The following is a 113,735-nucleotide window of genomic DNA, read 5'->3' as shown; positions in this document are numbered from 1 at the left end:
GAATACGTCCGTGTACGCTTGACGGCGGCCATCCCTGGCCGCCGACACTCCGCCATCGGGCCCCCCGCTCCCCCGCCGGGCATCGCGGTGGCCCGGGGTCATCGCACCCCCGGCGAGAAACGGACCTTCAGGAGGAGAGCCCATGCCCTGCTACGCCATTGACGGGATCCGCCCCGTCGTCCATCCGGACGCTTACGTCCATCCCACCGCCGTCCTCATCGGCGACGTCATCGTCGGCCCCGGGGTCTACGTGGGCCCCTGCGCCTCGCTGCGCGGGGACTTCGGCCGGCTGATCCTGGAGGAGGGGAGCAACCTCCAGGACACCTGCGTCATGCACGGCTTCCCGGGCACCGACACCGTCGTCGAGCCCGACGGGCACATCGGCCACGGCGCGGTGCTCCACGGTTGCCGGATCCGCGAGAACGCCATGGTGGGCATGAACGCGGTGGTCATGGACAATGCCGTGGTGGGGGAGTCCTCCATCGTCGCCGCCTCCGCCTTCGTGCGCGCCAACACTGAGCTCCCTGAGCGCAGCCTCATCGTCGGCGTGCCGGCGAAGGTCGCTCGCGCGCTCAGCGAGGACGAGATCGAGTGGAAGCGCGAGGGCACGCGCACCTACCAGGAGCTGGCCCTGCGCTCGGCGCGGGGCATGGTGGAGGTCAGCCCGCTCACCGAGATGGAAGCGGACCGGCCACGGATGAACGCCGGTGATGTCGAGCCCCTGTACCAGCGTCGTCATCGCTGACGTAGTAGGGCGGACGGAGCGCAGCGACATCCGCGGCTCCCTCCGCGGCAACAACACACGCCATGGGGGATTGGAGTAGGGCGGAAAGAGCGAAGCGAAATCCGCCGATCCCTTCACCGCAACAACGAACCCCAAGGGAGACCGCCATGAGCTATCAGTACATCCGCACCGAGACCCGCGGGCGCGTGGGTATCCTCACCCTGGACCGCCCGGATGCCCTCAATGCGCTGTCCGACGCGTTGATGCACGAGGTCGGCCAGGCCCTGGAGGCCTTCGACGCCGACGACGCCATCGGTGCTGTGGTGCTCACCGGCAGCGACAAGGCGTTCGCTGCCGGTGCGGATATCAAGGATATGGCCAGCTCGGACTTCGTGGACCTTTTCCGCCGGGACTTCCCCGGCACTGACGGCTGGTCCGCTCCGGACCGTTTCCGCAAGCCGCTCATCGCGGCGGTGGCTGGCTATGCCCTCGGCGGCGGCTGCGAGCTCGCCATGGCCTGCGACTTCATCCTCGCCGCGGACAACGCCCAGTTCGGCCAGCCGGAGATCAAGATCGGCGCCATGCCGGGCGCCGGCGGCACCCAGCGCCTCACCCGCGCCGTCGGCAAGGCCAAGGCCATGGAGATGTGCCTGACAGGTCGCAACATGGACGCCGAGGAGGCCGAGCGTGCCGGGTTGGTGGCCCGCATCATCCCCGCCGATCAGCTCCTCGAGGAGGCGGTGAAGACCGCCGGTAAGATCGCCAACCACTCCCTGCCTTCCACCATGCTGGCCAAGGAAGCGGTCAACCAGGCCTTCGAGACCCCGCTAAAGGACGGCTTGCGCCAGGAGCGGCGCCTGTTCCAGGCGACCTTCGCCACCGAGGACCAAAAGGAGGGCATGGCGGCGTTCGTGGAGAAGCGCAAGCCGGATTTCAAGCACCGCTGAGACCACGGCTCCCCGGGCCCCGCGCCGGGGGCTCAGACCGCGGAGGGTGACGGATACTCGGTACCCTGGAGGGTGGATGCTCGACGGGCTATGCTGAATCGGGTAGTGCGGCGTTGGGGCGGCCCCAACGGGATGAGGTGCCCATGTCCGTTACCCCGCAGCAGCTCGACCGCGTCTATCGCCAACAGTCCCGACGGGTGCTGGCGACCCTCATCCGCTTGCTCGGGGATTTCGCCCTCGCCGAGGAGGCGATGCAGGAGGCATTTGCGGCGGCCCTGCACCAGTGGCCAGCCGAGGGCATGCCCGAAAATCCGGCCGGCTGGTTGATCCGCGCCGGCCAGCGCCGCGGCATCGACCAGATCCGGCGCCGACAGACGGCGCGCCAGTACGCCCACCTGCTGGTCCCCGCGGAAGACGGGGCACCGGAACCGGACGCGGAAACCATCGATGATGACCAGCTGCGGCTGTTGTTCACGTGCTGCCATCCGGCCCTCGCCGTCGGCGCGCGGGTCGCGTTGACCCTGCGGGAGGTGTGCGGACTCAGCACCGAGCAGGTGGCAAAGGCCCTGCTGCAGAACCCAGCCACCGTCGGCCAGCGCATCGTCCGCGCCAAGCGCAAGATCCGCGATGCCGGGATTCCGTACGAGGTGCCCGGCAGCAGCGAATTGCCCGAGCGATTGCCGGGCGTGCTCCGGGTTATCTACCTGGTATTCAACGAGGGCTACGCGCGTAGTGACGGGGACACGGTGGTGGCGGCGCACCTCAGCGATGAGGCCATCCGCACGGCCGAGTCGCTGGCGGTGCTATTGCCGAACGGTGAGGTGTACGGCCTGCTGGCGCTGATGCTGCTCCACGACGCCCGCCGGGCGGCGCGCACCGATGCGAACGGGGAGCTCGTCACCCTGGAGCAGCAGGATCGCAGCCGCTGGGACCGGGCGCGGATCGACACCGGTCTGGAGTGGCTGGAGCAGGCGCTGTCGGCAACCCCCACCGGGCCGTATACGCTGCAGGCCTCGATCGCCGCCGAGCATGCCCGGGCAGCGCACTACGAAGACACCGACTGGGCACGCATCGTCCGGCTCTACGAGGCCCTCCATCGCTGCCAGCCCTCACCGGTGATCGCCCTCAACTACGCGGTGGCCGTGGCCATGCGTGACGCCCCCGCCGAGGGCCTGCGCTTGCTTGATTCCCTGGCCGGGCGCAAGGAGCTCGACCGCTATCACCTCTTTCACGCCGCGCGTGCCGACCTGCTGCGCCGTAACGGCGACCGGCAGACCGCCCGAGCGGTGTATCGGCGGGCCCTGGCCCTGGTGACCCAGGGTCCGGAGCGGCGTTTCCTCGAGCGGCGCCTTGCTGAGCTGCGGGCGGTCGAACACTGAGATATACAACGTTGTCGATTCGCGCCCGGCTCGCACGACTGGTTGATGCAAGTCAACGCAACAGGAGGAGACCGTCGTGCGATACATGCTCATGCGCAAAGCCGATACCGAGACCGAGGCGGGCGTGCTGCCCACCGAAACGGTGCTGCAGGCCATGGCGGGCTACAACGAACGCATGGCCCGGGCCGGGGTGTTCGTCAGTGGCGATGGACTGCGGCCGAGCCACGAGGGCTGTCGGATCACCCTCGGTGACGGCGAACCGCGGCTCACCCCGGGGCCGTTCCCGGAGACCGGGGAGCTGCTGGCCGGCTACACCATCCTGGAGGTGGGCTCCCTGGAGGAGGCTATCGCCTGGGCCAAGGAGTGGCCCCGGGAGGACGGCGCGGTCACCCTGGAGCTGCGCCGCTACTTCACCGTGGAGGACTTCGAGCCGGGGGCCGGCCTGGAACAGCATCGCAGAACGGCCCGCCTGCCCGTGGAGACGAACGTCCACCTGGCGTTTCCCGGCAACTGTCGCGAGGCCATGACCTTCTATGCGGAGCTCACCGGCGGCGACCTGGAGGGCCTGGTCACCTACGGGGAGACCCCCGTGGCCGCGGAGACGCCCGAGCACTGGCATGACCGAATCATCCACGCCTCGCTGAACCTGCGTGGACGGCGGTTGATGGGGGCCGACATGAACGGCGAGTGCTACCAGCCACCCCGGGGGGTGCAGGTGCACCTGGAATACGAGGATCCGGATCAGGCCCGCGAGATCTTCCAGGGACTGCGTGAGGGCGGCACGGAGATCATGCCCTTCGGGGGGACATTCTTTGCGGACGCCTTCGGCATGGTCACCGACCGCTTCGGCATCGGCTGGATGATCGGTTGCGGGACCGGGCGGGGTGGCCCGCAGGGGGAGGGGTGAGCCATGAAGTACGTCGCGCTGGTGTATTACCAGGAGTCCCTCATCGAGGCCATGAGCGAGCGGGAATGGCACGACCTGAACCAGGAGTGCATCGCTGGCGTGGAGCGGCTGACCGAACAGGGTAAATTCGTCACTGGTCAGCCCCTGCAGCCGGTGGAGACGGCCAGCACCCTCCGGGTGCGCGACGGAGAGGTGTTGATCTCCGACGGCCCGTTCGCCGAAACCAAGGAGCAACTCGCGGGCTTCTACCTGCTGGAGGCGGTGGACCTGGATGAGGCCCTGGGGCTCGCCGCGCGCATCCCGCCGGCGCGCTTCGGCCGCATCGAGGTCCGCCCCGCGCGGGAGCTGCCACCCAAGGACTGAACCGGGGGAACGATCATGAGCCAGGTAGGCGGATTCGTTGCTGTTGTCGCGAGCGGCAACCGGGACCGCTATAGCAAACCTGCCAGTGAACCCCGGTGACATCTTCTAAGGAGCAGGGCGCGCTGGCCTCCCTCGCCGTGACCGCCGTCTTCGCCCCGCTGGCGATGCGCATGTATTACCGGGAACGCTAGCCGGCGGGGGTGAGACGCGTCACCCCCGCCACTGGGTGGCCGCCTTCTCGAAGGTGGCCATCATGCCCTCCGTGGGCTGGCCGAGCCGGCTGACCACGACGATGGCCACCGTGCAGAGGATGAATCCCGGCAGGATCTCGTACATATCGAAGATACCGCCGGAGAGCTGCTTCCAGATCACCACCGTGAGCGCACCGACGACGACACCGGCCAGGGCACCGTTGCGGGTCATGCGGCGCCAGAACAGGGAGAGGATGATCACTGGCCCGAATGCGGCGCCGAAGCCGCCCCAAGCATAGGAGACCAGATCCAGCACGCCGCTGTCCGGGTTGCCGGCGATGAGTAGGGCGATGATTGCGATCCCCGCCACGGCGAGGCGGCCGACCCAGACCAACTCGTTCTGCGAGGCGCGTGGCCGGATGAAGGGCTTGTAGATGTCCTCGGCCAGGGCGCTGGAGGAGACCAGCAGCTGGGAGTCGATGGTGGACATGATCGCCGCCAGGATGGCGGCCAGCAGCACGCCTGCGATCCACGGATTGGCGAGGGTGGTGGAGAGCAGGATGAATACCTTCTCGCTGTCCTCCAGGGGGCTGTCGGCAAAGTAGGCGAAGCCTGCATAGCCGGTGAAGATGGCCCCGAACAGCCCCAGGACCATCCAAGTGATCCCGATCAGCCGCGCGGCAGGGACATCGTTATGGCTGCGGATCGCCATGAATCGGACGATGATGTGGGGCTGGCCGAAGTAGCCGAGCCCCCAGGCCATCAGTGAGACGATGCCGAACAGCGTCATGCCGCTGAAGGCGTCGTTGTAGCTCACATCCATATTCCCCACTTGGGTGACGGTGGCCTCCCACCCGCCCAGGGCCTGGATGGCGACCAGGGGGACGATGATCAGTGCGAGGAACATCAGGATGCCTTGGATGAAGTCGGTCCAGGATACGGCCAGGAATCCGCCGAGGAAGGTATAGGAGATGATCACCAGCCCCCCGATCCACAGCGCCGCGGTATAGGAGAGCCCGAAGCTGGCCTCGAAGAGCTTGGCACCGGCCACCATGCCGGAGGAGGTGTAGAAGGCGAAGAACAACAGGATCACGGCCGCGGAGATCACCCGCAGTAGCTTACTGTGGTCCTCGAAGCGGTTCTCCAAGTAATCGGGCACGGTGATCGCGTCGCTGGCCACTTCGGTGTACACGCGCAGCCGCCGGGCAACGAACTGCCAGTTGAGGTACGCGCCGATGGTTAGCCCGATGGCGATCCAGATCTGGTTCATGCCGGCGGCGTAGACCGCGCCCGGGAGGCCGAGAAGCAGCCAGCCGCTCATATCGGAGGCGCCTGCAGATAGCGCCGCCACGCCGGAGCCGAGGCTGCGCCCGCCGAGCACGTAGTCGGAGAGGTTGCTGGTCAGACGGTAGGCGGCCACGCCGATGGCGAGCATCGCCAGCAAATACACCACGAAGGTGATTACGGTCGGCGTGTTCATCGCAACGTCCATTTACCCCTCCTCAGCCCTTGCGGGCGCCGACCCAGGTGATGATCGAGAGCAGCACGCACAAAGGCATGGGAACCAGCAGCCAGAACCAGGTGGCGGTGGTCAGTGCGTCTTCCATGGGGGTGGCTCCTGTATTAGGTCTCGGGTCTGCGTCACGGCCGTCATGGCCCGAACCGCTGTGGCTCCGGCAACAGCAACTGTCCGCCTGCCCTCGTGTCCTCGTCCTCCAAAGACATCAGCGAGGCGTTGCCGCCGGCGGCGGTGGTGTCGATGGACAACGAGCGCTCCGTGGCGAAGCGGTAGAGGTAGCGCGGGCCGCCGGCCTTGGGGCCGGTGCCGGACAGTCCCTCGCCGCCGAAGGGATGGACGCCCACCACCGCACCGATCATGTTGCGGTTGACGTAGGCATTGCCGACCTTCATCCGCGAGACCACGTGATTGACGGTGGTGTCGATGCGGCTGTGGATGCCGAAGGTCAGCCCGTAGCCCATGGCGTTGATCTCGTCGATCACTCGGTCGAGCTGGGAGGCGCGATAACGGATCACGTGGAGGATGGGGCCGAACTTCTCCTCGCCGAGCTGGCCGATGTCCTTGAGCTGGAAGGCCTGGGCCGGGAAGAAGGTGCCGTTGCCGCCCTCGGGGACGGCGCAGCGGTGCAGCAGGCTCGCCTCCTTGCCCATCCGCTCGGCGTGTTCGCTCAGCATCGCCCGGGCATCCTCGTCGATCACCGGGGTGACGTCCGTGGAAAGCGACCAGGGGTCGCCGACGGAGAGCTCGGCCATGGCGCCGCGGAGCATGGTGAGCAGCTTGTCGGCAATATCTTCCTGGACGTAGAGGAGGCGCAGCGCCGAGCAGCGCTGGCCGGCGCTCTGGAAGCTCGACTTGAGCACGTCCGCCACCACCTGCTCCGGCAGCGCCGAGGAGTCCACGATCATGGCGTTCTGCCCGCCGGTCTCGGCGATCAGGGGGATGATGGGTCCTTCGCGCTCGGCGAGCGCCCGGTTGATGGCCCGGGCGGTGGCGATGGAGCCGGTGAACGCGACCCCGGCGATCCGCGGGTCGTTGACCAGCGGTGCGCCCACGCTGGGGCCGTCGCCGGGCAGCAGCTGGAGCACGTCCCCGGGGACGCCGGCGCGGTGCATCAGCGATGCCGCGTAGTGGCCGATGAGGCTGGTCTGCTCCGCGGGCTTGGCCACCACGGTGTTGCCGGCCACCAGGGCGGCGGCGATCTGGCCAGTGAAGATGGCCAGGGGGAAGTTCCAGGGGCTGATGCACACGTATACCCCCCGGCCGCGGAGCGCGATGGTGTTGCGCTCGCCGGTGGGGCCGGGCAGGGGCTGTGGGCCCTCGAACTCCCCTCGTGCCTGGGCGGCGTAGTAGCGGCAGAAGTCCACCGCCTCACGGACCTCCGCGACGCTGTCGGGGATGTGCTTGCCGGCCTCCCGGGCGCACAGGGCGATGAGCGTGGGCATCTCCGCCTCGAGCAGATCGGCGTAGGCCTCGATGCAGCGTGCCCGTTCGGCGGCGGGGGTGCGGTCCCAGTCGTCGAAGGCCCGCTCGGCCCGGGCGATGGCGTCCTCCACGTCCGGCGGGCCGGCCCAGGTGACATGCCCGACCACCCGGCCGCGATCAGCGGGGGCACGCACCGCCTCGCCGCCATTGAAGCGGGTGCTGCCGCCGATGGTGGGGCCGGCCTGCCAATCCATGGCATCGGCGTGGACCATGCCCTCGTGCAGCCATTGCAGGTGGGTCACGTCGGTGAGGTCCACGCCCATGGAATTGCGCCGCTCGGGGCCGTAGATGTTCACGGGCAGGGGGATGTTCGGGTGCGGGATGTGCTCGTGGCTGCGCACCCGGGCCACCGGATCCGCGATGATCTCGTCCACCGGCGTCTTCTCGTCGACGATGCGGTTGACGAACGAGGAGTTGGCACCATTCTCCAGCAGCCGCCGCACCAGGTAGGCGAGCAGGTCCTCGTGGCTCCCCACCGGGGCATAGATCCGACAGGGGAGGTCCAGGCGGTCGGCGCCTACGATCTGCTCGTAGAGGGCCTCGCCCATGCCGTGGAGGCGCTGGAATTCGAAGTCGCGCCTTTCCCCGGCGGCCTCCAGCACATAGGCCAGGGTGTGGGCGTTGTGGGTGGCGAACTGCGGATAGAAGGCCTCCGGGTCGGCGAGGAGCTTGCGCGCGCAGGCGAGGTAGGAGACGTCGGTGTTGGCCTTGCGGGTGAACACGGGATAGCCGTCCAATCCCTGCTCCTGGGCGAGCTTGATCTCGGTGTCCCAGTAGGCGCCCTTGACCAGGCGCACCATCAGCCGTCGATCGTGGCGCCGGGCCAGGTCGGCGAGCCAGTCGATGAGGGGGAAGGCGCGCTTCTGGTAGGCCTGCACGGCAAGCCCCAGCCCCTGCCAACCGCGCAGCTCGGGGTCGGCGGAGATGCGCTCGAGGATGTCCATGGACAGATCCAGCCGCCCGGCCTCCTCGGCGTCGATGGTGAGGTTGATGTCATAGCTTGCCGCCAGCCGGCAGAGCTCGCGGAGCCGGGGCACGAGCTCCTCCATCACCCGCTTGTAGTGGCCGAGCTCGTAACGGGCGTGTAGCGCCGAGAGCTTCACCGACACGCCGGGGGAGTCGATAGGGCCCTGGTCCCGGGACAGGGCGCCTATGGCCTCGATGGCGCCGCGGTAGTCCTCGTAGTAGCGCAGGGCGTCGGCGTCGGTGCGGGCGGCCTCGCCGAGCATGTCGTAGGAGTAGCGGTAGCCCTGTTTCTCCAGGGAGCGGGCCCGCTTCAGGGCCTCGTCGATGGTCCGGCCCATGACGAACTGCCGGCCCATGATCCGCATCGCCTGGCGTACCGCCTGGCGGATCACCGGCTCGCCGCTGCGGCGGACCATGCGCTGGAGGACACTGCGGAAGTTGCGCTCCGGGCTGTCCTGGCTCTTGAGCACTCGGCCGGTGAGCATCAGCCCCCATGTGGAGGCATTGACGAACCAGGACTCACTGGCGCCGAGATGGCGTTCCCAGTCGGAGCTCCCGATCTTGTCCTCGATGAGTTTGTCCACGGTCTCGGAGTCCGGCACCCGCAACATGGCCTCGGCGAGGCACATGAGCACCACGCCCTCCTGGCTGGAGAGCTCGTAGTGGTGCATGAAGGCGTCGATACCGCTGTTGCGGCTCTGTCGCCGAACCTCCTGGACCAGCCCCCGAGCGCGTTCGGCGATGCGCTCCTTGGCCTCGGCGGGCAGCTCCGCATGCGCGAGCAACCGCTGCATGTGCTCGGTCTCATCGCAGCGGTAGGTCCGGAGCACCGGCTCGTAGAGGGGGTGGTCGACGACCGTGGGTTTGTGGAAATGCATTGGGCCCTCTCTGGATGCCTGTCGTATGCTTGTAAGCCTAGATGCTCCGGCGCTCGGTTGCCGGGCCCACCGCGATCTCGCCGCGCTTGCCGTCAGACGGCCGTCATTCCCCGCTGCCGCGACCGGTAAGCTCACCGCCGAGGACATGTTCCTGGCCGGGCCCGCGCCGTTGCTCGACCCGGCAGACGAGCTCGCCGCGGGCGAGGCGGTTGATCACGGCCTCGCCGGGCGCTATTTGGGTCACGTCCCGCAGGGGGCGATGGCCGTCGGCGGTGGTGACGATGGCGTAGCCGCGTTCCAGCGTGGCCAGGGGGCTGACCGCCTGCAGGGCGTGGAGCTGGTGCTGCAGGGCGAGACGCCGGCGTTGCACCACCTGATGGGCGGCATTGTGCAGCCGTTCCCGGAGCTCGTCGCCGCGGCGTCGCCGCTCGGGGATGCGGCGCCGGGGATCCTGCTGGGAGAGCCGCAATCGAAGCTGATCGAGGCGCGAACGCCGCTCGCCGAGGCGTCGGCGCAGGGCCGCCTGCAGCCGGCCGTCGAGCTCGTCGAGGCGCTGGGCGCGTTCCTGCAAGCGCCGCCCCGGGTGTTGCAACATCAAACGATGACGCAGGGTCTCCAGGGCGCGGGCGTGGTGGCGGTGGTGGCGGTGTACGGCATCGGCGAGCCGGCGGGCGCACTCCGAGGTGGCCTGGCGCAGGGCCTCACCGTCGGGGGAGAGCAGCTCGGCCGCCGCGGAAGGGGTAGGCGCGCGGCGGTCGGCCACCAGGTCGGAGATGGTGATGTCCACCTCGTGGCCCACGGCGGAGACCACCGGCAGGGGGCAGGCGTGTATGGCCCGGGCGAGCACCTCCTCGTTGAAGGCCCAGAGGTCCTCGAGGGAGCCGCCGCCCCGAGTGACCAGCAATGCGTCGACCTCGTTGCGGCGGCCGACCTCGGCGAGCCGGGCGGCGATGGCTTCCGCCGCGCCCTCGCCCTGGACCGCCACCGGGTAAACGATGACGTGTATGGCCGGGAAGCGGCGACGCAGTACCTGGAGCACGTCGCGAATCGCGGCACCGGTGGGGGAGGTCACCACCCCGAGCCGCCGGATGCGCTCGGGCAGCGGTTGCTTGTGTGCCTCGTCGAACAGCCCCTCGCGCTCCAGGCGCGCCTTGAGCTGCTCGAAGGCCCGTCGGAGGGCGCCGTCGCCGGCGGGCTCCATGTGCTCGACGATGAGCTGGAATTCGCCGCGGGCGGGATACAGGCTCACCCGCACCCGAGCGAGCACCTGGGTGCCGTCGGCGGGCCGGAAGCGCAAGCGGATGTTGCGGTTGCGAAACATCGCGCAGCGCACCTGCGCGTCGCCGTCCTTGAGGCTGAAGTAGATGTGCCCGGAGCGCGGCTGCGCGAGGTTGGAGACCTCGCCCTCCACCCACAGCAGCGGGAAGCCGCTCTCGAGCAGCAGCTTCACCTCCTGGTTGAGCCGGGAGACGGTGTAGACGTCCCGGCCGGCGGGGGGATCGCCGGCCGCGTTCATTGCGGGTACGCGCGTGCCGGCGCGGTCACCGCCTCGAGGGCCTGCTCGAGCCGCGCCACGGTAGTGTCCACGTCCCGGAGCTTGTCGATCCCGAAAAGGCCGATACGGAACGTGCGGAATCCCTCGGGCTCGCCGCACATCAATGGCACACCGGCGGCGATCTGGACCCCGGCGTCGGCGAAGCGGCGCCCGGTGCGAATGCCCTCGTCGTCGGTGTGGCTGACCACCACCCCGGGGGCCTCGAACCCGGGCGCGGCGACGCTGGCAAAGCCATACTGGGCGAGCAGGGCGCGCACACGGCGGCCGAGCTCGAACTGGCGGTCGCACAGCCACTCGAGGCCGTCGGCCTGCGCCTCGCGCATCACATCGCGCAGGGTTCGAAGGGTGTCGGTGGGCAGGGTGGCATGGTAGGCGTGGCCACCGGCCTCGTAGGCGTCCATGATCTCCAGCCACTTGCGCAGGTCCGCGGCGAAGCTGGTGCTGGTGGTGGCGCGAACCCGCTCCGTGGCCCGTTCGCCGAGCATCACCAAGGCGCAGCCGGGGGAGCCGCTCCAGCCCTTCTGGGGCGCGGAGATCAGCACATCGACGCCGATGGCCTGCATGTCCACCCAGATGGCCCCGGAGGCGATGCAGTCGAGCACGAACAGCCCGCCGACCTCGTGGACCGCATCGGCGACGGTCCGAAGGTAGTCATCCGGCAGAAGGATCCCGGCGGCGGTCTCCACGTGGGGTGCGAACACCACGCCTGGGCGGTGCTCGCGGATCGCGGCGACCGCCTCCTCGACGGGGGCCGGTGCGTAGGGCGCCTGGGGTGCGTCGCTCACCGGCCGCGCGGTCAGCACCGTCTCGCTCGCCGGGATGCCGCCCATGGATAGGATTTGCGACCAGCGATAGCTGAACCAGCCATTGCGGATGATCAGGCAATCCTCGCCGCCGGCGAGCTGCCGGGCGACCGCTTCCATGCCTACGGTGCCGCCACCGGGGACCAGGGCCACGGCATGGGCGTTGTAGGTGGATTTCAGAACGGCCGAGACGTCCCGCATTACGCCCTGGAAGGTGCGGGACATGTGATTGAGCGAGCGGTCGGTGAAGACCACCGAGTACTCGAACAGGCCCTGCGGATCGGGATCGACGGGTGTTTGTGACACGGTTGTTCTGCCTCCCGGAAACGTTCCGTCCTATCCTAACCCAGCCGGCGCGGTTTAGAGCACGCCGGCATCCAGGCCGGCGGCCATGGCCATGGCGAGCTCTTCCACCTGCTCGGTGAACTCGTCCTGCCACTGTCCCTGCAGGATCAGCGGTTCCTGTACCCACTTCCAGCGCAGGCCGGTAACGATGCCCTCCACCGCGCGCCGGGTGCCGGTGCCGTCGTGGCCGGCGCGGATGTAGAGCGCGCAGGGCAAGCCCTGCTTCTCCTCGAGCACCGGGTAGTAGGTGCGGTCGAAGAAGTCCTTCAGCGCACCGGCCATGTAGCCCAGGTTCTCCGTGGTGCCGAGGAGGATGGCATCGCAGGCGCGGACGTCCTTCGGCCCCGCCTCCAGGGGCGGTCGGCTGATCACCTCCACATCCTCGATGTCCGGGCCACCGGCGCCGCGCTCGGCGGCCTCGCGCAGGCGGCGCGTGTTCTCCGAGGGGGCGTGGGCGACGATCAGCAGCTGCCGGCTCATGGCGTACTCATCCCTTGCCGGGGCCCTGCCACAAGCGTAACTCCCCCATCCAGTCGAGGCCTTGCGCGGCCTCCCGCAGGTCGCTGGCCGCCTGGTCCAGATCGCGCTCCGGGGGTAGGTCGCGGATGTAGAGGGCGATGTCGATGGTCTCGTCGAGATAGTGGAGGTCGAGGGCCACACGGGCGCTCCACGCGGGATGGCTCGCCCAGCAACCCTCCAGGGCCTGCTCCACCTCCTGGCGCAAGGGGAGCGCCCGCTGCAGCGGGGTATTCTCTCCGGTGTCGTCCTGGGGGTCGATGTGGAAGGTTACATCGGTGACTGTGGGGAAGGCCTCGCGGAGCCGCCTTGCCACTTCCGTTCCGATCTCATGGCCCTCGGAGACGGTGACCCGCGCCGGCACCACGATATGTAGGTCCACCACGGTGTCGCTGCCGAGCGTCCGGCTGCGCAGCTCGTGGACACTGCGTACCCCCTCTACCTCCTCAGCGATGGCGCGCATGCGTTCACGCTCCGCCTCGGGCAGGGCCGTGTCCACGAGCTCTTGCCCGGATTCCCAGAGCAGCCGGCCCCCGATCTGGCCGACCATGACACCCACGACGATGGCGGCGACCGCGTCCAGCCACCCCACGCCGAGCTCGGCGCCGATGAGGCCGATGAGCACCACCACCGTGGACAGGGCATCGGAGCGGGAGTGCCAGGCATTGGCCTCGAGCAGTCGCGAATCAACGCGCCGGGCCACGCGGAGCGTGTAGCGATAGATCCACTCCTTGGACAGCAGCGCCGCCACTGCCACGCCGATGCCCCATACCCCCGGCGTGGGCAGTGCGGCGCCGCTGACGAGGCGGCTGATACTGGCCCAGGCGATACCGCCGGCAACGAAGATCAGCGCGCTGCCCAGCCAGAGTGTGGCCATGGTCTCGATGCGGCCGTGGCCGTAGGGGTGATTGGCGTCGGCCTCACGACGGCCGAAATGGGTGGCCGCCATCACGAAGGCATCGGTGAGCACGTCGGAGAACGAGTGGATGCCGTCGGCGACCAGGGCCGCTGAGCCCACCAGCCAGCCGATCACCGCCTTGGCGAGGCCGACGGTGAAGTCCAGCACCGCCCCGATGAGGGTGACCTTATGGGCTTCCCGGGTCTCGCTGCTTCGGTCGCGGGTCCCGGAGCCGGGGTGCTCGTGTGCCTGTGCCATGGCGGCTCCCGGATTGCGGTGACGGCGATGATAGCAGCCGGCGCCGGTGGTTGGCGCGGCCTGGGACCGGGATAGTACCCGCACGATGCCGGCCTACTCCGGGCAACATGCGCCCCGCCCTTTGCGGCTCAGGCGCGCCGGGGCAGGTTGGCGAGGCGATCCAGCACGTGTCGGGCCAGCACTTCCGCCGCCTCGCCCGTGTTCGAGGCCCGCAGCAGCTCGATTCGGTAGGTGCCGATGGGGGGCAGATCGGCCTCGCCGTCCAGACGGCGCAGCGGCGGGCGCATCAGGGCGCGGGGTAGGGGCGCGAGCGCGAGGTCGGCGGTGACGGCAGCCTCCTGTCCCGCGGTGTGCTCACTGGTGTAGGCCAGTCGGTAGGCCAGGCCGGCCCGGTCCAGGGCGGACAGGGCCTTCGCCCGCCAGCAGCAGCCCTCGGCGGCCAGGGCGAGGGGCAGCGGGCGCCGTGCGGCCGCCGTGCCGCCTTCCACGCCCGCCCAGACCAGCTGCTCGGTGTAGACCACCTGGCCCCGGCCCTTGTCGGTGACAACATCATCGGTGGAGACCAGCGCCAGGTCCAGCTCGCCGGCCTCCAACCGCGGGGGCAGATCCTGGCTGCGCCCGACCATGACGTCTACCTGTACCGCCGGGTGGGTGCGGGCGAAGCGGGCCAGGACCTCGGGGAGGATGCGCGTGCCCACGTCGTCCGTGACCCCCAAGCGCACGGTGCCGTCCACTTGGGGGGCCAGGAACCGGGCCACCGCTTCCTCGTTGATCTCGAGTATGCGCCGGGCGTAGCCGAGCAGGGCCTGGCCTTCCCGGGTCAGGCGCACCTGGCGTGCCTCGCGAAGGAACAGGGTACGCTCCAGGGTCTCCTCCAAGCGCCGTACCTGCATGCTCACCGCCCCCGGGGTACGGCTGACCTGCCGTGCCGCGCGGCTGAAACTGCCCGACTCGGCGATGGCCACGAAGGTACGCAGCAGGTCGTTGTCCAACAACGGGAGGGTGCTGCGCCGGCTGGACGTCGTCGGCCGGTTCATGTTCTACCTGTAAATTTCATTGAACCGAAAGTTTAAGATTATTCGATTGATTGAACAAACAGGTGAGCGGAGACTCTTCCACGGTGAGGGGGCACATAGCCCGGAAAGCCACGCCGAGCAGAGGAGCGATGCCATGACCCGTCAACGAGAGTACGACAGCGAGGTCCCCGCCCGCCCCAGCGCACCGCTGCCGCCGCTGGATCGGTTCTACATGCCCGCCATGCCGCCCGTAGCGTTGCTGGAGGCTGCGGCCCAGCGCTTCGGGGAGTGGCGGCGCGGGCGCCGGCGATCTGCGTCGGCGGCGTCGCGGAGCTGAAGGGACGTCAGCAGGGTTTACAGGTCGATCGCAGCCGAGAAGTCGAGCTTCTCGGCTGGGGTCATCGGGGTGACCCGCACGCGGTGGATCGGGTCGAGGCCAAGCGCGGGATCCTAAAGCCGCGCGCCCAGTGACGGCATATCGGAGAGAAGCGCGACATTCACGGAGAGGTCGCTCGGTACTTTGCCAAGGACCCCCGAATAAAGTACCGGTTGATCAACGACCACCGTGGCCAGCACCGGATGGCCATGATGTGGGTGCCCTATTCAGGGACGCGCCCGTGCCCAGAGCTGCTGGAGCCGCGGCACGATCTTGTCGGGCGAGTTCCCTATCGGGGCGCTCACCTGGTAATGCACGAGCTGACCCCTGCCGTCCGCATGTGGTTCGGCGGTGCAGTGCGGGAACCATTGGTGAGCTTCTTCCGGGGTGACACGCAAGCTGAACCGAACCGTGCGAAGCTCGCCGCCGGTGATCGCCGCCACGGTGAGCTCGCCCTCGCGCACATCGGTGACGTTACCCCAGGGGACGAACAGCCAGCGCGTATTGGGGGTAACCCATCCTGGCTCGCCCGGGGCATCGGGGTCCTGCTCGCCGTGGATGTAGACGCCCTCCCGCGTGGCTAGGAAACTCATCTCCCGATTGCCCCAATCCTTTGGCAATCGCCAGCCGATGAACGTAAGGAAAAGTGCCCCCATGGCAACGAAAGGATAGCCAGCCCAAACCGGTGCTTCGGGAAAGATCGTGTCGATGTTCCAGCCGACGTAGAGCATCGTCGCGGCGAGGGCCGAAACAAACAAGATGACAACCCGCGATAACCAGGCGGGGGTGCCAGCGACAACCACCGCGCCGCGCGGCGGCTGCGTACCCCGCAGCGCATCCGGAACATTCCTTACGTAGTGCGCTCCGGTGGGCTTGCCGGTCGCCTCCGGCGCCCGCGGGTTCGTGCCGCATTTCCAGCGATATCGCTTCCACGCCAGCACGAGCATCAACGCGCCCATCCCGCAAAAGGCAAGCCCCATCAACGTGAACAGGAGCGTGCCCTTATATTCGTCGGCGGTCAGCTCGCCCGGCTCGAGCAAGCTGGAAATGCCCAACCCGAGCATGACGACGCCGCCGCCCAGCAAAACGAAAACGTACGGCAGAACTGACAATATTTCACGAAGCCGACCTGTCGACTCTTTCGGTTCCGGCATTGAACCGCTCGCCTGGTCGTATGTGTTCCCCAGCTCCTCAATATGAGCCTAACAGCGAACGCGCATGCCGTGAGCCAGCAGCTGTTGGTGCCCCACTAGCCCAAGCCAAGCCGTGTCGCCCTGTCCTCCCTCATCGAACCGTGCATACGGTATTCCCGCGTGGCGTTCCGATGTACTTCACGCTAAGGCGTACGTGATGCCCGACGACCGCTTGAGCCGAACACGGAGGGGCGCTTTCCACCGGCCGGCTCATGGGGTCCCGTGCCCTTTGGGTGTGCTACCAGCGCGTTTGCCGCCTCCATCGGCGGCCGCGTCAGGTTTCGCTCCGGGCAATCGCGGAGGTAGAGGGCACGGTGGGGGCGGCGTTAGCGGCCGGCGCTCGTGGTTCGTGCGGTCCGCTGGCGACTGATTGGCCATCGTCGCGCAATTTACCGCTCACCGGGCAGGATCTATAATACACGGTTACTCCGCCACATTGTCCTGACCGAGCAGGTGCCCACCCCATGCGAATCGCCCAGGAAGCGCTGACCTTCGACGACGTCCTCCTCCTTCCCGCCTACTCCGAGGTCCTGCCCCGCGACGCCGAGCTCGGCACCCGCCTGACCCGGGGCATCGAGCTCAATATCCCGCTGGTCTCCGCCGCCATGGATACCGTCACCGAGGGCCGGCTGGCCATCGCCCTCGCGGCCCAGGGGGGTGTGGGCGTGGTCCACAAGAACATGTCCCCCGAAGAACAGGCCCGCGAGGTGCGCAAGGTCAAGAAGTTCGAGAGCGGTATCATCAAGGAGCCGATCACGGTGCCGCCGCAGACCACCATCGCCGAGGTGCTGGAGATCACCCGCCAGCACGGCATCTCCGGTGTCCCGGTGGTGGATGACAAGGAGAACCTGGTGGGCATCGTCACCAGCCGGGATCTGCGCTTCGAGCGCCGTCTCGACTCTCCGGTCACCGAGGCGATGACCGGCCGTGACCGCTTGGTGACCGTCGGCGAGGGGGCGGAACGCGAAGAGATCCTGGAGCTCCTCCATCAGCACCGCATCGAGAAGCTCCTGGTGGTCAACGATGATAACCAGCTCCGCGGCATGATCACCGTCAAGGACATCCAGAAGTCCCGGGACTACCCGCTGGCCTGCAAGGACGAGTACGGCCGGCTCCGGGTGGGGGCGGCGGTAAGTACCGGGCATGGTACCGAGGAGCGGGTGGCCGCCTTGGTGGAGGCGGGCGCGGACCTGATCGTGGTGGATACCGCCCACGGCCACAGCCGCGGGGTGATCGAGCGGGTGCGGTGGATCAAGCGCAACTACCCGGATATGCAGGTAGTGGCGGGCAATATCGCCACCGCGGATGCCGCCCGTACCCTCTACGAGGCGGGAGTGGACGCCGTCAAGGTGGGTATCGGCCCCGGCTCCATCTGCACCACGCGGGTCATCGCCGGCGTCGGGGTGCCGCAGATCACCGCCATCGCCAATGTCGCCGGCGAGCTGGAGGGCTCGGAGTTGCCGGTGATCGCCGACGGCGGCATCCGCTACTCCGGGGACATGGCCAAGGCCATCGTCGCCGGGGCCCATTGCGTGATGATGGGCAGCATGTTCGCCGGTACCGAGGAGGCCCCCGGCGAGGTGGAGCTCTACCAGGGGCGCTCGTACAAGTCCTACCGGGGGATGGGCTCCATTGGCGCCATGTCGGGCACCCAGGGCTCCTCGGACCGCTATTTCCAGGAGGAGGCGGACAGCGTGGAGAAGCTGGTCCCTGAGGGCATCGAGGGCCGCGTCCCCTACAAGGGCAGCCTCACGGCCATCGTCCACCAGCTCATGGGGGGGCTGCGGGGGAGCATGGGCTACTGCGGCTGTGCCACCATCGAGGCGTTCCGCACCCGACCGGAGTTCGCGCGCATCACCGGCGCCGGCGTCCGCGAGAGCCACGTCCACGATGTGAACATCGTCAAGGAGGCGCCCAACTACCGCGTCGATTGATCCCACCGTCGCCGTGGCCCGGCCGGTGCGCCGGGCGGGCCACGGTCGTATCAGCGGGGTCGCCGGGTCAGGTATTCTCGACCCACCGCCATTCCCGCCGTAGTCACCACTGCACAACCGGAACGCCCATGGCCCAGGACATCCACGCGCACCGCATCCTCATCCTCGACTTCGGCTCCCAGTACACCCAGCTCATCGCCCGGCGAGTGCGCGAGGCGGGGGTGTATTGCGAGATCCATCCCTGCGATAGGGACGACGAGGCCATACGCGCCTTCGCTGCCGCGGGCGTGATCCTATCCGGGGGGCCGGAGTCGGTGCACTTCGCCGATACCCCGCGCGTCCCGGATGCGGTGCTGACGCTCGGGGTGCCGGTGCTCGGCATCTGCTACGGGATGCAGGCGATGGCGGCCCAGCTCGGCGGCACGGTGGAGCCCTCGGCGCATAAGGAGTTCGGCTACGCCCAGGTCCGCGCCCGCGGCCATTCCCGCCTGCTCCGGGACATCGAGGATCATGCGAGTTCGGAGGGCTACGGCCTGCTGGACGTGTGGATGAGCCACGGCGACCGGGTCAGCGCCTTGCCCGAGGGCTTCAAGGTCATCGCGAGCACCGATAGCGCCCCCATCGCCGGAATGGGTGACGACGAGCGCGGGCTCTACGGCGTGCAGTTCCACCCGGAGGTGACCCATACCCCCCAGGGGCAAAGAATCCTGGAACGCTTCGTCCATGAGATTTGCGGCTGTCCCGGGGACTGGACGGCGGGCAACATCGTCGCGGACAGCATCGCGCGCATCCGCGAGCGAGTCGGTGACGAGAACGTGCTGCTCGGCCTCTCCGGCGGTGTGGACTCATCGGTGGTGGCGGCGCTACTGCACCGAGCCATCGGTGATCAGCTTACCTGCGTGTTCGTGGACAACGGCCTGCTGCGCCTGGACGAGGGCGAGCAGGTCATGGCCACCTTCGCCCGGCACATGGGGGTGCGGGTGATCCATGTGGACGCCGAGGCGCGTTTCCTCGAGCGACTGGCGGGTGTCGAGGATCCGGAGGAGAAGCGGCGGATCATCGGCAATACCTTCATCGACGTCTTCGACGAGGAGGCGGGCCGGCTGGAGAACGTCCAGTGGCTAGCCCAGGGCACCATTTATCCCGATGTCATCGAGTCGGCCGGGGCGGCCACCGGCAAGGCCCAGGTGATCAAGTCCCATCACAATGTGGGCGGCCTGCCCGAGAAGATGAACCTCAAGCTCCTCGAGCCCCTGCGGGAGCTGTTCAAGGACGAGGTCCGCCGCATCGGCCTGGAGCTCGGCCTGCCCGCGGAGATGGTCCATCGTCATCCCTTCCCCGGCCCCGGGCTCGGTGTGCGCATCCTCGGTGAGGTGCGCAAGGAATACACCGATCCGCTGCGTCGGGCCGATGCCATCTTCATCACAGAGCTCCGGGCCGCCGGGCTCTACGAGCGGGTCAGCCAGGCCTTCGCGGTGTTCCTGCCGGTGAAGTCGGTAGGGGTGACGGGCGACGGCCGGCGCTACGAGTACGTGGTCGCCTTGCGGGCGGTGGAGACCATCGACTTCATGACCGCGCGCTGGGCGCAGCTGCCCTACGACTTCCTCGACCATGTCTCCCGGCGCATCATCAACGAGATCGACGGAATCTCCCGGGTGGTCTATGACGTCTCCGGCAAGCCGCCGGCCACCATCGAGTGGGAGTAGGGCCGGTGTTCCCCATGACAGGGCGCCGCCCTCGCCGGTGCTGCTCGCCTCCGTAGTGGCGCGGTGGATCGACGGGATGCCTCGGAGTCGGGCCGCGCGCTGTCGCCACCCATGAACCTGTGGCGAGAGGAAAGCGCTTCCCTGGATACCGCCGGTCGCGCCGTTACCGTGTGTCTGGCGGGGGACGTAATGAGCGGGCGCGGTATTGATCAGATCCTCGCCCATCCCTCGAGTCCGGAACTCTACGAGCCCTACATGCGGAGTGCCCAGGGTTACGTGGCGCTGGCGGAATCCGCCAACGGTGCCATTCCGCGTGCCGCTGGCCCTGACTACATCTGGGGAGACGGCCTGGAAGTCCTTGCCGCCGTCGCGCCGGATCGCAAGGTCATCAATCTGGAAACGGCCGTGACTGCGCATGACGTTCCCTGGCCGGGGAAGGAAATCCATTATCGGATGCATCCCCGGAATATCGGATGCATCACCAGCGCCGGCATCGACTGTTGCGTATTGGCCAACAACCACGTCATGGACTGGGGTCGGGAGGGACTGGCCGAGACGCTGCGGGCACTCGAAGGTGAAGGCATGGTTCATCCCGGGGCGGGCCATGATTCACGGCAGGCCTGCGAACCGGGGATCATGGAGCTAGCCGGAGGCGGGCGGCTTCTCGTGTTCGCCCTGGGGTCACCCACCAGCGGCATACCCGAGCGGTGGACGGCGACGCGGGAGCGCTCCGGTGTCTGCTACCTGGAGAGCCTGTCCCGTTCGTGCCTGGATGCGGTGGCGGAGCGGATCCGCGAGGCGCGATCCCCGGGGGATCGGGTCATCGTCTCCATCCATTGGGGAAGCAACTGGGGCTATGGGGTTCCGGAGAAACAGCGCGCCTTCGCACACGGGCTGATCGACGAGGCGCACGTCGACTGCGTCCATGGACATTCGTCTCATCATCCCCGTGGGATCGAGATCCATCGGAACCGCCCGATCCTGTACGGCTGCGGCGATCTGATCAATGATTACGAGGGCATCCGGGGCTACGAACGCTACCGTGGTGACCTGTCGCTCCTGTATTTCGTGACCTTGGATGAAGAGACGGGGCGCCTGCTGCAGCTACGTATGGCACCCATGCAGATCCGGCGTTTCCGGCTTCACCATCCATCGCCACAAGATCGGCGATGGCTTTGCGATACCCTGGAGGCGGCAGGGGAACCGTACGGGACCGCTGTGGAGCTCGAGGACAATGGCATGCTTCGGGTTGGCTGGGGCCGCTGATGCCAAGCTTTCGGGTATGCCCGCATTGCTGCCCGCAAGCGAGTGATAGACTTCTCGGAGAGGGCAGTAGGGTCTCAGTGGCCCGGGAGGTATCGCCATGCGCGAATTGATCATCGCCTCGGTCGCGATGCTGTGTATGGCCGCGCCGCTGCCTGTGGTGGCGGACCAGGATGATCCCCGCCTTGAGGAACTGTTCGACGAGCTGCAGCAGCTTGACCCGCGCCGGGGGCAGCGGGCCCGCGAGATCCAGGCGCAGATCTGGCATATCTGGTATCTCCATGAGGATGCCAGGGTGAACCAGGCCATGGAACGGGGCCTCAAGGCGCTGGCCCAGGACCGGCACGAGGATGCCGTAGCGGCATTTACCCGGGTCATTGACCTGGACGGTGATTTCGCGGAGGCGTGGAATCGCCGCGCGACGACGTACTACGTGATGGGCCGGTACGACGACTCCCTCTCGGATATAGAGCGGGTGCTGGCACTGGAGCCGCGCCACTTCGGGGCGCTGGCAGGGCGCGGGCTGTGTTTGAAGGCGCTGGGCCGCAAGCGGGAGGCGCTGAAGGCCTTCCAGCGGGCACTGGAGGTCAATCCCCACCGGGAGGGTGTGTATCTGGAGATCATCCGCCTGCGCTCCGAGCTGGGTCAGGCCGCCTAATGGATCGCGGTGAGACCAGGCCCTCCGGCATTCGGCAAGCGGCGCGACTATGACTGGACCAACTTCGAACATGCCTATCTGGCGGAATGCCTCGACGGGGTACCCGCACAGGATCGGGACGGTTGGCGCCGTCTTCTCAGCCCTTGTTCGTGGGGCGGGCGCGGCAATGGCCTTTGCGTCCGTCGCCGCTGTAGCGAGCACCGGCGCGCCCATACCCGACGACGGCGAATGCCGACGGGGCAAGGGGATCGAGCGGATGCTCGGCAGTCATGGCTACCGTGTGGTGGTCTCCGGCGGTTACGCCGCGGCCAGCCCCGCGGTGAAGGTACAGATCTGGGAGAACGACGAGAGGGACTGGGTGCTTACGGAGGCGTTCATGAATCAGAACCGGACCTGCGTAGTGCGCTCGGGGATCCGGCTACACATGATGTATTGAGCAGCATTCTGTGAGCCTTCGACCATCCACGAATGGGGATAGGGTCACGCTGGATACGGAATTCATGGCCCGGGCACTGGCGCTGGCCGGAGTTGCGGCGGCACAGGGGGAGGTCCCGGTGGGGGCCGTCGTGGTCGCCCGCGGCCAAATCATCGGCGAGGGCTGGAACCGGCCCGTCACTGACCGTGATCCCACCGCCCATGCCGAGATCGTCGCTCTGCGGGCGGCCGCGCTGGCCCGCGACGCTTACCGCCTCCCGGATGTCGATGTCTACGTGACCCTGGAGCCCTGCTGCATGTGTTTGGGCGCGCTGGTGCAGGCTCGGGTGGGGCGGATCGTCTATGGCGCCGCCGATCCGAAGTCCGGCGCCTGTGGTGGTGCGCTGGCGCTTCACGAGCATCCCGTTCACAATCACCACCCAGTGGTGGAGGGCGGTATCCTTGCCGAGGTCTGTGGGGAGCGGCTGCAGGGGTTCTTCCGCGAGCGCCGCCGTGAGCGTCGTGCGCCGGTGACCCTGGTGCGCGTAACGCCGGAGAACCGAGCCGATTTCGAGGGGGTAGAGGTGGCTGAGGGCCAGATGGAATTCGTCAGCACGCCGGGTGAGCTGATTCGGCGTCATATCCAGGAGGGTTACGGAACGGCAGTGTTCGGGATCCTCGCCGGCGATCGGCCCGCGGGGCTGGCGGCGCTGCTGCCCCCGGCGCAGGGGGTGGAGTATTCCGGTCGGAGCGCCGATGAGGCGTGGCTGGAGGGGTTCCGCGTCGATCGCCGCGAGCAGGGCCGTGGGGTTGCTGGCCGTGCGCTGGCCGGCCTCGCCGCCGAGGCAGCGAGGCACGGCTACCGCCGGCTGAGCCTTACAGTGAACCTGCGCAACGACAAGGCGGAGGCCGCTTACCGGCGCTTCGGCTTCCGGGATACCGGGGCGCTGTATGAGGGCGGGCCGGCCGGTCCGCAGCGGATACTCACCCTCGACCTGGACAGGGAGGCGGAGGATGGCCAAGGGACCTGAACGGGTGAAACGCGCGCTGGAAGAGCGCGGCCGCCCCGCAGAGATCGTGCAGGTGGACGATTCCACGCGCACCGCCGCCGAGGCCGCGGAGGTGCTGGGGGTCGCTGTGGGGCAGATCGCCAAGTCGCTGGTATTTCGCGGGGTGGATAGCGCTGCGGCCCTGCTGGTGATCGCCAGCGGTGACCGGCGGGTAAGCGAGGCCCGGTTGCAGGCGCTGGCGGGTGAGCCCATCGGCCGCGCGGACGCAGCCTTCGTGCGCGAACACACCGGTTTTGCCATAGGCGGCGTACCGCCGGTGGGCCATCCCCGTCCGCTTCGCTGCTGGATCGACGAGGATCTCTACCGCTTCGACACGGTATGGGCGGCAGCCGGCTCGCCCTTTGCAGTCTTTCCGGTGTCGGTTGCGGCCCTCCCGGAGCTTTCGGGTGGTAGCGTCGCGCGGGTGGCGGAGTAGCGGAGGATTGATGGCGGGATGGCTGGAGCTGCGGCATCTGCGCAGCCTGAAGACGATCTGCGAGACCGGCAGCCTGGTGGCTGCCGCCGAACGGCTGAACCTTACCCAGAGTGCGCTCTCCCACCAGATCAAGGGCCTCGAGGCGCGGGTCGGCGCGGAGCTGTTTTTCCGGCGCTCGCGGCCGCTGCGGCTGGCCCCGGCAGGGCAAATGCTGCTGGAGCTCGCCGATCGGGTCCTCCCCGAGGTGGAGACGGTGGAGCAGCGGCTGAACAACCTGGCGGCGGGGCAGGGCGGGCGGCTGCATCTCGCCATCGAGTGTCACAGCTGCTATCAGTGGCTGCTGCCCACCATGGAGCGTTATCGCGAGCGCTGGCCGGAGGTGGAGATGGACCTCTCCATGGGGTTCAACTTCCATCCGCTCCCGGCGCTGCTGCGCGGCGACATCGATATGGTCATCACCTCCGACCCGGATCCGGAGCTCTCGGGCATCCACTATTCGCCGCTGTTCCGCCACGAGGTGCAGCTGGCCGTTCCGGCGGGCTCGGTGCTGGCGGCCCGGGAACATATCGAGCCCGAGGACCTCGGTGACCAGACCCTGATCACCTATCCCGTTTGCCGTTCGCGCCTGGATATCTTCAACCGGTTCCTGGACCCTGCGGGAGTGGAACCGGCGGCGGTGCGCACCTCGGAGCTGTCGGTGATGATCGTCCAGCTGGTGGCCAGCCGCCGTGGCGTCACCGCCATGCCCAGCTGGGCCCTCGACGAGCACCTTGCCCGGGGCCAGATTCAGGTCTGTCGCCTCGGACCCGGCGGGCTATGGAGCACGCTCTACGCCGCGGTCCGCGAGGAGGAGGCCCGGCTGCCCTACCTGACGGCCTTCATCGCCGCGGCGCGGCGCCTCACCGGCGAGACCCTGCGTGGTATCCGCCCGGTCTCACTCCCTGAGTGAAGGGGGATGAAGTCCCTGAATATACGCGGTCGTTCAGCCGCCCTTTGCCCGCAAGCGCTTGCTAGCGGGGTGAGTGAGCTGCGGAATCAACTGATCGTAGGGTCGTGGTCCGCTGTAGTAGAAACCCTGGGCCTCCCCACAACCGTCCGCCAGTAGTGCCTCGGCCTGGGCCCGGGTCTCCACGCCCTCGGCGATCACCGCCAGATCAAGGCTGGCGCCGAGTGCGATCACGGAGCGCACGATGGCATGGTCATCGTTGTCGGTGAGCATGTCCCGGACGAAGGACTGATCGATCTTCAATCGTGTCACCGGGAATTGCTTGAGGTAGGCGAGCGATGAGAAGCCGGTCCCGAAGTCGTCCACGGCCAGTTGCACTCCCCGCTCATGCAGGCGCCGGAGGGTTTCGACAGCGGCTTCCGGCTCCTCCATGAACACTGCCTCCGTAAGCTCTAGCTCCAGTCGTTCCGCGGCCAGCCCGCTTTGCTGCAGGGCGGTGTCCACCGTCGCGAGCAGGTCCCCCTGCTGCACCTGTACCGCGGAGACATTGACCGCGATCCGCTTGAGGTCGTGGCCGGCGTCGAGAAGGGCTTGGAAGTCGCAACACGCACGCCCCAACACCCACTCGCCAATGGCGAGTATGGCGCGGGTCTCCTCGGCGAGGGGGATGAAGTCCCCGGGAGGGACCTCGCCGAGGCGGGGATTGGTCCAGCGCAGGAGTGCCTCCAGCCCGACGACCCGATCGCTGGACAGGCGCACCTGGGGCTGGTAGTGGAGCGCCAGCTCCCCGCGCTCGAGTGCGCGGCGGAGCTGCATCTCCAGACGGACCCTTCGGCTGGCGCGTTCGGTGAGCTCGGCGGTGTAGAACACATAGCTGTTCCGACGCGACTCCTTGGCGCGATACATCGCCGTGTCGGCGTTGCGCAGTAGAATGGAGGCCTCCCGGCCGTCCAGGGGGAAGATGCTGATGCCGATGCTCGCGTCCACGCTGAGCTCATGGCCCTCGACGCGGAAGGGCCGCTCGAAGGCCTTCACCAGACGGTCGGCGAGGGTCGCCATCTCCGCTTCCGCGGCGGCGCCCTCCATAATGACCACGTATTCGTCTCCGCCGATTCGCGCTAGGGTGTCGGCCTCGCGCAGCAGCGGCACTAGGCGTTGGGCCACGGCCTGGAGGAGCCTGTCGCCGAGTGGGTGCCCGAAGCTGTCGTTGATATTCTTGAAACGGTCGAGATCCAGGAAGAGTACACCAACCAGCTGTTCTTCCCGCCGCGCCCGGGCGATGGCCTGGCCGAGCCGGTCGTGGAGGAGGTGGCGGTTGGGCAGGCCGGTGAGCGCATCATGGTGCGCCATGTAATCCAGCCGTTCCTCCACCGCCTTCAGCGAGGTGATATCCGAGATCAGCGAGATGTACTGGCTGACGCGGCCCGCTTCGTTATGGACGGTGCTGATGGTCTGCCATGCCGGGAACACCGTGCCGTCGCGGCGCCGGTTCCAGATCTCGCCCTGCCAGTGGCCCTCCGTATCCAGCGTGCTGCGGATGCCCGCATAGAAGCCTTCATCATGCCGCCCGGAGCGAAGCAGTCGCGATGTCTCCCCGAGGACCTCATCGGCGGGGTAACCGGTGATCTCGGAGAACGCCGGATTGACCCGTAGGATACGATCCTGCGCGTCCGTGACGATCACCGCCTCGGTGGTGTTCTCGAATACCGCATTGGCCAGGCGTTGCTGCTCCTCCGCCCGGACACGTTCGCTGATGTCCTGGACCACTCCGACCAGCCGCAGGGGCTGGCCGTTGCCGTCGCGCTCGAGCCGGGCCCTGGAGTGCACGGTCCGTTCCGAGCCGGCCCCGGTGACGATGCGGTACTCCACGTCGTAGTCGCCCTCACCTCGCAGCACCTCTTCCAGGGCCTGCTCCAGGCGCGGCCAGTCGTCCGGGTGGCAGTGCTCGCGCAGGGTCTCGGGGCCGGCGCTCTCGTGCTCGCCCACATCGAGAATGCGGCGGGCCTGCTCGGACCAGGTTGCCTGCCGTGTCCGCAGGTTCAGCTCCCAGTCCCCCATACGCGCCACGCGCTGGGCCTCGCGGAGACGGGCCTCGTCACGGCGCCGCTCGGTTACGTCCTCGGCGATGCCCAGCACGTACCGCGGCTTGCCCGAGGGGGCGAGAATCGGCAGCTTCCGGGTATGCAGGAGGCGCTGCCCGTGGGGTGTCCCTATGGGTTCCTCCTCGCTCTCCACGAGCCTGCCTTCGGCCAGGACCTCGCGGTCACCGGCGGTGAAGCGCTGGGCCTGCGCGGCCGGGAAGAGCTCCGAGTCCCGCCGCCCGACCAGGTCCTCGCGGTTCAGGCCAAGCAGCTGCTCACCGGCGCGGTTGAAGCGCACGAAGCGCAGGGTCTCGGCATCCTTGACGAAGATCATCTCCGGGATGTTCTCGATGATGTCACGGAGCTCCGTCTCCCGGCGCTGGACCGCGGCGGCCATTTCGTTCATGGCCGCGGCGAGTTGACGGGGTTCGCGATCGTCGCCCACCTCCACGCGGCTGTCATAATGACCCTCCCGCAGGGCGGTCACTCCCGCGATCAGCCCATCAATGGGTCGCTGTATCCGCCCATGGATGAACAACAGCCCAAGGGGGATGAACAACAGCGCCGATGACCCCAGTGCCACGAGCACCACCCGGCGGGCCGCGGCCATATCCGGCTCGAGCAGCGAGCGCTGGAACGCGATCCCGAGGAGGATCTCCGGGTCCCCTGTCAAGCCGGGCATGGGGCGGGTGGTCAGCAGTGCGTCGGGGAGGGTCAGCCAGTGTCCCCCTGAGCCGGTGTTGGATGGGGGGAACAGCTCGCCCGTGATGTCCTCCGGGATGGACGCCAGGCTGGCGGGGCCGGCGATGAGATGGCCCTGGGGGGCGAAGAGAGCGAGCGCGACCCCCTCGGGCAGGGTGAAGGCTTGGAGGAACGGGGTGCCAAGGTCCTTGAGGAGGGTTATCGTGCCCAGCCGCAGGCCCTGCCCACCGTCGCGATGGCGGAATACCGGGCGGCTCACGAGCTGTTCCACACGCTCCGGGCCCCGCCGGTAGGCCACATCCGCTGCGCGGGCGGGCTGCCGGGAACCCTCGCTGAGGGAAGGCCGGGTGACCCGGCGCCAGTTGCCTGCGCCTTCGCGCTCCAGGTAACGGGGGCGGCCCTGCTCGAAGGATACGATGCCGGTCACAGGGCCGGCGGCGCCCTGAACGGCATAGGCGACCAGTTGGCCATCGCCCTGGTGCACCAGGGCATGGTCGGCGCGCCCGCGCGTGATTACGTCAAGCAAGTCGAGCCCCAGGTCTTTCTTGGCCTCGTCGAAGACGATGGGGCGGTAGTCCTGCATATCCTGGTAGCGCGCGATGAGGTTCAGGGCCGCTACCGTGGACTCATTCGAGCGCAGGCCATCCGCAGTGGTGCGCAGCCACGTTTCATTGCTGCTCACCGCCTCGGAGAAGGTGGTGAGTGCCTGCCGGCCCCGTTCATGGGCCTGTTCCCGGGAGAGATGGGCGAGATACGCGTCCAGCCCCACGCCAACCGCCGCCAGCGGCAGGATCACCGCGGCGAGCAGCAACATGACGATCTTGGCACGCAGGCTGGCGAATGGGCGGGTCAAAAGATCGGCTCCACGCGGTGGACGTTATCAACGGTGACCCGCTGTGTCTCCAGCACGATCTCGTGAGGCACGGGCCGGCCGCGGATGAGCGCCACCGCAAGCTCCGCCCCCTCCCGGCCGCCCGTCGGGTAGGTGAAGCTCACGTCCTGTCGCCCCTCGATGATCGCCTCGCGGGCCTCGGCGATGTAGTCGATGCCGACAATCACCAGTGCCTCGACGGGGATGTCGGCGGCGTCCAGGGCCATGCGGGCGCCGGCGGCCATGGAGTCGCTCTGGGCGTAGATGGCATCGAAGGGGAAGCCATTGGCGGACTCGATGATCCCCTCTACGGCGCGGATGGCGTCCGCCCGGAGGAAGTTGGCACGGCGCCGTTCCACATGGATGTCCGGGTGGCGGGAGACTATCTCCAAAAAGGCCCGCCGCCGGAGGATCGTTGTGGTGGCGCCCTGGACGCCTTCGAGCATGAGTACCCGCCCGTTGTCGCGGATACCCGTGATCACCGCCCCCGCCGCCTGCCCGGCGATCCGCGCGTTGTCCGGGTGAACGAAGCTGGTGTAGGCATCGCCCTCGACGCCGCGGGACAGGAGCACCACCGGGGTCCCCGCCTCGTATACGCGCCGTATGACCTCGGCCATTACCACGGAGTCGGCGGGGCTGGTGATCAGCACATCGACCCCCTCGGCCGCCCAGTCCTCGATATGCTTGATCTGCAGAGCCACGCTCCCCCGGGCGTCGCTGACACGGAAGTCGATGCCCGGGTAGTGGGACAGCGCCTCGCGTACTGCTTCCACCTGGGCGCGCCGCCAGTCGTTGCCCAGATCGTCCTGGGCGAAGGCGACAAGCCCCTGGGGCTCGGCCGATTGGACCGGAGGAGTAACGGCGAGGAACAGGAGCGCGACAACCGTCAACACCAGGGCTGGCCAGGCATGCCCTGGTGTGGCCGGGGGGGTCCCTACACTTTGATGGTCAATGGCTTTTGGTATCAGCATTGTTGTCTGGTCAGGGAGATCCGGCCGTATTTCCCCGCCGGCGGCTGAGCCCGGATCTCGGAGCGCTCGCGCCTATCCCCATGGCGGCTCCACCCCTTCGACACGATACTCGCGCTGCAGCGCGCGCTGAAGGTTGATGCAGGCGAAGGCCAGGATCACCGCCACGGGAAGCCCGGCGGTGATGGAGGCCGTCTGCAGGCTGTCCAGGGCGTCGGCACCCCCCACCACGAGGAGTGTTGCCGCCACCATTCCCTCCGTGATCCCCCAGATCACGCGCTGGCGTCGCGGTGAACGCTTGCTGCCACGGGAGATCAGCGCGTCCACCACGTGGGTACCGGAGTCCGAGGAGGTGACAAAGTAGGTGGCGATGAGCAGGGTCGCCAGTGCCGAGGTGATTCCGGCCAGCGGCAGCTGTTCCAGCGTGGCATACAGCGCCACGGTCGTGTCCTCCGCGACCGCCGCGGCGATGCCGTCGCCGCCCTCGCCGAGGGCGATCTCCAGTGCCGTGCCGCCGAAGGTCGCCATCCACACCAGCACGAAGGCGGTGGGCATCATCAGCACCCCGATGATGAACTCGCGGATGGTCCGGCCGTGGGAGATGCGCGCGATGAAGATCCCCACAAAGGGCGACCAAGCGATCCACCACCCCCAGTAGAAGATGGTCCAGCCCTTCTGCCACTCCGAACCGCCCATGGGATCCGTGGACAGGCTGAGCTCGATGAGCTGCTGCAGGTAGCCGCCGGTGGCGTCGAGCAGGAACCGGATCAGGAACAGCGTCGGGCCCAGCGCCAGCACGAACAGCAACAGCAGTAGCGCCAGGGCGAGGTTGAACACGCTCAGCCATTTCAGCCCGCGGTCGAGCCCCGAGATCACGGAGAGCACGGCCACCATGGTGATGGTGGCGATGATGCCCACCTGGGACCACTGGGACACCGGCAGGCCGATGAGCAGGTTGAGCCCGGTGTTGAGCTGCATGGCGCCGAAGCCCAGGGAGGTGGCTAGGCCGAACAGCGTGCCGAATACCGCGAGGATGTCGATGAGGTGGCCGATGGGGCCGTAGACCCGATCGCCCAGTAACGGGTAGAAAATGGAACGTATGGTCAGCGGCAGCCGGTGGCGGTAGCTGAAGTAGGCGACGGACAGCCCGAGCACCACGTAGACCGCCCAGGCGTGCAGCCCCCAGTGGAAGAAGGTATAGATCATCGCTTGGCGGGCGGCCTCTGGCGTGCCGCCGTCGCCCGCCGGCGGGCTCTGGAAATGGAGGATGGGCTCGGCGACGCTCCAGAACACCAGTCCGATGCCCATGCCCGCGCTGAACAGCATGGCAAACCAGGCCGCTAGCCCGAAGCGCGGCCGGTCCTCGGGCTGCCCCAACCGGATGCGCCCGTAGCGGCTGAACAGGAGGTAGACGAGGAAGGCCAGGAACGCGGTCACTGCGAGCAGGTAGATCCAGCCCAGGTACTCCGTGATGAAGGCATGGAGCCCGCCGAACACCTCTCCGGCGGTCGCCGGGGCGAGCACCCCGAAGAGCACGAAGGCGGTGACGATGATCGCCGAGGCCGTGAATACCGTGGGGTTGACGGTGGAGAAGAACTGCTCGGGGCGCACCGGTGGCAGGTTCCGTGGCATCAGGCCTTCCCCCCGTCGCCGTCGCGGCCGGAGGCGTCGACGATACCGCTGACCTCGGCGCGGTCGAGGACATGCCCCTTCATCGCGCGCTCCAGTTGCGGGCGGGTGGCGCCGTCCTCGAGCTCCAGCTCGGCGTCCAGGGCCAGGACGGTGAAGCGGTAGTGGTGTTGTCCCTCCGGAGGGATGGGGCCGAGATAGCCCACCTTGCCGAAGCTGTCGGTGCCGATGCGGCAATCCTCTGGCAGGTTCACCGCGTTGAGCGAGCGGGTCTCCGGCGGGATGTTCCAGGCCAGCCAGTGGGTGACGGTGCCGAGCGGTGAGTCCACGTCCTCGAGGATGAGCGCAAGGCTGTGGGCCGGCGCCGGCACGCCCTCGATGTGCAGCGGCGGCAGCTCATTGGCGTTGGGGGCCGTGTAGCGCCAGGGGATGAGGCCGCCGTCAGTGAATGCGGGGCTGGATAGTCGCATGTCGCCGCCTCCCGATGGTTCCGGCGCTAGCCTAGCATCCCCGGCGGGCGCTTCGCGCGCCGTGCCGGCACGGTTAGACTGGGGTCCTCGGGCCTTCTGCCCCATCCCCGAATTGGCAACCGCACGAAGGAAAGGGATAGCAATGAGCAACATCTTCAAGAAGATCGTCGATGGCGAGATGGACGCCGACATCGTCTTCCAGGACGATCGCGTGACCGCGTTCCGTGATATCGCCCCGAAGGCGCCCACCCACATCCTCATCGTACCCAACAAGGTCGTCGAGACCGTGGATGACATCGCCGACGAGGACGAGGCGCTGGTCGGGCACATGGTCCTCGTGGCGAGGGATCTCGCGCGCCAGGAGGGGATCGCCGAATCCGGCTACCGGCTGCTGCTCAACTGCCGGGAGCATGGAGGCCAGGAGGTCTACCACCTCCACCTGCACCTCATGGGCGGTCGCCCCATGGGGCCGATGGTGACCACGTAGCGCCCGTGCAATCGTATCGCGCGCCGTGCCTAACGGCGTCCCTCGGTGGCCCTCCTCTCGTCCGTGGCCGGGGTGAACGCCCGGGTTTCCGCGGTCGGGCTCGCTTCGCGGGCCCCGGGTGACGCCGGCGAGTCGATCTCCACGGCGGCGATGCGGGCCTCGGCGTCATGGTGCAGGGTGGCGACGCGGGCGCCCTGTAGTGCCGAGAGCTTTGCGGGCAGCAGACGGAAGTGTCGTTCCAGTGCCGTGTTGGTTATGGGCTGGGGGGCACGCCGGCGGTCCACGCCACGGAAGCGGGCCCAGTTGTAGCCCGCCCACCCGAGGAAGATCCCTGCGGCGACCAGAATGACCAGGGTATAGACGCGCACGGCTAGTACCGTGGCGTAGGGATCGTCGAGGACGTGCCCGGCGAAGAGCTCGACCCCCAGGATCCAGCCCAATAGGCCAAATGCGGGCGTTAGGAGATAGACGTACACGATCCAGCCAGCAAGGTTGATCAGTTGGCTCACCCGTCGCCGCCGCCGGGGTTCGAGGGACGGCAGGTCGATGATCGGCGGGATGCGCGGGCGTGACTCACTCACGGGGCTGCCCCTCCGCAGGGCGTAGGCCGCGGTCCGGGCTTACCCAGCGGGCGCGTTGCCCGGGGCGGCTGCGCAGCGCCCGGGGAAAGCCGAAGACCGTGGTGAGTATGGACAGCAGCCAGAAGGCGAGGGGATACCAGATCACCCAGAACAGATTGCGGAAGAAGCGCTTGTCGGGCTCGTAGCGCCGGTCGATCAGCAGACTAACTAGGAACTGCACCAGCGCGGTGGTGCCGAGCATCACCCCCGCCCACTGGGGGATGAGACTCGCATCGTTCCATTCCCCGGGTAGGTCGAAGACCAGTGCCGCCAGGAAGACCAGCAGCAACACGAAGATCAGGTACGACCAGGCAATACTTACGACATACTCCAGTGCCACCCCCCAGAGACGGCGCTTGCGCCACTGCAGGAGGGTGCGCCGATGGCGAAGCAGGGTCTCCACCCCACCCTGGGCCCAGCGCAGACGTTGCCGCCACAGGCCACGGAAGGTCTCGGGGACATAGATATAGCACAAGGCATTGGGTTCGTAGCGCAGGTCCCAGTGATCCAGTTGGAGTCGCCAGGACACGTCAATGTCCTCGGTGACCATGTCGGGGCTCCAGTAACCGATGCGGTCCAGGGCGGTACGACGGAAACCGGCGATGACCCCGGAGACGGTGAAGACACGCCCGTAGGTGCGCTGGGCCCGCTTGATGAGTCCGATGATCGCCGAGAACTCGCCCACCTGGAGCTTGCCCAGGAGACTGCTCCGGTTAAGCACCCGGGGGTTACCGGTGACAGTCCCCACCCGGGGCCATGAGGTCAGGTGGTACATGAGCCAGCCCACGGCATGGGGATGCAGCATGGCGTCGCCGTCTACGCAGATCAGATACTCGTTCCTGGCGGCGACTGTCCCGCTCTGAAGGGCGATGGCCTTGCCCTGGTTGGTGGCCAGATGGATCACCCGCAGGCGCGGGTACTGCGCGGCCAGCTCGTCGAGGAGCAGGCCCGTGCGGTCTCGGCTGCCGTCGTTCACGGCGACAATCTCGAAGTCGGGGTAGCTGCTGGCGTGGGCGTAAGCAATGGTGTCCCGCAGGTTTGCCTCTTCGTTGTAGCAGGGGATGATGATGCTGCACGGGGGTGTCTCCGCAGCCGGCGCCGGGTCGTCAGGGCCGTAGCCCGTGCCGCGCTCGCGGTGGAAGAAATACCAGAGCCCGCCGCTCATCCAGACCCAGGCCATGATCAGCGGGAAGAGAAAGGCGAACTCCAGCAGCCACTCAAAGACCATTCGGCGCGTTCCTCATTTGCGGTGCGGAAAGGCGTTCAGGGAGATGCCCTCAAAGGTGGGTCCGAAACGTGGCCGGTCGCGGAGGAAATCGTCCGGGTAGTAGGCGAGGTTCAGGGCGCCGCGGCGCATGAGCTGCCGCATCCACTGGCGCAGTGTCGTGCCCTCCACCCAGTCTTCCCCCTCCCGCCAGTCGCGGGCTTGGAGCTCGAAGACGACTTGCTCGAAACCCCCGAGCTGTGCCTCCACCGCGTCGACGAGTTCCGCGAGCCATGCCTCCGCCGGGAGCTCGGTGCCATCCAGCCACGGCATCGCCATGAGGACCACCTCGTCGTAGCGCTCGGCGAATACCGGCAGCGACTGGGCGAAGCGGGACTCCGCGGACGGATCGAGTACCACCCGCGGGTAGAGATTGCGGGCGCTACGAAAGTCGGTGGACCGGCTGACGTGGTGGCGCAGTGCGGCCACCGCCTCGTCGGCAAAGTCGACCAGTACCCGTGTCTTCTCCCGCGGGCTCAGGCGGCAGTCCTCAAGCGGCCGGTCGTGGCCCGGCCAGCGTGCGTCCGGGCGGCACGCGGTGAGATCCTCGTCCTCGGCGAGATAGGCGTCGTCATGGATCAGCACGCCGTGGATACCGCTGGCGGCGCGGCCGAGGTCGGCGTAGATCTCGCGCACGATGGTGAGTGTCTCCGGCAGGAACGGGCTAAGACGCCGGTAGTTGCGCCCGGACGCAACGGGCTTCCCGTCCGGGCCAGGGCGGGTGACACGGTGCTGGATGTTCCCTTCCGGCAGGTCGAAGGCCAGCAGGGGCATCCAGGCGTATACACGCACGCCGGCGCGGGTGCGCAACTGCCAGGCCACCCGATTGAACAGATCGGCCCGCACGGGGAGGTGGCGGTTCGGGAAGTACATCGCGGCGGCATTGCCATCCCCGTCCGGGTCGGCGAAGGCCTGGAGGTAGACGCTTCGCACCCCCATGCGTTGGACACGCTCCAGCAACCGGCCGAGGTTCCGGTTGGTCTGCTCCGGGTCCGGGTCGTGGATATAGTCCAGGTCGACATGCACCGCCCGCTGGGGTTCCGGCCGTTCCGGGAATGGCGTCGCCGATGGCCTCGCCTCGCGGGCGATGGCCAGGGGGCGGGGGCTGTCCACTACCAGCAGACGGTTGAACGAGCGATCCGCTGGCTCGTTCAGCGGATGCCCGCCGAGGGAGAAGGACCAGGGCATGCCCACTTCCCCGGCGATGTGATCCACCTCGGGGGTGTTGGCGCCGTATGGCCAGACCATCGCCCGCGGCGGCCGCCCGACCACGGCCTTGATGGCCTCGCGGCTGCGCTCCAGGTCCGCGCTGATACGGGTCTTGAAGGCGTCGTCGCCCTCGTAATCGCCCGTCTGCGGGTCGAAACGACGAGCAATCGCCGCGGGCTGGAGATTGCCCTGGGGGTTGGCAAGGATCCCACGGTGGAGGTCGTGGCTGTGACTGGCGAACTCGACGAGCCCCGAGGACTGCAGCTCCCGCAGGGCCGCGCGGTCCACGAATGCGTCGGCCCCCAATGAGCGCTCGTTATATCGGACCGTGCCGGCCGGGCCCGTGAAATCCTCTCCGGAGTATCCGGCCGACTCCCCCAACCACACGGTCTCCAGCCAGCCCGTCTGCAACGCCACCAACGCCGGGTAGCCATAGGCTTGCAGGAGCGGGAAGACATGGCTGTGGATGCTGGCGAGGCCGTCGTCGAAGGTCAGCAGTACGGCGTTGGCGGGAAGCGGCCGGCCGCCATTGGCGGCATCGATGATCTGCTGCAGGGCGATCGGCTGCCAGTCGTTCGTCCGCATCCAGTCGAACCATGCCGCCAGCCGCTCCGTGCTGATCGCGTACGGGTCGGGGTCCCGCTCCGGGATCACGTCGTCGCGGACGTCGTGGAAGCTGATGGCCATGAACTGTCCCGCACCGATGGCATACGGGGCGGGAGAGTCCGAATCGGCGACGGCCAGCGCCGGGGCCAGGGTCAGCACGAGGGCGGCGAGCAGGGAACGCATCAGAAGGTCCCCCGCAGTCGGAGCAGGCCATAGGTGCGCCGTTCCCGGTCGCCATCGTAGACCCGGGAGTCCCAGCCGACGCCGTAGTCCAGTGACCAGCGGCGGGTCATGTCCCACCGGTGCTCGTAGCGCAGCTCGACTACAGGGTCGCTCCCGAACCCGCTTTGGTCGGTGACACCGGCACCGGCGTGGAAGTGCTGGACCAACTTGCGCTCGTAGCGTCGCCAGGTGATCCAGTCGTGGTTCCCACGGACGCTCGCGGTCGCCATGTGCCGGGGATTGAAGTAGGCCCCGCCGGGCTGGGTGTTGTGCTGGTAATAGCCGTCGATCCCGACGTCGGTGGTGTGGTGGGCCCTGGCGTGGACGCGCCGGGTGCCGCCGACCCGCGCGGACCAGCGGTGATTGCCGTCATCAAGGTCCAGCACTCCCAGGCCGGCATAGGCGGACAGGGACTCGCTGCCGCGCCAGTCCGCCGACACGGTGGCGTGCCGCCCGGTTATCCCTACCTCGTCCGCGCGCAGCGGTGTCTGTAGGGAGTGGCTTGCGGCCTCGGCGCCGACACGCCAGTGGTCGTCGAGCCATTGTCCCCAGCCCGCGGCGACGCCCGGCTCCGGGTCGCCCAGGCGCTCGCGATCCGCCCTTAGCCAGGCCTCGCCGCGTCGGGCGGACCACTCCAGGCCCGCACCCAGGCGGTCGTAGCGTCCCTCAGTCTCGTCGAAGGTCGCCGTGACCCGGCGGTGCTCGATAAAGCCGCGGATGTCCCGGGCCGTCCAAGGGGAGCTCAGGCGGGTCCGCAAGGTGCTGTCCCGATTGCCGGAGACCCGTGTATCGCCGCCACTGGTGCGGCCTACCGTGATCTCGCTCTCCAGGGACGGCCGTGAGCGGTCGGTCAACGCCCAGGCGTGCCGCTGTACGCGGGTGTTGTTGGGGAAGTCCACGGCAAGCCCTTCCACGGTCTGAGCCCAGGTATGGAAATCCCCGAGATCCCGGGCATTGGCAGCCTGGTTGAGCCGGGTCTCCAGCCCGTCCGGTGACCAGGCCGCTGCCATCCGGGTCAGCGACTCGGCCTCCTGCGGCCAACCCCGCCAGCGGGCGATGCGGGCCCGCGCATTCCACGACCCGGCATCGGCGGGCGCCCGCCCCACCAGGGTCTCGCTGCGTTCCCATGCCAGGGCGTGCTGCTGGCGGTACGCGGCATCCAGGCTCCAGAGCCGGTCAACAGGCAGACGCTCCCAGTTGATCCGTGGCCCCCTGCCGGCTTCGGACGCGGGGAGCCATGGTGGGGTGTGCCGCTCCAGGGAGCCGAGGATCTCGGCTGCCTGCGCGTACTCCTCCCGGGCGAGATGGGTGTAGTAGAGGGCCAGCTGCAGCTCCACGGACGGGACCTCTGTCTCGGCGGCCACGGAGCGATAGAGGGCCAGCGCCGTGTCCGGACGTCGCCGATCGAGGTAGGCGTCGGCGGCGGCCTGGCGGGCGTACGGCGGGATGGCTCGATCGCGTGGCAGTGCCTCGTAGGCCGCGATGGCCTCCCGCATGCGTCCGAGCTCGCGCAACACATAGAGGCGGTCCAGTCGCGCACGTCGGTGCTGGGCATGCTCGCCCGGGACCCGCTCGAGGAAGTCCTCCAGCCGGAGGAGTACCGAGGCGAGGGGGGCATTGCGCTGCTCGAACTGTCCCGCGTCCTCGAGCAGGCGTCGGGCGTCCAGGGCATCGTGTATCGCTGCCGCGAGGCCATCCGCCTCCAGGCGGTACAGGGTGTCCGCTGTGAAGAGATCCCCACGCGCCCGGGCACGCTCGAGGGCTCGTCCCAGGCCTCCGTTCGCCCAGAGCGAGAGGACCTGTTCGGTGTAGGCCCCCGTGTGATCGCGATCGAGGAGCAGGGCCCGGTTGGCCAGCTGCAGAGCTTCCCGCGGATGGCCGGCCCTTCGCAGGCCATAGGCCATCTGCGCGAGCGGTGTCGGGGCATCGGCTACGGGACGGATGGCACTGAGGGCACGGTACGCGCGATCGGGCTGCCCGGCCTCCGCCAGCGTCACCCCATAGAGGATTTCCGCCGTCTCTCCGAGCCGTTGGCGGGATTCGTGCAGGACCCGTGCGGCGTCGGCGAACCGACCGCGGTCCCGCAGCGCGCGCGCCCAGTCTAGGTGGGCGTAATCGGGGATGACGGTTGGGTCCCTACCCTGCATCACCCGGACGATGGCCTCGTTCCGGCCGGCCTGGCGCCACAGGACAACAAGGTCGGCGAGCACTCGAACGTTCCCAGGATCAAGGTCCTGCAGAACACGCAACCTCTCGATGGCCTCATGCAGGTGTCCGTCGCGGGCTAGGGCCACCGCCGCCTCTCGCTGTGTCTGCACCGGCTCGGCGGCCTGGAGTGCTGGGCCGGCCCCGATCAGGACCGCGCAGGCGAGCAGGCCGAGTCCATGCCGACGGAGCGCTACCCGCAGTGGATGTAAGGGGTCAGGGGCGCGTTGGCCCCGGTATTGGCTCATGGAGTGCCCGCTGGCTGGTGCAATCTGCGATGCCGCAATGTGATGGAATGCCGGAAAAGCAGTGTACCGCGGGAAAATGTGGAAAGGTTAACAGAATGCTCGACGGGGTGTGACCGGTCAGAACGGCCAGACCAGTGGCGCAAGCGTGACCGTCACCGCCATGGTGAGGAAGTTCAGCGGCAGGCCGAAGCGAAGATAGTCGCCGAAGCGGTAGCCACCGGGCCCGTAGACCATCAGGTTGGTCTGGTAGCCGAGCGGCGAGGCGAAGCTCGCCGAGGCGGCGATCATCAGCGTGATCAGGTATGGCGTGGGATTCACCCCCATGCCCTCGGCCGCTGACAGCGCGATGGGGAAGACCAGCACGGCCGCGGCGTTATTGGTGATCAGTTCGGTGAATAGCGAGGTTATGGCGAAGACCGCCAGCAGTGCTAGCCAGGGTTGACCGCCCACTACTTCCACCAGGCCGCGGGCCAGGGTGGTGGCGGCCCCGCTATTGGCCATCGCCTCGCCAATGCCCAGTGCCGCGCCGATGACCAGTAGCACCGTCCAGTCGACGTTGCGGCGGGCCTCGTTGGTGGTGGCGCAGCCGGTGACCACCATCGCCCCGGCGGCGAGCAGTGCGGCGTTCAGCATGGTCAGTACCCCGGTGGCGGCAGCGGCCACCATGCCCGCCAGGGCCGCGATGGCGATCCAGGCCTTGTCGTGGCGGCGCGGGGTGGAGTCGTCGATGCGACTGACCAGGAAGAAGTCCCGGCCGTTGCGCTGGCGCTGGAGGAAGCTCGGATGGGTCTCCAGCAGCAGGGTGTCGCCGGCCTGCAGCACGATGTCGCCGATCTTGCCCTTCAGCCGCCGGCCGCCCCGGGCAACGGCCACCACGGCGGCGTTGTACTCGGTGCGGAATCGTCCGGCGCGGATGCTCTTGCCCACCAGCGGGCACTCGTTGGAGACCACCGCCTCCACCAGGCAGCGCTGGTCGCGTCGGCCCTGGAGCTTGTGGACCTGGTCGGTGGCCGGCTGTAGCCCGCGCATGCGTTGGAGATCCACCACGGATTCCACCACGCCGGCGAAGACCAGCCGGTCGCCGCCCTGCAGCCGCTCGCTGGGGGCCACCGCTGGCAGGACCTGGCCGTCGCGCTCGATCTCGGCGAGGAACAGCCCCGGCAGGTGGCGTAGCCCGGCCTGCTCGATACTGCGCCCCACCAGCGGTCCCTTGGGCTCGACGATGACCTCCGCGGTGTAGCGGCGGGGGTCTTCGTCGATATCCAGCGTGGAGCGGTTGTCCGGCAGCAGCCGGGAGCTGAACACCAGGATGTAGGTAAGCCCCAGCACCGCCGCGGGGACGCCGATCCAGGCGAGGTCGAACAGCGCCACGCCTTCCAGGTCCTCCCGGCCCTGCATCAGCCCGGCCACCACCAGGTTGGTGCTGGTGCCGATGAGGGTGCACATGCCACCGAAGATCGAGGCATAGGACAAGGGCAGGAACAGCCGCGAGGCCGGCAGCCGGCTGCGCTTGGCCAGGTCGTTGACCACCGGTAGGAACATGGCCACCACCGGCGTGTTATTGAGGAACGCCGACAGCGCGGAGATGGCCGGCAGCAGCCGCAATTGTGCGGTGAGTAGCCGGCGCGGGCGGCCGATGATGGGCTCGGTGATCATCTGCAACGCGCCGGTGTAGATCAGGCCCGCAACCACCACGAACAGCAGCCCCACGGTCACCAGCCCCGGATTGCCGAAGCCCGCCACGGCCTCTTCCGGGCTCAGCAGACGCTCGGTCCCGGTGAGGGCGGTGGCGGTCATGAGCACGGCGAGGCCGCCGAAGAGCAAAGCGGCAGGGGAGGCGAGGTTGCGGGCGAGGCCGGTGACGATGCCGATGACCACGGCGACGGTGAGCCAGGCTTCCCAGGTCAACGATGCGCTCCCTGCAGCAATGGGTTCATGCCCCGCCGGCGGCGGGGCGGGGGACCGGATGGCACATACTACCGGGGTGCGGGCCGGTACAGCCACCGGCGTCATGGTCCGGGGGGTCAGTCGTGGAAGTGGCGTCCGGCGGTGACCTCGGGGACCACCTCGGCGCGCACGACGAACTCGCCGAAGGCCTCGTCCGCCTCGCGTTCCGCCGCATAGCGGTGAAACAGCGCGCGAAGCTCGGCCAGGATGGTCGCCTCGTCGATGTTCTCCCGGTACAGCTTGGCGAGCCGTGAGCCGGTGGGGTTACCCCCGAGATAGAGGTTGTAGCGGCCCAACGCCTTGCCCACGAAGCCGATCTCCGCGATGTAGGGCCGCGCGCAGCCGTTGGGGCAACCGGTCATGCGCACCACGATGGGTTCGTATTCCGGATCCAGGCCGGCGTCGCGCATCAAGTCCTCCAGTCGGTCGACAAAGGCGGGGAGATAGCGCTCGCTCTCCGCCATGGCCAGCCCGCAGGTGGGGAAGGCCACACAGGCCATGGAGGCGGCGCGGAGCGCGGAGGCGTCGCGCTCCAGGCCGTACTCGTCGATCAGCGCCTGGATGCGTTCACGCTCCGCCTCGGCGACGCCGGCGATGACGATATTTTGGTTGGTGGTAATGGCGATGTCGCCCTGGTGGGCCTCGGCGATGGCGCGCAGGCCACTCATGATCCGGCGGCCGTCGCCGAAGTCCGCTACCCGGCCGTTCTGCACGAATAACCCATAATGCCAGTCGCCCTCGTCGCCCTGGTACCAGCCGAGGCGATCGGTGTTGGCCTCGAAGTGATACGCTCGAGGCGGCTTGAGCTCATGGCCGAGGCGGCGCTCCATCTCTCCCCGGAACCAATCCACGCCGTGGTCGTCGACGGTGTACTTCAGCCTGGCGTGCTTGCGGTCCGCCCGGTCGCCGTGGTCGCGCTGCACGAGCATGATCTTCTCGGCGACGTCCACCACCTGATCGGGTGCGCAGAAGCCGATCACGTCGCCGAGCCGCGGGTAGGTGGCGGGCTCGCCGTGGGTCATGCCCATGCCGCCGCCGATGGTGACGTTGTAGCCGGCGAGTGCGCCGTCGTCGCCCGTAATGGCGATGAAGCCGATGTCGTGGGCGAAGACATCGACATCGTTTTCCGGCGGTACCGCCAAGGCGATCTTGAACTTGCGCGGCAGATACTGGCGGCCGTATAGCGGCTCGCATTCCTCGTCCGGGCCGCCGGCGACCCGCTCCTCGCCGAGGAAGATCTCGTGATAGGCGCGGGTACGTGGCAGCAGCCGCGCGCTGATCTCGTGGGCGAGCTCGTAGGTCCGCCGGTGCACCGCCGAGCGCCGGGGGTTGGCGCTGGCGATGACATTGCGGTTGACGTCGCCGCAGGCGGCGATGGTGTCCAGGGCGACGGCATTGATGCCGCGGATGTGTTCGCGGATGTCGCGCTTGAGCACGCCGTGGAACTGGAAGGTCTGGCGTGTGGTGAGCCGCAGCGTCCCGTTGGCGTAGGTGCGCCCGAGATCGTCCATCTTCAGCCACTGGCCGGGGGTCACTACGCCACCGGGCAGGCGCACCCGCACCATAAAGGAGTACAACGGCTCGAGCTTCTGCCGGCGGCGCTCGCTGCGCAGCTCCCGGTCATCCTGCAGGTACATGCCATGGAATTTGGTCAGCTGCAGGCTGCCCTCGCTGATCCCGCCAGTGACGGGATCCGAGATCTCGGCATCCAGGTCACCGCGGAGGTAGTCGCTTTCCACCTTGAGCCGCTCGTTGGCGCTGAGCTCTTCGAGGGGTCGGCTGATGTCGTTCATGGCGTTCAGTAGACGTCGCGTTGGTAGCGCTTGGCCTGCTGCAGGCCGCGCAGGTATTCCTTGGCGCCCTCTGCGTCATGGCCGCCGTGCTCCTGGACGATCTCAAGCAGGGCCTGGTGGACGTCCGGGGCCATGCGCTCGGCATCGCCGCACACGTAAAGATGGGCGCCGGCCTGTAACCAGGAGAAGAGCTCGGCGCCGTTCTCGCGCAGCCGGTCCTGGACGTAGACCTTCTCGTCACCGTCGCGGGAGAAGGCGACCTCGATGCGATCGAGTACGCCGCGATCCCGCCAGGCGAGGAAGTCGGTCTGGTAGAGGAAGTCTGTCTGGAAGCGCCGGTCGCCGAAGAACAGCCAGTTGTTGCCCTCCGCCCCCGTCTCCTCGCGCTCGGCGAGGAAGGCCCGGAACGGCGCGACCCCGGTGCCCGGGCCGATCATGATCGCTGGCGCCTGCGGGTCCGCGGGGAGCTTGAAGTTCTTGTTGCGGTCGGCATAGACGCCCACCTTCTGTCCCGGCTCCAGGCGATCCGCGAGGTGAGTGGAGGCCACGCCCTCGCGGCTCCGCCCGTGGCTCTCGTAGCGCACCACCGCCACCGTGATGTGTACCTCGTCCTCGTCGGCGCGCTGACTGGAGGCAATGGAGTACAGTCGCGGCGGCAGCCGACGCAGGGCGGCGACGAAGGTCTCCGCGTCGAGGCCTTCCACGGGATAGTCGCTGACCACATCGATGATCTGGCGGCCCTCGAGGTAACTGCGCAGCTCATCTCGGGTGGCCTCGCCAAGCAGCGCAGCCAGCTCTTCGGCGCCGGAGAGCTCGGCCCAGCGCTCGAGGAACGGCCGGGTGAGGGTGGTGATCTCGTAGTGTCGGGTCAGGGCCTCTGCCAGGGGCGTCCCGTCCTCGAGGTCGGCCTCCCCGTCGAGCCCGGTGGCCGCCAGGAGCTCCTCCACCAGCGCCGGGTTGTTTTCGGGGACCACCCCCAGGGCGTCGCCGGGTTCGAAGGTCAGCCCGGAGCCCTCCAGGGAGAGCTCGATGTGTCGGGTCTCCTTGTCCGAGCCACGGCCATTGAGCAACACGTTCTCCAGGACTTCCGCCGGGAAAGGGTTCTTGCGGTCCCAACGGGCCGTCCCCCGCGCCTCCGCCATGGGGATGACGTTACTGGTGGCGGGAGCGCTGGCGCCGGCGAGCTCCGAGAAGCGTTCGAGCACCGAGTCCACCCACTGCGCGGCGGGTTCCTCGTAGTCCACGTCGCAGTCGAGGCGCTCGTGGATGCGCTCGGCACCGAGCTCCGTGAGGCGGGCGTCGAAGTCGCGGCCGGTCTGGCAGAAGTGCTCGTAGCTGGAGTCCCCCAGGGCGAGTACGGCGAAGCGGCTGTCGGCGAGCTTTGGCGCCTTGCGCCCGTTCAGGAGCTCATGCAGGGGCTCCGCGGTGTCCGGCGGCTCCCCCTCGCCGTGGGTGCTCACCACCACCAGGAGGTTGGTGATGGTCTTGAAGTCCTTCTTGCCGAAATCCGCCATGTCGGCGCGGCGTACCGAGAAACCCCGGGCCTCTGCACGCTCGGCGGCGAGCTCGGCGACGCCCTCGGCATTGCCGGTCTGGCTGCCGTAGAGGATGGTCAGCTCGGGCTGCGTGCCAGCCGCGGACTGCGGCCGGGGTTCGGTGTTGGCAGCGCTGCCCGAGGCGGCGGACAGGCCGGCGAGATAGCCGCTCAGCCAGGTCATCTGGTCGTTGCGCAGGGAGCCGACCAGGGTATTGAGCTGCTCGGCCTGCTCGGCGCTGAGCGGGCTGTTAGTCTCGAGTAAGGGGCCTTGCGCCATGCTGTGGTCCTCTGCTGATCCCTCGACGAGTCAGGGGAAGCATAGACCGCAGCGATTTAGATCGAAAAAGTATAAATGTTTATGTATTTATTCGCTGATGAGATTTTGTCACACCCGGCGACGCCCGGCCCTGCGCGTATTGCCTCCCGCATTGCCGATTACCGCCGTGCTCCCGGCGTTTCGATAGCGGCGCATGTGGCTTTCGAGCTCGCGACGCAGGTTGTCCTCGAATGATCGTGCGTCCAGCTCGGCTTCGACCTGGCGCTGCAGCTCCCGGAGCTGCTCGCTTCCCATCTGTTCCAGATCGAAATCCTGCCGGATCCGGGTCGGCTGTGTGGATGAGCTCATGGCTGGGCTGGGTTGCTCCCGATAAATGGTTTGGGGAATGCGTCGTAACTCTGTATGGCCATCAAGGGGCCGCTTCAACCCTCAGGGTTGTTGAACTTCTCCGCAAGCTGTTGGAGCTTGCGTTGCTGGCGCTCCTCCCGGTTCGCCCGGCGTGGCTTGCCGCCGTTGCGTTGGCGCCGCCGCTCGGCCGCCCGCTTCTTCTGTTCCTCGCGCCGGGTGCGCGCGTGCTCGATGGCTTGCTCGGTGACCTCGCCGCCGTCGCTACCGTCGAGGGCGACGCGCCGGCGGCCCGCGATGATCGCCTCCAGGTAGGCCGGCGAGTGCGTATAGCGGGCGAGGGCCTGCTTGACCAGCCAGTTGGGGGTCTCCGCCAACTCCTCGTCGCGGTTGAGGTCGGCCCGCAGGGATTCCTGGATGCCGATGGCCAGCGGTCGAACCTCGTCGCGTTCCCGGGAAAAGGCCTGCGGGTAGCGCTCGAGGAGCCGATCGAGGAAGTCCCGTGCCCGCTCGGCGCGGCGGCGTTTCTGGTTCGCTGTGTTGGACATGGGGACGGCGGTACCCGGCGTTCTGCGGCTTTGGCGAGAAAGCATACTGCAAGCGAAAGCGCCGGCCCACCCCCGGCGACCGATGAGACGGCGTTCACGGCGTTTATACTGGCAGGGAAACAACGAGCGATGGCGTATATCACGATACAGGAGGGAAAGCGATGAAGTCTCAAGCATGGTTTTTGGCAGGTTCGGTGGCGGCGGCACTGACGCTGGCCGGTTGCAACACTAACCCGGTGCTCGGCGGTGCCGATTCCACCGTAACCGGCTCCGGCGGGGCCGCCGGCGCGCAGAATGCGTCCCAGGAGCTGCAGCGCTGTAGCCGGCCCATCGGCACCGCCGCCCTCTACGAGGGCAACTACAGTGGTCTGCGTCAGGCCGGCCTGGAGAGCCCATTGCCGCTGATCCGCGTGATGATGGCCCAGAGCGGCTGCTTCCGCGTGGTCGAGCGGGGCCAGGCATCGAGTGCCCTGAGAGAGGAGCGGCGTCTCGCCGAGAGCGGGGAACTGCAGTCGGGCAGCAACATGGGTGGCGGTCAGATGGCCGCGGCGGACTTCGTGCTCACGCCCAACGTGGCGTTCAAGGATCCCGACTCCGGCGGCGGTTTCGGTGGCCTGGGGGCACTGCTGCCCGGTCTCGCCGGTGCAGTGGCCGGCGGCATTAAGACGGAGAACCTGGAGGCCCAGACGACACTGCTGCTGAGCAATGTGCGCAGCGGTGTGCAGGAGGCGGCGGCCACGGGTACCGCGAAGAAGACGGATGTCAGCTTCGGTGGCTTCGGCTGGGCCGGCGGCGTCGCCGGTGGCGGTGGCGCGTATCAGGATACCGAGATCGGCAAGATCGTCACCGCCGCCTTTGTGGACGCGCACAACAACCTGGTCACCCAGATGGGGGCCATGCAGCCGAGCGAGCAGCGCGAGCAGCTAGGCGTATACCGCACGGCCACCTCGCTGAACCTGCGCTCGGGCGCCAACGGTGACGCGCCGGTGCTCGCCACCCTGACCGAGGGTACGGCGGTGGTGCCCACCGGTGAGCGTCAGGGCGACTGGTGGCAGGTCCAGGTGCAGGACACCGGCCGCAACGGTTGGGTGCACTCCGACTACATCACCCGGGAGTAACCGGGCGGGCCCGCCGGGCCGCTGCGCCGGCCCGGCGATCGGGGCATCGCCGACGGGCTTGTGTTCGGAGGTGGGCGAACGCATATCATGGGGGCAGGAACGAAACCGCCGCAGGCAGGTGAGGGTTGATGAATCGCCACCATTCCATCGAAAAGCAGCAGCTCGTGCGCATGCTTGAGGATGCACCATTCGAGCACTTGACCAGCAGCGTCCATGTGCTCGAGGAGGACCGGCGTGACCAGCGCCACGAGCTCGCGGGTGTCTCCATCTACTCCAACGCCCAGGGCTGGATGGCGCAGATCAACTGGCGGGCCGTGGTGGATAGCGATGAGGTCACCCTCCGCGTCGGCGACTCTGCCAGCGGAGAACGCGCCTACGAGCTCCGCGACGAGCAGCGCATGCAGGTCAGTGTCGAGGACGAGGGTGGCGAGCCGGTCAGCGAGGACGAGGTCTCCGCCATCGTGGCCCAGTCGCCACTGGCCAAGAGCTGGGAGCAGGACGTGGTGGGCGTGCTCAAGGAAACCCGCGAGCGTCAGGCCACCGTTCACTGAGGTCCATTCCTCCGAACCCGAAACGCCGCTAGATCGCCGGGGCGTCCACCCTTATGGCTCAGGTTTCGTCCACCCGGACCCGGACGTAGGAGCCGGGCGCTTCCTCGATGGGGGTAAGGGCCCCGTCTCCGGGCGAACGGGCCGGCACCTCACCGCCCGAATGCCGCTGAACCCATGCCAGCCACTCCGGCCACCAGGAGCCCTGATGCTCCTGGGCCGCTGCCAGCCACTGCTCCGGATCCGCGGGCAGACGGCCATGGCTCCAGTAGCCGTATTTCTGAGAGCCTGCCGGGTTGATCACGCCGGCGATGTGACCGGAGCCGCCGAGCACGAAGCGCTTGCGTCCGCCATGGAGTAGGGCGCTGCGGTAGCAGGAGTGCCACGGTGCGATGTGATCCCCGCGGGTGGCGACGAAGAAGGCCGGCAGGCGGATGGCCGAGAGATCGATGGGCTCGCCCGCTAGCTCGATGCCACCCGGCTCGCGCAGGCGGTTCTCCAAGTACATGTTGCGGAGATAGAAGCTGTGCATGCGCCGGGGCATGCGGGTGGAGTCCGAGTTCCAGTACAGCAGGTCGAAGGGGGCGGGGTCTCGGCCCAGTAGGTAGTTGTTCACCACGAACCCCCAGATCAGGTCATTGGCCTGCAGCAGGTTGAAGGCATTGGCGAGGTGGGTCCCCTCCAGGTAGCCGCGCGCGTTCATGTCCCGCTCCAGGTAACGGATCTGCTCCTCGTCGATGAATACCGACATCGGCCCTACGTCGGAGAACTCCAGCAGCGAGGTGAAGTAAGTGGCGCTCTTCACCCGCTGATCGCCCCTTGCCGCCATCCAGGCCAGGGTGCAGGCGAGCAGGGTGCCGCCGATGCAGTAGCCGATGGCGTTGACCTCGCGCTCGCCGGTGGCCGCCTCGATGGCATCCAGCGCCGCTAGCGGCCCCTCCAGGAGGTAATCGTCAAAGCCCGTCTCCGCGTAGCGCTGATCCGGGTTGACCCAGGAGATCACGAATACCGTCAGGCCTTGTTCCACTGCCCAGCGGATGAAGGATTTCTTGGGAGTGAGGTCGAGGATGTAGTACTTGTTGATCCACGGCGGGACGATGAGCAGCGGCCGGCGGGCCACCGTGTCGGTGGCGGGGCTGTACTGGATGAGCTGCATCAGCGCGTTCTGGTAGATGACCTTGCCCGGCGTGGCGGCGATGTCGCGACCGAGCTCGAAGGCATTCGCGTCGGTTTGCCGGATCCGCAGTAGCCCGCCCCCGCGGGCCAGGTCTTCGGTGAGGTGGCGCAGGCCGCGGAGAAGGTTCGCGCCGCCGGTGCGCAGTGTCTCGGCCAAAACCTCCGGGTTGGTGGCGGCGAAGTTGCTCGGGGCCAGGGCATCAGCGAACTGTCGTGTGTAGAACTCCACCCGGGCCCGTTCGTGGGCATCGAGGTCCGTGGAGACGTCGTGGGCGCTCGCCAGCAGCTCGCGGGCGGTGATGAGGTACGCCTCGCGTAGGTAAGCGAAATACGGGTTTTCCTCCCAGCCTTCGCCTCGGAAACGGCGATCGCGGGGATCCAAGCCTTTGGCCGGTGGTTGCGGTTGCCCGGCAAGACGGAGCGCGTTTCGCTGTGTGAGTTCGGCGTATTCCCCCCACAGCCGGACCTGCGCGGCGGCGACGCGCCAGGGATGGGAGAGGGAATGCGTCCCTAGCGTGGTGTAGGCCTCGGCGACCACGCGCGGGTCCGGGAGGGTGAAGTAATCGCCGCGGAGTTGGCGGCCCATCCAGTCGGCCCACACCCGCGGGGCCGCCTGCCACAGGCGGGTGAAGTCCTCGTTGAGCCGCCCCGCGATCGGGTCGTCGCCGCCTTCGGCCTCGCTCATGGGCCCTCTCCTCGCTTCGCATTGATCCGCAACGGCCGGGCGAGCCACGCACCGAGCCATCTCAGCCCCCGACCCAGGGCCCGAAAGGCGCGGGCAAAGGTCTGGGCGCGGAGTGCCGCATTCCGTTGCTCGACGGCCTGGAGTTCGGGATCGGGGGTGTGGAACGCCATACGGCAAGGATACGCCGGGTGTCCGGGTTACGGGCAATCCGGGATGACCCGTAGCTCGAGGTTCGCGCCTCAGCGAGTCTTTCGGATAGTGGAAGACTATCGTTTACGCGGAAACTTTCAATTGGCTGCATCGTGATTCGCCGTCTAGCTTTACAGGGTGTGAGGACGCCGGTGACCTATCCGAGGGGTCGGCGCCTGCGCCGAACGGGGCCCGCCGGGCCCGGTGACAAGCACGCGCCACTGAGTCCCCGTTGACGGGGTGCGGTGGCGCTACAGACGCAAACGGAGGAAGAGACGATGGCCGCGAATGCAAAGGATATCGGCGGCACCGGCAGGTGCCCGGTGATGCACGGCGCCCGTACTGCGCTCCACGGTGACGGGCCGGGAAATGACTACTGGTGGCCGAACCAGCTCAACCTGAGCATCCTCCACCAGCACTCCGCCCTGTCCAACCCGCTCGGGGAGGATTTCGACTACCGGGAGGCGTTCGAGAAGCTCGATGTAAAGGCCCTCAAGGAGGACCTCAAGGCCCTGATGAGGGACTCCCAGGACTGGTGGCCGGCGGACTACGGCCATTATGGCCCGCTGTTCATCCGCATGTCCTGGCACGCGGCGGGGACCTATCGCGAGGGCGACGGCCGTGGCGGCGGCGGCACGGGGGCGCAGCGCTTCGCGCCCATCAACAGCTGGCCGGACAACGGTAACCTGGACAAGGCCCGCCGGCTGCTGTGGCCGATCAAGCAGAAATACGGTAACCGCATCTCCTGGGCCGACCTGATCATCCTCGCCGGCAATGTCGCCCTGGAGGACATGGGGTTCAAGACCTTCGGCTTCGGCTTTGGTCGGGAGGACATCTGGGAGCCAGAGGACGACGTCTACTGGGGCTCGGAGACCGAGTGGCTCGCCGACAGCGGCCATGAGAAGAGCCGCTACTCCGGGGAGCGCGAGCTGGAGAACCCCTTGGCCAACGTGCAGATGGGGTTGATCTATGTGAACCCCGAGGGGCCGGACGGTGATCCCGACCCGCTGAAGGCCGCCCATGACATCCGTGAGACCTTCGCCCGGATGGCGATGAACGACTACGAGACGGTGGCGCTCATCGCCGGCGGGCACACCTTCGGCAAGTGTCACGGGGCGGTGGCCGAGGACAACCTCGGCCCGGAGCCGGAGGCGGCGCCGATCCAGGAGCAGGGCCTCGGCTGGCACAACCGGGCCGGCATGGACCCGGAGCACGCCATGACCAGCGGCCTGGAGGGCGCCTGGACGCCGCAGCCGACCCACTGGGACAACGGCTACTTCGACATGCTGTTCGGCTACGAGTGGGAGCTCACCAAGAGCCCCGCGGGCGCCTGGCAGTGGACGCCGAAGGACGTCGCCGACACGGATCTCGCGCCGACGGCCCATGACTCGTCCCAGCGGGAGAAGACCATCATGCTCACCACCGACCTCTCGCTGAAGGTGGACCCGGCGTACGAGAAGATTTCCCGGCGCTTCCACGACAATCCCGAGGAGCTGGCGGACGCCTTCGCCCGGGCCTGGTTCAAGCTGATCCACCGCGACATGGGCCCGAAGTCGCGCTATCTCGGCCCGGAGGTCCCCGAGGAGGATCTCATCTGGCAGGACCCCGTCCCGGCGGTGGACCACGAACTGGTCGACGAAGCGGACATCCGGGCACTCAAGGGGGAGATACTGGCGACCGGGCTCGCGATCCCGGAGCTGGTCAAGACAGCCTGGGGCTCGGCATCCACCTTCCGCGGTTCCGACAAGCGTGGCGGTGCCAACGGGGCACGCATCCGCCTGGCGCCGCAGAAGGACTGGCCCGTCAATGAACCGGCCACACTGGCCAGGGTGCTGGAGAAGCTGGAGGGGGTGCGGAAGGCCTTCAACGACGCCCAATCCGGCGGCAAGCGGATCCCCCTCGCCGACCTGATCGTCCTCGGCGGCAATGCCGCCATCGAGGCGGCCGCGAAGAAGGCGGGCTACGACATCGAGGTGCCGTTCCGGCCCGGGCGGACCGACGCGTCGGCGGAGTGGACGGATGAGAGGTCCTTCGAGGTGCTGGAACCGGTGGCCGATGGCTTCCGCAATTTCCTCAAGGACCGCTTCACCGTCTCCGCCGAGGAGATGCTCCTCGACCGGGCGCAGCTGCTCACCCTCACCGCCCCGGAGATGGCGGTGCTGATCGGCGGGATGCGGGTGCTCAACGCCAATACCGATGGTTCACGCCACGGCGTGTTCACCGAGCGGCCGGAGACGCTCACCAACGACTTCTTCGTCAACCTGGTGGACATGGGCCTGAAGTGGGTGCCCACCTCGGATGAGGAGGAGACGTTCGAGCTCCGTGACCGGGGGACCGATCGGGTTCGGTGGACCGGCACGCGGGTGGACCTGGTGTTCGGCTCCAATTCCCAGCTCCGCGCCATCTCCGAGGTCTACGCCCAGGAGGATAACCGGGAGAAGTTCGTCCACGACTTCGTGGCCGCGTGGAACAAGGTGATGAACGCCGACCGCTTCGACCTGGCCTGATCGGGCTAAGCCGGGCCCCCGGAGGCGATGGTTCTTCGGTCGCTTCCGGGGTCCGATCACGTTGCGAACCCCCCAACGTTCCCTGATTCCGCCGTTATCGGCACCACTAGGTTCGCTGCCCGCGTGCTGTGGCCAACGGCAGAGGCCACAGGTAGCGTCAGGGAGACGGTGCGAGAGACCGTGATCTAGCAGGCATCCAGCACGTGAGCCCGGTTACCCGGCGGTGACGCGGTCTGATGGCAGGCAGCGTAAAGGTATGAGCCCTCACGAAGCCGATCGGACAGGGGAATCGCGACGGGTCAACGGTCCGAACGGACTGACGTTCCTCGCCACGTTCCCGAGCAACCGCGACGGACATCTGCTCGGACCCTCCCGGAACAACCTTGCGAGACTCCCCACCTAGAGAACCTCCGCTACCGCGATCCACGGCGGGCTATCCTGTGAGCTGCTTCAGGTTGGCAATCGCCTGTTTCTGGTGCGTGGCCATGCGCGCCGATGCCGCTTGCATGCGCGGATTGTTCCGGTGTTCCCGTGCACCGCGGCCGATATTGAGGCGGGCGCGCTGTAGCCACTCCTGCAGATCGGGCTCCCGGCTCCAGATCATGTCGGCCAGCAGGGTCAGGCGCATCGTCGGAATCCAGTCGCGGGCTGAATCGGCTAGCGGGTTCGGTGAGCAAAGGCGATTGCGCTCGGTGTCGTCATCGCGCGCCGCTTCGACGTAGCCGGTGAGAGCCGCGCTGAAGGGCAGCATGCCGAAGCGGATGGCCTGCAACGTGATCCGCCCCGGCTGGAAGATGGGGCGGCCGGCACGCTTGCGGATGCCCTCTGCGGTGCAGTCCACGTACACTTCGCGAGGATTCGTCGCGACTGTGCCGCGTTCGAGCACGACCCGTCCGGCTTCGAGGTGGGTCACCCGGCCAAGGCGAACGACGTTGTCGATGCGACGCAGGGCATCACGCTCGCCGGCACTCAAGATCGCACCGCGGTACATCGCCGGGGGGACTTCCGGATCGAGCCGGTGCAGCAGGCTGCCGTTGTCCAGCCGCTCGAACAGCTCCGGGGCGCTTCCGGCACGGGCCGCCGCCTCGACGTTGCCCGACATCCACTCCATGAATGCCGGCACACGCGCAAGGGGCTGCAGGACACCGCGGTCGATCAGCCAGCTGTCGCGCGACCGGATCCAGCGGATCCGCGCGGCCTCGACCCCCTGATCCAGCAGCCAGCTGCAGGTATCCATCGCCGTCTTGCCGGCACCAAGAATGGTGTAGCTGCTGCCGGGCTCGGACAGGCGCGTCAGCCCCGTCGGCGAGATCAGGCGCGCATCGGGGTCCACGCTGAATGGCGGTACATGCGTCTCCGGGACCGAGGCCTCCAGCCAGGTAGCATCGACCAGCCGGCGGCGCACGTGCACCGTCGTCTCCCGCCCGGTCAACCGGGACAGGAGCACGTGCTCGCCGTCGCGCTCACCGACATAGTCGGTCATCGCGTGGAAACGGACACGGCCCGACGGCAGCAGCCGCTCGTCCAGGACACGGCCGTAGTACTCACAGATCTCGGCCGCCGTGGCCCGCTCGTAGCAGCCCTCGTCCGGACCGGAATCGATAAGCCGGTCGGCACCGAGGTGCATGGAGTTGACACCGTAACAGGCCGAGGGCTGGTGTAGGCGGACAAAGGGATAGGCGTCATGCCAGTGGCCTCCCGGCCGGTGGCGCCTGTCGGCCAGGACCACATTGGCATCTGCCGCCTCGATCAGCGCATCGACGAACGCCATGCCGAGGGCGCCGGCGCCGATCACCAGGTAGTCGGTCTCGATGGTTGCCATGACCACACCTCCCGCATCGCTGCTGTACCCGTGTGCCGGTGGATCCACCGGCACACGGGTACGGACGGCAGACCGTCACCGCCGCGTGCCGCGGACAACCAGGTAGTCGCGGGGCACGGTGACACCAAGCTCATCGGCAAAGCCGTCGTGGAAAGCCGTGAAATCGGCCTCGAACTGCGCCCGCTGCTGCGCGTCGAGCTTGCCGACGAGCGTGCGCACGGGGCCGTAGCCTTCCGAGAAGGTGCGCCAGGCGGCCTGCCCGTCGGGCTCACGGTAGTACGACGTGCCCGCCTCGATGCCGAGATCGAAGGCACCGCCTAGCAACTCGCGCAGGCGCTCCTCCCGGCCCCACTCGAACGGGGACGGCGGCGACTCCCCCTCCGGCGGGGGCATGTAGCCCTTGATGACCTTGAACATCTCGAAGACATTGCCGTCCGGCGTCCACACGGCGAGGGCGAGCCGCCCGCCCGGCCGGCAGACCCGCGCCAGCTCCGCGGCGGCGTCCTCGGGACGCTGCACGAACATGACCCCGAAGGTGGAGATGACTGCGTCAAAGGCGCCGTCGTCGAACGGCAGATCCTCGGCGTCACCTGTCATGAGGTCGATATCGAGCCCGCGGGCCGACGCGGTCTCGCGGGCCGCCGACAGCATGTCGGGGGCGAAGTCCACACCGGTGACGTCGAACCCCCGCTCGGCCAGGCGCCGGGCGGTCCAGCCGGTTCCAGTGGCCACGTCGAGGATGCGCATGCCGCGCGGGGGCTCGAGGCGATTGATGGTGTGCTCGATGGCGTCGAGGATGCCGCGGCTGACCTCGTCATAAGCCGCCCCGCTGCTCGACCAGACCGCCGCCGGGCCGGCATTGTGGGCGCGGATCGGGCTGTCCGTGGAGTGACCTGCTATGCTCATGTCATGCCTCCTTTCTGGTTGCCGGCACGCTTACGCGTGCCACGGAACCAGTGTCGGGAGGCGTGCAGCGTCCTGCCAGTTCAGAATGTGAACCGGACAGCGGGCGTTCACAGCTCTCACACTGCACGGGATGCGCAGAGGAGAGGGAGGATGCCATGCCGGGTCCCACGGGTTACGGTCAGTTCTGTCCCGTCGCCAAGGCGTCGGAAATCCTCGCCACGCGCTGGACGCCGTTGATCATGCGCGAGCTTGTCAGCGGCTCGTCGGGCTTCAACGAGATTCATCGCGGCGTGCCGCTGATGTCGCGAGCCCTGCTGTCCCGACGGCTGCAGGAGCTTGTGTCGGCGGGTGTGGTAATGCGCGACGAGCACGGCGCTTACCGGCTCACGGAAGCTGGCACCGCCCTCGGCCCGATCATTATCTCCATGGGGGTATGGGGCCAGCAGTGGGTGGAGAGTGCGGCGGAGGGCCCGGACTGGGACGCGAGCGTGCTGATGTGGGATATGCGCCGGCGGATTGATACCACCGCCCTGCCACCCGGCCGTACTGTGCTCCAGTTCGACTACAGCGATGCGCCCGCCGAGATGCGGCGGTGGTGGCTGCTTATCGAGGACGACGACGTGGATCTCTGCCAGTCCGATCCCGGCTTCGATGTGGATCTGTACGTCGCCAGCACGGTCCGCGTCATGGGGCGCGTGTGGATTGGCCAGCGCCCGCTCGCGCCGGCCATCGAGCGCGGCGACATCCGGGTACACGGTCGCGTCGACCTCGCACGCAGCCTGCCCCAATGGTTCATGCTGTCGGTCATCGCCGAGGAGGCAAGGCGGCAACACGCTGGGCTTGCGTCTGGATAAGGCCGGCGGTATGTATCGGCACGCGCCTGTGCACCGGAGCGCTATACACCGGATTCATTCCGTCACTTCACCATCCGTCATGGCTTCCATCCACGGTGGCCGGGTCGCCACGATCCGCTGGTACACGGGACACTGCCAGGGCACATCTTGTCGGTCAGGGGGGCGGTGTTGCGACGCGAGGATGGCCTGCATTAACGCACCACGTTACTACCAAGGCCATGATACGGAGCTTTGGTGACACGGAGACGGAGAAAGTTGCCAAGGGAGAGTCGTCGCGCCGGGTACGTAAGGATATTTAGCGTCGGGCCAAAATGCGTTTGGATCGGATCGACGCCGCAGTGAATCTAGAAGACCTGAGGGTCCCGCCTTCGCACCGGCTGGAGCGGCTCCAAGGTAACCGTGCCGGTCAGTACAGCATCCGTATCAACCACCAGTGGCGGATCTGCTTCGAGTGGCGTGACGGACACGCGTTCGCGGTGGAGATCGTTGACTATCATTGACCGGGAGACTGTGATGAGCACCGAAAGGATTGGGCCGATTCATCCCGGGGAACATCTCAAGGAGTTCCTTGAGGAATACGACTTGTCAGAGTACCGGCTCGCTCGCTCGATCCACGTCCCGCCCCGCCGTATTAACGAGATGGTCAAAGGTGGGCGCGGCATTACCGCCGATACCACGCTGCGACTGGGGCGTTTCTTCGGTATGAGTCCACAATACTGGATGCAGCTTCAGGACCGGTTCGAGCTGGAGCGGACCACGGCCGAGCGTGGTGCGCGAATCGAGTCGGAGGTTACGCCGCTGAGGGCATGAGCGAACGGGCACGAGGTGGGAGTTATCCGTGCAGCCAGCAGGCGCTGTGGTGCGCGGGTCGCGGCTCGAACTCCGGCGGGTCGTGGACGTCGCAGGTGCCGGGCATGAAGTGCGGGCACCGGGGATGGAACCGGCAGGCAGCTGGAGGCTCGATGAGGCTCGGCGGCTCGCCGGCGGGTATCGGGCGTTCACGGTGGGCGTTGGCCGGGTCCGGGTCCGCCAGTGCGGTGAGTAGGGCCTGGGTGTAGGGATGCTGGGGGTGGTCGATGAGGTCTTCCACCGGTGCCGACTCGATGATGCGGCCCGCATACATGACGAATACCCGGTCCGCATAGTGGCGTACCGTCGAGAGGTCATGGGTGATGAAGGCCAGTGTGAGCTCGCGCTCGCGCTGGATGCGGGCGAGCAGCTCCAGGATCTCCACGCGCACGGAGGCGTCGAGCATGGATACCGGCTCGTCGGCGATGAGCATGGTGGGGGCGAGCACCAGGGCCCGGGCGATGACCACGCGCTGCTGCTGGCCGCCGCTCAGCATGTGCGGGAACTTGCCGAGATACTCCGCCGCTGGTGATAGGCGCACCTCGGCGAGGGCGGCCTCGATGCGTCGCCGGTGCTCGGCCCGGGGCACGCCGTGGATCCGCAGCGGTTCCGCGAGGATGCGGCGGACGTCCATGAACGGTGGCAGGGCCCCGTAGGGATCCTGTTGCACGTAGCCGACCCGTGCCCGGTACGCCTTCAGTGCGGCCCCCTTTAGCGTGCCGAGCTCCTGTCCGTCGAACACCACACTGCCTGCGGTGGGCTTGTGCAGCCCCAAGAGGGTGCGCGCCAGGGTGGACTTGCCACAGCCGCTCTCGCCGACGAAGGCGACGGACTCCCCCGCGGCGAGCTCGAAGCTCACGCCGTCGACGGCACGGACCTCGCCGGCCCGGAGAAAGCCCCACTGGCGCAGCTCGAAGGTGGTCCGCAGTCCATTGACGGACAAATAGGTCTCGCTGCTCGTTCCCCGGTGTTCGACCTGCCGTGTGCTCATGGCCGCCCCCCTGAAGCGAACAGCCAGCAGCGGGCGTCATGACGGCGATCCACCCGAAAAGCCGGCGGGTCATCGGCGCAGCGCTCGAATCGGCGGGGACAACGCTCGGCGAAGCGGCAGCCCGCCGGCGGCGCCGCCAGGCTCGGCGGCTCGCCGGGGATGGAGCGGGGGCGCTCGGCCTGCCGCAGCCGCGGGACGCTCGCCATCAGCAGCCTCGCATAGGGGTGTGCGGGCTCGGTAAAGAAGGTCTCCGCCGGCGCGTGCTCGACGATCTGGCCGGCGTACATGAGCGCCACCCGATCGGCGATCTCGCTGGAGGTGGCCACGTCGTGGGTGATGAGCATGAAGGCGGTACCCGTCTCCCGTTTGATCGCCTTCAACCGGTTCATGATGCTTGCCTGGGTGAGCACGTCCAGCGCGGAGGTAGGCTCGTCGAGGATCACCAGGTCCGGCTCGGTGATCAGCGCCATGGCCAGCACCACGCGCTGGCGCATGCCGCCGGAGAGCTCGAAGGGGTAGCGCTGCAGAAAGCCCGCGGGCACGCCCACCAGCTCGAAGACGGCCCGCGCCCGGTCCGCGGCCCGGCTCCGATCGACGCCCCGGTGCAGGCGCAGGGGCTCGGCCACCTGCTCGCCGACACGCACCACCGGATTGAGGGCGTTCATCGCCGCCTGCATGACGAACGAGATCCGTTGCCAGCGCACCTCCCGTCGGAAGCGCTCCTCGCCGAGGGCCATGGTGTCCATCCCGTCGATGGCCACGCGGCCGTCGAAGCGGGCGATGTTGCGTGGCAGTACCCGCAGCAACGCCTTCGCCAGCGAGCTCTTGCCGCAGCCGGATTCCCCCAGCACCACCAGCGCCTCGCCGCGGTTGACGGTGAGGTCGATGCCATCCACCGCGCGGACGACGCCGTTACCGGTGCGGTAGTGGAGGTTGAGGCCGTCGATGGCGAGCAGCGGGGTGTCGGCCATCACAGATTCCTCAGCCGCGGGTTGAACACCCGGTCCAGTGCGAAGCCGAGCATGGCGAAGCCGAGACCCGTGAGCATGAGCAGCGCCGCCGGCTCCAGCACCCAGTAGAAGAAGCCGTGGTAGAGCGCACTCTGGTTCTGCGCGTCGTTGAGCAGTTTCCCCCATGTCGGCAGCGCCGGGTCACCGAGGCCTAGGACCGCCAGGGAGGCCTCCAGGAACACGAAGGTGGGGATCAGGGTGACGAAGGTCGGGATCAGCACCGGCAGTATCCGCGGGATCATGTAGCGGAAGATGATGCGCGTGTTGCCCGCCCCGTAGGCCCGCGCCGCCTCGATGTAGGGGGCCTCGCGGATGGGCAGCAGCATGGCACGGTACATCTTCACGCTGGCGCTGAATATCCCCAGCGCGACCACCACCGCCAGGATCACCCAGATGCTGGTGGAATACAGCGTGCCCACCATCACCAGGATGGGCAGGATGGGCAGGATCATGTTCACCTCGGTGAGCCGCTGGATCAGCGCGTCGACCCAGCCCCGGTACCATACGCCGGCGGCGGCGACGATCAGGGTGGTGACGGTGGTGCCGACGGTGGCGATGAGACCGAAGGCCAGTGCGACCGGGGTGCCCCAGAGCAAGGCGAGCAGCAGGTCGCGGCGCTGGTGATCGGTGCCGGCGAGGCCGTGGACCTGGCCGTAGACCACCAGCTCGGCGTCGATCCCCGCGTCCTCCTCGAAGACAATTGCGTCGATGACCAGCCGGTAGCCGCCCGTCTGCACCTCGGGCATGTCCTCGCGGTCCGCTCGCGCGAAGAGCCCCACGTGGGCCGGCGCGCCGAGGCGGCGCTCCAGCGCCCAGTCCTGGGACAGGGCGATGCGCTCATCGGCGGCGGCCTGATAGCTGCCCAGGGGGATGCGCCGGCCGTCGGGGGTGTGCCAGGTCAGGCGGACAAAGGGCGGGCGCTGCTCGAAGTCCGCGTCCAGGAACAGGCTCAGCTCGCTGGGGAAGCCGCCGGCCTCGAAGTCGAAGGCCAGCGGGATGCGGATGCGGCGCCCGCCGGGGAAGTCTTCCACGCTGCGCTCCCCATCCGCGGCGGAGACGGTGCGGGTGGCGGGCCGGTCGCCGCCGAGCAGGCGGTCCGCCCATACCGGGCCCGCGTTCACCGGGTGGCGTTCCCAATGCTCGCCGCCGCGCCAGCGCTCCATGGCCTCTCCGTACGGGATGGCGATGACGGTGTAGAGCGACAGCACGATGAGGAACACAACGATGGCCGCCCCCGCCACCGCCGAGGGGTACTGTCGGAGCTGCCGGAGGCCGTCGCGCCAGCGATTCATTCCGGTCCCACCCGTACCCGGGGATCGAGCAGCGCGTAGAGGATGTCCAGCAGGAACACGGTCACCGCCAGCAGGTAGGCGAAGATCACCACGCCGCCGATGATCACCGGCGTGTCACGATGGCCAATGGCCTCGAACAGCAGTGTCCCCAGCCCCGGCCAGTTGAATACTTGCTCGAGGATGATGGCGCCGCTCCACAGGCCGATGAGCATCAGCAGAAAGCTGGTGATGATGGGCGCCAGCGTCGGCCGCAGGATGTAGCGGCGCCGGATGGCGCGCTCGGGCAAGCCCTTTGCGCGGGCCATCTCCACGTAGTCCTCGCTGGAGTGGATGAGGAAGAACGTCCGCCAGGAGTAGATGGAGATGAAGATCTGGGACAGGAACATCGCCGCCACTGGCAGTGCCATGTGTCTCACCACACTCCAGGCATAGGCGAGCGCCCCCTCGGGCGGGGGCACCGCCACCATGCCCCCCGCCGGCAGCATCGGCCAGATGAAGGCGAACAGCAGGATCAGGAAGATACCGTAGAACCAGCCGGGCGCTGCGGAGCTGGGGGCGAGGCCGATGACCGTGCGGTCCAGTGCGCTGCCGTAGCGCCGTGACAGCCGCAGGGCGATGGCCACGGAGGTGAAGAACACCAGCAGGTTGGCCGTGCCGAACAGCAGCAGCGTCGCCGGCAGTCGCTCGGCGATGATATCGCGCACCTGGCGGGAGCCGAGATCCGAGGTCATCTGCTCGGCCCGTCCCAAGTTCAGCCGCACCGCCTGGTTGAGGTAGTCGAGGCTGCGCCAGAAGAAAGGCTCGTCGAGATTCAGGCGCTCCACCTCCAGCTGCACCTGTTCGGCGATCAGCTCGTTGCGCCGCTGGGCGCCCATATCGCTGTACTCGGGGTTCGCGCGAACGGCCTCGGCGACGGTGGATTGGATCTGCAGGCGGCGGATCTCGTCCACCCGCCCGCCCATGTTGGCGATGAGGATGGTCAGGTAGACGCCGACTAGCACCGTGAGCAGCAGCGCGGCGATACGGCGGGCCACGAATACCGCCATGCGGCGGACGTCCCGCAGCCGCCCACCCACTTGGCTCGATTCGCCGGCGGGGCTCATTCGGTGGCCTCCGCTTTCGCCGGGACGGTGGCGAAGACGTGGCTGGCGAACCGGGGCAGGGCCACCCGCTCCGAGCGCACGATCACCTCCAGGCGGTTCGCCCCCGTCCCGAGGGCCGTGATCACCTCGGCCGGGAGGGTGATCCGCCAGCCGCCGTCCCGGGCTTCGGCCGTGCCCCGATCCGCCAGCTCCCCGGCGCCGTCGAACAGCAGCCAGCCGACCTCGCGGATCGCCTCCCGCGGATAGGGCGCAGCGTCGGCGGTGATCTCGAGCCGGAATGCCGCCGGCTCACCGGGGGAGACCGTCAGCGGCCCGTCCAGGGCGGGCTCGGGGATCGCCACCTCGGCGAAGCGCAGCCATTTGTCCGCGGGATCCGGGAAGCCCTCATAGCGCTGCAGTACCAGGGAGCCGGCCACGGCATGGACGGCGTCCAGGTAGAAGGGGCCGTCGCCCACCCAGTAGTGGCGGCGCTGCTCGCGCCATTGGCCCAGCCGCTCGTAGCGCCGGGCGGGCCCATTCCCGCGTACCAGCTCGCCGAGCGTGTTCTCGAACGGTACGTAACCCGCTGCCCCGGCCTCCAACCGGTGGCGGTCCAGGATGGGCAGCGACGGCCCGGAGACCAGACTGAGCCAGGGGACGTCGCTGCGGTCCGCCTTGTCCGACGAGAAGGCCAGCTCGCCGGCGGCCTCGGCATGGATGCCGAGCGCTAGCACATGCCAGGGTGCGAGCCCCGGCGTGCGGGCCGCGGCGATGGTCTCCGCGTCCGGGTAAATCTGATCGCTGTAGCTCTCCACCACCAGCGGCCGCCGGGAGACGATCCGCCAGCCACGGAAGTGGCCGAGGAAGCTCTCGTGGGCGGGGACGTGGCTGCGGTCGAACAGCGGGCTGTCCTCGTCGGCACGTTCGAACTCCAGGATCCAGGGCAAGACGAGATCCGCCAGGGACATACGCGTGCCGTCGTGCCAGTGGCGCTCCAGGTAGCCCTCCTCGAAGGTGATCCGGGTGCGGGTCCGCGCCGTCAGGCCCTCCGGGTGACGCTCGCCGGCGCGGACGAAACGGTTGGCCTCGCCGTCCCAGTCGACCCAGGTATCCTCCGGTACGGTGATCTCGGGGCGTGTCTCGAGGCGTACCCAGTCGAGGCTGCGCTCCACCGGTGTGCCCTCGGCAACGGTCACCTCCGCGGCGGCGATCCGTTGCGGGCGGTACAGCCCAGTGAACGGGTCCGGCAGGGCCGGGGCGTCCTGGGTGGCGTTGAGGATCATCCGGTCGTAGAGCCAGTTGGTGCCGGCCACCGGGTTCCACGGGTCGGTGAGCATGGAGGGGGTGGAGACCACCACCTCGCCGCCGACGCGGTCCTCGAAGCGTAGGGTGTAGGGCCATAACCGCGAGCCCGCCAGCCCGCCGGCCAGGTCCGCGGCGACGCGGATGTCCGCCGCCCGGGGCCACAGATTGAGCTGGTCCACCAGCCAGACGCGGTAGGAGCTCTTCATGGCCAGCTCCAGGGCCTCGGCCATGAGCGTCTGCCGTTCGGCCGGCGAGGCGTAGTCCCGGCGCTCGAGTCGCTCGGCGATGCGGGCCAGCGCTTCCGGCGGGTCGTAGGCCTGCCAGAGGGGGGCGGGCCGGCCCTGGGGGGTGTAGAAGTCGGCGAAGTTCTGTGCCTGGTCGCGGTTGATCACCGTGGACACCCAGCCCCCGGTGTAGAGATGCCACTGGCCGGCCGCCGGATCCGCACCCAGCCACAGGGGCGCGGCCTGATCGGCGGTGCGGTAGAGACGCTCCACCGCGAAGCCCGCGTCCTCGAGTCGATTGGCGACGTAGTCGCCCACCTGTCGGCGGGTGTCCTCGGTGCGGATGAGCAGCTTCAAACGTACCGGCTCACCGTCGTGGTGCCAGCGCCCGTTTTGCCGGGTGGCCCCGAGGGCTTTCATTTCCCGGGCGATGGCCTCTTTCGCCCGGGCCGGCTGGAACGAGTAACGCAGCTCCAGGGCCCGGGCGGTGGCGGCGAGGCGGGCATAGTCCGGGAATGCGGTACTCAGGGGCAGGGTCCGCGGCTCCGCGAGGCCGCCGTAGAGCTCGCTGGCGATGTAGCGGCGATCCACCAGCCAATTCAGCGCTTCCCGGATGGCGGCCACGGCGAACGGGTTCAGGTTGCCGTCGGCGAGCTCCGGGCCGGCGGGGTTCAAGGTGAGCTCCGCCGAGGAGCCATAGGAAAGGGCGAATTCCACGCCGGGGGCGTTGCGGAGCTGCCGGTGGATTACCCCGCTGGTGATCCCCTGGGCGAGCATATGGCGCGCACCGGTCTCGATCTGGCCGACCACCTTGCCCGGATTGGATTCCTCGGTGAACACCACCCGGTCGACGAGGGCACCGCGCCGCTGGGACGGCTCCGCCGCGCTGGTTGCGGCCATGGGCGCAGCGAGACACACCGCGAAGAGGTTGACTAGGACTCGGCGCATTCGGCTCATGCCCCGATGGTGCCGTGAAACGACGCCGTGATCGAGGGTCGTGCCCGTTTGGATCGATCAGGCATCCTATTGGCCGGGATCCAAGCGAGGCGTAGCATTCCGATGGCACTACCAACCGACCACAAGCGCCCGGTGGATGGGGAGCTTACGGTCCACTTCCCGAGACGCCCCCTTGCCAGTCCTTTCCGGGAGCAGCAGGAAACGTTTGTGATCGCGGACGTGGACGATCGTCTGGCGAGCCTGGTGGAGCCGGGGCTGCTGCGGCCCGGCTTCACGGAGCTGCGCTTTGCGGGGCGCCGTTACCGCCTTGATCATCCACGGGATCGCAGCGCCGGGGAGGTCGCCGGCGATTGCCTGCGTCGCCTCGGGGGGCGGCCCCGGCGCCGCGTGCTCTGGCGGGCCGGCGCGGGTGTGGTCGCCGAGCTGGAGACGGATACCAAGGTGGATGCCGGGGTACTCCAGTCCCGGCCGACCTGGACGGCGCATTACCGCCTCGACGGCACCGGTTATAAGGTGGTTTGTCAGCGTCATGGCAGCGGCCGCCGCGGCCTCGATCGCACGTTGTTTGCCGACGGGCTGGCCGTCGCGGACGTCGTCGCCAACCCCTTTTCGGTACAGGAGCTCGATCTCAGCGTCCGGCGGCCGGTGCCGTTGGATGCCCTCGCCATCGCAGTGCATATGATGGGCTGGCTGCCCAGCTCCGGCGGCAGTGGCGGAGGTGCCGGCGGCGGAGGTGGGGGTGGCGGAGACGGCGGTGGCTGCTGAATCCCCGAGGCTGAGACGGCCCCTTATATACAGCGGGCAGGCGCTGGCCTGAGGGCCGCGGCGATGTCATGCTAGCCGGCGTTCCCCACGCTATGCCTGAGGAGGAAACCCGGCCATGGATTACCGCGCCTATCGCGCCGCCCTCGGCGAGCAGGTCGGCCGGCTTCCGGCGGCCTTTGACAGCGCCGAGTATCGGCGGCGTCTGGGGGCCGTTCGTGAGGGTATGGCCCGGGAGGGCGTCGATGCCCTGCTGATCACCGACCCCGGCGAGGTCTGCTACCTCACCGGCTACTCCACCTTCGAGGTCTCCGTGGCCATCGCCCTGGTGGTCACTGCGGAGCGCACCGCATTGCAGGTCCCCTCCATCGAGACGGGTCCGGCGGTCACCATGGCCCACGTCGATGAGGTGCTGGGCTATCGGTGGGAATTCCCGCGGGAGTCCGTCTCTCAGCTCCTGGACCTACTGGCGAGTCATCGCCGCATCGCCACCGCCCTGTGGGGTAGCGGTCTCCGCCCCGGCCTGATGGAGGCGCTGCGCGACGGCCTCGCTGCCGAGTGGGTGGATACCGGCGAACTGGTGGCCGCGGTCCGACGGGTGAAATCGGACGCCGAGCTGGCCGTGCTCGCCGAGAGTGCGCGGATCACCGAACGGGGGCTGGCGGCCTCGGCGCAGGCGATCGCGCCCGGGGTCACGGACTCGGAGATCGCCGCGGTGGGGGCCCGTGAGATGCTCGCCGCCGGCAGCGAGTTCATGAGCATGCAACCCATCGTCGCCGCCGGCGTGCGCTCGAGCATCATCCACAGTAACCACAACGGGCATGTGATCACCGAGGGCGAGCCGGTGTTCCTGGAATACGGGGCGGTGCGCCATCGCTACACCGCACCGCAGATGCGCACGGTGGTCTGCGGCGCGCCGACGGATGCCATGCGACGGCTCTACACCGCCTGCGCGGAGTTGGTGGAGGCGCTGCAGCATGGTATGCGGGCCGGGCGCACCCTGGACGACGCCGCCGGCGACGCCGAGGCGGTGCTCGCCCCCCATGCCGACGAGGTCTTCTTCTCGGGGGTGTTCGGCTATACCGTCGGCGCGCAGTTCCCGCCCTCCTGGGTGGAGGGCAGTGCCTTCATCGCCCGGGGCGTGGAGACCGTCTTCCAGCCCGGGATGGTCTTCCACCTGCCCATCTGCCTGCGCCGCCCGGGGGAGTGGGGCATCGGCATGAGCGAGACGGTGGTGGTGGAGGCCAGTGGGGCCCGCGCCCTGACCCGCAATGACTGGGCCCTGGGACAGTAGGGGGCCACGGATGAACGCCGTGATCACCGCCGCGATCAGCGTGGCAGTATAGCGGTGCCTGGCGTGGCGGAATGTGCGGGTCAATAGTCTTGTTATCGGCGTTGATCCGTGTCCATCGGTGGCCTTCTGTGCTTCGGCTGGCGACGAGGGGGGATCTTGACCGAGCAGACTGAGGTGCGACGCCGGGCGTTTCGAGGCTGCATCGTCTATTGCCGGCACGACCCCGGTGAGGGCAATGATCCCGAGGCCCTGGAGGTCCACGAGGACGGCGTCCTCGTCGTGGCGGACGGCCGCGTGGAGGCGGAGGGCCCGGCCGCGCAGCTATTGCCTACGCTGGGGCCGGAGACGGAGATCAGCGATCAGCGTGGGCGGCTGATCATCCCCGGGATGGTGGACTGCCATATCCACTTCGCCCAGACGGACATCATTGCCAGTTATGGCGAGCAGCTGCTCACCTGGCTGGAGCGCTATACCTTCCCCGTCGAGGGCCGCTTCGGGGACGCGGAGCTGGCGTCGGAGACCGCGGAGTTCTTCCTGGATGAGCTGCTCCGCAACGGCACTACCTCCGCGCTGGTTCTGGGTACTGTGCACGCCGTCTCCGCCGAGGCGGTCCTGGACGCCGCCCATCGCCGCGGGATGCGCCTGTCCGCCGGCAAGGTGCTCATGGACCGCAATGCCCCGGACTACCTCCGCGACACCGCGGAGACGGGCTATCGGGACAGCCGCGCGCTCATCGAGCGCTGGCATGGGGTCGACCGCCTGGCCTACGCCATCACCCCCCGCTTCGCGCCCACCTCCAGCGACGAGCAGCTGCGGCGGGTCGGCGAATTGGCCCGCGCCTATCCCGATACCTATGTGCACACCCATGTGGCGGAGAACCCCGCCGAGGTGGCCTGGGTGTCGGAGCTCTTCCCCTGGAGCCGCAGTTACCTGGACGTCTATGACCGTTTCGGCATGCTGCGGGAGCGTTCCGTCTACGCCCACTGCATCCACCTGGACGACGGTGACCGCCGGCGCATGGCGGAGACCGGGGCGGTAATGGGTTTTTGCCCCACCTCCAACCTGTTCCTCGGCAGCGGGCTGTTCGACTACGCCGCCGCCCGGGATGCCGGGGTGGGCGTAGGCCTGGCCACCGACGTGGGCGGGGGGACCAGCTTCAGCATGCTGCGCACCGCCGCCGAGGCCTACAAGGTGGCCCAGCTGCAGGGGACGTCCCTGTCGGCGGCACGGCTGCTCTACCTGGTGACCCTCGCCGGCGCCGAGGCGCTGTCGGTGGCGGATCGCATCGGCGGCTTCCGCCCGGGCCGGGAGGCGGATCTGGTGGTGCTCGACCCCGCCGCCACACCGCTGCTGGCTCGCAGGAGCGCGGCCGCGGGGGACATCACCGAGCGGCTGTTCGCCCTGCTCACCCTGGGCGACGATCGCTGCATCGCCGAGACCTGGGTGGCGGGGCGGTGTTTGCACCGCCGCGGCGCCGATTCCGGAGCAGGAGGCTGACCCATGGCGGATTGCTGCCACGATGACTGCGGGATCGATCCCACCCAGGGCCGCCAGGCGCGGATGCTCTGGGCGGTGCTGATCATCAACGCCGTGATGTTCGTGGTGGAGTTCACCGCCGGCTGGCTGGCCGGCTCCACCGCCTTGCTCGGCGACTCCCTGGACATGCTCGGCGATGCCCTGGTCTACGGTTTCAGCCTGTTCGTGGTGGCCCGCGGGGAGCGCTGGAAGGCGGTCTCCGCCGCGTTCAAGGGCGGGATCATGGCGGTGTTCGGCGTGATCGTCCTCGCCGAGGCGACGGGCAAGCTGCTCTGGGGAACGGCGCCGGCGTATTCCATCATGGCTACGGTGGGCGTGGCGGTCCTTGCCGCCAATCTCGTCTGCCTGGTGCTGTTGACCCGCCACCGTGGTGACGATGTGAACATGCGTTCCGCCTGGGTGTGCTCGCGCAACGACATCATCGCCAATAGCGGGGTGCTGGTCGCCGCGGCCGCGGTGGCCGCCAGTGGCAGCCGCTGGCCGGACGTGGTCATCGGCCTCGCCATCGCGGCGCTGTTCCTGCGCTCGGCGGCGGGGGTGCTCGCCGACGCCCGGCGCAGCTACCAGGCGGCGTCGGCGTAGCAGGTAATCGGCTTCAGGGCTGGAGGATGCGGGCCAGGTCCACGGGCTCCTCGTGGTCCATCCGAGTGAGTCGGGTCTCCAAGTGGTCCAGGTGCTCGCGGGCCAGTTGCGCGGCGCGATCGCCGTCACCGGCGATTACCGCCTCGGCGATGCCGCGGTGGTCCGGCTCGCGGTAACAGGCGCTGATCCCCGGCGCCTTGTACAACGCCACCGCCACGGAGGTGCGCAGGGTCAGCTCGCGAAGGATACCGGCCAGCACCTGGTTGGGGCAGAAGTCCGCCAGCCGGTCGTGGAAGCGCAAGGACAGGTGGATGCGGTCCTCGTGGGCCCCCTGCTCGTGGGCGGTGTGCTCCGCCTCCACCAGGCCCCGTAGCTCGGAGCGGGCGGCCTCGCTGAGCCGGCCGGCGGTCATGCGTACCACCTCGGCCTCCACATGGCGGCGGGCCTCGAAGATCTGCGCGGTCTCTTCCCGGTCCGGCCTGGCGACGATGGCCACCTGGTTGCGGCGCATGCGGATGATGTGATCGCCGGCCAGCCGCACCAGGGCGCGGCGCACCACCGAGCGGCTCACGCCGAAGACCTCGCTCAGCGTGAGCTCCGGCAGCCGGGAGCCCGGTGGCAGCCTTTGGGTCAGTACGGCATTGCGGATGGCGTCGTAGATCCGGTCCTCTGCCCGTCCCCGGGGCGGCGCGCTGCGTCCCTGTGCCAGCGATTGCACCATCTGCTCGTATTCCCGTCGCCTTCGGTCAGCGCCTAGCCGCCGCTACGTTAACCGGTTTGCCCGGCGAGGTCATCACCCGCCCCGGATGGTTTCGGCCCGTGATGCACCCGCTTCGTGGTTATGAGGTCCTCGAGCTGTTCCGGCGCCAACGGCGGGCTGCCCAGGTAGCCCTGCCAGGCGTCGCAGCCGTGGCGGGCGAGGAATGCCAGCTGTGCCTCGTTTTCTACCCCTTCGGCGGACACCACCAGCCGCAGGTTGTGGGCCATGGCGATGACGGCCGCGGTGATCTCCGCGTCGTCCTTATCCTCCGGCAGGTCGCGGACGAAGGTACTGTCGATCTTCAGCCGGTCCACGGCCAGGTTCTTCAGGTAGGACAGCGACGAGTAGCCGGTGCCGAAGTCGTCGATGGCCAAGCGAACGCCCCGCTCCGTGAGGGTGCGCATCAGTTGCTTCAGCCCCTCTTCGTGCTCCAGCAGCACGGACTCGGTGAGCTCCAGCTCCAGCCAGCTCGGATCCATGTCCGTCTCCTCCAGGATGGTGAGGATGCGCTGCGCAACCCCCGGCAGGGCCACCTGCCGCGAGGAGAGATTTACCGCCAGGGTCAGCGGGGGATGGCCCGCGCGCCGGCGCTCGCTCCAGTACTGACAGGCCATACGCAGCACCCGCTCGCCGAGCCCGATAATGAGTCCGCTGTCCTCGGCCACGGGGATGAAGCGGTCCGGCGGCATAAGGCCGTGCTCGGGGTGGCGCCATCGGCGGTTACCACCACCGTGCCGCCGATCCGTGGCAATGCGTGGTAGGCGGCCACGGTTCCACCCTGCGTGACGATTCCCGCGCTGCCTTGACCGGCAAGGTCGGCGGCCCTTGCCAGCGCGGTGCCCGGTGACGGGGCGGCGCCGTCGCCCAGCCGGCGCGGGCCCGAGGGCGTCCGCAGGGTGAGACTGACCTCGGGATTTCCCTCAGGGGCACCGCGGCCCGGGAGCACCGCTTCCAGACCCTGCAGGTCGAAGAGGATGCGGTCGGTACCCAGGCGCTCGCCGCCGTGGTACTCGGCCAGCGCCTCGCGAATCGCGGTGCGACTGGTGACCTGCCGGGCGATGCGCGCCCGCTGGTCCAAGAACGCGGTCACCGCCGTCTGATGCAGGTGGGCCTCATGGGCCAGCTGCTGGCGCGCCTGGCTGCGGATCTGGGGATACAGCGAGGCAAGCGCGACTCCTGCCACCGCCAGGGCGGCGGTGAAGACACCGACCAGCGCCGTGCGGCGTAGGTGGCCGAGCAAGGTGGTGGCATCACGGGCCGGGGACGGGCGGGCCCCGCTGTGCATACCCAAGGTGCGGTCCTCGTCTCCCGAAAAACCGGCGCATGGTACCGACGCCTGCTGAAAAGCGGTTGATCTGGATCAGGTCTGCCCCTGCCGTCGTCGGGCCCTGTCGACTTGTGGCGACAATTACCCTGTACTATTGTCGTCAATAGGCCATTGCGCCGGCGGCAACGGGGATTGGCAGATGGGTCAGGCGGTGAGATTCCTGTTCGGCGACGAGCTCCGGGAGCTCCGGGCGGTGGACCCCACGCGCACCGTGCTGGAGTGGCTGCGCGAGGATATACGGGCCACCGGCACCAAGGAGGGCTGCGCCGAGGGCGATTGCGGTGCCTGCACGGTGGTCCTCGGTGAGCCCGATGGCGCCGGAGGCATGCGCTACCGGGCGGTCAACGCCTGCATCCTCTTCCTGCCGGTCCTCGACGGCCGGCAGTTGTTCACCGTCGAGCACCTCGCCGGCGCCGACGGGGCCCTGCACCCGGTCCAGCAGGCCATGGTGGACCACCACGGCTCGCAGTGTGGTTTCTGCACCCCCGGGTTCGTGATGTCGCTGTTCGCGCTCTACCGGGAAGGGGGGCGGCCGGACCGGCGTCGGGTCGACGAGGCGCTGGCCGGCAACCTCTGTCGCTGCACCGGGTACCGGCCCATCGTCGACGCGGCGCTTGCCATGCACGACTATCCCGAGCCGGCCCCCGCATTGGCGCCACCGGCGCAGACGGCCGCCCGGCTCGAGGCCCTGCGGCGCAGCGACACCCTGTCCCTGGAGCATCAAGGCAAACGGTACTTTGCCCCGGTGGATGCCGCGGGGCTCTCGGGCATCCTCACCGAGCATCCACAGGCGACCCTGCTGGCCGGTGGCACCGATGTCGGGCTGTGGGTGACCAAGCGGCACATGGACCTGAACACCGTGGTCTACGTGGGGGACGTCGCCGAGCTCCATGGCATTGACGAGGACGACGCCGGCGTGGCCATCGGCGCGGCGGTGACCCACGGGGAGGCACTGGAGGTGCTGGACCGGTGGTTCCCGGAGTTCGGGGCCTTCCAGCGCCGGTTCGCCTCGGTGCAGATCCGCAACTCCGGGACCCTGGGCGGCAACATCGCCAACGGCTCGCCTATCGGCGACACCATGCCGGTGCTCATCGCGCTGGCCGCGCGGCTCACCGTGAACGGCCCGGAGGGCCGCCGCAGCATGCCCCTGGAGGAGTATTTCCTCGACTACGGCCGCCAGGACCGCCGCCCCGGGGAGTTCGTCGAGCGGGTGTGGATCCCCGCGCTGGGCGAGAACGACCGGTTCGGCTGCTACAAGCTCTCCAAGCGCTTCGATCAGGACATCTCGGCGGTCTGCGCCGCCTTTCGGATTCGTCTTGATGACGCTCGGGTGGCCGAGGCCCGCACCGGCTTCGGCGGTGTCGCCCCCATCCCGTGCCGGATGCCGGCCACCGAGGCGGCGCTCACGGGTGCGCCCTGGGAGGAGGCCACCCTGGAGCGGGCGGCAGCGACGCTCACCGGCGAGCTCGCGCCCATCACCGATATGCGGGCGAGCCGCGAATACCGCCGCACGGCGGCGGTCGGGCTGTTGCGGCGGTTCTACGTCGAGACCACCGACCCGCGGGCCCGGACCCGTGTGCTCGAGGAGGAGCCATCATGAGCGCGGTGCACCATCCCCATCCCCACGACAGCGCCGCCAAGCACGTCACCGGTGAGGCGCGCTACGTCGATGACCTTCCTGAGCCCCGGGACCTGCTCCACGTCTACGCCCGTCCCGCCGAACACGCCCGGGCCCGGATCACCCGTCTGGAGGTCACGGCGGTGCGGGAGGCACCGGCCGTGGCGGCGGTGCTGACCGCCGCGGAGCTGCCGGTGACCAACGACATCGGCCCGGTGATCGCCGGCGATCAGATCCTCGCCGACGGGGAGGTCCTCTTCCACGGCCAGCCGCTGTTCGCGGTGGCCGCGGAAACCATCCCCGCGGCGCGGTGGGCGGCCGGCCTCGCGGAGGTGGACTACGAGCCCCTGCCGGCGGTGCTCACCGTCGACGAGGCCCTGGACGCGGACGCCGACCTGTTGCCGCCGAGATCGTGGCAGCGCGGGGAGCCGGAATCCGCCATTGCCGCGGCGCCGCGCCGACTAGCAGGGACCACCTACGTGGGCGGCCAGGAGCACTTCTACCTGGAAGGGCAGGTCTCCATGGCCATCCCCCAGGAGGACGGGGACATGCTGGTCTACAGCTCCACCCAGCACCCTTCCGAGGTGCAGCATTTGGTGGCCAAGGTGCTGGGGGTGCCGGATCACGCCGTGACCGTGGAGACCCGGCGCATGGGCGGCGCCTTCGGCGGCAAGGAGACCCAGGCGGCGCAGTTCGCGGTGATCGCGGCGCTGCTCGCCGCGCGTACCGGCCGGCCGGTGAAGTACCGCCTCGACCGCGACGACGACATCACCATGACCGGCAAGCGCCACGACCTGCGCATCGACTACGAGGTGGGCTTCGACGACGATGGCCGCATCCGCGGCATCACCTTCCTGCAGGCGGTGCGCTGTGGCTACGCCCCGGACCTTTCCCACTCGGTGGCCGACCGGGCGATGTACCACGCCGATAACGCCTACTTCCTCGAGAACGTGGCCATCACCTCCCGCAGGCTGCGCACCAACACCGTCTCCAACACCGCGTTCCGTGGTTTCGGCGGCCCCCAGGGGATGATCGGCATCGAGCATGTGATGGACGCCATCGCCCGGGAGATCGGCGCCGATCCCCTGGCGGTTCGCCGGCGTAACCTTTACGGCGTGGGGGAGCGGGATATCACCCCCTACGGCATGCGCGTCGAGGACAACATCCTCCCCGAGCTGCTGCCGGAGATGGAGGCCCAGGCGGACTACGCAAGGCGCCGGCAGGCGGTGGCGGCGTTCAACTCGGGGAATCGCTGGCTCAAGAAGGGCATCGCCATCACGCCGGTGAAGTTCGGCATCTCCTTCACCGCCAAGTTCCTCAACCAGGCCGGGGCGCTGGTGCTCGTCTACCAGGACGGCAGCGTGCAGCTCAATCACGGCGGCACGGAGATGGGCCAGGGGTTGCACATGAAGGTGGCGCAGGTGGTGGCGGAGGCCTTCGGCATCGACCTGGAGCGGGTGCGCATCACCGCGACCAGTACCGGTAAGGTGCCGAACACCTCGCCCACCGCCGCCTCCTCGGGTTCGGACCTCAACGGCGCCGCCGCCCACAATGCGGCGATGAAGATCGTCGACCGCCTGCTGCCGGTGATACGCGATCGTTACGAGGTCGCCACGGACACGCCCATCCGTTTCCGTGACAACGCGGTCTATGCCGGCGACCGGTGGCTGGCCGGGTTCGCCGAGGTGGTCCAGGAGGCCTACTACCGGCGCGTTCCCCTCTCGGCCACCGGCTTCTATGCCACGCCGAAGCTCGAGGTCCACGCCGATGGCACCGGCCGGCCGTTCTACTACTTCGCCTACGGCGCCGCTTGCTCCGAGGTGTTGATGGACACGCTCACCGGCGAATACCGGGTCACCCGCGTCGACATCCTCCACGACGTGGGCCGCTCCTTGAACCCGGCCATCGATATGGGCCAGATCGAGGGCGGATTCATCCAGGGCATGGGGTGGCTGACCACCGAGGAGCTCCACTGGGACCAGGAGGGCCGGCTGACCACCCATGCGCCGTCCACGTATAAGATCCCCGCCTGCAGTGACCTACCGCGGGCCTTCCATGCCCGCATCTACGAGCGCGGCGAGAACACCGAAGCGGCCATCCATCGCTCCAAGGCCGTGGGTGAGCCCCCACTGATGCTCGCCATCTCGGTGCTCCATGCCCTGCGTGATGCCGTGGCCGCCGCGGCGCCCGCCGGCGGAGCGGTGGCTTTGGACGCCCCGGCCACACCGGAGGCGGTGCTGCGCGCGATCCATGCCGGGCGCCGGGTGGAGGCCCCGGAAGCGACGGTGGAGCCAGCGGAATGAATGACTGGATCGACGCCCTGGCCGCCGTCCACGCCCGGGATGAGCCCTGTGTCCTGGTGACCCTGGTGGCCATCGAGGGCTCTTCTCCCCGGGAGCCCGGGGCCAAGATGATCGTCACCGCCGAGGGCAGCGACGGCACCCTGGGCGGCGGCACGGTGGAGCTGCGCGCCCAGGAGCAGGCCCGGGCCATCCTGGCCGCCGGCCCGGAGGCCTCGGAGGGGCCGGTCCTCGAGGCCTACACCCTCGACGATGCCGTGGACCAGGCCTGTGGTGGGCGCATGCGCCTGCTCTTCGAGCCGCTATGGATCGAGGGCCTGCGAATCGGGCTCTTCGGTGCGGGGCACGTCGGCCGGGCCCTGGTGCGGTTGCTCGCGGAGCTACCCTGCCGGGTGCGCTGGGTCGATTCCCGACCGGGAATGTTTCCGGAGACGGTGCCGGGCAACGTCGAGGCGGTCACCGCTGCGGCCCCGGCGGAGGAGGTGGACCGCCTCGTCGACGGTGCCTTCGTCATCGCCATGACCCACAGCCACGACCTGGATCTGGACATCGTGGAAGCGGCGTTGCGCAGTGGGCGTTTTCCCTTCGTGGGTACCATCGGCTCGAAGACCAAGCGCGGGCGTTTCCGTCACCGTCTCGCCGAGCGGGGGCTGGCGCCGGAGGTGGTGGACCGCCTGGTCCTACCCATCGGCGTGCCGGGTGTCGGCGGCAAACGCCCTGCGGAGATCGCGGTGGCGGTGGCCGCGCAGCTGTTGCAGCAGCGGGAGGCGGCGTAAACCCGGCTGGGGATGACAGGGTTTACGGTTTTTGGGACACTTCGCCTGCTCGTCGATAACAACCGGAGGAGCATGACGATGACGGCGAACACGCAATCCCTCCCCGTGGGCGCCTGGGCCCAGGGCAGCCTGGGGCGCGCGGTGGTCTCGGTGCTGGCGGGCACCATCCTGCTGGCCCTGTCCGCGCGGGTGGAGATCCCCTTCTGGCCGGTGCCGCTGAACATGCAGACCTTCGTGGTGCTGGCGCTGGGGCTCGTCTACGGGCCGGTGCTCGGCGCCGCCACCGTGCTCGCCTATCTCGGCGAGGGGCTCATGGGGCTGCCGGTGTTCGCCCACGGCGGCGGGCCGGCGTATCTGGCCGGGCCCACCGGTGGCTATCTGATCGGCTTCGTGGTCGCTGCCTGGGTGGCTGGGCAGTTGGCGGTGCGGGGCTGGGTGCGCAACCCGGTGACCGCCATCGCCGCGGCCTTTATCGCCAACCTGGTGGTATACGCCTTTGGCGTCAGCTGGCTCGCCGTGGTCCTCGGGGATCTGCAGAAGGCCATCGCCGTGGGCGTGCTCCCCTTCCTCCTCGGTGCCGCCCTGAAGATCGCCGGCGCGGGCCTGCTAGGTTATGCCTTCGCCCGCACGGGGCGGGGCGGGACGGCCGGGTAACGTACCCCGGCGCTGCCGTGGCCCTGGAGTGATAGAGCGCCTCGATCGGATCATCGATAACACCGATGCCACGAGGCCTTGAGATCACCATGTTGCACCGCCACAATATCCCGTGCCCCGATGGTTTCGGCCGTCGGGGCGTCGTCGTTGGAGGGTGTGGTTGCGGGGTGCGAAAATGCTCATGGTGGATCAGTTCCTGCGCGTCGCCGATGAGCTCGGCTGGGATGTCCGGATGCAGATCGAGAAGCTGGAGGCCTTTGCCGGCCTGTGCGGCGCGAGCGCGCGCCTGGAGGAGTATCTCGAGCAGCGGGACCTGATCGGTTCGGCCCGCTACGACCTCAAGCGTGTCCGCGACGTCATGCTGGATTTCGTCACCATCCTCGGCAACCACGGGGCCATGAATCATTTCCTTCGGCGTGAGCTGACTCTCGCCGCCGAGGCCCGGGCGGCGGCCGAGGCCGCTGCCCGGGATGCCCCGGCGGTCGCGCAGGCGCCCGCGACCGCGCCGGCCGGCCGGGGGTGGTTGCGTCGCTGGTTCGGGCGAGGGCGTCCGGCGGCATGAGCGAGCCGCGCATCGGCATCCTGGTGTGCGATGACCTGGAGGAGGGCCTCCAGACCCGCTGGCCGAGCTACGGGGCCCTGTTCCACGCCCTGTTCACTGGTGCCGGCACGCTCGCGGAATGGCGCTTCCACGTCGGGGAGCGGCCGGCATCGGTGGCCGACGCCGATGTCTGGGTGATCACCGGCTCCCGGGCCGATGCCTTCGCCGACACCCCCTGGGTGGCGGAGCTGCGGGAGTTCACCGCCCGCGCCCACCGTGCGGGGGTGCGCCTGGCGGGCATCTGTTTCGGTCATCAGATCATCCATGCGGCCCTGGGCGGGGAGGTCGGCCGAGCCCCCGGGGGCTGGGGCCTCGGCATCTACCCGGTGGCCGCCGAACGGGCCTTTGCCGGCTGGTCGCCCGGGGATCCGTTGGCCCTGCTTTCCGTACACCAGGATCAGGTCCTGACACCGGCGCCGGGGCTCGTCCGGCTGGCCGGCGGTGCGTTTTGCCCCAACTACCTCTTTGCGGGTCCCGGCGTGGTCACCGTCCAGGGGCATCCCGAGTTCGATCACGATTTCTTCTCCGCGCTGCTGCCCCGGGTCTCGGAGAAGGCGGGGGATGTCGCGGCGCGCCAGGGCCGCCAGGCGCTCTCGGCGGTCCATCACCACGATGCCTTCGCGAGCCTGCTGCGGGAATTCGCCCGCGGTTGTGAGATCCCGGCGAAGGAGGCCTCCTGAGCGGCGCCGGCGTGGCGCGGGCGGACGCCGTGGGGTCGGCGGTGGATGCCGTCTACCGGCGCTACCGCCGCGTGGTGGGGGACTGGGACGCCTTCCGCGCCAGCCTGGAGCGGCCGCTGGCCCCCACCGTCTGGCCACACCCGTGCCGCATCTCCCGGGCGGCCCTGAGCGCGCTGCTGGCGGAGCAGGGCATAGAGGCGAGCCCGTTGCCATGGCACCCCTCTGCGCTGGCCCTGCCCGCCGGTACCGGCACCGGTGGCCACTGGGGCTTCTATGCCGGCCTGTATCAGTCCCAGGAGGCGGTGGCCATGGTGCCGGTGATGCTACTGGACCCGCGGCCGGGGGAGCGCGTCCTGGACCTGTGCGCGGCCCCGGGGAACAAGACCGCCCAGATCGCCCTCGCCATGGCCAACCGGGGCACGGTGCACGCCAACGAGGCCCAGCGCGGCCGCCTCTCCGCCCTGCAGGCCACCATCAAGCGCCTGGGCCTGATGAATGTGACCGTCACCCTGGGGCCGGGCCAGGACCTGGCGCTGGCCAATGGGCCCTTCGACCGGGTGCTGGTGGATGCCCCCTGCAGTGGCGAGGGCATCTGGCGCAAGCTCGTCGGCGATGCCCCGCGGCGGGGCTTCCATGTTGCCGACGAGGGCATGCGTGCGCGCTTGGTCCGCCGCCAGCGTCAGCTCTTGGAGCGCGCGGTACGGCTCACCCGCCGCGGCGGGCGCATCGTCTACGCCACCTGTACCCTGGCCCCCGAGGAGAACGAGGCGGTGGTGGACGCGGTACTCCGCGCCCGCCCCGGGGAGCTCCGGGTGCGGCCCGCGGCGCTGGACGGTTTTTCCGCATCGGCGGGGCTCACGGACTGGGAGGGGGTGCGGTTCGATCCCTCGGTGGCGGGCTGCCTCCGCGTCTGGCCCCACCAGAACGACACCGGCGGGTTCTTCGTGGCCGTCCTGGAGAAGGTCGATGGGGCGTCACCGGAGGGGGACCTGCGATCCCCGCCGCAGGCCGATGCCGACGCGCTGGAGGCGTTGGCGCATGCCTATGGGGTGCCCGCCGCGGCCTTCGAGGGCCTCACCGCGGTGATGGGTGGCGGGCGCTACCTCTATGCGGCCAGCGCCGATCATCGCGTACCTCCTGGCATTGCCCCCCAGACCACGGGTTTGCCGGTGCTCGGGTTGCAGGCGCGGCCGCCGAAACCCACCACCGCCTTCGCCCTGGAGTGGGGGCCGCGGGCCAGCGCCAACCTCCTGGACGTGGATGCCGACGAGCGCGAGCGCTATGTCCGCCGGGAGCCGCTGTACCGCCTCCGGGGGTCCGAACCGCAGGGGCCGTATGCCATTATCCGCCATGGGGGATACGGTCTCGGCATGGCCCGGGTACGGGGGCGCCAGCGCGACGGTACCATGGCCTATGCCAGCCTCTATCCCAAGGCATGGATTACCGGCTGACCGCCCGCGAAACCCCGCAAAACAAGGAGCAACGCGATGCGCGTATGGCAGATCACCGAACCCGGCGGCCCGGAGGTGCTGCGCCTCGACGAGCGTCCCGACCCCGTCCCCGGGCCTGGCCAGTTGGTGGTGCGGGTGCGCGCCACCGGGGTCAATCGCGCCGATACGATTCAGCGCATGGGGCATTACCCGGCGCCGCCCGGCGCCGTGGCCGACGTGCCCGGCCTGGAATACGTGGGCGAGGTGGAGTCCCTCGGCGCGGGCTGTGTCCTGCGTGCCGCCGGGGACCGGGTCATGGGCCTGGTCGGCGGCGGCGCCTATGCCGAGCGGCTTTTGGTCAACGAGCGTGAGACCCTGGCCGTGCCGCCGCACCTGGACGACACCGCTGCGGCGGCCGTGCCCGAGGCCTTCCTCACCGCCTGGCGTGCGGTGGCCCTGGAGGGCGAGCTGCCCCGCGGCGGGTGGTGCATCATTCGTGGCGCGACCTCGGGGATCGGCACCGCCGCCACCCAGGTGGTACGGGCACTGGGGGCGCGCAGCCTCGGCACCGGCCGCGGGCAGTCCCGGCTGGAGGCGGCCGCGGGCCACGGCCTGGACGCGATGTTCGTCGATGACGGCAGCGCCACGCTGGCGGACGCCGTGGCGGCAGCCAGCGACGGCAGGGGGGCCGATGTGGTGCTGGATCTCATTGGCGGAGACGGCCTGCCCGAAGCGCTGAAGGCCCTGCGCCCCGAGGGGCGGCTGGTGCTGGTGGGGTTGATGGCCGGGCGCAAGGCGGAGCTCAATCTAGGCGCCGTGCTCATGAACCGGCTCACGGTGCGCGGCATGACCATGCGCAGCCTGCCGCTGGAGCGGCGCATCGCCCTGGCCCGGCGATTCGAGGGGGAGATCCTCCCGTTGTTCGCCGAGGGCGTGCTGGCGCCCGTGCTGGACCGGGAGATTCCCTTCGACGAGGCGCCGGAGGCCCATCGCCTGATGGAGTCCGGTACGCACCTCGGCAAGCTGGTCATCCGCCAGTAGTGCCGTCGTCCCGTCCGGATTCGGTGATGGTGGCGGCGCGGTGGCGCAGGTGCTCGAGTACGCGCATGGTCGCCCGGATCTCGTCCTCGTCGAGGCCGGCGACCAGCTCGCCGCGAAGCTCCGCGGCCACGCTCATGATGTGGTCCAGGGTGCGGTGGGCCTTGGCGGTGAGGTAGATGCGGTTGCGCCGGCGGTCGTCGGCGCAGGGGCGACGCTCGATCCACCCGTCCGCGGCGAGACGGTCGAGCAGGCGCACCACGGTGGGCGGCTCGATGCCGGTGCGCGCCGCGAGCTCGCGCTGGGTCAGTCCCTCGCCGCCGTGGAAGATGTTCACCAGGGTGCGCCACTTCGCCTGGCTGAGCCCCAGGGGCTGGAGGCGCACGTCCAGGGCCTGGCGCCATTGCTGGGCGGTCTCCGCGAGCATAATGCCGAGGCCGTCGGTGAGATTGGGGTCCGGCTGTGGGGGTCGGGTCATGGGGCGGCCCTGTGCTCGTGCATTCGGACCATGATATCAGTCGGGCAGGGTCCTGTTCCGCACCGCGCTGGCGAGGCCGCCGAGGGCCGGCAGCGCGGTCTTGACCCGCCATACCGGGATGGCAGCGAGATAGCCGTGCAGTCGCCCCTTGGCCCGGAAACGGCCACGGAAGCGCACCTCGTCGAACAGATCGCCGAGCGCCGGGACGACGCCACCGGTGAGATAGATGCCGCCGCGGGTGCCGGCGGTGAGTGCCAGGTCGCCTGCCGCGGCTGCGAGTATCTCGGTGAACCGGGCCACGCACTCGAGGGCCCGGGCCTCGCCCCGGCGTGCCGCGGCGGTGATCGCCTCCGGATCCGTGGCGCCCCCGGGGGCGCCGTCGAGGGCGGCGAGGGTGTCGTAGAGGGTGACGAGGCCGGGACCGGAGACGACGCGCTCGTGGCTGCAGTGGCCGAAGCGCGCCCGGATCCGGGCGGCGATGGCGTCCTCCCGCGGGTTTGCCGGCGCGAAGCTGGTGTGCCCGCCTTCCGTGGCGATGGCGTGCCAGCCACCGGCGCAGGGCACGAGCAGGGAGACCCCCAGGCCCGTGCCGGGGCCGATGACCCCGATCGGCGCCCCCTCAGCAGGCGTTGCCGCTGCCACCGGTTGGACATCCCCCCCGTCCAGGCCGGGTACCGCCAGGGCCTGGGCGACGAAATCGTTGACCACGCGGAGCTCCTCGAGCCCGAGGGTCTCGCGCAGCGCGCGGATGGAAAAACGCCAGGGGCCGTTCGCCATCTCCACCGCATCCCCGGTCACCGGTGCGGCGATGGCGCAGAGGGCGTGGCTCGGGCGGTCGGCCGGTGGCAGCCCCCGGAGGTAATGGCGGATCGCCGCCGCCGGGTCCGCGTATTCGGTGGTCCGAAGGCACGCCACGACCCGTGGCCCCGCCCCCTCCGGCTCGGCCAGGGCGAATCGGGAGTGGGTGCCGCCGATATCGGCGATCAGCCAGGGGGATGCGGGCATACTGTTAGGGGCTCGGCGGCCGGTGCTCCGCCGATTGTAGCCCGGCGGGCTGTCATCCGGGGAAGGCGGACACCGGTGATGCGCCGGTGATAGGCTCGCGCGAGCGTTTGTCAGGACACAGCATGGGGGAATCGGAGATGCAAGGACCGGGCAAGGGGGTATTCCGACTGGCGGCCATCGGGTTGTTCGCCGGGGTGTTAGGGGGCTGCGCCAGTGTCGCGCCGCCACCAGAGGCGGAGCAGGAGGCGCCGCCGGGGGTGGTCCCCGCCATCGAGACCCTTTGGTCGGAGCCGGAACGCGGCTGGGTCCGCCGGGTCGCTGCCGAGGCCGAAGGCGGTGACTATCGCCACCCGGTACAGCTCGATGCTCAGTGGCTGCGCCAGGCGCTGTACGACATCAAGCTGCGGGAGCAGGAACGCGAGGACCGCACCGTGCGCCTGTTCGATGCCGCCGATCTGGATCTGCTGGTCCCCGGACTCGTGCGGGGCCTGGCCGAGGCGGGGCCGGAGGAGGCCGTGGCGATCGCCGTGGCCGGCCGGCGTGGGGGCTTTACCTTCTTCGACCCGGTGCGCCTGACCACGGTCCGGGCCTTCGTCGACGAGCGGGGGCTGAACCTGTTGTTCGGCGCGCTGGACGAGCCGCTCCCGCAGGGCGAGACCGCGGCCTATCTGGAACGGGCACCGGTGGGTACCCGCGAGGGGGTGCTGATCGAGGGCAACCGCGTCTGGAGCCGGGGCTGGGGCTCTTCGACACCACGGGAGGACTGGGTGGTGTTGCCGGTGGAGACGGCAGACGGTGCGCTGCCGGAACTGCCCCAAGCGCGACGCGGAGCGGAAGATAGCGAGGCGGCAGACACGCGGGAGCCAACTAGCGAAGGAACGCAGGCTGGTGGTAGTGCCGTGCCCGTCACCATCCGCGAGCGTCTGGAACGGCTCGAGGACCTGCATGACGACGGGCTGATCACCGACGAGGAGTACGAGGCCAAGCGCGCGGAGATCCTCGAGGAGCTTTGAGCGCCGCAAATTTAATGTGTACCAAAACGGTCCGTTTTGCGTTAGAATCCGGACTGCGATGATACGGATTAACCGAGAAACCGATTACGGCATCGGCATCCTCTCGATGCTGGCCCGCGACGCCGGCGCCCGCGTGACGGCGTCGACACTCGCCGAGCGTCGTGGGCTGCCGCAGCCGATGGTGAGCAAGATCCTCAAGCACCTTGCCCGTGCGGGGATCCTGGTCTCCTATCGGGGCGCCAAGGGGGGCTACGGGCTGGCCCGCGACCCCGACGAGATCACGGTGGCCGAGATCATCGCTGCGCTGGAGGGGCCCATCGCCCTGACCGAGTGCGTGGAGGAGGGCGTGGAGGCCTGCCAGTACAGCAGCTACTGCACCGTCAGCGGCAACTGGGGGCGGATCAACCGGGTGGTGCAGGAGGCGCTCGCGCGCATCACCCTGGCCGAGATGAGCGCGCCGGAGCCCGGGATCGACGGGCACGGCGGCCATGAAGAATTTCCCATGGAGTTTTCCGGAGTCCGCTATGTCAGCGACGTCTAAGACCCTGGAAGAAGTGACCTCCCGCGGCTACGAGGCGGGCTTCATCACCGACATCGAGCAGGAGTCCGCGCCGCCGGGCCTGAATGAGGAGATCATCCGCTTCATCTCCGCGAAGAAGGAGGAGCCGGAGTGGATGCTCGAGTGGCGCCTGGAGGCGTTCCGGCAGTGGCAGCAGATGCCGGAGCCGGACTGGGCGAAGGTCAACTTCCCGCCCATCGACTTCCAGTCCATCTCCTACTACGCCGCCCCCAAGGAGCGGCCGGGTAGCCTGGACGAGGTGGATCCGAAGCTGCTGGAGACCTACGAGAAGCTGGGCATCCCCATGCACGAGCGCGAGATGCTCGCCGGCGTGGCGGTGGACGCGGTCTTCGACTCGGTCTCCGTGGCCACCACCTACAAGGACAAGCTCGCCGAGCAGGGGATCGTGTTCTGCTCCATGTCCGAGGCCATCCGCGAGCACCCGGAGCTGGTGCGGAAGTACCTCGGTACCGTGGTGCCCCAGGGGGATAACTTCTTCGCGGCGCTCAATTCCGCGGTGTTCTCCGATGGCTCCTTCGTGTTCATCCCCAAGGGGGTGAAATGCCCCATGGAGCTGTCCACCTACTTCCGCATGAATGCCGGTCACACCGGGCAGTTCGAGCGCACCCTCATCGTCGCCGAGGAGGGCGCCTCGGTGTCCTATCTCGAGGGCTGTACTGCGCCCATGCGTGACGAGAACCAGCTGCATGCCGCGGTGGTGGAGCTGGTCGCCCTCGACGAGGCCCACATCAAGTACTCCACGGTCCAGAACTGGTATCCGGGCGACGAGAACGGCGTCGGCGGGATCTACAACTTCGTCACCAAGCGCGGGCTGTGCGCCGGGGACAACTCCAAGATCTCCTGGACCCAGGTGGAGACCGGCTCCTCGATCACCTGGAAGTACCCGAGCTGCGTGCTGAAGGGCGACAATTCGGTGGGCGAGTTCTACTCGGTGGCCGTGACCCGCCACCGCCAGCAGGCGGACACGGGCACCAAGATGATCCACATGGGGAAGAACACCCGCAGCACCATCGTCGCCAAGGGCATCTCCGCCGGCCATGGCCAGCAGAGCTACCGCGGCCTGGTGCGGATCACGCCCAAGGCGGAGGGGGCGCGCAACTACTCCCAGTGCGACTCCATGCTGATGAGCGACACCTGCGGGGCGCACACCTTCCCCTATATCGATGTGCAGAACCCCACCGCCCAGGTGGAGCACGAGGCCACCACCTCGAAGATCAGCGAGGAGCAGGTGTTCTACTGCAACCAGCGCGGCATCGACACCGAGGACGCCGTGTCGCTGATCGTCAATGGCTTCTGCAAGGATGTCTTCCGCACCCTGCCCATGGAGTTCGCGGTGGAGGCGCAGAAGCTCCTTGAGGTGACCCTGGAGGACAGCGTGGGCTGAGGCCCGCGTTTATGGACAACCGCGGCAGCGCCCCGGGCAGAGCGCGCGCCGCAGAGACCCGCAAGATTCGCTGGAGGCCGGAAATGGCACTGCTGGAGATCCGCAACCTGCACGCCTCGGTGGACGGCACCGAGATCCTCAAGGGCATCGACCTGGCCATGGAGCCGGGGCAGGTGCACGCCATCATGGGCCCGAACGGTTCGGGCAAGAGCACGCTCTCCAAGGTCCTCGCCGGCGACGAGCGCTACGAGGTGACCGCCGGCGAGGTGTTCTACCAGGGCCGCAACCTGCTGGAGCTCGCCCCCGAGGAGCGGGCCCGGGAGGGGGTGTTCCTCGGGTTTCAGTACCCCGTGGAGATCCCCGGGGTGTCCAACACCTACTTCCTCAAGGCCGCGCTCAACGCCATCCGCAAGCACCGCGGCCAGGAGGAGCTCGACGCCATGGAGTTTCTGCAGCTGATCCGCGAGCGGGCGAAGACGGTGAAGCTGGATGACTCCCTGCTGCAGCGCCCGGTCAACGAGGGGTTCTCCGGCGGCGAGAAGAAGCGCAACGAGATCTTCCAGCTGGCAGTGCTCGAGCCCACCCTGGCCATCCTCGATGAGACCGACTCGGGCCTGGACATCGACGCCCTGCGCACGGTCGCCGACGGCGTCAACGCCATGCGCGACGACGCGCGCGGTTTCCTGGTCATCACCCACTATCAGCGCCTGCTCAATCACATCGTCCCGGACGTGGTCCACGTCCTGGTCGACGGCCGGATCGTGAAGACCGGCGGCAAGGAGCTCGCCGAGGAGCTGGAGCGCTCCGGTTACGCGATGTTCGACGAGCAGGCGGCGTAAGGGGGTCCCCATGGAGGCAGTGGCCGAAACCCAGAGCATCTACCGCCAGGCCTTCGAGGCCGGCGGCCCCGGCGGGCCGCAATGGCTGGCATCGCTGCGCCGGCGCGCGATGGAGGCCTTCGAGGCCCGGGGGCTGCCCGGGCCGAAGGAAGAGAGCTGGCGCAAGACGCCCCTGGCGCCGCTCACCGGCCAGGGTTTTCCCGTGGCCGAAGGCGGTGGCGTGGTGGACGAGGCGTTGGCCCGGGAGTCCGCCGCCATCGGCGATGCCCCGCGGCTGGTGTTCGTCGACGGCGTCTTCGACGCGGCGCTCTCGGTGGTGGGCAGCCCGGCGCAGGGGCTGACCGTCGCCCCGCTCTCGGAGTTCGAGGGGGAGCGGCCCACGGGGCCGGGTGAGCAGCTTGGCGCCCAGGCGCCCATCGAGGTGCACCCCTTCGCCGCGCTGAACACCGCGTTCTTCCGTGACGGAGCCTTCATCCATGTGGCCCGCGGGGCGGTGATCGAGGAGCCCGTCGTCGTGGTCCACGTTACCACGGCGGAGGCCGACGGCCGGGCCGTGTATCCGCGGGTGCTGGTGCACGCCGAGGCCACCGCGGAGCTTTCCCTGGTGGAGCGCTATATCGGCGCTGATGGCGTCAACGCCCTGGAGGCCCCGGTCACCGAGGTGGTGGCCGAGCAGGGGGCGGGGGTGAGCTGCCACCGGTTGCAGGAGTGCGGTGACGCCACCCTCCACGTCGGCACCATGAACCTCCGCCTAGCGCGGGACGCCCGGGTGGCGATGCATGCCTTTTCCACCGGCGGCCGGCTGGCGCGTACCGATGTCTACGCCGACATCGATGGCCCCGGCGCCGAGGCCACGCTCAACGGCCTGTATCTCACTGAGGGCCGGCAGTTCTGCGACTTCCATACCTGGATGAACCATAACAGCGAGCACGGCAGCAGCCGGCAGCTGTTCAAGGGCGTCCTACAGGGGCGCTCGGAGACGGTCTTCGACGGGCTGGTCAAGGTGGCCGAGGGGGCGCAGAAGACCGATGCCCAGCAACAGAACCGCAACCTCCTGCTGGACAAGCTGGCGCTGGCCCACTCCAATCCGCGCCTGGAGATCTACGCCGACGACGTCAAGTGCGCCCACGGCTCGACGGTGGGCGAGCTCGACGACGAGGCCCTGTTCTATCTCCGCTCCCGCGGCATCGGGCCGAAGGACGCCGAGTCCATGCTGGTGCTCGCCTACGCCAGCGAGATGCTCCAGCCGGTGCGGTTGACTGGGGTGCGGGACCACGTCCGCGGCCGGCTGCTGGATCGCCTGCCCGGCGACGAGACCGTGAGGAGCGTGATATGAGCAGCGTGGAACCGGTCAAGGACACGACCCGGTCGGTGGCCGAGCACCGCGGCGACTTCCCCATCCTCGCCCGGCCCATGAACGACCGCCCCCTGGCGTTCCTGGACAGCGCGGCCAGCGCCCAGAAGCCGGAGTGCGTGATTGAGGCGGAGGCCCGCTGCTATCGGGAGTACTACGCCAACATCCACCGTGGCGTCTACCAGCTCTCCCAGCGCTCCACGGATGCCTATGAGCGGGCCCGGGGCAAGGTCGCGGAACTGCTCAACGCGCCGGACGCTCGGGAAGTGGTCTTCGTGCGCGGCACCACCGAGGCGATCAATCTGGTGGCCTGGAGCTTCGTGCGCCCGCGGCTGGGGCCCGGGGATGAAATCCTCATCACCGGCATGGAGCACCACTCCAACATCGTGCCCTGGCAGCTCGTCTGCGAGGAGACCGGGGCGAAGCTCGTGGTATCGCCGGTCACCGACGACGGCGAGGTGGACCTGGAGGACTTCCGCGCCCGGCTCGGCCCGCGGACCAAGTTCGCCAGCGTCGTCCACGTCTCCAATGCGCTGGGCACCATTAACCCGGTGGCGGAGATGGTGGCGGCGGCGCAGGCCGCGGACGTGCCCACCCTGGTGGACGGCGCCCAGGCGGTGCCCCACGGTGGCGCCGACGTCCAGGCCATCGGCTGCGATTTCTACTGCTTTTCGGGCCACAAGCTCTACGGGCCGTCGGGCATCGGCGCGCTGTGGGGGCGCTACGAGCTGCTTCGCCATATGCGCCCCTACCAGGGCGGCGGCGAGATGATCCGCTACGTGACCTTCGAGAAGTCGGCCTTCGCCGCGCCGCCGCAGCGCTTCGAGGCGGGTACGCCGAACATCGCCGGCGCCATCGGCCTGGGGGTGGCGGTGGACTACGTGCGCGCTATCGGCCTGGAGCGCATCGGCGCCCACGAGGGCGAGCTCCTGGAGTACGCCACCGCGCGCCTACGCGAGATCGACGGGCTGCGTATCATCGGCAACGCCCGGGAGAAGGCCGGGGTGATCTCCTTCGTCCTCGACGGCGTCCATCCCCATGATATCGGCACCATCCTCGATCAGGAGGGGGTGGCCATTCGTGCTGGCCATCACTGCGCCCAGCCGGTGATGGACCGCTTCGGCGTGCCGGCGACGGTGCGAGCGTCCTTCGGGCTGTACAATACCCGGGAAGACGTGGACGCCCTCGTCAACGCCCTGTACCGAGTCAAGGAGTTCTTTGGCTGAATGTCTGAGCTGCGCGATCTCTACCAGGAGGTCATCCTCGACCACAACAAGCATCCCCGGAACTTCCACGCCGTGGAGCCCCACTCCCACGAGGCCGACGGCTACAACCCCTTGTGCGGCGACCGGGTGCACCTGGAGCTGCAGGTCAACGACGAGGGGGTGATCGAGGAGGTCGGGTTCCAGGGCGATGGCTGCGCGATCTCCACCGCCTCGGCATCCATCATGACCGAGGCGCTGAAGGGCAAGACCGTGGAGGAGGCGCGGGCGCTGTTCGAGCGCTTCCGGCAGCTGGTCACCGAGGACGATGCCATGCCCGATCCGGACATGGGCAAGGTCGCCGTGCTCGCGGGGGTGCGCGAGTTCCCCATGCGCGTGAAGTGCGCCACGCTGGCCTGGCATACCTTCGACGCCGCCATCCGTGAGGAAGGGGAATTCACGGCGGAGTGACCTTTTGGCGCCGGGCGCGGGACCCGGTCCGCGGAGGCGCTGTGAATACATCCGTGTATGCTCGACGGCGGCCATCCCTGGCCGCCGACGCTCCGCGGACCGGGTCCCGCGCCCGGCGCCCGTACCCGGCGCCCGCACCCCGTCCCGGGATGCGCAACCGCCGGTCCTGCTCGGAAACGGGGAAGTTGAGAAATGTCTGAAGCGGCGACGCGCATCGAGGGTCCGGAGGCGCTCTGCGAGGGCATCGTGGAGGCGCTCAAGTGCGTGTTCGACCCGGAGATCCCCGTCGACATCTACCAGCTCGGGCTGATCTACGAGATCCACGCAGACGAGGACGGTTTCGTCGACGTCCTGATGACGTTGACCACGCCCGCCTGTCCCGTGGCCGGCCAGATGCCGGGCATGGTCAAGGCGGCGGTGGAGCAGGTGGACGGCGTGGTGGCCGCCGAGGTGGAGCTCACCTGGGAACCCGCCTGGAGCCAGGAGCGCATGTCTGAGGCGGCGCGCCTGCAGCTCGGGTTCTTCTGACGCCGTACCCCTTCCTTCACCAGCGCATACCGAAATAACAAGTTCATCTTAATAGCAACTTGTATAAACCGATTCGGCATATCAGCATTGGGATAATCCACGTTCATTCCGGAGGTTCCCATGAATACAGGCCGTTTCGGCAGGTTTCTGACGTTCGCATTACTCCTGCCCGCCGGGGTGGCCATGGCCGGAGGGGTGCCGCCCTTGGTGGACAGCGACTGGCTCGCCGAACGCCACGGCGATGCGGATATCGCCGTCCTCGACGTGCGCAGCCCCATCGATGAGGGCGATGCGGTGGCGTTCACCGAGGGGCACATCCCGGGCTCCGTGGATGCCGGTTATACCGAGCGCGCATGGCGGGTAGAGGACGACGGCGTTGTGGGCATGTTGCCCCCCGTCGGCGAGCTGGAGTCCCTGGTGGGTCGGCTCGGTGTCGACAACGACGATACCGTCGTGGTGGTTCCCGCGGGTACTGGCCCGACGGACTTCGGCAGTGCTGCCCGGGTCTACTGGACCTTCCGGGTCCTGGGCCACGACCGGGTGACCATCCTCAATGGCGGCTACCATGGTTGGGTCGAGGCCGGTCATGAGGTGGCTACCGGGGAAGTCGCCCCGAAGCCGGTGGAGTTCGAGGCGGACTTCCGCGAGGAGATGGTCGTATCCAGCGCTGACGTCGAGAACGCGGAGGCGCGCGGGCTGCAGCTCATCGATGCCCGCCCCGCGGCCTTCTTCGAGGGTGAGGAGAAGCACCCCGCAGCGCGGGTTGCCGGCACCATCCCGGATTCCGTGAACGTCGAGCACCAAGCCTTCCTCTCGGGCGGCGAGGTCTGGCGTTTCGACGCCTCCGCCGTGGACCCGGTGCTCTCCGGGGTCGAGCTCGACGGCGACCGTCGGCCGGTGAGCTTCTGCAATACGGGCCACTGGGCCTCGACCACCTGGTTCGCCCTCTCCGAGATCGGTGGCCACCATGACGTCGCCCTCTACGACGGCTCCATGGTGGAGTGGACGGCGGCGGAGAACCGCCCGGTGCAGGTGGCCAAGCAGGGGCTCGCCAAGATCCTGGACTTCTTCGGGGGCTGATATGGCGAGCGTGAACCCGACGGTCACGGCCTCCGCGGCGCTCGCCGCGGAGGAGCCCCGTCGTGTGGATGGTTTCATCACCGGCACGGCGCTCACCGGGTTGACCCTGCTCGCCGCCTTGGTGTGGCTGGAGGCGCCGCTGGATCGGGTCTGGTTGCTGCTGATCGGCGCCGGCCTCGGCGTGGCCCTCTACCACGCCGCCTTCGGCTTTACCGCGGGCTGGCGCAACCTGGTGGTCAACCGCCGTAGTGCCGGGTTGCGCGCGCAGATGCTGCTGCTCGCCATCGCCTCGGTGCTGTTCATCCCCGTGCTCGGCATGGCCGAGCAGTGGGGGGTCGGTGGCATCAGCGGTACCCTGGCCCCTGTCGGAGTCTCTCTGGTGGTGGGGTCGTTCCTGTTCGGCTTCGGCATGCAGCTCGGCGGGGGCTGTGGCTCCGGGACACTGTTCACCGTGGGCGCGGGGAATATCCGCATGGTGATCACCCTGATCGCGTTCATCGCCGGCTCGGTGGTGGGCACCATGCACCTTCCCTGGTGGCTGGAGCAGCCGGGCATCGATCCCGTGAACCTCATCGCGGGGCTCGGTATCGGCGGGGCCTTGGTGCTGCAGCTGGCCGCCCTGGCCGGACTGGCATGGTGGTTCGCGCGGGTGGAGCGCCGCCACCACGGCAGCCTCGACCAGCCCCTGTGGCGCCGCCCGGATGGCGGCTGGCTGACCACGCTGGTCAAGGGGGGCTGGCCCTTGCTCTGGGGGGCGGTGGCCCTGGCGGTGCTCAATCTCGCGACCCTGCTGATCTCCGGTTACCCTTGGGGCATCACCTTCGCCTTCGGCCTGTGGGGCGCGAAGTTCCTTCAGGCACTGGGCGTGGACATGGCCCGGTGGGAGTTCTGGACCTGGGACTACCCGGCGCTGGCGCTCAAGGACAGCGTGCTGGTCAATGTGGTCTCGGTGATGGACTTCGGCCTACTCCTTGGGGCCATGCTGGCGGCGGGCCTTGCCGGCCGTTTCAACCGGGCGAGCCGCAGGCCCCTTACGCGTGGCCCGCTTGCCTCCGCCGTTATTGGTGGCCTGGCGATGGGCTACGGGGCGCGCCTCGGTTTCGGCTGCAACATCGGCGCCATGTTCAGCGGCATCGCCTCGGCGAGCCTCCATGGTTGGATCTGGTTCGCCTGCGCCTTCGCCGGTTCCCTGCTCGGGATCCGCCTGCGACCGCGTTTCGGGCTGGAGAACTGATCATGGCGGCGGTGAGGGACTACAGCCGCTGGCGGGTGATCGTCGTGCTCCTCGCCGTTTTCGGCGCCATCCTCTTCGACCACGTCAACTCCGCCACCTTCGCGCTCAACAGCGGTCAGGGCGGCGTGGAGACCAGCTATTCCCAGCTCGACGAGAGCGCCTGCGCCCCTTGCGGGGCACCGTGCCCCTCCGGGCGCGAGGAGCATTGAGCGCACGCTGATGGCGTCGCGTGGTGGCCATCAGTGCTATCCTTTCCCCTGAGGTCCGGTGCCTCCGAGGCGGCACCATTGCGGGGGGTCCCTGATGCATTTTGCCTGGCTGCGCGGCGTGTTGCTGCTGATCGGCGTGGCGATCGCCGCCAGCGGCGCGGCGTATGGGATGCCGCCGGCGGATGCCCCCTGCAGCGACTGGTCTGCGCTCGGGGAAGCGTCACTTCCGCCGGAGGTCGTCGGTGACGCGGCGTGCGGGGTATCCCATCCGCAGAGCTGTGCCCACTGTTCGGCCGTCGTCATGCCGATGCCGGGCCCGCAGGCCTCGACGGCATCGCGCCCCGCCTCACCACCCGAGTCCCGGGCTGCGCCCCGGTTCCTCGCCGAGCCTCCCTATCGCCCGCCGGATAGCCGTCCCGACGTCTAAGGCGAACGACGACCTTTCCGGTAATGGGAGCAATTACATGAAGTACGTTCTGATCGCGGCCGCGGTGGCCGTTATAGGTATTGCGGCGCTGCCGCTGTATGGCTCGGGGGAAGGCCGCCCGGGCATCAAGGTGTACAAGACCGCTACCTGCGGCTGCTGCGAGGCCTGGGTCGGGCACCTGGAGGCCGAGGGCTTCCGGGTGGATGCAGAGGATGTGGCGCAGGCGGAGCTTTACGGCATCAAACAGCAGGCGGGTGTCACCCGGGAGACCGCTTCCTGCCACACTGCCTTTATCGACGGCCATGTCATCGAGGGGCATGTGCCGGCCTCGGATATCCGTCGCTTCGTCGCCGAGGCACGGGACGGGGCGGCCGGTCTGGCGGTCCCGGGTATGCCCCTGGGTTCCCCGGGCATGGAGATGGGGGGACGCCGTGATGCCTATGAGGTCCTGACCCTGGGCGAGGGTGGTGGAACGACGGTATTCAGTCGCTACGCCGGGGAATGAGGATGAGGGAAAAGCGAAAGGAGGGCGCCATGAAACAGTCTATGCGTTCGATGATGACGGGCCTGGCCCTGGTGGTCGGGGTGGGTTTCGCCGGCAGTGCCGCCGCCTGGGACTGCCCCTACGCGACCGGGCTCGGTGGCCCCGGCACCTTCGGTCCCGGGGCGATGATGGGGCCGGGGGCCATGATGGGTCCCGGTGCGATGGGACACGGCCATATGATGGGCGGAGGGGCTATGGGGCCCGGCATGATGGGACCCGGGATGATGCACCCCGGGGGGATGATGGGCCCCGGGGCGATGGGTCCAGGCATGATGGGGCCCGGGATGGGGAACCCCGGCGGCTACGGCCCGGATCTCTCCGCGGAGCAGCGTGAGAAGCTGCGTGAGCTTCGGCAGGAGCAGCGTTCCGCCCAGTTCCGGCGCATGGAGGAGGCGGCCCGGCTGCAAGACGAGCTAGGGTTGGAGATGGCCGCCGACGATCCCGATCCGGACCGCATTCGGGAGCTCCATCGCCAGCTCGGCGAGCTCCGGGGCGAGCAGGCCGCCGAGGGGGCGCGTATGCACCGGCGCTACCGGGAGATGCTCACCGACGAGCAGCGTCGCCGCTGGGAATCCGGCCAGCAGAGGCGCTCGCCACAGGGCGGCGGCGGGATGATGCGCCAGCAGTGAGCCTGGACCGGGGGACGGCCGCCGTCCCCCGGTCTCTCCCGGTCAGCCCGCGGAGGCCACGAGCTCCGCGGCGTCGTAGTCATCCACCGCTATCACCCTGAGGCGGGCGGTACGGGCCGCGCGTATCCGTTCCGCCTCGTCGCCATCCAGCAGACCTGCGGCGACCGCCACCTCCACTTCGTCCTCGTCCCACCGAACGGAAAGCTCGCCGCGGCGAACCGCGCGACGCAGGCGCTGCTCGATGGGTGCGGCCTCGATGGTGAGGCGCAGGGCATGCTCCACCGCGCCGGTGGGGTCCTCCCGGTCATCACTGATATGGATACCGGCGAGGAGCCGGTCCCGGCTTGCGCCGGGCTCCATGAGGGTGCGGGCCACCTGCGCACCGAGGGCGTCCGACGGTCCCCGCCGGTGCCGTCCCAGCGGAAAGACCAGGGCCCGCAGCAGCACCGCCAGTGGCCTTGACGGGAAGTTGCCGAGCACGGTGTCCAGCCGCTCCTGGAGGGTGAAGAGCGCCTCCTCCAGCACCCAGCGCAGAAGCGGAAGATCCGCTTCCGGACAGGCGTCGTCCTCGTAGCGCTTGAGGGCGGCGGAGGCGAGGTACAGGCAGGAGAGCATGTCCCCGAGGCGCGCCGAGATCCGTTCGCGACGCTTGAGCCCGCCGCCCAACGTGAGCATGGCGGCATCGGCGGTGAGGGCGAAGGCGGCGGCGTAGCGTGAGAGCTGTCGGTAGTAGGCGCGGGCCTGCGCCGCGGCGGAGGCGGGTGCGGCGGCGAGGCGCCCCCCGCTCAGTCCCAGCAGCAGCGAGCGCAGGGCATTGGAGGCCCCGAAGCCCGCGTGGGCCACCACCAGCGCGTCGAATTCCGCGCGTCCGGCCTCCCGATCGGGGTTGGCGGTTGCCAGGATCTCCCGGAGCACGTAGGGGTGGCAGCGGATCGCCCCCTGGCCGAAGATCATCATGTTGCGGGTGAGGATGTTGCTCCCCTCCACGGTGATGGCGATGGGCGAGGTCTGCCACAGGCGTCCGAGGTAATTCCGTGGGCCCAGGCAGATGCCCTTGCCGCCGTGGATGTCCATGGCGTCGGTAATGGACTGCCGGGCCCGTTCGGTGAGGTGGTACTTCACGATGGCCGAGACCACCGCCGGCTCCTCGCCGGCGTCGATGGCGGAGGCGGTGAGCACCCGGGCGGCATCGGTGACGTAGGCGTTGCCGGCGATCCGGGCCAGCGCCTCCTGCACGCCCTCGAACTCACCGATGGGCACGCCGAACTGCTCGCGCACCCGCGCATAGCCGCCGGTGGTCCAGGCGGTAAACTTGCTTTGGGCGGTGCCGGCGGACGGCAGGCTGATGGAGCGGCCCACGGACAGGCAGTTCATCAGCATCCGCCAGCCGTCGCCGAGGCGCTCGCGGCCGCCGATGATCCAGTCCAGGGGGACGAATACGTCCCGGCCCCGGGTCGGGCCGTTCATGAACGCGGAGTTCAGCGGGAAGTGACGCCGGCCGGTTTCCACCCCCGGGGTGTCGGTGGGGATCAGGGCCAGGGTGATGCCGAGGGATTCCTCGTCGCCGAGCAGGTGGTCGGGGTCGTGGGCCTTGAAGGCGAGGCCCAGGACCGTGGCCACCGGCGCCAGGGTGATATAGCGCTTGTCCCAGTTCACTCGCAGCCCGAGCACCCGCTCGCCTTGGTGCTCGCCGTAGCAGACCACCCCGGTGTCCGGGATGGCGCCGGCATCGGAGCCCGCGGTGGGGGCGGTCAGCGCGAAACAGGGGACCTCCTCGCCATGCGCGAGCCGGGGGAGATAGTGGTCCTTCTGGGCATCGGTGCCGTAGCGCATCAGCAGCTCCGCCGGCCCCAGGGAATTGGGGACCATCACCGTGGAGCCCAGGTCGGCGCTGCGGCTGGCGAGCTTCATGGTCACCGCCGAGTGGGCGAGCGCCGAGAAGCCCTTGCCGCCGTATTCCCGTGGGATGATCAGCCCGAAGAACCCCTGTTCGCGGATGTACCGCCACGCCTCGGGGGGAAGGTCGAGGCGCTCATGGGTGATCTCCCAGTCGCTGACCATGCGGCAGAGGGTCTCGCAGGGGCCGTCGAGGAAGACCCGCTCCTCCTCAGTGAGGCGGGGGCCGGGGTGGGCCAGCAGCTCGTCCCAGTCCGGGCGGCCGGTGAACAGCGCCGCGTCCCACCAGACGGTCCCCGCGTCCAGGGCGGCGCGCTCGGTCTCCGAGATCTCTGGCATGACGCCGCGGAACCACTCGAAGAGTCGGTCGGTGAGCAGGCGCCGGCGCAGCCCCGGCAGGTTCAGGGGGACGGCGACGGCGAGGAGCACCACCCACAGCAGGGCATCCCAGATCGCGGCATGGTCCCCCGCCACGCTGAAGGCGAGCAGCCAGGCGGTGACCGTGGCGGTATTGATCCACAGCGGATAGCGCCGGAAGCCGAGGACGGCGATGACGGCGAGCAGGGTCAGCAACCAGAATACGGCGTCCACGATCTCCTCCCACCCCTCGGGTGTCTTCGCCGGGCGACATCTCTACCATACTCTAGCGTATGGTCCCCGGGCGAGGAATGCATGGCCGGCGTTCTGCTACCATGCGCGGCCATGAATAACGCGCTCATCGACTACCGACGCAGCCTCAATCTCCTGGGGTTCGCCCTGTGTGCGGCGCTCCTCGGCGCTGCCGCCTACCTGGAGCATATCCAGGGCATGGAGCCGTGTCCGCTGTGTATCCTCCAGCGCGTCGCCTTCGCCGGCCTCGGCGTGGTGCTGCTCATCGCCGGGCTGCACGCGCCGCGCTCGGCGGCGGCGCGGGTGTATGCGGTGCTGGCCGTCGCGGTGTCGGCGATCGGCGTCGGTCTCTCCTGGCGGCACCTGTGGCTGCAGTCGCTCCCACCGGACCAGGTGCCCGCCTGTGGGCCGGGGCTCGGCTATATGATGGATACCTTGCCGCTCATGGACGTTCTCGGGCGGGTCCTCTCCGGCTCGGGGGAGTGTGCCGAGGTGGACCGGGTGCTCGGGGTGAGCATCCCGGCCTGGACGCTGCTGGCCTTCGTGGTGGCCGCGGTGGCCGCAGTGGCCGTGAACTGGCCGGCACGCCGGCGCTGACGGGGGTATGGCACGCAAGCCGCAACAGCCCGGGCGCGGTAAGGGTAGCGGGCGGAAGAAACCCACCCATAAGGCGTCGCGCAGGGCGGGCCCGCTGCGCCGGGGCCTGCGCCGGCTGCTGCTCGTCTCCCTCGTGTTGGTGCTGGTGGCCGGCGGTGGCTGGACGTGGTGGCTCAATCAGCGCGTGGTCGAGGAATTCGAGGGGCGGCAGTGGGCATTGCCGGCCCAGGTCTTCGCTCGACCGTTGGAGCTCTACGCGGGGCGGCCCCTGGACGCGGAGCAGCTCGTCCGCGAGCTCGCGGCCGCCGGCTATCAACGCCACGGTGAGGCCGCGGAGCCGGGCACCTATCGCCGTGACGGCGACCGCTTCCTGATCCATCGCCGCCCCTTCCGCTTTCCCGACGGGCAGGCGGGGGCACGGCGGGTGGCCTTACAGCTCGACGGCGGCCGGATCAGTACGTTGAACGGCGCCGAGGGCGGGGCCATCGATCTGTTCCGCCTGGACCCAGCGCGCATCGGCAGCATCCACCCGAGCCACCACGCCGACCGCGAGCTCCTCGCCCTGGACGAGATGCCGCGCAGTCTGGTGGCCGGGCTACTGGCCGTGGAGGACCGCCGATTCGCCGAGCATTTCGGGATCTCGCCGATCGGCATCCTCCGTGCCGCGATCGCCAACATCCGCGCCGGCCGCATCGTCCAGGGTGGCAGTACCCTGACCCAGCAGCTGGTCAAGAACCTGTTCCTCTCCAGCGACCGCACCCTCACCCGCAAGGTGAACGAGGCGGTGATGGCGATGCTGTTGGAGTGGCACTACGACAAGCGCGAGATCCTGGAGACCTATCTCAACGAGGTCTACCTCGGCCAGGACGGGGATCGGGCCATCCACGGCTTCGGTCTGGCCAGCCGTTTCTACTTCGGCCGGCCGCTGTCGCGGACCACGCTCGCGGAGCAGGCGCTGCTGGTGGCGCTGGTGAAGGGGCCTTCCTGGTATGACCCGCGGCGCCATCCCGAACGCGCGCGTGAGCGCCGCGACCTGGTGCTCGATGTGATGGCGGAGAGCGGCTTCGCCGAGGCCGACGCCGTGGCCGCCGCCAAGGAGACACCCCTCGGCCTGCGCCGCGAAATCCCCGAGGCGGGTTTCCGCTACCCGGCATTCATGGACTTGGTCCGCCGCCATCTCTCCCGGGACTACCGCCGTGAGGACCTGAACAACGACGGGCTACGCGTGTTCACCACCCTGGCCCCGATGGTGCAGCGGGCGGCGGAGGAGGCGGTGACCCGTCGCATGCAGGCCTGGCGGGACGACACCCAGGCCGCGGCGGTGGTGGTGGCCGTGGACAGCGGCGAGGTGGAGGCCATCGTCGGTGGCCGGGACCCACGCTACGAGGGCTTCAACCGGGCGCTGGATGCCCGGCGGCCCATCGGCTCCCTGGTCAAGCCCGCGGTCTATCTCACCGCGCTGTCACGGCCCTCGCGTTACGGATTGGGCAGCCTCCTCGCCGACCAGCCGGTGCGGGTCCAGGGCGCCGACGGCGAGACCTGGACGCCGCGCAACTACGACCGCGAGCGCCATGGTGACGTGCCGTTGTGGCGGGCGCTGGTGGAGTCCTACAACGTACCCACGGTGCGGTTGGGCCTGGACCTGGGCCTCCGTGCCGTCGCGGACACCCTCTCGCGCCTCGGCGGCCCGCTCCCGGAAACCGTCTACCCGTCGCTGCTGCTGGGCAGCGTCGAGTACAGCCCGCTGGAGGTGGCCGGCGTTTACGAGACGCTGGCGACCGGGGGGTATCGGACGCCGCTGCGCTCGGTCCGCGCGGTGATGACCCGGGAGGGGGAGGTGCTCAGCCGCTATTCCCTGAGCGTGGAACGGGCCTTCGACCGCGCCCCGGTGTACTTGCTGGAGTCCGCCCTGCGCCGTGTGCCGGTGGAGGGCACCGGCAGCGGCCTGCGGCGTTGGCTGGGTAACGACCCGGGGATCGCCGCCAAGACCGGCACGACGAATGGCCTTCGGGACAGCTGGTTCGCGGGCTACTCGGAAGACCGCCTGGGTGTGGTCTGGGTGGGCCGTGACGACAACGGCCGCACCGGGCTCACCGGCGCCAGCGGCGCGATGACGGTATGGGGCGAGCTCTTCGCCGGGTTACCCTACAGACCACTGGACACGGACCCGCCCCCGGGGGTGGAGCCGGTCTGGATCGAGCCGGCCACCGGACGGCTGGCGAGCGCGGACTGCCCGGACGCCGTGGCGCTGCCCTATCTGCGCGGCCACGCCCCCTCGCAGCGCGCCGACTGCGCCCGCCGCGGCGGCGTGGTCGAGCGGGCAGGGTCTTGGTTGAAGGGTTGGGTCCGCTGACCCGCAGGGACGACCAGGGAGGAATGATCAATGAGCGCCCGCAACGCATTGCTGGTAGTGGTGCTCGGCCTCGTGCTGGGTGGTTGCGCCGGTGTCCCGCCGTCGCCGGCCCCGCCGCCGAGCCCTGAGCGGGCCCCGCCGTCCGGGCCGGACCAGCAGGATACGGGGGAGACGCGGCAGGCGCCGTCCCGTGACGGCGTATCGGAGCTCCCGGCCGCCGTGCGCACCCTGGTGGCGGACGCCGAGGCCGCCTCCGCCGATGGCCGCCAGGAGGTCGCCGGTGACGCCCTGGAGCGGGCACTGCGCCTTGCCCCGGATCACCCCGTGCTCTGGCAGAACCTGGCGGTGGTGCGCTATCGCCAGGACCGCTGCGAGGAGGCCATCAATCTCGCGCGGCGCTCCAGTGACCATACCGGCGATCGTCGCCTGCGTGCCCAGAACTGGCGGTTGATCGCCACCTGCCGGGAGATCCTCGGCGACGCGGAGGGCGCCGCCGAGGCGGCCGCCCGCGCCGCGGAACTCGAGGGGGAGCAGTGATCCCCGCGCACGCCCGCACCGCCCTCTCCGAAGAAGGGGCGTTGGCGCGGGCCGTCGACGGGTTTTCGCCGCGGCCGGAGCAGCAGGAGATGGCCGAATCCGTGGGGCGCACCCTGGAGGAGGGCGGGGTGCTGGTGGCCGAGGCGGGCACCGGCACGGGCAAGACCTTCGCGTACCTGGTGCCGGCACTGCTTTCCGGGAAGAAGGTCATCATCTCCACCGGTACCCGGACCCTGCAGGACCAGCTCTATCACCGGGACCTGCCCCTGGTGTCCGCCGCCCTGGAGGTCCCGGCGTCCCGAGCCCTGCTCAAGGGCCGCAGCAACTACCTTTGCCTCTACCGGCTGGAGCTGGCCGCCGAGGAGGGGCGCTTCGACTCCCGCGACGAGGCCTCCCGGCTGCAGCGCCTGCGGGAGTGGGCGGGCGAGACCCGCAGCGGCGACCTCGCCGAGGCCCCGGTGGCCCATCTGGAGGGGGCGCTGCTCGGCAAGGTGACCTCCACGCCGGACAACTGCCTGGGCCAGGAATGCCCCTTCCACGCGGAGTGCCACCTCATGGAGGCGCGGCGACGGGCCCAGGAGGCGGACGTGGTGGTGGTCAACCACCACCTTCTGATGGCGGACTGGGCGGTCCGTCAGGGCGGCTTCGGCGAGGTGTTGCCGGCCGCCGATGCCTGGATCCTGGACGAGGCCCACCAGCTGCCGGAGACCGCCGCGCAGTTCTTCGGCGTGGCGGTGAGCAGTCGGCAGATCCAGGAGCTGGCCCGGGATGCCCGCGTGGAGCAACTCCGCGAGGCCAAGGAGGCGACGGACATCACCGACGCCGCCGAGGCCCTGGACAAGGCGAGCCGGGATTTCCGGTTGAGCCTTGGTGCGGCCGGCCGCCGGGAGCCCTGGGGCGCGGTGGCGGACGACGAAACGGTGGCCGACGCCGTCGGCAGGCTCCGCCAGCGCCTGGCCGCCCTGCACGAGCGGCTTGCCCCCCATGCCCAGCGCGGCAAGGGGATCGAGGCGGTCTGGCGCCGGGCCGCGGAGCTCCAGGACACCCTCGGTCAAGTCCTCGAGGGCGGCGACGCCGAGCACGTGCAGTGGTTCGAGACCCATAGCCAGGGGTTCATCCTGCGGCTGACGCCACTGGAGGTGGCCTCCACCTTCCGGGCGCAGATGGCGAAGCACCCCGGCAGCTGGGTATTCACCTCCGCGACCCTCTCCGTGGGCGGGCGCTTCGAGCACTACATCGCCCGCCTCGGCCTGGGCGAGCCGGAAACCCTCCGGTTGGAGAGCCCCTTCGACTTCGAGCGCAATGCGCTGCTGTACGTCCCGGCCAAGCTGCCTCCACCCAACGCCCCCGATTACCTGGATCGCTTCCTGGTGATGGTGGAATGGACCCTGCGCGAGAGCCGGGGGCGGGCGTTCGTGCTGTTCACCAGCCACCGGGCGTTGCGGGTGGCCGCGGAATACCTGCGCGAGCGTACCGACCATCCCCTGCTGGTGCAGGGCGAGGCGGCCCAGGGGCGGCTGCTGGAGCGCTTCCGGGAGGCGGGAGACGCGGTGCTCCTCGGCACCCAGAGCTTTTGGGAGGGCGTGGACGTGCGCGGCGAGGCGCTGTCCTGCGTGATCATCGACCGGCTCCCCTTCGCGTCGCCGTCCGACCCCGTGACCCAGGCGCGCATCGAGGCCCTGAAGGCCGGTGAGGGCAATCCCTTCGGCGACTTCCAGCTCCCCCAGGCGGTGATCACCCTGCGTCAGGGCGTGGGGCGGCTGATCCGTGACGCCAGTGACCGCGGCGTGCTGGTGATCGGCGACAATCGCATCATGACCCGGGGCTACGGCCGTGTTTTCCTGGCCAGTCTCCCCCCCATGCGGGTGACCCGGAGCTTCCGGGAGGTGCAGGCCTTCTTCCGTGACGGCGAGGGTGTGGAAGAACAGGCAGGGGCGTATGCCGGGGAAAGCTGAGGCGGGAAATGGCCAGGGCCGTCGCATTCCGGTCCTGGGTCTGGTGATGGTTGGGGTCGTGGGGTACCTGGTGCTCGTCTTCGGCGCTCGCGCCCTGCCGCCGCCGGGCGCCGACGATCCCCTCGCCATGCTGGCGGTGATCACCCGTCTCGCACCGGTGTGGTTGGTGCTCTGGCTCGCCGCCGGCGCCGGTGGCGCCATCTATAATCGCCGCCACACCGGCTCCTTTCTCGGCCGGGGGATGCTCAGCGCCCGGGGCCGGGATCGCCTCGTCTGCCCCGTCTGCGGTGCCCCCCAGGTCATCCGCCGGGGTCCGGGGGGGCGGCCGCGGCGGGTCTGCTCCGAGGCGGGCGAGGCCCATGACCGGGACGACGGTCAGGGCTGAGGGGCTCAACCGGCGGGTTCGAGCCCCTCGGTTAGCGCCGTACGCAGCGAATCCGACAGCGCCCCTTCGGCGAGCCAGATGCCGAAGTAGGCCCGGGCGAAGGCGGCGCCGGCCACTGTGCCGAGCACCTCGCCATTAAGGGCGAGCCGCGTACCGGTGCCGGGCAGGTAGGTCATCCGGTAGCGGTCGCCCTCGCTGACCGGCCGGTACAGCCGGTGGAGGCGATCCACGGCATCGGCGATGGTCGCCCGTTCCGAGTCATCGAGCTGCCGCTCCAGTACCTCGTCGGCGGCCCGGGCGAGATCCGCGGCGTCGATATCATAGAAGTACTCGATGGTCAGGCTCCGGGGCGTGTCCTCCGCCAGGAGCGATTCCCGGGGCGTGCCCTCCGGCACGTGCAGCGCTGCGGCGTAGACGGTGAACAGCACCCGATACTTGGCGACCCCGGTGCCGGCCAGTGTCAGCGGCCCCGCCTCTGTCTCGATGCGCTCGGCGAACTCGGCCCCCTTCGCGGTAACCGTCTGTGCCCCCACCGCCGGCAGGGCCAAGGCCAGAGCGGTCGCGAGCAGCCAGGTCACCGCCTTCATTCGGCACCCCTGCGGAAGAACAGCGTCACCTCGCCAACGCGAAAGCCCCATTTGCTGACCCGGGCGCGGTTGATCACGGTGTCCGCGTCGATGCGATACATCCAATCGTTGAAGTGCAGCTGCCAGGTGGTGTCGTTTACCTCGAGGGACAGGTCGTAGCGCCAGTTGAGCGCGTATCCGTACTGCTCGCCGCGGGCCTCGCCGATGATGTCCCCCGCGCGCCCGCGCCAGTGGTGGTCGTCGATCTGCTCGATGCGCCAGACCCGCTGCTCCCGCTCGCCGTCCGCGTAGCGGAACTGCTCGTCGAGGATCAGGGTGTCGCCGTCGATGCGCCCGTCGATGTCCACGGTGAAGCGTCGCCGGACCTCCCCGGAACGGTCCTGGAAGATGCCCCAGGCCCGCACCGGCCCGTCGAAGTATTCCTTCAGGTCGAATTGCGGTTGTGTGTCGCGGTAGGTATCCGGCGGTGTGGCACAGGCGCCGAGCAGCAGCGGGCAGAGCAGGGCGGTGAGGACGCGGCGCATGATTTACCCTTCAGGTGTACAATTAATGAATAATAATAGTACAGGAAATTGCTCGTGCTCGAACAGGAGGTCACGATGCATTCCGATGAAGGGTCGGGTGCCGTGGTGGCGCTGCTCGTGGGCGCTCTGGGGGTCTGGGGTGGGTGAGGCTCATTGATCGCCTATATCAAAGAGCGAAGTGTATTCGATTGTAAAAATAAATAAGAATCACTACTATCGGGGATGTAGACAGGTTTCATTCCCCGGGAGGGAACGCCATGCTCAAGACGATCACCTTTGCGATCATGCATTTCAGCATTGCGGTGGGCGTGGTGTACCTGCTGACGGGCAGCCTCGCGCTAGGCGGGCTGGTGGGTGTCATCGAGCCGCTGTGCAACACGGTGGCGTATTTCTTCCACGAGAAGGCGTGGGAGCGTATCCGGGCGCGGCGCCTGCCGGGGTTGCCGGCCTGACGCCGCACCGGCGCGGGGGTCAGCCCTTATTGCGGCGCTCCATCATGTCCGCCTGCAGGATCTCGATCCAATAGCCGTCCGGGTCCTTGACGAAGGCGAGCCCCTTCATCTTGCCGTCATCCGGGCGCTTGACGAACTCCACGCCCAGCGACTCGAGCCGTTCCGCTGCGCGGTAGACATCGGGCACGGTGATGCCGATATGGCCGAAGCCCTGGGGCTCGTCGTTGCCGTTGTGGTAGGCGAACTCCGGATCGTCCTCCGTGCCCCAGTTGTGGGTGAGCTCCAGCATCGCCTCGCGGCCGAAGGTCCAGGTGGTGCGCGCATCGTCGTCGGCGGGCACCCCCGCGGCGGCGTGTTCATCCACGTAGCCCAGGAAGTATAGGGTGAAGCGCATCTCCGGGAAGTCCATCTTGCGCACCAGGCGCATCCCGAGCACCCGGGTGTAGAAGTCCAGGGAGCGTTCCGGGGACTTGATCCGGAGCATGGTCTGATTGAACAGGTACTGCCCGGTCTCCGGGTCGGGGCGCTCGCAAAGCCCGGGGGCCTGTTCGAAGTGCCGTGACATGAATGCCTCCTTGGTTGGGATTGATGGGGGCGTGCCCCGCTCCGTGGCTGTGGGTGGGGGCAGACGCCGCGCTTTCAAAGATAGGGCGTGAACAGCCAGCAGATGGCATCGCGCAGGCGTGCCGGTAGCGGCCGCCCGTCCAGCTCCTCGAGGGTGACGAGGCGGCTGCGCGCCATCGCGGCCTGGCAGTGACCCGCGAGCCGAGTGGTGAATGCCTCGTCGAAGACCTCTACCATGAGCTCGAAGTTCAGTCGAAGGCTTCGGGGGTCCAGGTTGGCGGAGCCCACCTGGGCGTAGTGGTCGTCTACCACCAGGAGCTTGGTGTGGACGAAACGGCCCTCCTGGTAGTGGACACGCACGCCCCACTTGACCAGCTCCCAGAGCATGTTCCGGGTGGCCCAGTGCATGAACGGGAGGTTGTTGCGGCCGGGCAGGATGATCTCCACGGCCACGCCGCGGATGGCCGCCGCCTGCAGCGCGGCGATCAGCTCCCGCGGTGGCAGGAAGTAGGGGGTCATCACCAGCACGCGGTGGCGGGCCGCGGCGATGGCCCCCACCAGCACCATGGTGAGCCGGTCCAGGTCCTCGTTGGGCCCATCGATGATAGTACGGGCCATCGCCCTCCCACCGGGGTGGGGTTTGCGCGCGGGCGGATCCTGGCGACGGCCGGTGGTGAACTGCCAGTCGTCGAGGAACACGCTCTCCACCTGCCGCGCCACGGGGCCGTCCAGCCGGAAATGGGCATCATGGGCACCATGGTGTTCGTTTTGGGCGAGCTGGCGGTCACCGATGTTCATGCCGCCGACGAAGGCCGTCTCGTCGTCGATGACCAGGATCTTCCGATGGTTGCGCAGGTTCACCAGCAGCCGGGGAGGCAGCAGGCGCGGGGGCAGGAAACGCGCCACTGGCACGCCCTCGGCCCGGAGGCGGCGCCGGATCCGCGGCCAGGAGTACCACTCGCCCGCGCCGTCGAGGAGCACCCGCACGTCCAAGCCCCGGTCGGCGGCGCGGCGCAGCGCCTGGACGAAGCGCAGCCCGGTGTGGTCGCTCTCGAAGATGTAGGTGGCGAGGAAGACACGTTCCCGCGCGGCCTCGATGGCGGCGAGCATGGCCGGGAATGCCTGCTCGCCGTCCTGGTACATGGTCACCGCGTTGCCCTCGGTCAGTGGCATGCCGGTGACGGCGTCGGATATCCGCGCCTGCTGTGCGAATACCGGGTCCACTACCGGCGAGGCGTCGGTGGGTTCGCCGCCGACGGGCGGCAGTTCCTCAGCGCGCAGCTCCCGGGCCCGGGTCTGGATGCGGTTGATGCCGAAGGCGAAGTACAGTAACGGGCCGGCGAGGGGGAAGAGCAGGCATACCGCCACCCAGGCGAAGGCCCCGGCCGGGTCGCGCTTGTTCAGCAGGGCGTGCACGGCGGCCACGGTGGCGATCACGCCGGAGCCGACGATGAACAGCCAGCCGAAGGGTCCCGGATCGAGCGTCTCGTCCATGGGCCCCACGGTAGCACGGGCCCGGGATTGTCGCGGTGCTGGCCTTTGTCGGGCAAACGTTAGTATTCTCGGGCGAGGCGCGGTCCGTACACGGGGGAGGGGGGCATGAAAGGGTTCACGCGATTGGTCTTGGTGATGTTGGCACTGGCCGTTCCCGGCTGGGCCGCTGCGGAGGCGCTGCCGAGACCGGCCGGCCTGGAGGACACCGTAGGTTTCTGGAAGCGCGTCTACACCGAGGTCTCCGAGGATCAGGCCCTGATCCATGATCGCCGCCATCTCCACCGGGTCTACGCCATGGTGGACCTTCCCCCCCGGGACGAGCCGGAACGCCGGCGCAACGCCGTCCGGGCGCTGGTTGCCGCCTACGAGGAGGCGCTGGAGCGGCTCGCCGAGGACCCGTCGCAGCCGGCCTCGCCGCTGCAGCAGCGTTTGCGCGAGCACTTCCCCGAGGATGTGGAACCCGCCGCCTTCCGTGCCGCCGCGGAGGGGTTGCGGGTGCAGAGTGGTCTGCGCGAGCGCTTCCGTGCGGGGCTCGAGCGCTCGGGGCGCTGGTTGCCCCACATCCGCGAACGGCTGCGCGCCCATGGCGTGCCGGAGGCCCTGGCGGCCATGCCCCACGTGGAGTCCTCGTTCAATCCCCGGGCCCGTTCCCACGCCGGGGCCGCCGGCATGTGGCAGTTCACCGCCGGCACCGGCCGGGACTACATGCGCATCGACGCGGTAATCGACGAGCGCATGGACCCGTGGCGTTCCTCGGACGCCGCCGCCCGGCTGCTCGCCGACAACTACGAGAAGCTCGGTAGCTGGCCGCTGGCGGTGACCGCCTACAACCATGGGGCCAATGGCATGCGCCGGGCCACCAGGGAGATGGGCACCCGGCGGATCGACGCGATCATCGCCGGCTACACCGGCCCCTATTTCGGCTTCGCGTCCCGCAACTTCTACCCCGCCATCCTCGCCGCCGCCGAGGTGACGGAGTCGCCCGAGGACTACTTCGCGGGGCTGGAGATGGAGCCCGCGTTGCGGACGGTGGAGATCGAGGTCCCGGACTACATGCCGGCGGCTGCCGTGGCGGATGCCCTGGACAGCGACGAGGATTCCCTGCGCCGCTATAACTCCGGGCTGTCCCGGGCCGTTTGGGCCGGTGACAAGTTCATCCCCGCCGGCTATGCGCTGCGCCTGCCCGCCGACGATCCGGCGGGGCTGCGGAATGCCCTGGCCGCTGTGCCCCTGGACCAGCGTTACGCGGAGCAGTGGCCGGATCAACACCACCGCGTGCGTCCCGGCGAGAGCCTGTCGGTGATTGCCGACCGCCACGGGGTCCCGACCCTCGCCCTGGCGGCGGCCAACGGGATCACCCGCCCGGACCGGATACAGGTCGGCCAGCGCCTGCGTGTGCCCATGTCTGGCGAGCCGCCGAAGTCCCTCGCCGAGCTGCCGGTCGATGAGGGTGGCGCGCTGTACACGGTGCGCCGAGGTGACACCCTCGCCGCCATTGCCGGGCGCTTTGATCTGGGCGTCGACGAGCTGGTAGCGCTCAATGAGCTGGCCAATCCGGATCTCATCCGCCCCGGTCAGCGGCTGCGGGTGCGGGCGGCGCTGGAGCCGACTCGGATCGCCGGTAACTACTGATCTGGGGCACGCGGCGTCCGGTCGGAGGGTTGCGCCGCGCGCGCCGTCGTTCGATAGTAGGATTGAGCTTACGCGACAGGAAGGGAACCGGGAGCCGACATGCTCGAGGCCATTAAGCGCTTCTACCAGGAACGGATCCAGGTCGACGACGCGGCCGATGACGACCTGCAGCACCGACTCCAGCTCGCTACTGCTGCCCTGCTCGTGGAAATGGCCCAGGAGGACAACGAGCGCCACAGCATGGAGTTCCAGGCCATCCACGAGGGCATCCGTGAGGTCTTCCATCTCTCCGATGAGGAGACCACCGAGCTCATCGACCTCGCCGACCGGGAGGCCCACGAGGCCACCGATCACTTCGAGTTCACGCAGCTCATCAACGAGAACTTCGACTACCCGACGAAGTGCCGCGTGGTCGAGCTGCTCTGGCGGGTGTGCCTGGCTGACGAGGACATGAACCGCTACGAGGAACAGCTGGTGCGCAAGATCGGGGAGCTGCTGCACATCGAGCACAAGGACTTCATCGCCGCCAAGATCCGGGTGCAGCAGGCGTATTCCACGAGCTACATGAACGACTACGACAGCTACGAGTGATGGGGCGGTTCCGCGCCCGCCAGCTCGCGCGCATTCGTGATGCCGTCGCCGCCGGCCGTGAGGCACTGCGGCACAGTGGCTCGCAGGATCCCGTCACCTTCGCCGGGGCCTTCGTCGCCGCCGGCGGCGTGCAGATCCCGGGTAAACCCGAAGCCGTCGATGCCGCCGAAGCCCTTGCTGCGCGGTTGCTCCGCGCCCTGCGCGCGGGGCAATACCACCATGCCGGCGATCGGGACCTGCAGCGGGAGGTGAATCGTGCCCGCCAGGAGGTTCGCTGGACCGCCGCGCAGACGGATGATGCCGTGGTGGGCTTCCACCTGATGGTGCCCGAAGGCGCGGCGGAGGACGCCACCGTGGAGGCCCTGGCCCATGCCAGCCACGGCCTCGGCCCCGGGGTATATCCCAAGGGTGAGATCGTAGTGCTGCAGCCGGAGCTCGACGGTGCCCGGTTCGTGCCGGTGCGCGCCGACGAGATCGAATGCTGAGACCCAGCGGAGGGAAGGGATGTCGAAGACCATCGTGGTGACCGGCGCATCAGCCGGCTTCGGCGCGGCCACCGCACGCCGTTTCGCGGCGGATGGGTGGCGGGTGGTGGCGACCGCGCGGCGGCGGGAGCGCCTCGAGGCCCTGGCCGAGGAGCTCGGCGGCCCAGACCGCGTGCACATCCTGGGGATCGACATGCGCGACCGCGCCGCGGTCACCGAGGCGTTGGGCTCGCTGCCGGCGCCCTTCGACGAGCCGGACGTGCTGGTCAACAACGCTGGCCTCGGCCGGGGTATGGAGCCCGCCTGGGAGTCGGACCTGGATGACTGGGAGGCCATGGTCGACACCAATGTGAAGGGGCTGTTGTACGCCACCCGCGCCGTGCTGCCGGGGATGGTGGCCCGGGACCGCGGGCATATCGTCGATCTGGGTTCCACCGCCGGACGCTGGCCTTATCCCGGCGGCAACGTGTACGGGGCGAGCAAGGCCTTCGTCGCCCAGTTCTCCCGTAACCTGCGCGCGGACCTGCTCGGCACCCGGGTGCGGGTCACCAACCTGGAGCCGGGGCTTTGCGAGACGGAGTTCTCCGTCCACCGTTTCCGTGGTGACGCCGAGCGCGCCGCGGAGCTGTACCAGGGCAAGGATCCTATCGTTCCCGAGGATGTGGCGGAGATCATCCACTGGGTGGTTCATCTGCCGCCCCACGTGAACATCAACGCCATGGAGATCATGCCCGTGACCCAGGCCTGGGGGGCACTGCCGGTGACGCCGTTGGGGGGGGGGCATATAACGATAATGATTGAATATAGTGTGATTCATTCCTTTATCGTTTAAGGCGGCATTATTAGGGTGGTGCCTGCTCGAGACGTCCCCGGGCGATTCGGAGGCAGGCATGACCGTCACGGCGATCAACACATTCTCCCAGCAGGCATCTCCGGCCCCGCCGGATCCGGTCGCGGCAAGCGGCGAGCTGGCCGGTGCCAGCGCTACCGCGCGGGTGGCCTGGGGGCTGGCGCGGTTCCGCGGGCGTATCGTGCTCTCCTCCAGCTTCGGCGCCCAGGCGGCGGTGATGCTGCACCTGGTCACCCGCCAGCGCCCGGATATTCCCGTGGTGCTGGTGGACACGGGCTACCTGTTCGCCGAGACCTATCGGTTCGTGGACCGGCTCACCGAGCGCCTGGGGCTGAATCTCCACGTCTACCGCAACCCGCTGAGCCCGGCCTGGCAGGAGGCCCGCCACGGCCGCCTCTGGGAGCAAGGGCTCGAGGGGATCGAGCGCTACAACCGGATGAACAAGGTCGAGCCTATGCAGCGGGCGCTCGCGGAGCTGGGTGCCGAGGCCTGGTTCGTCGGCCTGCGCCGCGATCAGGCGGCGAGCCGTGCCGATCTGGATGTGGTCAGCATCCAGAACGGTCGCTACAAGATCCACCCCATCGTCGACTGGACCGACCGCGACGTCTATCGCTATCTCCGGCGCCACGAGCTGCCCTATCACCCGCTGTGGCACGAGGGCTATGTCTCCATCGGGGACTGGCACACAACGCGCCGCCTGGATGCTGATATGGAGGCGCAGGACACGCGCTTCTTCGGCCTCAAGCGTGAGTGCGGCCTCCACGAGGAGGTGTGAGCCGCCGGCGCCCGGTATAATCCGCCCCCGCCACACTCCGCAATAAGAAAGGGGACGGAATGCGCCAGATCGCTTACCTGCTGCTCGGGGCCTGGCTGATCCTCCACGGCCTGCAGGGCATCATCCACTTGAGCTTCCGCTACGACGACCTGGTCCTCGGCGGCCTGGCCATCGCCGCCGGCGTGCTGCTTATCATCGTCCGCCGCTAGAGCAGGTTGTAGAGGAAGACCACCACCACGGCGACCGGCGTGAGGTAACGGATCCCCCCGTGCCAGAGCCGGTAGCCGGGGCCGATGCCCAGCCCGAGCTCCTCGCGGGAGCTCGCCGCCGATAGCGCCCAGCCGGCGAACAGGGCCACGCCCAGACCGGTGAGTGGCAGCATGATATTGGCGGTGACGAAGTCCAGCAGATCGAACAGGCCCCGGCCGAGCACACTCACCCCGGACCACACGTTAAACGACAGCGCCGCCACCATGCCTAAGGCCCAGATGGGAACGGCGGCCTTGATGGTCGCCGGCACCCGGCGGTTGCCTCGCTCCTGCAGCCACTCCACGGTGGGCTCGAGTAGCGAGATGGTGGAGGTCCAGGCGGCGAAGGTCAGGAGCACGAAGAACAGGGTCCCGAACAGCGCCCCCGCCGGCATCGCGCCGAAGGCCAGCGGCAGGGTCTGGAAGATCAGCCCCGGGCCGGCGCCGGGTTCCAGGCCATTGGCGAAGACCACGGGAAAAATCGCCGTCCCCGCGAGCAGCGCGATCACCGTGTCCAGGATCACGATGGTAATGGCCGTGCCCGCGATGGAGGTCTGCGGGGTGAGGTAGGAGCCATAGGCGATCATGATCCCCATGCCCAGGCTCAGGGTGAAGAAGGCATGGCCGAGGGCGACCAGGACGGCGTCGGTGCCGAGCTGGGAGAAGTCCGGCCGGAAGAGGAAATTTACCCCATCGGCGAACCCCGGCGTGGTGGCCGCGTAACCCACCAGGATCACCAGTAGCAACGCCAGCCCTGGCATGAGGAACTTCACCGCCCGCTCCAGGCCGGCCCGCACGCCACGGGCCACCACGACGACGGTGAGCAGCATGAATACAGTGTGCCAGAGCACCAGACGAATCGGGCTGGCGAGCAGGGCGGAGAAACGGGCCTCCACCTCGTCGGCACCGGCGCCGGTGAACGCGCCGGAGGCGGCCTCGAAGACGTAGGACAGCGCCCAGCCGGCGATGACGCTGTAGAACGACAGGATCACGAACGCCCCCGCCGTACCCAGTAGCCCGACGCCGCCCCACAGCGGCGAGGCGCCCTCGCGGCGCGCCAGCAGGGAAAGCGAGCGTATCGGGCTGCGCTGGCCCCGTCGGCCAATGAGGATCTCGGCGATCAGGATGGGCAGGCCGATCAGCGCGATGCACAGCAGGTAGACCAGCACGAAGGCGCCGCCGCCGTTCTCCCCCGTGATGTACGGGAACTTCCACACGTTGCCGAGGCCGACCGCCGAGCCCACCGCGGCGAGTATGAAGGCCAGCCTCGAGCCCCAGTGCTCGTGGGTCATCCGTGCATCCTCCCTCGCTGCCGAAGGGCATAAGGGTAACCGCTGTGGCGGCAAGTGTCGTGAGCGGAAAAAAAGAAGCCGGGCTGGGCCCGGCTGAATCGTCGCTTGCGCGACGCCTCGTCGTTACGGAGGAAGGGGAAGGGAGACTACGCGCTGCCGGACAGGCCGGCGACGACGTTGGACAAAACGTATCCGTAATGGCGACGTTTGTCAAGTATTTGTATAAGTATGCGCCTTGACAGGCCGCGGATCTGGTATATCATCTTCTCGCAGAACCACAACATATAGCGTTGCATTGTGGATGAGCCGTTCATATGTTGTGGAAAACTGCCATAAGGCGCTGACGGCGCCCGCTTTCAAAAACTTCGCATACACAGCCAGGGAGACCACCGGATGACTGATGCCGCCAAGGTGCGCACGCTACCGAGGGCCGTGACCGAGATCCCGATTCAGCCCGCCTCCCACGACATCTGGGACAAGAAGTACCGGCTGAAGACCAAGGACGGCACGGTGCTCGACGAGACCGTGGACGACACCTACAAGCGCATCGCCCGGGCCCTCGCGGATATCGAGCCGGACGGCAAGCGTGACGAATGGTACGAGAAGTTCCTTTGGGCGCTGCGCCACGGGGCCATCCCCGCCGGCCGGATCACCTCCAACGCCGGCGCCTGGGACCACAAGCCCGCGACCTCGACGATCAACTGCACCGTCTCCGGCACCATCGGCGACTCCATGGACGACATCCTGGAGAAGGTCCACGAGGCGGGCCTGACATTGAAGGCGGGCTGCGGCATCGGGTATGAGTTCTCCACGCTGCGACCGAAGGGCGCCTACGTCTCCGGTGCCGGCGCCTACACCTCCGGGCCGCTGTCGTTCATGGATATCTACGACCGCATGTGCTTCACGGTCTCCTCGGCCGGTGGGCGGCGCGGTGCGCAGATGGCCACCTTCGACGTCGGCCACCCGGACGTGCTGGATTTCATCCGCGCCAAGCGCGAGTCGGGGCGGTTGCGGCAGTTCAACCTCTCGCTGCTGATCACCGATGGCTTCATGAAGGCCGTGGAGAACGGTGACGACTGGCCGCTCGCCTTCCCCCTCTCCCCCAAGGAGGCGGAGATGGACGGCGTCGATCTCAACGACCCGGAGCAGGTTATCTGGCGGGAGTGGCCCCGGCGCGAGGGCTACATCACCCGTGAGGACGGCCTGGTGGCTTGCCGCATCTACCGCAAGGTCAAGGCCCAGCGCGTCTGGGACATGATCATGACCTCCACCTACGACTACGCGGAGCCGGGCTTCATCCTCATCGACCGGGTCAACGAGATGAACAACAACTGGTTCTGCGAGGAGATCCGGGCGACCAATCCGTGCGTGACGGCGGACACACGACTGCATACCCAGAATGGGTTAGTGCGCATCGGCGATCTCTATGCCTCCGGCGAACCGCTGGAGGTCACAGTGGATCGTCGCGCATTGGGTCAAGAAGGGAACGGCGCTGTCTCCCGGCCTGCGAAGCCGGCATTCTTGACCGCGCGCGAGGCGGACGTCTATCGCGTGGTCACCGAGGATGGCTACGAGATCAAGGCCACGGAGTGGCATGATTTTTACACCCAGCGCGGCAAGATCAAGCTTCGCGATCTGCGGGAAGGCGATGTGTTGCTGGTGCAGTCCGGTAAGGGGCAGTTCGGCAGCAATGGTAATGAGAAGCTCGGTGCGTTGTTGGGCCTGATTACCGGCGATGGCCACTTCACCAATCGTGGTAACGGCAAGGAGGCCGTGTTGGTGAACTTCTGGAATGAAGAGCGCCGGCTCGCGGATGACATGGCTGCCTATATCAATGAGTTGATCGCCGGCGTCGCGAAGACGGCTCGCGCCTACCAGATCGCTCCGATGGCGGTACCCGAGCGTAACCACCTGTTCATCCGCTCGGTGCTGCTCAAACGCGTGCTGGAGCACTATGGGTTCACCCGGGAGAGCAAATTCTCGGTACCGGAAGTGATCTGGCAGGGCAGCGAGGACTGCGTCAAAGGATATCTGCGCGCGTTATTCCAGGCGGACGGTACCGTCAATATCTCCGGGAAGAGCCAGAGTTGCTCCATCCGGCTCGCCTCCAGCTATCGACCGCTGTTGCAGGAGGTGCAGACGTTGCTGGCGAACTTCGGCGTCTTCTGCCGGATTCGCCAGCGCCGGAAGGCGGGCACCCGTGTCTTGCCGGATGGCAAGGGCGGCAGCCGGGATTACTCCTGCCAGGCGGACTACGAGCTCATCATTGACGGCGAGTCCCGGGAGGCCTTCATGGAGGAAGTCGGCTTCCTGCTCGATTACAAGAACGACAAGTATCGGCAGTGGGTCGCGGACAAGGTGCTGCGCAAGTCCCAGCGCTTTGCGAGCCGTATCGCCTCCGTTGAATATGCGGGTCGGGACGCGGTATTCGATACCACCCAGGAAGACCATAATACCGTTATATTCAATGGGTTGGTGACCGGGCAATGCGGGGAGCAGCCTCTCCCCGCCTTCGGTAGTTGTTTACTGGGGTCGGTGAACCTCACCAAGTTCGTCCGCGATCCGTTCACCGACAAGGCGCGCTTCGACTGGGACGAGTACCGCAAGACCGTGAGCATCTTCACCCGCATGCTCGACAATGTGGTGGAGATCAACGGCCTGCCGCTGCCCCAGCAGCGTGAGGAGATCATGCGCAAGCGCCGCCACGGCATGGGCTTCCTCGGCCTCGGCTCGACGCTGACCATGCTGCGGATGAAGTACGGCGAGGCGGATTCGCTGGCGTTCACCGAGCAGGTGGCCAAGGAGATGGCGCTGGAGGGCTGGCGCACCGGCCTGTCGCTGGCCGACGAGAAGGGCCCCGCGCCGTTGATGGACGAGGAGTTCACGGTCACCGAGGAGATGCTCAGCAAGCGCCCGGAGATGGCCGACGACGGCTACCAGGTCGGCGACACCATCCAGGGCCGGGTGCTGTGGGCGCGCTACAGCCGCTACATGCAGCGCGTCGCTGACGTCGAGCCGGAGCTGGTGGAAGAGCTCGCCGAGCGCGGCGCGCGCTTCACCCATCACAGCTCCATCGCGCCCACCGGCACCATCTCGCTGTCGCTGGCCAACAACGCGTCCAACGGCATCGAGCCGAGCTTCGCGCACCACTACACGCGCAACGTCATCCGCGAGGGCAAGAAGTCCAAGGAGAGCGTGGGCGTCTACAGCTTCGAGCTGCTGGCCTATCGCTACTTCGTGGACCCGGAGGCGGTGCCGTCCACCGATCCGGAGACGCGTAACCTCCCCGATTACTTCATCACCGCGGACGACGTCACGCCGAAGCAGCACGTCGATATCCAGGGCGCGGCCCAGCGTTGGGTGGACTCGTCGATCTCCAAGACCGCCAACGTGCCCACCGAGTACCCCTACGAAGACTTCAAGGGCATCTACCGGTATGCCTATGAGCAGGGGCTGAAGGGCTGTACCACCTTCCGCTTCAACCCCGAGGCCTTCCAGGGCGTGCTCGTCAAGGAGAGCGACCTCGCCAACACCACCTACCGGTTCGTCCTCGAGGACGGCACCGTGGTCGAGGCGAAGGGTGGCGACGAGATCGAGTACGACGGCGAGATCCACACCGCCGCCAACCTCTACGACGCCCTCAAAGAGGGCTACTACGGACGGTTCTGACAGCCATGGCAAAGACGCAGGAAGACATCGAAAACACCACCCCGGACGAGGAGCCCGACATGCCCATCCGGATCGAGCGAAAGATCGTCGACTATGAGGTGGCGAAGCCCGACGAGGGCGGCCAGACTGAACAGAAAGCGGCCGCCCCGGTGGAGTCGTCGATCCAGCACATGCACGAGCGCATCGAACGACCGGAGGTCCTCGAGGGCTCCACCTACAAGATCAAGACCCCGCTCTCGGAGCACGCCCTCTACGTCACCATCAACGACGTGGTGCTCAACCCGGGCAGCGAGCACGAGATCCGCCGGCCCTTCGAGATCTTCATCAACTCGAAGAACATGGACCACTTCCAGTGGATCGTCGCGCTCACCCGCATCATCTCCGCGGTGTTCCGCAAGGGCGGCGACTGCACCTTCCTCGTCGAGGAGCTGAAGAGCGTCTTCGACCCCCAGGGCGGTTATTTCAAGCGCGGGGGCAAGTTCATGCCCTCCCTGGTGGCCGAGATCGGCGAGGTCATCGACCAGCACCTCAAGAAGATCGGCATGCTCGACACCGAGGGGCTGGACGAGCACCAGCGGGCGTTCATCGAGCAGAAGCGCGCCGAGGCCGAGGCCCGCGCCGCCCAGGACCAGACCGCGGCGGACTGCGACGACAGCACCGACCAGTACCCCGAGGGCGCCCAGCTCTGCGGCAAGTGCCACACCAAGGCCATGGTCGTCATGGATGGCTGCCTGACCTGCCTGAACTGCGGGGACTCCAAGTGCGGGTGACGGGCCCGCGCTGCATCGACCCAGCCGACTGGACAACACCATGCCGGCCGGGGCAGCCGTGACCTAACCGGGCGTGCGCCAGCACGTCCAGAGGTGAGGGGGATGAGGGAATGGAAACCAGCCACGGACGGCACTACCTATCGCTAGCCGAGAGGGCTCCTGACCCCCGCGAAGCGACTGCCCAGCACGTGGGTGTAAATCTGCGTGGTTTCCACGCTCCGGTGCCCGAGCAGCTCCTGCACCGTTCGGATATCCGTGCCGCCCGCCAGCAGATTGGTCGCAAAGCTGTGTCTCAGCGTGTGGCACGACCCCCGGCGCACAACCCCGGCCCGGCGCATTGCCGCCGACACCGCCCGCTGTACGGCCGAGGGGTGAAGATGGTGCCGTACGACGTGCCCGCCTTCGTCCATGCAGGGCCGCGAGGCCGGAAACAACCATTGCCATGCCAACGTCGTTCCTGCGTTCGGGTACTTCCGCGCGAGCGCGTAGGGCAGGGTCACCGGAACGCGACGCTCAACGGGTGTCCCCTGCAAGCTTCGCCGCGCGACATCGATGCGCGCCTCCAACTCCTCGCGCAGCGTCTCAGGGAGAAGGGTGATCCGGTCCTTGTCCCCTTTGCCGCTACGAACCGTGATCGCCGCCCGGGAGAAATCGAGATCCTGCACGCGCAGCCGGCACACCTCCGTGACCCGCAGGCCGCTGCCGTACATCAGCGACGCCATCAGCCGCATCCCCGACGGGAGCTCCGCGATAACGGCGATGACTTGATCATGCGAAAGAACGACCGGCGGCTGTGGAATCCTTGCGATGAGGAACGCAGTTCCACGGGAACAGGAACGCGATTCCAGGCGATGAGGAATGCGGTTCCA

General features: G+C 68.6%; 100 protein-coding genes and 1 pseudogene. 60 read left to right on the top strand and 41 right to left on the bottom strand.

Going from position 1 to position 113,735, the window contains the following annotated elements; genetic code table 11:
* Positions 1-142 precede the first annotated feature (142 nt).
* From paaY to ACQ754_RS04270, 5 genes are all read left to right on the top strand, one after another.
* The gene (gene paaY, locus ACQ754_RS04290) at positions 143-745 is read left to right on the top strand and encodes a phenylacetic acid degradation protein PaaY (RefSeq protein WP_440995758.1); all 603 of its coding nucleotides are present in this window, start codon (positions 143-145) and stop codon (positions 743-745) included.
* Between the two features lie 146 nt (positions 746-891).
* On the top strand, positions 892-1,671 hold the full coding sequence (locus tag ACQ754_RS04285) for an enoyl-CoA hydratase (RefSeq protein ID WP_440995757.1): 780 nt from the start codon (positions 892-894) through the stop codon (positions 1,669-1,671).
* A gap of 143 nt (positions 1,672-1,814) precedes the next feature.
* On the top strand, positions 1,815-3,050 hold the full coding sequence (locus ACQ754_RS04280; protein WP_440995756.1) for an RNA polymerase sigma factor: 1,236 nt from the start codon (positions 1,815-1,817) through the stop codon (positions 3,048-3,050).
* 85 nt (positions 3,051-3,135) lie between these two features.
* Entirely contained in the window at positions 3,136-3,957 is an 822-nt protein-coding gene (locus ACQ754_RS04275) for a YciI family protein (protein WP_440996000.1), read from the top strand.
* A 3-nt stretch (positions 3,958-3,960) separates the two neighbouring features.
* Positions 3,961-4,320, top strand: coding sequence for a YciI family protein (locus ACQ754_RS04270; RefSeq protein ID WP_440995755.1), 360 nt, complete (start codon positions 3,961-3,963; stop codon positions 4,318-4,320).
* A gap of 210 nt (positions 4,321-4,530) precedes the next feature.
* Here the strand turns inward: ACQ754_RS04270 and putP are convergent, their stop codons facing one another.
* The 7 genes from putP to ACQ754_RS04235 form a co-directional block, all read right to left on the bottom strand.
* On the bottom strand, positions 4,531-6,003 hold the full coding sequence (gene putP / locus ACQ754_RS04265; protein ID WP_440995754.1) for a sodium/proline symporter PutP: 1,473 nt from the start codon (positions 6,001-6,003) through the stop codon (positions 4,531-4,533).
* Positions 6,004-6,161: 158 nt separating this feature from the next.
* Positions 6,162-9,356: a bifunctional proline dehydrogenase/L-glutamate gamma-semialdehyde dehydrogenase PutA gene (gene putA / locus ACQ754_RS04260; RefSeq protein WP_440995753.1), complete on the bottom strand. Its 3,195-nt coding sequence runs from the start codon at positions 9,354-9,356 to the stop codon at positions 6,162-6,164.
* A 103-nt stretch (positions 9,357-9,459) separates the two neighbouring features.
* Entirely contained in the window at positions 9,460-10,872 is a 1,413-nt protein-coding gene (gene xseA, locus ACQ754_RS04255; RefSeq protein WP_440995752.1) for an exodeoxyribonuclease VII large subunit, read from the bottom strand.
* Positions 10,869-12,020, bottom strand: coding sequence for an aminotransferase class V-fold PLP-dependent enzyme (locus ACQ754_RS04250; protein ID WP_440995751.1), 1,152 nt, complete (start codon positions 12,018-12,020; stop codon positions 10,869-10,871). The genes xseA and ACQ754_RS04250 overlap by 4 nt, the downstream gene beginning before the upstream one ends.
* Before the next feature lie 54 nt (positions 12,021-12,074).
* Complete coding sequence (locus ACQ754_RS04245; RefSeq protein WP_440995750.1) at positions 12,075-12,539, bottom strand: flavodoxin family protein; 465 nt, start codon at positions 12,537-12,539, stop codon at positions 12,075-12,077.
* 7 nt (positions 12,540-12,546) lie between these two features.
* A complete protein-coding gene (locus tag ACQ754_RS04240; RefSeq protein WP_440995749.1) occupies positions 12,547-13,731 on the bottom strand; it encodes a cation diffusion facilitator family transporter in 1,185 nt (394 codons plus the stop codon).
* 128 nt (positions 13,732-13,859) lie between these two features.
* Positions 13,860-14,768 carry a LysR substrate-binding domain-containing protein gene (locus ACQ754_RS04235; protein WP_440995748.1) on the bottom strand — a complete coding sequence of 303 codons (909 nt, stop codon included), beginning with the start codon at positions 14,766-14,768 and terminating at the stop codon, positions 13,860-13,862.
* Between the two features lie 133 nt (positions 14,769-14,901).
* Here ACQ754_RS04235 and ACQ754_RS04230 point away from each other — a divergent pair, with 133 nt between their 5' ends.
* On the top strand, positions 14,902-15,084 hold the full coding sequence (locus ACQ754_RS04230; protein WP_440995747.1) for a hypothetical protein: 183 nt from the start codon (positions 14,902-14,904) through the stop codon (positions 15,082-15,084).
* Positions 15,085-15,350: 266 nt separating this feature from the next.
* On the opposite strand, the gene ACQ754_RS04225 is transcribed toward ACQ754_RS04230, so the two are convergent.
* Positions 15,351-16,277, bottom strand: coding sequence for a hypothetical protein (locus ACQ754_RS04225; protein ID WP_440995746.1), 927 nt, complete (start codon positions 16,275-16,277; stop codon positions 15,351-15,353).
* Positions 16,278-16,780: 503 nt separating this feature from the next.
* Between ACQ754_RS04225 and guaB the strand changes: the two genes are divergently transcribed.
* From guaB to ACQ754_RS04185, 8 genes are all read left to right on the top strand, one after another.
* Positions 16,781-18,250 (top strand): IMP dehydrogenase, encoded by a 1,470-nt coding sequence (gene guaB, locus ACQ754_RS04220; protein ID WP_440995745.1) that lies wholly within the window; start codon positions 16,781-16,783, stop codon positions 18,248-18,250.
* A gap of 128 nt (positions 18,251-18,378) precedes the next feature.
* Positions 18,379-19,956, top strand: a complete 1,578-nt coding sequence (guaA, locus tag ACQ754_RS04215) for a glutamine-hydrolyzing GMP synthase (RefSeq protein WP_440995744.1) — start codon at positions 18,379-18,381, stop codon at positions 19,954-19,956.
* Between the two features lie 63 nt (positions 19,957-20,019).
* Positions 20,020-21,222, top strand: coding sequence for a CapA family protein (locus ACQ754_RS04210; protein ID WP_440995743.1), 1,203 nt, complete (start codon positions 20,020-20,022; stop codon positions 21,220-21,222).
* Between the two features lie 97 nt (positions 21,223-21,319).
* Positions 21,320-21,877, top strand: coding sequence for a tetratricopeptide repeat protein (locus tag ACQ754_RS04205; RefSeq protein WP_440995742.1), 558 nt, complete (start codon positions 21,320-21,322; stop codon positions 21,875-21,877).
* A gap of 166 nt (positions 21,878-22,043) precedes the next feature.
* Complete coding sequence (locus tag ACQ754_RS04200) at positions 22,044-22,313, top strand: hypothetical protein (RefSeq protein ID WP_440995741.1); 270 nt, start codon at positions 22,044-22,046, stop codon at positions 22,311-22,313.
* A 64-nt stretch (positions 22,314-22,377) separates the two neighbouring features.
* Positions 22,378-23,322 (top strand): tRNA adenosine(34) deaminase TadA, encoded by a 945-nt coding sequence (tadA, locus tag ACQ754_RS04195; protein WP_440995740.1) that lies wholly within the window; start codon positions 22,378-22,380, stop codon positions 23,320-23,322.
* Positions 23,306-23,776, top strand: a complete 471-nt coding sequence (locus tag ACQ754_RS04190; RefSeq protein ID WP_440995739.1) for a YbaK/EbsC family protein — start codon at positions 23,306-23,308, stop codon at positions 23,774-23,776. Before tadA ends, ACQ754_RS04190 begins: the two co-directional genes overlap by 17 nt.
* Positions 23,777-23,786: 10 nt before the next feature.
* Positions 23,787-24,725: a LysR family transcriptional regulator gene (locus ACQ754_RS04185; RefSeq protein WP_440995738.1), complete on the top strand. Its 939-nt coding sequence runs from the start codon at positions 23,787-23,789 to the stop codon at positions 24,723-24,725.
* 33 nt (positions 24,726-24,758) lie between these two features.
* Here the strand turns inward: ACQ754_RS04185 and ACQ754_RS04180 are convergent, their stop codons facing one another.
* The 4 genes from ACQ754_RS04180 to ACQ754_RS04165 form a co-directional block, all read right to left on the bottom strand.
* Entirely contained in the window at positions 24,759-28,358 is a 3,600-nt protein-coding gene (locus ACQ754_RS04180; protein WP_440995737.1) for a sensor domain-containing protein, read from the bottom strand.
* The gene (locus tag ACQ754_RS04175; protein WP_440995736.1) at positions 28,355-29,347 is read right to left on the bottom strand and encodes a substrate-binding domain-containing protein; all 993 of its coding nucleotides are present in this window, start codon (positions 29,345-29,347) and stop codon (positions 28,355-28,357) included. Before ACQ754_RS04175 ends, ACQ754_RS04180 begins: the two co-directional genes overlap by 4 nt.
* 72 nt (positions 29,348-29,419) lie before the next feature.
* Entirely contained in the window at positions 29,420-30,976 is a 1,557-nt protein-coding gene (locus tag ACQ754_RS04170; RefSeq protein ID WP_440995735.1) for a BCCT family transporter, read from the bottom strand.
* Complete coding sequence (locus ACQ754_RS04165) at positions 30,976-31,443, bottom strand: YbhB/YbcL family Raf kinase inhibitor-like protein (protein ID WP_440995734.1); 468 nt, start codon at positions 31,441-31,443, stop codon at positions 30,976-30,978. The genes ACQ754_RS04170 and ACQ754_RS04165 overlap by 1 nt, the downstream gene beginning before the upstream one ends.
* A 142-nt stretch (positions 31,444-31,585) precedes the next feature.
* Here ACQ754_RS04165 and ACQ754_RS04160 point away from each other — a divergent pair, with 142 nt between their 5' ends.
* A complete protein-coding gene (locus ACQ754_RS04160; protein ID WP_440995733.1) occupies positions 31,586-31,930 on the top strand; it encodes a histidine triad nucleotide-binding protein in 345 nt (114 codons plus the stop codon).
* Positions 31,931-31,959: 29 nt separating this feature from the next.
* On the opposite strand, the gene pgaD is transcribed toward ACQ754_RS04160, so the two are convergent.
* From pgaD to ACQ754_RS04115, 9 genes are all read right to left on the bottom strand, one after another.
* Positions 31,960-32,511, bottom strand: coding sequence for a poly-beta-1,6-N-acetyl-D-glucosamine biosynthesis protein PgaD (gene pgaD / locus ACQ754_RS04155; RefSeq protein WP_440995732.1), 552 nt, complete (start codon positions 32,509-32,511; stop codon positions 31,960-31,962).
* Positions 32,504-33,778, bottom strand: coding sequence for a poly-beta-1,6-N-acetyl-D-glucosamine synthase (gene pgaC, locus ACQ754_RS04150; protein WP_440995731.1), 1,275 nt, complete (start codon positions 33,776-33,778; stop codon positions 32,504-32,506). The genes pgaD and pgaC overlap by 8 nt, the downstream gene beginning before the upstream one ends.
* 12 nt (positions 33,779-33,790) lie before the next feature.
* On the bottom strand, positions 33,791-35,812 hold the full coding sequence (gene pgaB / locus ACQ754_RS04145; protein ID WP_440995730.1) for a poly-beta-1,6-N-acetyl-D-glucosamine N-deacetylase PgaB: 2,022 nt from the start codon (positions 35,810-35,812) through the stop codon (positions 33,791-33,793).
* Positions 35,812-38,304: a poly-beta-1,6 N-acetyl-D-glucosamine export porin PgaA gene (gene pgaA / locus ACQ754_RS04140; RefSeq protein ID WP_440995729.1), complete on the bottom strand. Its 2,493-nt coding sequence runs from the start codon at positions 38,302-38,304 to the stop codon at positions 35,812-35,814. The genes pgaB and pgaA overlap by 1 nt, the downstream gene beginning before the upstream one ends.
* Before the next feature lie 117 nt (positions 38,305-38,421).
* Positions 38,422-40,212, bottom strand: a complete 1,791-nt coding sequence (locus ACQ754_RS04135) for an SLC13 family permease (RefSeq protein WP_440995728.1) — start codon at positions 40,210-40,212, stop codon at positions 38,422-38,424.
* Positions 40,213-40,328: 116 nt separating this feature from the next.
* Positions 40,329-42,044 (bottom strand): assimilatory sulfite reductase (NADPH) hemoprotein subunit, encoded by a 1,716-nt coding sequence (gene cysI, locus ACQ754_RS04130; protein ID WP_440995727.1) that lies wholly within the window; start codon positions 42,042-42,044, stop codon positions 40,329-40,331.
* A gap of 5 nt (positions 42,045-42,049) precedes the next feature.
* Positions 42,050-43,858 (bottom strand): assimilatory sulfite reductase (NADPH) flavoprotein subunit, encoded by a 1,809-nt coding sequence (locus tag ACQ754_RS04125; RefSeq protein WP_440995726.1) that lies wholly within the window; start codon positions 43,856-43,858, stop codon positions 42,050-42,052.
* Positions 43,859-43,966: 108 nt separating this feature from the next.
* Entirely contained in the window at positions 43,967-44,206 is a 240-nt protein-coding gene (locus ACQ754_RS04120; RefSeq protein ID WP_440995725.1) for a hypothetical protein, read from the bottom strand.
* A 74-nt stretch (positions 44,207-44,280) separates the two neighbouring features.
* On the bottom strand, positions 44,281-44,751 hold the full coding sequence (locus ACQ754_RS04115) for a ProQ/FINO family protein (RefSeq protein WP_440995724.1): 471 nt from the start codon (positions 44,749-44,751) through the stop codon (positions 44,281-44,283).
* A 161-nt stretch (positions 44,752-44,912) separates the two neighbouring features.
* Between ACQ754_RS04115 and ACQ754_RS04110 the strand changes: the two genes are divergently transcribed.
* Together ACQ754_RS04110 and ACQ754_RS04105 are read left to right on the top strand one after the other, a co-directional pair.
* Positions 44,913-45,869, top strand: coding sequence for an SH3 domain-containing protein (locus ACQ754_RS04110; RefSeq protein WP_440995723.1), 957 nt, complete (start codon positions 44,913-44,915; stop codon positions 45,867-45,869).
* A gap of 128 nt (positions 45,870-45,997) precedes the next feature.
* On the top strand, positions 45,998-46,420 hold the full coding sequence (locus ACQ754_RS04105; RefSeq protein ID WP_440995722.1) for a hypothetical protein: 423 nt from the start codon (positions 45,998-46,000) through the stop codon (positions 46,418-46,420).
* A 58-nt stretch (positions 46,421-46,478) separates the two neighbouring features.
* Here ACQ754_RS04105 and ACQ754_RS04100 read toward each other — a convergent pair whose 3' ends face one another.
* A complete protein-coding gene (locus ACQ754_RS04100) occupies positions 46,479-48,278 on the bottom strand; it encodes a PHA/PHB synthase family protein (RefSeq protein ID WP_440995721.1) in 1,800 nt (599 codons plus the stop codon).
* 515 nt (positions 48,279-48,793) lie between these two features.
* Here ACQ754_RS04100 and katG point away from each other — a divergent pair.
* On the top strand, positions 48,794-50,974 hold the full coding sequence (katG, locus tag ACQ754_RS04095; protein WP_440995999.1) for a catalase/peroxidase HPI: 2,181 nt from the start codon (positions 48,794-48,796) through the stop codon (positions 50,972-50,974).
* A 433-nt stretch (positions 50,975-51,407) separates the two neighbouring features.
* Here katG and ACQ754_RS04090 read toward each other — a convergent pair whose 3' ends face one another.
* Positions 51,408-52,796, bottom strand: coding sequence for an NAD(P)-binding protein (locus tag ACQ754_RS04090; protein WP_440995720.1), 1,389 nt, complete (start codon positions 52,794-52,796; stop codon positions 51,408-51,410).
* A gap of 75 nt (positions 52,797-52,871) precedes the next feature.
* Positions 52,872-53,702 carry a class I SAM-dependent methyltransferase gene (locus ACQ754_RS04085; protein WP_440995719.1) on the bottom strand — a complete coding sequence of 277 codons (831 nt, stop codon included), beginning with the start codon at positions 53,700-53,702 and terminating at the stop codon, positions 52,872-52,874.
* Positions 53,703-53,857: 155 nt separating this feature from the next.
* Here ACQ754_RS04085 and ACQ754_RS04080 point away from each other — a divergent pair, with 155 nt between their 5' ends.
* From ACQ754_RS04080 to ACQ754_RS04070, 3 genes and pseudogenes are all read left to right on the top strand, one after another.
* Positions 53,858-54,556 carry a winged helix-turn-helix transcriptional regulator gene (locus ACQ754_RS04080; protein WP_440995718.1) on the top strand — a complete coding sequence of 233 codons (699 nt, stop codon included), beginning with the start codon at positions 53,858-53,860 and terminating at the stop codon, positions 54,554-54,556.
* 218 nt (positions 54,557-54,774) lie between these two features.
* Positions 54,775-55,056, top strand: a pseudogene (locus ACQ754_RS04075) (type II toxin-antitoxin system RelE/ParE family toxin).
* A 13-nt stretch (positions 55,057-55,069) separates the two neighbouring features.
* On the top strand, positions 55,070-55,366 hold the full coding sequence (locus ACQ754_RS04070) for a HigA family addiction module antitoxin (RefSeq protein ID WP_440995717.1): 297 nt from the start codon (positions 55,070-55,072) through the stop codon (positions 55,364-55,366).
* Between the two features lie 22 nt (positions 55,367-55,388).
* Here the strand turns inward: ACQ754_RS04070 and ACQ754_RS04065 are convergent, their stop codons facing one another.
* The 5 genes from ACQ754_RS04065 to ACQ754_RS04045 are packed head-to-tail and all read right to left on the bottom strand — an operon-like array spanning position 55,389 to position 62,266.
* Positions 55,389-56,396 carry an ABC transporter ATP-binding protein gene (locus tag ACQ754_RS04065; RefSeq protein ID WP_440995716.1) on the bottom strand — a complete coding sequence of 336 codons (1,008 nt, stop codon included), beginning with the start codon at positions 56,394-56,396 and terminating at the stop codon, positions 55,389-55,391.
* Positions 56,393-57,367, bottom strand: coding sequence for an ABC transporter ATP-binding protein (locus ACQ754_RS04060; protein ID WP_440995715.1), 975 nt, complete (start codon positions 57,365-57,367; stop codon positions 56,393-56,395). Before ACQ754_RS04060 ends, ACQ754_RS04065 begins: the two co-directional genes overlap by 4 nt.
* The gene (locus ACQ754_RS04055) at positions 57,367-58,698 is read right to left on the bottom strand and encodes an ABC transporter permease (RefSeq protein WP_440995714.1); all 1,332 of its coding nucleotides are present in this window, start codon (positions 58,696-58,698) and stop codon (positions 57,367-57,369) included. The genes ACQ754_RS04060 and ACQ754_RS04055 overlap by 1 nt, the downstream gene beginning before the upstream one ends.
* A complete protein-coding gene (locus ACQ754_RS04050) occupies positions 58,695-59,801 on the bottom strand; it encodes an ABC transporter permease (RefSeq protein WP_440995713.1) in 1,107 nt (368 codons plus the stop codon). Before ACQ754_RS04050 ends, ACQ754_RS04055 begins: the two co-directional genes overlap by 4 nt.
* Positions 59,798-62,266, bottom strand: coding sequence for an ABC transporter substrate-binding protein (locus ACQ754_RS04045; RefSeq protein ID WP_440995712.1), 2,469 nt, complete (start codon positions 62,264-62,266; stop codon positions 59,798-59,800). The genes ACQ754_RS04050 and ACQ754_RS04045 overlap by 4 nt, the downstream gene beginning before the upstream one ends.
* Before the next feature lie 102 nt (positions 62,267-62,368).
* On the opposite strand from ACQ754_RS04045, the gene ACQ754_RS04040 reads away from it, so the two are divergent.
* The 4 genes from ACQ754_RS04040 to ACQ754_RS04025 all read left to right on the top strand — a co-directional run bounded on the left by ACQ754_RS04040 (position 62,369) and on the right by ACQ754_RS04025 (position 66,440).
* Positions 62,369-63,031 carry a hypothetical protein gene (locus ACQ754_RS04040; protein ID WP_440995711.1) on the top strand — a complete coding sequence of 221 codons (663 nt, stop codon included), beginning with the start codon at positions 62,369-62,371 and terminating at the stop codon, positions 63,029-63,031.
* Between the two features lie 115 nt (positions 63,032-63,146).
* Positions 63,147-64,322, top strand: a complete 1,176-nt coding sequence (locus ACQ754_RS04035; RefSeq protein ID WP_440995710.1) for a M24 family metallopeptidase — start codon at positions 63,147-63,149, stop codon at positions 64,320-64,322.
* Positions 64,323-64,478: 156 nt separating this feature from the next.
* A complete protein-coding gene (gene guaD, locus ACQ754_RS04030) occupies positions 64,479-65,819 on the top strand; it encodes a guanine deaminase (RefSeq protein ID WP_440995709.1) in 1,341 nt (446 codons plus the stop codon).
* Between the two features lie 3 nt (positions 65,820-65,822).
* On the top strand, positions 65,823-66,440 hold the full coding sequence (locus ACQ754_RS04025) for a cation transporter (protein ID WP_440995708.1): 618 nt from the start codon (positions 65,823-65,825) through the stop codon (positions 66,438-66,440).
* 13 nt (positions 66,441-66,453) lie between these two features.
* Here the strand turns inward: ACQ754_RS04025 and ACQ754_RS04020 are convergent, their stop codons facing one another.
* Genes ACQ754_RS04020 through ACQ754_RS04010 form a run of 3 tightly spaced genes read right to left on the bottom strand, consistent with a single transcriptional unit; the run spans position 66,454 to position 68,491 of the window.
* The gene (locus ACQ754_RS04020; protein ID WP_440995707.1) at positions 66,454-67,161 is read right to left on the bottom strand and encodes a GntR family transcriptional regulator; all 708 of its coding nucleotides are present in this window, start codon (positions 67,159-67,161) and stop codon (positions 66,454-66,456) included.
* A gap of 47 nt (positions 67,162-67,208) precedes the next feature.
* On the bottom strand, positions 67,209-67,865 hold the full coding sequence (locus ACQ754_RS04015) for an EAL domain-containing protein (protein ID WP_440995706.1): 657 nt from the start codon (positions 67,863-67,865) through the stop codon (positions 67,209-67,211).
* Positions 67,763-68,491 (bottom strand): hypothetical protein, encoded by a 729-nt coding sequence (locus ACQ754_RS04010; RefSeq protein WP_440995705.1) that lies wholly within the window; start codon positions 68,489-68,491, stop codon positions 67,763-67,765. The genes ACQ754_RS04015 and ACQ754_RS04010 overlap by 103 nt, the downstream gene beginning before the upstream one ends.
* Before the next feature lie 175 nt (positions 68,492-68,666).
* Between ACQ754_RS04010 and xdhA the strand changes: the two genes are divergently transcribed.
* The 8 genes from xdhA to ACQ754_RS03970 all read left to right on the top strand — a co-directional run bounded on the left by xdhA (position 68,667) and on the right by ACQ754_RS03970 (position 77,627).
* Positions 68,667-70,127, top strand: coding sequence for a xanthine dehydrogenase small subunit (gene xdhA / locus ACQ754_RS04005; protein WP_440995704.1), 1,461 nt, complete (start codon positions 68,667-68,669; stop codon positions 70,125-70,127).
* Positions 70,124-72,448 carry a xanthine dehydrogenase molybdopterin binding subunit gene (xdhB, locus tag ACQ754_RS04000; protein WP_440995703.1) on the top strand — a complete coding sequence of 775 codons (2,325 nt, stop codon included), beginning with the start codon at positions 70,124-70,126 and terminating at the stop codon, positions 72,446-72,448. Before xdhA ends, xdhB begins: the two co-directional genes overlap by 4 nt.
* A complete protein-coding gene (xdhC, locus tag ACQ754_RS03995) occupies positions 72,445-73,221 on the top strand; it encodes a xanthine dehydrogenase accessory protein XdhC (protein ID WP_440995702.1) in 777 nt (258 codons plus the stop codon). Before xdhB ends, xdhC begins: the two co-directional genes overlap by 4 nt.
* Before the next feature lie 78 nt (positions 73,222-73,299).
* A complete protein-coding gene (locus ACQ754_RS03990; RefSeq protein ID WP_440995701.1) occupies positions 73,300-73,875 on the top strand; it encodes a biotin transporter BioY in 576 nt (191 codons plus the stop codon).
* A 160-nt stretch (positions 73,876-74,035) separates the two neighbouring features.
* Positions 74,036-74,437 carry a hypothetical protein gene (locus ACQ754_RS03985; RefSeq protein ID WP_440995700.1) on the top strand — a complete coding sequence of 134 codons (402 nt, stop codon included), beginning with the start codon at positions 74,036-74,038 and terminating at the stop codon, positions 74,435-74,437.
* Positions 74,434-75,156: a hypothetical protein gene (locus tag ACQ754_RS03980; protein WP_440995699.1), complete on the top strand. Its 723-nt coding sequence runs from the start codon at positions 74,434-74,436 to the stop codon at positions 75,154-75,156. Before ACQ754_RS03985 ends, ACQ754_RS03980 begins: the two co-directional genes overlap by 4 nt.
* A gap of 11 nt (positions 75,157-75,167) precedes the next feature.
* Positions 75,168-76,607 carry an RsmB/NOP family class I SAM-dependent RNA methyltransferase gene (locus ACQ754_RS03975; protein ID WP_440995698.1) on the top strand — a complete coding sequence of 480 codons (1,440 nt, stop codon included), beginning with the start codon at positions 75,168-75,170 and terminating at the stop codon, positions 76,605-76,607.
* Positions 76,608-76,643: 36 nt separating this feature from the next.
* Complete coding sequence (locus ACQ754_RS03970) at positions 76,644-77,627, top strand: NAD(P)H-quinone oxidoreductase (protein WP_440995697.1); 984 nt, start codon at positions 76,644-76,646, stop codon at positions 77,625-77,627.
* Here ACQ754_RS03970 and ACQ754_RS03965 read toward each other — a convergent pair.
* Positions 77,614-78,102, bottom strand: a complete 489-nt coding sequence (locus ACQ754_RS03965) for a MarR family winged helix-turn-helix transcriptional regulator (protein WP_440995696.1) — start codon at positions 78,100-78,102, stop codon at positions 77,614-77,616. The genes ACQ754_RS03970 and ACQ754_RS03965 overlap by 14 nt on opposite strands.
* A gap of 36 nt (positions 78,103-78,138) precedes the next feature.
* Complete coding sequence (gene glk / locus ACQ754_RS03960) at positions 78,139-79,107, bottom strand: glucokinase (protein ID WP_440995695.1); 969 nt, start codon at positions 79,105-79,107, stop codon at positions 78,139-78,141.
* A 122-nt stretch (positions 79,108-79,229) separates the two neighbouring features.
* Here glk and ACQ754_RS03955 point away from each other — a divergent pair, with 122 nt between their 5' ends.
* The 13 genes from ACQ754_RS03955 (at position 79,230) to ACQ754_RS03895 (ending at position 90,601) form a co-directional block, all read left to right on the top strand.
* Entirely contained in the window at positions 79,230-80,120 is an 891-nt protein-coding gene (locus tag ACQ754_RS03955; RefSeq protein ID WP_440995694.1) for an SHOCT domain-containing protein, read from the top strand.
* 58 nt (positions 80,121-80,178) lie between these two features.
* The gene (locus ACQ754_RS03950) at positions 80,179-80,661 is read left to right on the top strand and encodes an SUF system Fe-S cluster assembly regulator (RefSeq protein ID WP_440995693.1); all 483 of its coding nucleotides are present in this window, start codon (positions 80,179-80,181) and stop codon (positions 80,659-80,661) included.
* Positions 80,645-82,084 (top strand): Fe-S cluster assembly protein SufB, encoded by a 1,440-nt coding sequence (gene sufB, locus ACQ754_RS03945; protein ID WP_440995692.1) that lies wholly within the window; start codon positions 80,645-80,647, stop codon positions 82,082-82,084. The genes ACQ754_RS03950 and sufB overlap by 17 nt, the downstream gene beginning before the upstream one ends.
* 83 nt (positions 82,085-82,167) lie before the next feature.
* Entirely contained in the window at positions 82,168-82,923 is a 756-nt protein-coding gene (gene sufC / locus ACQ754_RS03940; RefSeq protein WP_440995691.1) for a Fe-S cluster assembly ATPase SufC, read from the top strand.
* 10 nt (positions 82,924-82,933) lie between these two features.
* Positions 82,934-84,259: a Fe-S cluster assembly protein SufD gene (sufD, locus tag ACQ754_RS03935; protein ID WP_440995690.1), complete on the top strand. Its 1,326-nt coding sequence runs from the start codon at positions 82,934-82,936 to the stop codon at positions 84,257-84,259.
* A complete protein-coding gene (locus tag ACQ754_RS03930; protein WP_440995689.1) occupies positions 84,256-85,503 on the top strand; it encodes a cysteine desulfurase in 1,248 nt (415 codons plus the stop codon). Before sufD ends, ACQ754_RS03930 begins: the two co-directional genes overlap by 4 nt.
* Positions 85,504-85,950 carry a Fe-S cluster assembly sulfur transfer protein SufU gene (gene sufU, locus ACQ754_RS03925; protein WP_440995688.1) on the top strand — a complete coding sequence of 149 codons (447 nt, stop codon included), beginning with the start codon at positions 85,504-85,506 and terminating at the stop codon, positions 85,948-85,950.
* A 192-nt stretch (positions 85,951-86,142) separates the two neighbouring features.
* Positions 86,143-86,478, top strand: a complete 336-nt coding sequence (locus ACQ754_RS03920; protein WP_440995687.1) for an SUF system Fe-S cluster assembly protein — start codon at positions 86,143-86,145, stop codon at positions 86,476-86,478.
* A 120-nt stretch (positions 86,479-86,598) separates the two neighbouring features.
* A complete protein-coding gene (locus ACQ754_RS03915; protein ID WP_440995686.1) occupies positions 86,599-87,558 on the top strand; it encodes a sulfurtransferase in 960 nt (319 codons plus the stop codon).
* A 1-nt stretch (position 87,559) separates the two neighbouring features.
* A complete protein-coding gene (locus tag ACQ754_RS03910; protein WP_440995685.1) occupies positions 87,560-88,792 on the top strand; it encodes a YeeE/YedE family protein in 1,233 nt (410 codons plus the stop codon).
* Positions 88,793-88,794: 2 nt separating this feature from the next.
* Entirely contained in the window at positions 88,795-89,001 is a 207-nt protein-coding gene (locus ACQ754_RS03905; RefSeq protein ID WP_440995684.1) for a hypothetical protein, read from the top strand.
* Between the two features lie 464 nt (positions 89,002-89,465).
* Positions 89,466-89,933: a DUF411 domain-containing protein gene (locus ACQ754_RS03900; protein WP_440995683.1), complete on the top strand. Its 468-nt coding sequence runs from the start codon at positions 89,466-89,468 to the stop codon at positions 89,931-89,933.
* 29 nt (positions 89,934-89,962) lie between these two features.
* Positions 89,963-90,601 carry a Spy/CpxP family protein refolding chaperone gene (locus ACQ754_RS03895; RefSeq protein ID WP_440995682.1) on the top strand — a complete coding sequence of 213 codons (639 nt, stop codon included), beginning with the start codon at positions 89,963-89,965 and terminating at the stop codon, positions 90,599-90,601.
* A 42-nt stretch (positions 90,602-90,643) separates the two neighbouring features.
* On the opposite strand, the gene ACQ754_RS03890 is transcribed toward ACQ754_RS03895, so the two are convergent.
* A complete protein-coding gene (locus ACQ754_RS03890) occupies positions 90,644-93,088 on the bottom strand; it encodes an acyl-CoA dehydrogenase (protein ID WP_440995681.1) in 2,445 nt (814 codons plus the stop codon).
* A 111-nt stretch (positions 93,089-93,199) separates the two neighbouring features.
* On the opposite strand from ACQ754_RS03890, the gene ACQ754_RS03885 reads away from it, so the two are divergent.
* The 5 genes from ACQ754_RS03885 to ACQ754_RS03865 are packed head-to-tail and all read left to right on the top strand — an operon-like array spanning position 93,200 to position 98,933.
* Positions 93,200-93,703, top strand: a complete 504-nt coding sequence (locus ACQ754_RS03885; RefSeq protein WP_440995998.1) for a disulfide bond formation protein B — start codon at positions 93,200-93,202, stop codon at positions 93,701-93,703.
* A gap of 7 nt (positions 93,704-93,710) precedes the next feature.
* Positions 93,711-96,056: a penicillin-binding protein 1B gene (gene mrcB / locus ACQ754_RS03880; protein ID WP_440995680.1), complete on the top strand. Its 2,346-nt coding sequence runs from the start codon at positions 93,711-93,713 to the stop codon at positions 96,054-96,056.
* 30 nt (positions 96,057-96,086) lie between these two features.
* Positions 96,087-96,593: a tetratricopeptide repeat protein gene (locus ACQ754_RS03875; protein ID WP_440995679.1), complete on the top strand. Its 507-nt coding sequence runs from the start codon at positions 96,087-96,089 to the stop codon at positions 96,591-96,593.
* Entirely contained in the window at positions 96,590-98,548 is a 1,959-nt protein-coding gene (locus ACQ754_RS03870) for an ATP-dependent DNA helicase (protein ID WP_440995678.1), read from the top strand. Before ACQ754_RS03875 ends, ACQ754_RS03870 begins: the two co-directional genes overlap by 4 nt.
* Positions 98,532-98,933 carry a hypothetical protein gene (locus tag ACQ754_RS03865; protein WP_440995677.1) on the top strand — a complete coding sequence of 134 codons (402 nt, stop codon included), beginning with the start codon at positions 98,532-98,534 and terminating at the stop codon, positions 98,931-98,933. The genes ACQ754_RS03870 and ACQ754_RS03865 overlap by 17 nt, the downstream gene beginning before the upstream one ends.
* 5 nt (positions 98,934-98,938) lie before the next feature.
* Here the strand turns inward: ACQ754_RS03865 and ACQ754_RS03860 are convergent, their stop codons facing one another.
* Entirely contained in the window at positions 98,939-99,520 is a 582-nt protein-coding gene (locus ACQ754_RS03860; RefSeq protein ID WP_440995676.1) for a chalcone isomerase family protein, read from the bottom strand.
* Positions 99,517-100,044: a DUF3833 domain-containing protein gene (locus ACQ754_RS03855; RefSeq protein ID WP_440995675.1), complete on the bottom strand. Its 528-nt coding sequence runs from the start codon at positions 100,042-100,044 to the stop codon at positions 99,517-99,519. Before ACQ754_RS03855 ends, ACQ754_RS03860 begins: the two co-directional genes overlap by 4 nt.
* A 257-nt stretch (positions 100,045-100,301) precedes the next feature.
* Here ACQ754_RS03855 and ACQ754_RS03850 point away from each other — a divergent pair, with 257 nt between their 5' ends.
* Positions 100,302-100,496, top strand: coding sequence for a DUF2061 domain-containing protein (locus ACQ754_RS03850; RefSeq protein WP_440995674.1), 195 nt, complete (start codon positions 100,302-100,304; stop codon positions 100,494-100,496).
* Positions 100,497-100,515: 19 nt separating this feature from the next.
* Here ACQ754_RS03850 and gloA read toward each other — a convergent pair whose 3' ends face one another.
* Positions 100,516-101,061, bottom strand: coding sequence for a lactoylglutathione lyase (gene gloA / locus ACQ754_RS03845; RefSeq protein WP_440995673.1), 546 nt, complete (start codon positions 101,059-101,061; stop codon positions 100,516-100,518).
* A gap of 74 nt (positions 101,062-101,135) precedes the next feature.
* Positions 101,136-102,554: a cardiolipin synthase gene (cls, locus tag ACQ754_RS03840; RefSeq protein WP_440995672.1), complete on the bottom strand. Its 1,419-nt coding sequence runs from the start codon at positions 102,552-102,554 to the stop codon at positions 101,136-101,138.
* Between the two features lie 105 nt (positions 102,555-102,659).
* On the opposite strand from cls, the gene ACQ754_RS03835 reads away from it, so the two are divergent.
* The 6 genes from ACQ754_RS03835 (at position 102,660) to ACQ754_RS03810 (ending at position 107,096) form a co-directional block, all read left to right on the top strand.
* On the top strand, positions 102,660-104,186 hold the full coding sequence (locus ACQ754_RS03835; RefSeq protein WP_440995671.1) for a LysM peptidoglycan-binding domain-containing protein: 1,527 nt from the start codon (positions 102,660-102,662) through the stop codon (positions 104,184-104,186).
* A 99-nt stretch (positions 104,187-104,285) separates the two neighbouring features.
* Complete coding sequence (locus ACQ754_RS03830) at positions 104,286-104,777, top strand: TerB family tellurite resistance protein (RefSeq protein WP_440995670.1); 492 nt, start codon at positions 104,286-104,288, stop codon at positions 104,775-104,777.
* Positions 104,777-105,262 carry a hypothetical protein gene (locus ACQ754_RS03825; protein ID WP_440995669.1) on the top strand — a complete coding sequence of 162 codons (486 nt, stop codon included), beginning with the start codon at positions 104,777-104,779 and terminating at the stop codon, positions 105,260-105,262. Before ACQ754_RS03830 ends, ACQ754_RS03825 begins: the two co-directional genes overlap by 1 nt.
* 19 nt (positions 105,263-105,281) lie before the next feature.
* The gene (locus tag ACQ754_RS03820; RefSeq protein WP_440995668.1) at positions 105,282-106,094 is read left to right on the top strand and encodes an SDR family oxidoreductase; all 813 of its coding nucleotides are present in this window, start codon (positions 105,282-105,284) and stop codon (positions 106,092-106,094) included.
* A gap of 58 nt (positions 106,095-106,152) precedes the next feature.
* Entirely contained in the window at positions 106,153-106,887 is a 735-nt protein-coding gene (locus tag ACQ754_RS03815; protein ID WP_440995667.1) for a phosphoadenylyl-sulfate reductase, read from the top strand.
* A gap of 59 nt (positions 106,888-106,946) precedes the next feature.
* Complete coding sequence (locus tag ACQ754_RS03810; protein WP_440995666.1) at positions 106,947-107,096, top strand: hypothetical protein; 150 nt, start codon at positions 106,947-106,949, stop codon at positions 107,094-107,096.
* Here the strand turns inward: ACQ754_RS03810 and ACQ754_RS03805 are convergent.
* A complete protein-coding gene (locus ACQ754_RS03805) occupies positions 107,093-108,427 on the bottom strand; it encodes a sodium-dependent transporter (RefSeq protein ID WP_440995665.1) in 1,335 nt (444 codons plus the stop codon). The two genes, ACQ754_RS03810 and ACQ754_RS03805, sit on opposite strands and share 4 nt — an antisense overlap.
* Before the next feature lie 393 nt (positions 108,428-108,820).
* Between ACQ754_RS03805 and ACQ754_RS03800 the strand changes: the two genes are divergently transcribed.
* Together ACQ754_RS03800 and ACQ754_RS03795 are read left to right on the top strand one after the other, a co-directional pair.
* Entirely contained in the window at positions 108,821-112,096 is a 3,276-nt protein-coding gene (locus ACQ754_RS03800) for an LAGLIDADG family homing endonuclease (protein WP_440995664.1), read from the top strand.
* Positions 112,097-112,155: 59 nt separating this feature from the next.
* Positions 112,156-112,866: a TSCPD domain-containing protein gene (locus tag ACQ754_RS03795; RefSeq protein WP_440995997.1), complete on the top strand. Its 711-nt coding sequence runs from the start codon at positions 112,156-112,158 to the stop codon at positions 112,864-112,866.
* A 143-nt stretch (positions 112,867-113,009) separates the two neighbouring features.
* On the opposite strand, the gene ACQ754_RS03790 is transcribed toward ACQ754_RS03795, so the two are convergent.
* Positions 113,010-113,735: integron integrase (locus tag ACQ754_RS03790; protein ID WP_440995663.1), on the bottom strand; the 726-nt coding region annotated here is incomplete at its 5' end.

It is taken from the genome of Arhodomonas sp. SL1 (assembly GCF_052060015.1).
In the GTDB taxonomy this organism is placed as follows: domain Bacteria; phylum Pseudomonadota; class Gammaproteobacteria; order Nitrococcales; family Nitrococcaceae; genus Arhodomonas.
Note: the sequence above shows the minus strand (reverse complement) of the source record. Positions and strands in the feature narration are given on the sequence as shown.

Coding starts and splice junctions, on each gene's coding strand:
- paaY (WP_440995758.1), top strand. CDS start 143: ATGCCCTGCTACGCCATTGACGGGATCCGCCCCGTCGTCCATCCGGAC.
- ACQ754_RS04285 (WP_440995757.1), top strand. CDS start 892: ATGAGCTATCAGTACATCCGCACCGAGACCCGCGGGCGCGTGGGTATC.
- ACQ754_RS04280 (WP_440995756.1), top strand. CDS start 1,815: ATGTCCGTTACCCCGCAGCAGCTCGACCGCGTCTATCGCCAACAGTCC.
- ACQ754_RS04275 (WP_440996000.1), top strand. CDS start 3,136: ATGCTCATGCGCAAAGCCGATACCGAGACCGAGGCGGGCGTGCTGCCC.
- ACQ754_RS04270 (WP_440995755.1), top strand. CDS start 3,961: ATGAAGTACGTCGCGCTGGTGTATTACCAGGAGTCCCTCATCGAGGCC.
- putP (WP_440995754.1), bottom strand. CDS start 6,003: ATGGACGTTGCGATGAACACGCCGACCGTAATCACCTTCGTGGTGTAT.
- putA (WP_440995753.1), bottom strand. CDS start 9,356: ATGCATTTCCACAAACCCACGGTCGTCGACCACCCCCTCTACGAGCCG.
- xseA (WP_440995752.1), bottom strand. CDS start 10,872: ATGAACGCGGCCGGCGATCCCCCCGCCGGCCGGGACGTCTACACCGTC.
- ACQ754_RS04245 (WP_440995750.1), bottom strand. CDS start 12,539: ATGAGCCGGCAGCTGCTGATCGTCGCCCACGCCCCCTCGGAGAACACG.
- ACQ754_RS04240 (WP_440995749.1), bottom strand. CDS start 13,731: ATGGCACAGGCACACGAGCACCCCGGCTCCGGGACCCGCGACCGAAGC.
- ACQ754_RS04235 (WP_440995748.1), bottom strand. CDS start 14,768: ATGAACCGGCCGACGACGTCCAGCCGGCGCAGCACCCTCCCGTTGTTG.
- ACQ754_RS04230 (WP_440995747.1), top strand. CDS start 14,902: ATGACCCGTCAACGAGAGTACGACAGCGAGGTCCCCGCCCGCCCCAGC.
- ACQ754_RS04225 (WP_440995746.1), bottom strand. CDS start 16,277: ATGCCGGAACCGAAAGAGTCGACAGGTCGGCTTCGTGAAATATTGTCA.
- guaB (WP_440995745.1), top strand. CDS start 16,781: ATGCGAATCGCCCAGGAAGCGCTGACCTTCGACGACGTCCTCCTCCTT.
- guaA (WP_440995744.1), top strand. CDS start 18,379: ATGGCCCAGGACATCCACGCGCACCGCATCCTCATCCTCGACTTCGGC.
- ACQ754_RS04205 (WP_440995742.1), top strand. CDS start 21,320: ATGCGCGAATTGATCATCGCCTCGGTCGCGATGCTGTGTATGGCCGCG.
- ACQ754_RS04200 (WP_440995741.1), top strand. CDS start 22,044: ATGGCCTTTGCGTCCGTCGCCGCTGTAGCGAGCACCGGCGCGCCCATA.
- tadA (WP_440995740.1), top strand. CDS start 22,378: ATGGCCCGGGCACTGGCGCTGGCCGGAGTTGCGGCGGCACAGGGGGAG.
- ACQ754_RS04190 (WP_440995739.1), top strand. CDS start 23,306: ATGGCCAAGGGACCTGAACGGGTGAAACGCGCGCTGGAAGAGCGCGGC.
- ACQ754_RS04185 (WP_440995738.1), top strand. CDS start 23,787: ATGGCGGGATGGCTGGAGCTGCGGCATCTGCGCAGCCTGAAGACGATC.
- ACQ754_RS04175 (WP_440995736.1), bottom strand. CDS start 29,347: ATGCTGATACCAAAAGCCATTGACCATCAAAGTGTAGGGACCCCCCCG.
- ACQ754_RS04170 (WP_440995735.1), bottom strand. CDS start 30,976: ATGCCACGGAACCTGCCACCGGTGCGCCCCGAGCAGTTCTTCTCCACC.
- ACQ754_RS04165 (WP_440995734.1), bottom strand. CDS start 31,443: ATGCGACTATCCAGCCCCGCATTCACTGACGGCGGCCTCATCCCCTGG.
- ACQ754_RS04160 (WP_440995733.1), top strand. CDS start 31,586: ATGAGCAACATCTTCAAGAAGATCGTCGATGGCGAGATGGACGCCGAC.
- pgaC (WP_440995731.1), bottom strand. CDS start 33,778: ATGGTCTTTGAGTGGCTGCTGGAGTTCGCCTTTCTCTTCCCGCTGATC.
- pgaB (WP_440995730.1), bottom strand. CDS start 35,812: ATGCGTTCCCTGCTCGCCGCCCTCGTGCTGACCCTGGCCCCGGCGCTG.
- pgaA (WP_440995729.1), bottom strand. CDS start 38,304: ATGAGCCAATACCGGGGCCAACGCGCCCCTGACCCCTTACATCCACTG.
- cysI (WP_440995727.1), bottom strand. CDS start 42,044: ATGAACGACATCAGCCGACCCCTCGAAGAGCTCAGCGCCAACGAGCGG.
- ACQ754_RS04125 (WP_440995726.1), bottom strand. CDS start 43,858: ATGGCGCAAGGCCCCTTACTCGAGACTAACAGCCCGCTCAGCGCCGAG.
- ACQ754_RS04120 (WP_440995725.1), bottom strand. CDS start 44,206: ATGAGCTCATCCACACAGCCGACCCGGATCCGGCAGGATTTCGATCTG.
- ACQ754_RS04115 (WP_440995724.1), bottom strand. CDS start 44,751: ATGTCCAACACAGCGAACCAGAAACGCCGCCGCGCCGAGCGGGCACGG.
- ACQ754_RS04110 (WP_440995723.1), top strand. CDS start 44,913: ATGAAGTCTCAAGCATGGTTTTTGGCAGGTTCGGTGGCGGCGGCACTG.
- ACQ754_RS04105 (WP_440995722.1), top strand. CDS start 45,998: ATGAATCGCCACCATTCCATCGAAAAGCAGCAGCTCGTGCGCATGCTT.
- ACQ754_RS04100 (WP_440995721.1), bottom strand. CDS start 48,278: ATGAGCGAGGCCGAAGGCGGCGACGACCCGATCGCGGGGCGGCTCAAC.
- katG (WP_440995999.1), top strand. CDS start 48,794: ATGCACGGCGCCCGTACTGCGCTCCACGGTGACGGGCCGGGAAATGAC.
- ACQ754_RS04090 (WP_440995720.1), bottom strand. CDS start 52,796: ATGGCAACCATCGAGACCGACTACCTGGTGATCGGCGCCGGCGCCCTC.
- ACQ754_RS04085 (WP_440995719.1), bottom strand. CDS start 53,702: ATGAGCATAGCAGGTCACTCCACGGACAGCCCGATCCGCGCCCACAAT.
- ACQ754_RS04080 (WP_440995718.1), top strand. CDS start 53,858: ATGCCGGGTCCCACGGGTTACGGTCAGTTCTGTCCCGTCGCCAAGGCG.
- ACQ754_RS04070 (WP_440995717.1), top strand. CDS start 55,070: ATGAGCACCGAAAGGATTGGGCCGATTCATCCCGGGGAACATCTCAAG.
- ACQ754_RS04065 (WP_440995716.1), bottom strand. CDS start 56,396: ATGAGCACACGGCAGGTCGAACACCGGGGAACGAGCAGCGAGACCTAT.
- ACQ754_RS04060 (WP_440995715.1), bottom strand. CDS start 57,367: ATGGCCGACACCCCGCTGCTCGCCATCGACGGCCTCAACCTCCACTAC.
- ACQ754_RS04055 (WP_440995714.1), bottom strand. CDS start 58,698: ATGAATCGCTGGCGCGACGGCCTCCGGCAGCTCCGACAGTACCCCTCG.
- ACQ754_RS04050 (WP_440995713.1), bottom strand. CDS start 59,801: ATGAGCCCCGCCGGCGAATCGAGCCAAGTGGGTGGGCGGCTGCGGGAC.
- ACQ754_RS04045 (WP_440995712.1), bottom strand. CDS start 62,266: ATGAGCCGAATGCGCCGAGTCCTAGTCAACCTCTTCGCGGTGTGTCTC.
- ACQ754_RS04040 (WP_440995711.1), top strand. CDS start 62,369: ATGGCACTACCAACCGACCACAAGCGCCCGGTGGATGGGGAGCTTACG.
- ACQ754_RS04035 (WP_440995710.1), top strand. CDS start 63,147: ATGGATTACCGCGCCTATCGCGCCGCCCTCGGCGAGCAGGTCGGCCGG.
- ACQ754_RS04025 (WP_440995708.1), top strand. CDS start 65,823: ATGGCGGATTGCTGCCACGATGACTGCGGGATCGATCCCACCCAGGGC.
- ACQ754_RS04020 (WP_440995707.1), bottom strand. CDS start 67,161: ATGGTGCAATCGCTGGCACAGGGACGCAGCGCGCCGCCCCGGGGACGG.
- xdhA (WP_440995704.1), top strand. CDS start 68,667: ATGGGTCAGGCGGTGAGATTCCTGTTCGGCGACGAGCTCCGGGAGCTC.
- xdhB (WP_440995703.1), top strand. CDS start 70,124: ATGAGCGCGGTGCACCATCCCCATCCCCACGACAGCGCCGCCAAGCAC.
- xdhC (WP_440995702.1), top strand. CDS start 72,445: ATGAATGACTGGATCGACGCCCTGGCCGCCGTCCACGCCCGGGATGAG.
- ACQ754_RS03990 (WP_440995701.1), top strand. CDS start 73,300: ATGACGGCGAACACGCAATCCCTCCCCGTGGGCGCCTGGGCCCAGGGC.
- ACQ754_RS03980 (WP_440995699.1), top strand. CDS start 74,434: ATGAGCGAGCCGCGCATCGGCATCCTGGTGTGCGATGACCTGGAGGAG.
- ACQ754_RS03970 (WP_440995697.1), top strand. CDS start 76,644: ATGCGCGTATGGCAGATCACCGAACCCGGCGGCCCGGAGGTGCTGCGC.
- ACQ754_RS03965 (WP_440995696.1), bottom strand. CDS start 78,102: ATGACCCGACCCCCACAGCCGGACCCCAATCTCACCGACGGCCTCGGC.
- glk (WP_440995695.1), bottom strand. CDS start 79,107: ATGCCCGCATCCCCCTGGCTGATCGCCGATATCGGCGGCACCCACTCC.
- ACQ754_RS03955 (WP_440995694.1), top strand. CDS start 79,230: ATGGGGGAATCGGAGATGCAAGGACCGGGCAAGGGGGTATTCCGACTG.
- ACQ754_RS03950 (WP_440995693.1), top strand. CDS start 80,179: ATGATACGGATTAACCGAGAAACCGATTACGGCATCGGCATCCTCTCG.
- sufB (WP_440995692.1), top strand. CDS start 80,645: ATGTCAGCGACGTCTAAGACCCTGGAAGAAGTGACCTCCCGCGGCTAC.
- sufC (WP_440995691.1), top strand. CDS start 82,168: ATGGCACTGCTGGAGATCCGCAACCTGCACGCCTCGGTGGACGGCACC.
- sufD (WP_440995690.1), top strand. CDS start 82,934: ATGGAGGCAGTGGCCGAAACCCAGAGCATCTACCGCCAGGCCTTCGAG.
- ACQ754_RS03930 (WP_440995689.1), top strand. CDS start 84,256: ATGAGCAGCGTGGAACCGGTCAAGGACACGACCCGGTCGGTGGCCGAG.
- sufU (WP_440995688.1), top strand. CDS start 85,504: ATGTCTGAGCTGCGCGATCTCTACCAGGAGGTCATCCTCGACCACAAC.
- ACQ754_RS03920 (WP_440995687.1), top strand. CDS start 86,143: ATGTCTGAAGCGGCGACGCGCATCGAGGGTCCGGAGGCGCTCTGCGAG.
- ACQ754_RS03915 (WP_440995686.1), top strand. CDS start 86,599: ATGAATACAGGCCGTTTCGGCAGGTTTCTGACGTTCGCATTACTCCTG.
- ACQ754_RS03910 (WP_440995685.1), top strand. CDS start 87,560: ATGGCGAGCGTGAACCCGACGGTCACGGCCTCCGCGGCGCTCGCCGCG.
- ACQ754_RS03905 (WP_440995684.1), top strand. CDS start 88,795: ATGGCGGCGGTGAGGGACTACAGCCGCTGGCGGGTGATCGTCGTGCTC.
- ACQ754_RS03900 (WP_440995683.1), top strand. CDS start 89,466: ATGAAGTACGTTCTGATCGCGGCCGCGGTGGCCGTTATAGGTATTGCG.
- ACQ754_RS03895 (WP_440995682.1), top strand. CDS start 89,963: ATGAAACAGTCTATGCGTTCGATGATGACGGGCCTGGCCCTGGTGGTC.
- ACQ754_RS03885 (WP_440995998.1), top strand. CDS start 93,200: ATGAATAACGCGCTCATCGACTACCGACGCAGCCTCAATCTCCTGGGG.
- mrcB (WP_440995680.1), top strand. CDS start 93,711: ATGGCACGCAAGCCGCAACAGCCCGGGCGCGGTAAGGGTAGCGGGCGG.
- ACQ754_RS03875 (WP_440995679.1), top strand. CDS start 96,087: ATGAGCGCCCGCAACGCATTGCTGGTAGTGGTGCTCGGCCTCGTGCTG.
- ACQ754_RS03865 (WP_440995677.1), top strand. CDS start 98,532: ATGCCGGGGAAAGCTGAGGCGGGAAATGGCCAGGGCCGTCGCATTCCG.
- ACQ754_RS03860 (WP_440995676.1), bottom strand. CDS start 99,520: ATGAAGGCGGTGACCTGGCTGCTCGCGACCGCTCTGGCCTTGGCCCTG.
- ACQ754_RS03855 (WP_440995675.1), bottom strand. CDS start 100,044: ATGCGCCGCGTCCTCACCGCCCTGCTCTGCCCGCTGCTGCTCGGCGCC.
- ACQ754_RS03850 (WP_440995674.1), top strand. CDS start 100,302: ATGCTCAAGACGATCACCTTTGCGATCATGCATTTCAGCATTGCGGTG.
- gloA (WP_440995673.1), bottom strand. CDS start 101,061: ATGTCACGGCACTTCGAACAGGCCCCCGGGCTTTGCGAGCGCCCCGAC.
- cls (WP_440995672.1), bottom strand. CDS start 102,554: ATGGACGAGACGCTCGATCCGGGACCCTTCGGCTGGCTGTTCATCGTC.
- ACQ754_RS03835 (WP_440995671.1), top strand. CDS start 102,660: ATGAAAGGGTTCACGCGATTGGTCTTGGTGATGTTGGCACTGGCCGTT.
- ACQ754_RS03830 (WP_440995670.1), top strand. CDS start 104,286: ATGCTCGAGGCCATTAAGCGCTTCTACCAGGAACGGATCCAGGTCGAC.
- ACQ754_RS03825 (WP_440995669.1), top strand. CDS start 104,777: ATGGGGCGGTTCCGCGCCCGCCAGCTCGCGCGCATTCGTGATGCCGTC.
- ACQ754_RS03820 (WP_440995668.1), top strand. CDS start 105,282: ATGTCGAAGACCATCGTGGTGACCGGCGCATCAGCCGGCTTCGGCGCG.
- ACQ754_RS03815 (WP_440995667.1), top strand. CDS start 106,153: ATGACCGTCACGGCGATCAACACATTCTCCCAGCAGGCATCTCCGGCC.
- ACQ754_RS03810 (WP_440995666.1), top strand. CDS start 106,947: ATGCGCCAGATCGCTTACCTGCTGCTCGGGGCCTGGCTGATCCTCCAC.
- ACQ754_RS03805 (WP_440995665.1), bottom strand. CDS start 108,427: ATGACCCACGAGCACTGGGGCTCGAGGCTGGCCTTCATACTCGCCGCG.
- ACQ754_RS03800 (WP_440995664.1), top strand. CDS start 108,821: ATGACTGATGCCGCCAAGGTGCGCACGCTACCGAGGGCCGTGACCGAG.
- ACQ754_RS03795 (WP_440995997.1), top strand. CDS start 112,156: ATGCCCATCCGGATCGAGCGAAAGATCGTCGACTATGAGGTGGCGAAG.